Annotated in this window: 92 protein-coding genes, 2 tRNA genes and 1 pseudogene (1 of these 95 running past the window's edge); 51 read left to right on the forward strand and 44 right to left on the reverse strand. The window is 33.1% G+C overall.

Annotated elements, in window-relative coordinates; translation table 11 throughout:
* On the reverse strand, positions 1–455 hold the 5' portion of the coding sequence (locus tag LUU93_RS01965) for a TlpA family protein disulfide reductase (protein WP_232677648.1). 541 nt of this gene lie to the left of the window's left edge; 455 of the gene's 996 nt are visible here — the first part of the coding sequence; the start codon lies at positions 453–455; the stop codon falls past the left edge of the window.
* A 156-nt stretch (positions 456–611) separates the two neighbouring features.
* Between LUU93_RS01965 and aspS the strand changes: the two genes are divergently transcribed.
* From aspS to LUU93_RS02055, 18 genes are all read left to right on the forward strand, one after another.
* The gene (aspS, locus tag LUU93_RS01970; protein WP_232677649.1) at positions 612–2,363 is read left to right on the forward strand and encodes an aspartate--tRNA ligase; all 1,752 of its coding nucleotides are present in this window, start codon (positions 612–614) and stop codon (positions 2,361–2,363) included.
* 303 nt (positions 2,364–2,666) lie between these two features.
* Positions 2,667–2,861 carry a cold-shock protein gene (locus LUU93_RS01975; RefSeq protein ID WP_007137066.1) on the forward strand — a complete coding sequence of 65 codons (195 nt, stop codon included), beginning with the start codon at positions 2,667–2,669 and terminating at the stop codon, positions 2,859–2,861.
* A gap of 242 nt (positions 2,862–3,103) precedes the next feature.
* Positions 3,104–3,469 carry an NADH-quinone oxidoreductase subunit A gene (locus LUU93_RS01980; RefSeq protein ID WP_053471573.1) on the forward strand — a complete coding sequence of 122 codons (366 nt, stop codon included), beginning with the start codon at positions 3,104–3,106 and terminating at the stop codon, positions 3,467–3,469.
* A 183-nt stretch (positions 3,470–3,652) separates the two neighbouring features.
* Positions 3,653–4,201 (forward strand): NADH-quinone oxidoreductase subunit B, encoded by a 549-nt coding sequence (locus LUU93_RS01985; protein ID WP_232677650.1) that lies wholly within the window; start codon positions 3,653–3,655, stop codon positions 4,199–4,201.
* Position 4,202: 1 nt separating this feature from the next.
* Positions 4,203–4,724: an NADH-quinone oxidoreductase subunit C gene (locus LUU93_RS01990; protein ID WP_232677653.1), complete on the forward strand. Its 522-nt coding sequence runs from the start codon at positions 4,203–4,205 to the stop codon at positions 4,722–4,724.
* 95 nt (positions 4,725–4,819) lie between these two features.
* The gene (locus LUU93_RS01995) at positions 4,820–6,058 is read left to right on the forward strand and encodes an NADH-quinone oxidoreductase subunit D (RefSeq protein ID WP_232677655.1); all 1,239 of its coding nucleotides are present in this window, start codon (positions 4,820–4,822) and stop codon (positions 6,056–6,058) included.
* A 198-nt stretch (positions 6,059–6,256) separates the two neighbouring features.
* Positions 6,257–6,787, forward strand: coding sequence for a complex I 24 kDa subunit family protein (locus tag LUU93_RS02000; RefSeq protein ID WP_232677658.1), 531 nt, complete (start codon positions 6,257–6,259; stop codon positions 6,785–6,787).
* Position 6,788: 1 nt separating this feature from the next.
* Complete coding sequence (nuoF, locus tag LUU93_RS02005) at positions 6,789–8,159, forward strand: NADH-quinone oxidoreductase subunit NuoF (protein ID WP_072955480.1); 1,371 nt, start codon at positions 6,789–6,791, stop codon at positions 8,157–8,159.
* Between the two features lie 171 nt (positions 8,160–8,330).
* Complete coding sequence (locus LUU93_RS02010; protein ID WP_053471549.1) at positions 8,331–9,362, forward strand: NADH-quinone oxidoreductase subunit G; 1,032 nt, start codon at positions 8,331–8,333, stop codon at positions 9,360–9,362.
* A gap of 3 nt (positions 9,363–9,365) precedes the next feature.
* Positions 9,366–10,418: an NADH-quinone oxidoreductase subunit NuoH gene (nuoH, locus tag LUU93_RS02015; protein WP_232677660.1), complete on the forward strand. Its 1,053-nt coding sequence runs from the start codon at positions 9,366–9,368 to the stop codon at positions 10,416–10,418.
* Between the two features lie 161 nt (positions 10,419–10,579).
* Positions 10,580–11,125 (forward strand): NuoI/complex I 23 kDa subunit family protein, encoded by a 546-nt coding sequence (locus LUU93_RS02020; protein WP_232677662.1) that lies wholly within the window; start codon positions 10,580–10,582, stop codon positions 11,123–11,125.
* The gene (locus LUU93_RS02025) at positions 11,125–11,664 is read left to right on the forward strand and encodes an NADH-quinone oxidoreductase subunit J family protein (protein WP_232677664.1); all 540 of its coding nucleotides are present in this window, start codon (positions 11,125–11,127) and stop codon (positions 11,662–11,664) included. The genes LUU93_RS02020 and LUU93_RS02025 overlap by 1 nt, the downstream gene beginning before the upstream one ends.
* A complete protein-coding gene (gene nuoK, locus LUU93_RS02030) occupies positions 11,664–11,984 on the forward strand; it encodes an NADH-quinone oxidoreductase subunit NuoK (protein WP_012023318.1) in 321 nt (106 codons plus the stop codon). Before LUU93_RS02025 ends, nuoK begins: the two co-directional genes overlap by 1 nt.
* 7 nt (positions 11,985–11,991) lie before the next feature.
* The gene (gene nuoL, locus LUU93_RS02035; protein ID WP_232677665.1) at positions 11,992–13,875 is read left to right on the forward strand and encodes an NADH-quinone oxidoreductase subunit L; all 1,884 of its coding nucleotides are present in this window, start codon (positions 11,992–11,994) and stop codon (positions 13,873–13,875) included.
* 10 nt (positions 13,876–13,885) lie between these two features.
* Positions 13,886–15,325 (forward strand): complex I subunit 4 family protein, encoded by a 1,440-nt coding sequence (locus tag LUU93_RS02040; RefSeq protein WP_232677667.1) that lies wholly within the window; start codon positions 13,886–13,888, stop codon positions 15,323–15,325.
* A 135-nt stretch (positions 15,326–15,460) separates the two neighbouring features.
* Entirely contained in the window at positions 15,461–16,852 is a 1,392-nt protein-coding gene (locus tag LUU93_RS02045) for an NADH-quinone oxidoreductase subunit N (RefSeq protein WP_232677669.1), read from the forward strand.
* A gap of 162 nt (positions 16,853–17,014) precedes the next feature.
* The gene (locus LUU93_RS02050; RefSeq protein ID WP_232677671.1) at positions 17,015–17,788 is read left to right on the forward strand and encodes a Bax inhibitor-1/YccA family protein; all 774 of its coding nucleotides are present in this window, start codon (positions 17,015–17,017) and stop codon (positions 17,786–17,788) included.
* A gap of 452 nt (positions 17,789–18,240) precedes the next feature.
* On the forward strand, positions 18,241–21,000 hold the full coding sequence (locus LUU93_RS02055; protein ID WP_232677682.1) for a pectate lyase family protein: 2,760 nt from the start codon (positions 18,241–18,243) through the stop codon (positions 20,998–21,000).
* A gap of 77 nt (positions 21,001–21,077) precedes the next feature.
* Here the strand turns inward: LUU93_RS02055 and amaB are convergent, their stop codons facing one another.
* A complete protein-coding gene (gene amaB, locus LUU93_RS02060) occupies positions 21,078–22,631 on the reverse strand; it encodes an L-piperidine-6-carboxylate dehydrogenase (RefSeq protein WP_232677684.1) in 1,554 nt (517 codons plus the stop codon).
* Positions 22,632–22,814: 183 nt separating this feature from the next.
* Here amaB and LUU93_RS02065 point away from each other — a divergent pair, with 183 nt between their 5' ends.
* Both LUU93_RS02065 and LUU93_RS02070 read left to right on the forward strand, forming a co-directional pair.
* Positions 22,815–23,774: an MBL fold metallo-hydrolase gene (locus tag LUU93_RS02065; protein WP_232677686.1), complete on the forward strand. Its 960-nt coding sequence runs from the start codon at positions 22,815–22,817 to the stop codon at positions 23,772–23,774.
* Between the two features lie 53 nt (positions 23,775–23,827).
* Positions 23,828–24,118, forward strand: a complete 291-nt coding sequence (locus LUU93_RS02070; protein ID WP_232677688.1) for a type II toxin-antitoxin system RelE/ParE family toxin — start codon at positions 23,828–23,830, stop codon at positions 24,116–24,118.
* Here the strand turns inward: LUU93_RS02070 and LUU93_RS02075 are convergent.
* The 3 genes from LUU93_RS02075 to LUU93_RS02085 form a co-directional block, all read right to left on the reverse strand.
* Entirely contained in the window at positions 24,115–24,426 is a 312-nt protein-coding gene (locus LUU93_RS02075) for a hypothetical protein (protein WP_232677690.1), read from the reverse strand. The two genes, LUU93_RS02070 and LUU93_RS02075, sit on opposite strands and share 4 nt — an antisense overlap.
* A 139-nt stretch (positions 24,427–24,565) precedes the next feature.
* A complete protein-coding gene (locus tag LUU93_RS02080; RefSeq protein WP_115887957.1) occupies positions 24,566–25,105 on the reverse strand; it encodes a 3-hydroxyanthranilate 3,4-dioxygenase in 540 nt (179 codons plus the stop codon).
* Between the two features lie 106 nt (positions 25,106–25,211).
* A complete protein-coding gene (locus tag LUU93_RS02085) occupies positions 25,212–26,309 on the reverse strand; it encodes an endonuclease/exonuclease/phosphatase family protein (RefSeq protein WP_232677692.1) in 1,098 nt (365 codons plus the stop codon).
* A gap of 212 nt (positions 26,310–26,521) precedes the next feature.
* Between LUU93_RS02085 and LUU93_RS02090 the strand changes: the two genes are divergently transcribed.
* The 3 genes from LUU93_RS02090 (at position 26,522) to LUU93_RS02100 (ending at position 28,883) form a co-directional block, all read left to right on the forward strand.
* A complete protein-coding gene (locus LUU93_RS02090) occupies positions 26,522–27,421 on the forward strand; it encodes a S66 peptidase family protein (RefSeq protein WP_232677816.1) in 900 nt (299 codons plus the stop codon).
* Positions 27,422–27,736: 315 nt separating this feature from the next.
* Positions 27,737–28,108 carry a YraN family protein gene (locus LUU93_RS02095; protein WP_232677817.1) on the forward strand — a complete coding sequence of 124 codons (372 nt, stop codon included), beginning with the start codon at positions 27,737–27,739 and terminating at the stop codon, positions 28,106–28,108.
* 118 nt (positions 28,109–28,226) lie between these two features.
* On the forward strand, positions 28,227–28,883 hold the full coding sequence (locus LUU93_RS02100; protein WP_012023298.1) for a hypothetical protein: 657 nt from the start codon (positions 28,227–28,229) through the stop codon (positions 28,881–28,883).
* Positions 28,884–29,786: 903 nt separating this feature from the next.
* On the opposite strand, the gene LUU93_RS02105 is transcribed toward LUU93_RS02100, so the two are convergent.
* The 3 genes from LUU93_RS02105 to LUU93_RS02115 all read right to left on the reverse strand — a co-directional run bounded on the left by LUU93_RS02105 (position 29,787) and on the right by LUU93_RS02115 (position 34,653).
* The gene (locus LUU93_RS02105; RefSeq protein WP_232677693.1) at positions 29,787–30,539 is read right to left on the reverse strand and encodes a hypothetical protein; all 753 of its coding nucleotides are present in this window, start codon (positions 30,537–30,539) and stop codon (positions 29,787–29,789) included.
* A 147-nt stretch (positions 30,540–30,686) separates the two neighbouring features.
* Positions 30,687–34,052 (reverse strand): transcription-repair coupling factor, encoded by a 3,366-nt coding sequence (gene mfd / locus LUU93_RS02110; protein WP_232677694.1) that lies wholly within the window; start codon positions 34,050–34,052, stop codon positions 30,687–30,689.
* Entirely contained in the window at positions 34,045–34,653 is a 609-nt protein-coding gene (locus LUU93_RS02115) for a hypothetical protein (protein ID WP_232677695.1), read from the reverse strand. The genes mfd and LUU93_RS02115 overlap by 8 nt, the downstream gene beginning before the upstream one ends.
* Before the next feature lie 313 nt (positions 34,654–34,966).
* Between LUU93_RS02115 and LUU93_RS02120 the strand changes: the two genes are divergently transcribed.
* A complete protein-coding gene (locus LUU93_RS02120; protein WP_232677696.1) occupies positions 34,967–35,905 on the forward strand; it encodes an L-threonine 3-dehydrogenase in 939 nt (312 codons plus the stop codon).
* Positions 35,906–36,082: 177 nt separating this feature from the next.
* A complete protein-coding gene (locus tag LUU93_RS02125; RefSeq protein WP_232677697.1) occupies positions 36,083–37,285 on the forward strand; it encodes a DUF418 domain-containing protein in 1,203 nt (400 codons plus the stop codon).
* A gap of 66 nt (positions 37,286–37,351) precedes the next feature.
* Here the strand turns inward: LUU93_RS02125 and LUU93_RS02130 are convergent, their stop codons facing one another.
* The 4 genes from LUU93_RS02130 to LUU93_RS02145 all read right to left on the reverse strand — a co-directional run bounded on the left by LUU93_RS02130 (position 37,352) and on the right by LUU93_RS02145 (position 43,091).
* Entirely contained in the window at positions 37,352–39,232 is a 1,881-nt protein-coding gene (locus tag LUU93_RS02130; protein WP_232677699.1) for a M1 family metallopeptidase, read from the reverse strand.
* 67 nt (positions 39,233–39,299) lie between these two features.
* On the reverse strand, positions 39,300–40,934 hold the full coding sequence (locus LUU93_RS02135; RefSeq protein WP_232677701.1) for a S8 family peptidase: 1,635 nt from the start codon (positions 40,932–40,934) through the stop codon (positions 39,300–39,302).
* Between the two features lie 111 nt (positions 40,935–41,045).
* The gene (locus LUU93_RS02140) at positions 41,046–41,918 is read right to left on the reverse strand and encodes an MBL fold metallo-hydrolase (RefSeq protein ID WP_232677703.1); all 873 of its coding nucleotides are present in this window, start codon (positions 41,916–41,918) and stop codon (positions 41,046–41,048) included.
* Between the two features lie 243 nt (positions 41,919–42,161).
* Positions 42,162–43,091, reverse strand: coding sequence for a DUF8428 domain-containing protein (locus LUU93_RS02145; protein WP_232677704.1), 930 nt, complete (start codon positions 43,089–43,091; stop codon positions 42,162–42,164).
* 372 nt (positions 43,092–43,463) lie between these two features.
* Here LUU93_RS02145 and LUU93_RS02150 point away from each other — a divergent pair, with 372 nt between their 5' ends.
* The 8 genes from LUU93_RS02150 (at position 43,464) to sufD (ending at position 48,917) form a co-directional block, all read left to right on the forward strand.
* Positions 43,464–43,793 (forward strand): HesB/IscA family protein, encoded by a 330-nt coding sequence (locus LUU93_RS02150; RefSeq protein WP_229353326.1) that lies wholly within the window; start codon positions 43,464–43,466, stop codon positions 43,791–43,793.
* Positions 43,794–43,876: 83 nt separating this feature from the next.
* A complete protein-coding gene (gene sufB, locus LUU93_RS02155; RefSeq protein ID WP_232677705.1) occupies positions 43,877–45,325 on the forward strand; it encodes a Fe-S cluster assembly protein SufB in 1,449 nt (482 codons plus the stop codon).
* A gap of 16 nt (positions 45,326–45,341) precedes the next feature.
* Positions 45,342–45,548 carry a DUF2683 family protein gene (locus LUU93_RS02160; protein WP_232677706.1) on the forward strand — a complete coding sequence of 69 codons (207 nt, stop codon included), beginning with the start codon at positions 45,342–45,344 and terminating at the stop codon, positions 45,546–45,548.
* Positions 45,539–45,706, forward strand: a complete 168-nt coding sequence (locus LUU93_RS21780; RefSeq protein WP_311202618.1) for a type II toxin-antitoxin system YoeB family toxin — start codon at positions 45,539–45,541, stop codon at positions 45,704–45,706. The genes LUU93_RS02160 and LUU93_RS21780 overlap by 10 nt, the downstream gene beginning before the upstream one ends.
* Positions 45,707–45,814: 108 nt before the next feature.
* The gene (locus LUU93_RS02170; RefSeq protein WP_232677707.1) at positions 45,815–46,303 is read left to right on the forward strand and encodes a flavodoxin family protein; all 489 of its coding nucleotides are present in this window, start codon (positions 45,815–45,817) and stop codon (positions 46,301–46,303) included.
* A gap of 13 nt (positions 46,304–46,316) precedes the next feature.
* Entirely contained in the window at positions 46,317–47,063 is a 747-nt protein-coding gene (gene sufC / locus LUU93_RS02175) for a Fe-S cluster assembly ATPase SufC (RefSeq protein WP_232677711.1), read from the forward strand.
* A gap of 50 nt (positions 47,064–47,113) precedes the next feature.
* Complete coding sequence (locus tag LUU93_RS02180) at positions 47,114–47,482, forward strand: four helix bundle protein (RefSeq protein WP_194632431.1); 369 nt, start codon at positions 47,114–47,116, stop codon at positions 47,480–47,482.
* Positions 47,483–47,600: 118 nt separating this feature from the next.
* Complete coding sequence (gene sufD, locus LUU93_RS02185) at positions 47,601–48,917, forward strand: Fe-S cluster assembly protein SufD (RefSeq protein ID WP_232677819.1); 1,317 nt, start codon at positions 47,601–47,603, stop codon at positions 48,915–48,917.
* 338 nt (positions 48,918–49,255) lie between these two features.
* Here sufD and LUU93_RS02190 read toward each other — a convergent pair whose 3' ends face one another.
* Entirely contained in the window at positions 49,256–50,605 is a 1,350-nt protein-coding gene (locus LUU93_RS02190; RefSeq protein ID WP_232677712.1) for a serine hydrolase domain-containing protein, read from the reverse strand.
* A 219-nt stretch (positions 50,606–50,824) separates the two neighbouring features.
* On the opposite strand from LUU93_RS02190, the gene LUU93_RS02195 reads away from it, so the two are divergent.
* The 7 genes from LUU93_RS02195 to LUU93_RS02225 all read left to right on the forward strand — a co-directional run bounded on the left by LUU93_RS02195 (position 50,825) and on the right by LUU93_RS02225 (position 55,581).
* Positions 50,825–52,039: an aminotransferase class V-fold PLP-dependent enzyme gene (locus tag LUU93_RS02195; RefSeq protein WP_232677716.1), complete on the forward strand. Its 1,215-nt coding sequence runs from the start codon at positions 50,825–50,827 to the stop codon at positions 52,037–52,039.
* An 11-nt stretch (positions 52,040–52,050) separates the two neighbouring features.
* Entirely contained in the window at positions 52,051–52,476 is a 426-nt protein-coding gene (locus tag LUU93_RS02200; protein WP_232677718.1) for a hypothetical protein, read from the forward strand.
* Positions 52,477–52,478: 2 nt separating this feature from the next.
* Complete coding sequence (locus tag LUU93_RS02205; protein ID WP_232677720.1) at positions 52,479–52,904, forward strand: SufE family protein; 426 nt, start codon at positions 52,479–52,481, stop codon at positions 52,902–52,904.
* Between the two features lie 137 nt (positions 52,905–53,041).
* Entirely contained in the window at positions 53,042–53,452 is a 411-nt protein-coding gene (locus LUU93_RS02210; RefSeq protein ID WP_232677722.1) for a GxxExxY protein, read from the forward strand.
* A gap of 122 nt (positions 53,453–53,574) precedes the next feature.
* The gene (locus tag LUU93_RS02215) at positions 53,575–53,898 is read left to right on the forward strand and encodes an SUF system Fe-S cluster assembly protein (RefSeq protein ID WP_134138925.1); all 324 of its coding nucleotides are present in this window, start codon (positions 53,575–53,577) and stop codon (positions 53,896–53,898) included.
* A gap of 142 nt (positions 53,899–54,040) precedes the next feature.
* Complete coding sequence (locus LUU93_RS02220) at positions 54,041–54,550, forward strand: DUF2480 family protein (protein WP_232677724.1); 510 nt, start codon at positions 54,041–54,043, stop codon at positions 54,548–54,550.
* 80 nt (positions 54,551–54,630) lie between these two features.
* Positions 54,631–55,581 (forward strand): DUF3078 domain-containing protein, encoded by a 951-nt coding sequence (locus tag LUU93_RS02225; RefSeq protein WP_232677725.1) that lies wholly within the window; start codon positions 54,631–54,633, stop codon positions 55,579–55,581.
* Between the two features lie 139 nt (positions 55,582–55,720).
* On the opposite strand, the gene hflX is transcribed toward LUU93_RS02225, so the two are convergent.
* From hflX to LUU93_RS02295, 15 genes are all read right to left on the reverse strand, one after another.
* Positions 55,721–56,950: a GTPase HflX gene (hflX, locus tag LUU93_RS02230; RefSeq protein WP_232677726.1), complete on the reverse strand. Its 1,230-nt coding sequence runs from the start codon at positions 56,948–56,950 to the stop codon at positions 55,721–55,723.
* A 167-nt stretch (positions 56,951–57,117) separates the two neighbouring features.
* A complete protein-coding gene (locus LUU93_RS02235) occupies positions 57,118–57,975 on the reverse strand; it encodes a hypothetical protein (RefSeq protein ID WP_232677729.1) in 858 nt (285 codons plus the stop codon).
* A gap of 128 nt (positions 57,976–58,103) precedes the next feature.
* Positions 58,104–59,453: a DUF5689 domain-containing protein gene (locus LUU93_RS02240; RefSeq protein WP_232677732.1), complete on the reverse strand. Its 1,350-nt coding sequence runs from the start codon at positions 59,451–59,453 to the stop codon at positions 58,104–58,106.
* Positions 59,454–59,469: 16 nt separating this feature from the next.
* Complete coding sequence (locus LUU93_RS02245) at positions 59,470–62,286, reverse strand: peptidase associated domain and porin domain-containing protein (protein WP_232677737.1); 2,817 nt, start codon at positions 62,284–62,286, stop codon at positions 59,470–59,472.
* A 231-nt stretch (positions 62,287–62,517) separates the two neighbouring features.
* On the reverse strand, positions 62,518–63,735 hold the full coding sequence (locus LUU93_RS02250; RefSeq protein WP_232677738.1) for an MFS transporter: 1,218 nt from the start codon (positions 63,733–63,735) through the stop codon (positions 62,518–62,520).
* Between the two features lie 155 nt (positions 63,736–63,890).
* A complete protein-coding gene (locus tag LUU93_RS02255) occupies positions 63,891–64,931 on the reverse strand; it encodes a Gfo/Idh/MocA family oxidoreductase (protein ID WP_232677739.1) in 1,041 nt (346 codons plus the stop codon).
* 182 nt (positions 64,932–65,113) lie between these two features.
* Complete coding sequence (locus LUU93_RS02260; RefSeq protein WP_232677740.1) at positions 65,114–66,184, reverse strand: NADH:flavin oxidoreductase/NADH oxidase; 1,071 nt, start codon at positions 66,182–66,184, stop codon at positions 65,114–65,116.
* A gap of 115 nt (positions 66,185–66,299) precedes the next feature.
* Positions 66,300–68,459, reverse strand: coding sequence for a peptidase domain-containing ABC transporter (locus LUU93_RS02265; protein WP_232677742.1), 2,160 nt, complete (start codon positions 68,457–68,459; stop codon positions 66,300–66,302).
* Positions 68,447–69,601 carry an HlyD family secretion protein gene (locus LUU93_RS02270; protein ID WP_232677744.1) on the reverse strand — a complete coding sequence of 385 codons (1,155 nt, stop codon included), beginning with the start codon at positions 69,599–69,601 and terminating at the stop codon, positions 68,447–68,449. Before LUU93_RS02270 ends, LUU93_RS02265 begins: the two co-directional genes overlap by 13 nt.
* 164 nt (positions 69,602–69,765) lie before the next feature.
* The gene (locus LUU93_RS02275) at positions 69,766–70,011 is read right to left on the reverse strand and encodes a hypothetical protein (RefSeq protein ID WP_232677745.1); all 246 of its coding nucleotides are present in this window, start codon (positions 70,009–70,011) and stop codon (positions 69,766–69,768) included.
* A 10-nt stretch (positions 70,012–70,021) separates the two neighbouring features.
* Positions 70,022–70,594, reverse strand: coding sequence for a DUF3267 domain-containing protein (locus LUU93_RS02280; protein ID WP_232677747.1), 573 nt, complete (start codon positions 70,592–70,594; stop codon positions 70,022–70,024).
* Complete coding sequence (locus tag LUU93_RS02285; protein WP_232677749.1) at positions 70,575–71,153, reverse strand: hypothetical protein; 579 nt, start codon at positions 71,151–71,153, stop codon at positions 70,575–70,577. Before LUU93_RS02285 ends, LUU93_RS02280 begins: the two co-directional genes overlap by 20 nt.
* A 50-nt stretch (positions 71,154–71,203) precedes the next feature.
* Positions 71,204–71,335 carry a hypothetical protein gene (locus LUU93_RS21690; RefSeq protein ID WP_255669383.1) on the reverse strand — a complete coding sequence of 44 codons (132 nt, stop codon included), beginning with the start codon at positions 71,333–71,335 and terminating at the stop codon, positions 71,204–71,206.
* 17 nt (positions 71,336–71,352) lie between these two features.
* Positions 71,353–71,514, reverse strand: a complete 162-nt coding sequence (locus LUU93_RS02290; protein WP_232677752.1) for a class IIb bacteriocin, lactobin A/cerein 7B family — start codon at positions 71,512–71,514, stop codon at positions 71,353–71,355.
* A 65-nt stretch (positions 71,515–71,579) separates the two neighbouring features.
* Positions 71,580–71,864, reverse strand: a complete 285-nt coding sequence (locus tag LUU93_RS02295) for a hypothetical protein (protein ID WP_232677756.1) — start codon at positions 71,862–71,864, stop codon at positions 71,580–71,582.
* 377 nt (positions 71,865–72,241) lie between these two features.
* Between LUU93_RS02295 and rseP the strand changes: the two genes are divergently transcribed.
* The 3 genes from rseP (at position 72,242) to LUU93_RS02310 (ending at position 73,854) form a co-directional block, all read left to right on the forward strand.
* Positions 72,242–73,582 (forward strand): RIP metalloprotease RseP, encoded by a 1,341-nt coding sequence (rseP, locus tag LUU93_RS02300; protein ID WP_232677757.1) that lies wholly within the window; start codon positions 72,242–72,244, stop codon positions 73,580–73,582.
* 86 nt (positions 73,583–73,668) lie between these two features.
* Positions 73,669–73,742 (forward strand) — tRNA-Asn (locus LUU93_RS02305).
* Positions 73,743–73,780: 38 nt separating this feature from the next.
* Positions 73,781–73,854: transfer RNA gene (locus tag LUU93_RS02310), tRNA-Asn, on the forward strand.
* A 551-nt stretch (positions 73,855–74,405) separates the two neighbouring features.
* Here the strand turns inward: LUU93_RS02310 and LUU93_RS02315 are convergent.
* On the reverse strand, positions 74,406–75,080 hold the full coding sequence (locus tag LUU93_RS02315; RefSeq protein WP_232677758.1) for a tetratricopeptide repeat protein: 675 nt from the start codon (positions 75,078–75,080) through the stop codon (positions 74,406–74,408).
* 288 nt (positions 75,081–75,368) lie between these two features.
* Between LUU93_RS02315 and LUU93_RS02320 the strand changes: the two genes are divergently transcribed.
* The 4 genes from LUU93_RS02320 to LUU93_RS02335 all read left to right on the forward strand — a co-directional run bounded on the left by LUU93_RS02320 (position 75,369) and on the right by LUU93_RS02335 (position 78,424).
* On the forward strand, positions 75,369–75,761 hold the full coding sequence (locus LUU93_RS02320) for a helix-turn-helix domain-containing protein (RefSeq protein WP_232677761.1): 393 nt from the start codon (positions 75,369–75,371) through the stop codon (positions 75,759–75,761).
* A 248-nt stretch (positions 75,762–76,009) separates the two neighbouring features.
* Complete coding sequence (gene thcB4, locus LUU93_RS02325; protein ID WP_232677767.1) at positions 76,010–77,185, forward strand: Thoeris type III anti-phage system protein ThcB4; 1,176 nt, start codon at positions 76,010–76,012, stop codon at positions 77,183–77,185.
* Complete coding sequence (gene thcA / locus LUU93_RS02330) at positions 77,167–77,757, forward strand: Thoeris type III anti-phage system protein ThcA (protein ID WP_232677768.1); 591 nt, start codon at positions 77,167–77,169, stop codon at positions 77,755–77,757. Before thcB4 ends, thcA begins: the two co-directional genes overlap by 19 nt.
* 1 nt (position 77,758) lies before the next feature.
* Positions 77,759–78,424, forward strand: a complete 666-nt coding sequence (locus LUU93_RS02335) for a TIR domain-containing protein (RefSeq protein WP_232677769.1) — start codon at positions 77,759–77,761, stop codon at positions 78,422–78,424.
* 148 nt (positions 78,425–78,572) lie between these two features.
* Here the strand turns inward: LUU93_RS02335 and LUU93_RS02340 are convergent, their stop codons facing one another.
* A complete protein-coding gene (locus LUU93_RS02340) occupies positions 78,573–79,769 on the reverse strand; it encodes a C1 family peptidase (protein WP_438821634.1) in 1,197 nt (398 codons plus the stop codon).
* Positions 79,770–79,992: 223 nt separating this feature from the next.
* On the opposite strand from LUU93_RS02340, the pseudogene LUU93_RS21815 reads away from it, so the two are divergent.
* Both LUU93_RS21815 and LUU93_RS02345 read left to right on the forward strand, forming a co-directional pair.
* A pseudogene (locus LUU93_RS21815) lies at positions 79,993–80,160 on the forward strand (helix-turn-helix domain-containing protein); the annotation flags it as partial.
* A 71-nt stretch (positions 80,161–80,231) separates the two neighbouring features.
* On the forward strand, positions 80,232–81,095 hold the full coding sequence (locus LUU93_RS02345) for a CPBP family intramembrane glutamic endopeptidase (protein WP_232677773.1): 864 nt from the start codon (positions 80,232–80,234) through the stop codon (positions 81,093–81,095).
* 82 nt (positions 81,096–81,177) lie between these two features.
* On the opposite strand, the gene LUU93_RS02350 is transcribed toward LUU93_RS02345, so the two are convergent.
* The 14 genes from LUU93_RS02350 to LUU93_RS02415 form a co-directional block, all read right to left on the reverse strand.
* Complete coding sequence (locus LUU93_RS02350; protein WP_232677775.1) at positions 81,178–82,311, reverse strand: BamA/TamA family outer membrane protein; 1,134 nt, start codon at positions 82,309–82,311, stop codon at positions 81,178–81,180.
* Positions 82,312–82,425: 114 nt separating this feature from the next.
* Positions 82,426–83,400, reverse strand: coding sequence for a SphA family protein (locus LUU93_RS02355; RefSeq protein ID WP_232677780.1), 975 nt, complete (start codon positions 83,398–83,400; stop codon positions 82,426–82,428).
* A 47-nt stretch (positions 83,401–83,447) separates the two neighbouring features.
* Positions 83,448–84,641 (reverse strand): helix-turn-helix domain-containing protein, encoded by a 1,194-nt coding sequence (locus tag LUU93_RS02360; protein ID WP_232677781.1) that lies wholly within the window; start codon positions 84,639–84,641, stop codon positions 83,448–83,450.
* 135 nt (positions 84,642–84,776) lie between these two features.
* On the reverse strand, positions 84,777–85,355 hold the full coding sequence (locus LUU93_RS02365; protein ID WP_232677782.1) for a DUF4136 domain-containing protein: 579 nt from the start codon (positions 85,353–85,355) through the stop codon (positions 84,777–84,779).
* Positions 85,356–85,577: 222 nt separating this feature from the next.
* Entirely contained in the window at positions 85,578–86,978 is a 1,401-nt protein-coding gene (locus LUU93_RS02370; protein WP_232677783.1) for a DUF2252 domain-containing protein, read from the reverse strand.
* Positions 86,979–86,988: 10 nt separating this feature from the next.
* Positions 86,989–88,440 carry a DUF1254 domain-containing protein gene (locus LUU93_RS02375; protein ID WP_232677784.1) on the reverse strand — a complete coding sequence of 484 codons (1,452 nt, stop codon included), beginning with the start codon at positions 88,438–88,440 and terminating at the stop codon, positions 86,989–86,991.
* A 39-nt stretch (positions 88,441–88,479) separates the two neighbouring features.
* Positions 88,480–89,307, reverse strand: coding sequence for a hypothetical protein (locus LUU93_RS02380; RefSeq protein ID WP_232677787.1), 828 nt, complete (start codon positions 89,305–89,307; stop codon positions 88,480–88,482).
* Positions 89,308–89,402: 95 nt separating this feature from the next.
* Complete coding sequence (locus LUU93_RS02385; RefSeq protein ID WP_232677790.1) at positions 89,403–90,419, reverse strand: HAD family hydrolase; 1,017 nt, start codon at positions 90,417–90,419, stop codon at positions 89,403–89,405.
* A 67-nt stretch (positions 90,420–90,486) separates the two neighbouring features.
* Positions 90,487–92,157 carry an arylsulfatase gene (locus LUU93_RS02390; protein WP_232677791.1) on the reverse strand — a complete coding sequence of 557 codons (1,671 nt, stop codon included), beginning with the start codon at positions 92,155–92,157 and terminating at the stop codon, positions 90,487–90,489.
* A gap of 532 nt (positions 92,158–92,689) precedes the next feature.
* Positions 92,690–94,123: a pyruvate kinase gene (gene pyk / locus LUU93_RS02395; protein ID WP_232677792.1), complete on the reverse strand. Its 1,434-nt coding sequence runs from the start codon at positions 94,121–94,123 to the stop codon at positions 92,690–92,692.
* A 5-nt stretch (positions 94,124–94,128) separates the two neighbouring features.
* On the reverse strand, positions 94,129–94,617 hold the full coding sequence (locus LUU93_RS02400; protein WP_232677793.1) for an IPExxxVDY family protein: 489 nt from the start codon (positions 94,615–94,617) through the stop codon (positions 94,129–94,131).
* A gap of 125 nt (positions 94,618–94,742) precedes the next feature.
* Entirely contained in the window at positions 94,743–95,483 is a 741-nt protein-coding gene (rnc, locus tag LUU93_RS02405; protein WP_232677796.1) for a ribonuclease III, read from the reverse strand.
* Between the two features lie 9 nt (positions 95,484–95,492).
* Complete coding sequence (gene fabF, locus LUU93_RS02410; protein WP_232677799.1) at positions 95,493–96,746, reverse strand: beta-ketoacyl-ACP synthase II; 1,254 nt, start codon at positions 96,744–96,746, stop codon at positions 95,493–95,495.
* 242 nt (positions 96,747–96,988) lie between these two features.
* The gene (locus LUU93_RS02415; RefSeq protein WP_007137004.1) at positions 96,989–97,225 is read right to left on the reverse strand and encodes an acyl carrier protein; all 237 of its coding nucleotides are present in this window, start codon (positions 97,223–97,225) and stop codon (positions 96,989–96,991) included.
* Between the two features lie 175 nt (positions 97,226–97,400).
* Between LUU93_RS02415 and purN the strand changes: the two genes are divergently transcribed.
* A complete protein-coding gene (gene purN, locus LUU93_RS02420; protein WP_232677800.1) occupies positions 97,401–97,976 on the forward strand; it encodes a phosphoribosylglycinamide formyltransferase in 576 nt (191 codons plus the stop codon).
* A 54-nt stretch (positions 97,977–98,030) separates the two neighbouring features.
* A complete protein-coding gene (gene rnhA, locus LUU93_RS02425) occupies positions 98,031–98,504 on the forward strand; it encodes a ribonuclease HI (RefSeq protein WP_232677804.1) in 474 nt (157 codons plus the stop codon).
* Positions 98,505–98,655: the final 151 nt, after the last annotated feature.

A 98,655-nucleotide genomic window follows, 5' to 3' on the forward strand; every position in this document is an offset into this window, starting at 1 on the left:
AAACTCTCAAAATCAGTTTTTTTCTTAGTTTCTAAAAGAGAAGAAAATTCAGCTGCCTCTTTAGTAAAAGCTTCTTTTTGAAATTTTTCATCTTTTAAAGTCTGCTGCGCCAAAAAGTTGCTTTCGTTCACCCCTTTTCCTTTGTAAACAATAGTTTCATCAAATTCTTTAGCATTCATCGTTAAGTTAACCTCAGAATTTGGTTTTAAATAGATATTAGAAGATTCTGTTCCGTCAGAAAACACATAAAATCCTTTTGGAGCTTCAAAATCGGCAGTAAAAACTCCTTTTTTGTCAATTGGAATAACCTGCTTAAAATTATTTCTTCCTTTAATAACTAAAGTATCGCTGTTTCTATTCTCAATTTTAGCCGTAAATTTTATTTGATTTTTGGCTTGACCAATGACATTCAATGCGCTAAAAATCAACAGACCTGTAACAAAAAGTTTTTTCATAGTATTAAAGTTTGCTTTTAGTAATTCAAATCTAAAGAAATAACAGCTTCAAAATTTCAGAATTAACAAAATATTTAAAATTTATAAGCATCAAGTTATCACTTTACTATATTATTTTGAATTTTGTGTTTACTTTTGCAGTCTAAAATTTAGATCATGTATAGAAGTCATAATTGCGGCGAATTAAACGCTTCAAATATCAATACCGAAGTTACACTTGCGGGCTGGGTTCAAAAATCACGCGATAAAGGATTTATGAATTGGGTCGATCTACGCGACCGTTACGGAATTACACAACTTATTTTCGACGAGAGCCGTACTGATAAAACCGTTTTTGAATTGGCCAAAACTCTTGGACGTGAATTCGTAATCCAGGTAAAAGGAACTGTTATTGAGCGTGAAGCAAAAAACAAAAACATTCCGACAGGTGAAATCGAAATTTTAGTTTCTGAATTAACTATTTTAAATTCTGCTTTAACACCTCCATTTACAATTGAAGATGAAACTGACGGCGGCGAAGATATCAGAATGAAATATCGTTATTTAGATATTCGTAGAAATCCGGTAAAAAACAGTTTATTGTTCCGTCATAAAGTAGCGATGGAAGTTCGTAAATATTTATCTGATTTAGATTTCTGCGAAGTTGAAACACCTTATTTAATCAAATCTACTCCGGAAGGAGCAAGAGATTTCGTTGTGCCTAGCCGTATGAACGAAGGACAGTTTTATGCATTGCCGCAATCGCCGCAGACTTTTAAACAATTATTGATGGTTGGGGGAATGGATAAATATTTCCAAATTGTGAAATGTTTCCGTGACGAAGATTTACGCGCAGACCGTCAGCCGGAGTTTACACAAATTGACTGCGAAATGGCTTTTGTAGAACAAGAAGACATTTTGAATGTTTTTGAAGGTTTGACAAGACATTTATTAAAAGAAATTAAAGGTATAGAAGTAGACAAATTCCCAAGAATTACCTACGATTATGCTATGAAAACATACGGAAATGACAAACCGGACATTCGTTTTGGGATGAAATTTGGTGAGTTAAACGAATTTGCACAACACAAAGAATTCCCGGTTTTCAATTCAGCTGAATTAGTGGTGGGAATTGCCGTTCCGGGAGCAGGAAATTATACTCGTAAAGAAATTGACGGATTAATTGACTGGGTAAAACGTCCGCAAGTTGGAGCGTCTGGAATGGTTTATGTAAAATGCAATGAAGATGGAACATTTAAATCATCTGTAGATAAATTCTACGATAATGATGATTTAGCAAAATGGGCAAAAGCTACAGAAGCAAATCCTGGAGATATGATTTTTGTACTTTCCGGACCTGCAAACAAAACACGTGCACAGCTTTCTGCACTTCGTATGGAATTAGCAGCTCGTTTAGGATTACGTAATCCTGAAGAATTTGCTCCATTATGGGTTGTAGATTTTCCACTATTAGAACTTGACGAAGAAAGCGGCCGTTACCATGCTATGCACCACCCTTTTACATCACCAAAACCAGAAGATATGGCTTTGTTGGAAACAGAACCGGGAAAAGTTCGTGCGAATGCTTACGACATGGTTTTAAACGGAAACGAAATTGGCGGTGGATCAATTCGTATTCACGATAAAGCAACACAGCAGTTAATGTTCAAATATTTAGGATTTACTGAAGAAGAAGCAAAAGCGCAGTTTGGTTTCTTAATGGATGCTTTTCAATTTGGAGCACCCCCTCATGGTGGTTTAGCTTTTGGTCTTGATAGATTAGTTGCTATTTTAGGCGGTCAGGAAACCATTAGAGATTTTATCGCTTTTCCTAAAAACAATTCAGGGCGCGATGTTATGATCGATGCTCCATCGACAATTGATGAATCTCAATTGAAGGAATTACACATTAAAATTGATTCTATCTAATTAATAGAAATTTAAATATTTAAAAAACAGCTGAAATTCAGCTGTTTTTTTTATGCAATAAAGCCGCAAAAAATAATGGGCAGATTTACACTTATTAAAATATTAAATTCCTACAAGTTCATCTTTTTGATATTCTTACAATTAACGATTCTCAAATTATGGTATTTCATATATAATTTGATGCAATAAACCACGTAAAAACACTGGAAATCAATAATTTTTACAAAAAATTAACAGGTAGATGTCTTTTGTATGAATTTATATATTACATTTGCTTTATTATAAATTATTATTACAATTACAATGCGTACAGGTACAGTAAAATTTTTCAATGAATCTAAAGGTTATGGATTCATTACAGACGAAGAAACAGGAAAGGACATCTTCGTTCACGCTTCAGGAATTAACGCGGAAGAATTACGCGAAGGTGACCGTGTAAGCTATGAAGAAGAAGAAGGAAGAAAAGGGAAAGTTGCTGCTAAAGTAGCAGTAATCTAAGAAAAATATAGCAATTTATTTTTTTTGCCTCTGAATGGTTTTAAAACGTTTCGATTTATTTCGAAACGTTTTTTTTTGCCCATTTCTTAAAAAAATATTAAAAAAAGCATGTGTTATTTATAATCAATAAAAATTACATGTAAACGCGCTTTCATGATGTACTTATATCTCCCTTTAGTTTGTGATTTACATAGTTGAAAGTTATCTTTGTGGCTTATTCTTTAAGTAAAAAAGTTAAGCTTATGCAATCTGATCAATACAGTTACATTCCTATCTTAATGCAGTTCATTCTGGCTGTTGGTTTTGTGGTAGGAACAATCATTATTTCTGGAAAATTAGGCCCAAAAAGAACCTCTGAAGTTAAAGATAAAAACTTCGAATGCGGTATAGAATCTGTTGGTAATGCCCGTATTCCTTTTTCCGTAAAATATTTTCTGGTAGCAATTTTGTTTGTATTGTTTGACGTAGAGGTAATTTTCCTTTATCCTTGGGCAGTAAACTTTAAAGATCTTGGTATAGAAGGAATGCTTAAAATGGTCGTTTTTATGGCTTTACTTTTAGTTGGATTTTTCTATATTATCAAAAAGAGAGCTTTAGACTGGGAATAAAAAAGATTTTAGATTTTAGATTAGTGATTTTAGATTTTTGAATGGATGGATTATCCAACATTATTTAGAACAGCAATTTAAAATTTGAACTTCTTTGAATTAATACACTGATTTAAAAAAATTGATTTTTCTTTTTACGATTCCAAAAAATCTAAAATCTAAAATCAGAAATCTAAAATAAAAATGAGCGATTCAAATGTAAAAATGGTTGCGCCACCGGAAGGAGTTGTAGGAGAAGGTTTCTTCGCTACAAAACTAAATGATGTTGTTGGTTTGGCACGCGCGAATTCTCTTTGGCCTTTACCTTTTGCAACATCTTGCTGCGGAATTGAGTTTATGGCGACAATGGCTTCGCATTACGATTTAGCACGATTTGGATCTGAGCGTGTGAGTTTCTCTCCTCGTCAGGCAGATATGTTATTAGTAATGGGAACTATTTCTAAAAAAATGGCTCCAATTTTAAGACAGGTTTACGAACAAATGTCTGAGCCGCGCTGGGTAATTGCTGTTGGAGCCTGTGCTTCTTCAGGAGGTATTTTCGATACTTACTCAGTTCTGCAGGGAATTGATAAAGTAATCCCGGTTGATGTTTACGTTCCAGGATGCCCGCCAAGACCAGAACAAATCGTTGACGGAGTAATGAGATTACAAGAATTGGTTAAAAGTGAATCTGTTAGACGCAGAAGCTCGCCGGAATACCAAGAATTATTAGCTTCCTATAACATTTCATAAGATGGCTTTAGAAAATACCCAGATTCAAGATAAACTTACTGAAACATTTAATAACGATGTTTTCAACTTTCAGCAGGAAAGAGATATTTTTTCTTTAGAAGCTTCAGCTGATAAAATCACAGCGTTGATCCTATTCCTTAAAAACGATTCTGAACTACGCTTTCACTTTTTAACAGATTTATGCGGCATTCATTATCCTGACAACGATTCAGAGCGTCAATTTGCTGTTGTATATCACTTACACAACTGGTACGATAACAAACGAATTAGAATTAAAGTTTATCTGAATGGTGAAAAACCAGAAATCAAAACCGTTTCAAATATCTTCTTAAGTTCAAACTGGATGGAAAGAGAAACGTACGATTTCTTCGGAATTAACTTTATTGGCCACCCGCAATTGAAACGTATTTTGAATATGGATGAAATGGTGTCTTTCCCAATGAGAAAAGAATTCCCAATGGAAGACAGCGGAAGAACTGATAAAGACGACAGATTCTTTGGAAGAACAACGATTAATGCATAATTAACAATTTACAATTGAAAATTAGCACTATATAAAAAGGAACAAAAGTATTAATGGTTAATTGAAAATTATCAATTAACAATTTTTAATTACAAATGTCAGAACTATTATTACCACCAGAGCATCGTTATGCTAAAATAATTAAGGAGAAACTAAACGAAGACGGAAGCGAGCTTTCAGTACTGAATTTAGGTCCTACCCACCCTGCGACTCACGGTATTTTTCAAAATATCCTATTAATGGATGGTGAAAGAATTCTAGAGGCAGAACCAACTATTGGTTACATCCACAGAGCTTTCGAAAAAATTGCCGAAAATCGTCCGTTTTATCAAATTACTCCTCTTACTGACCGTATGAACTATTGTTCCTCTCCTATTAATAATATGGGATGGTGGATGACATTAGAAAAACTATTAGGTGTTGAAGTTCCAAAAAGGGCACAATACTTAAGAGTTATTGTAATGGAGCTGGCTCGTATTACAGACCACTTAATCTGTAACTCGATTCTTGGGGTAGATACTGGTGCGTATACTGGTTTCTTATACGTTTTTCAATTTAGAGAAAAAATCTACGAAATCTACGAAGAAATTTGTGGGGCTCGTTTGACTACAAATATGGGAAGAATTGGTGGTTTTGAAAGAGACTGGTCTCCAGAAGCTTTCAAAAAACTTGATACTTTCCTTGAAGAATTTCCACCTGCCTGGAAAGAATTCGAAAGCTTATTCGAAAGAAACAGAATTTTCCTTGACAGAACTGTAAACGTTGGTGCAATCTCAGCAGAGAAAGCAATGGCCTACGGATTTACAGGTCCAAACTTACGTGCTGCCGGAGTTGACTACGACGTTCGTGTTGCGCAGCCTTACTCATCTTACGAAGATTTTGATTTTATTGTTCCTGTAGGAAAATCAGGTGACACTTATGATCGTTTCTGTGTTCGTAATGCTGAAGTTTGGGAAAGTTTAAGCATTATTCGTCAGGCATTAGAAAAAATGCCGGCTGGAAACGAATACCATGCAGAGGTTCCTGATTATTACCTTCCTCCAAAAGAAGACGTATATAATTCGATGGAATCATTAATCTATCACTTTAAAATTGTAATGGGAGAAGTTCCTGTTCCGGTTGCCGAAATTTACCATCCTGTTGAAGGAGGAAACGGAGAGATAGGTTTTTATTTAGTTACAGACGGAAGCAGAACTCCATATAGATTACATTTCAGAAGACCTTGTTTTATTTACTATCAGGCATATCCTGAAATGATTAAAGGTGCGTTACTTTCTGATGCAATTGTTATCCTTTCGAGTTTAAACGTAATTGCAGGAGAATTAGACGCCTAAAAAATTGTTGATTTTAGATTTTAGATTTTAGATTGCTGATTAAGAATGCAGATTTTAGAATTTAGGTTTAAAATTATAATTAGGAATTGAAAAATTCAGATTGAAGAATCTAAAACTTAAACAATGATTGAAGAATCATAGATTGTAGATAAAGATTAAAAAAATCTAAAATCTAAAATCTAAAATCTAAAATTAAAAATGGAACGTAAACATTACAAGCAAGAAATAAATATGACTGAGGCATTGATCGCTCGTATCAATGAATTGATTAGTCATTATCCGGAAGGCAAACAAAAATCGGCTTTACTGCCTGTTTTGCACGAAGTGCAGGACGCGCATAACAACTGGCTTAGCATTGAATTGCAGGACAAGGTTGCCGAAATTCTTCAGATAAAACCAATTGAAGTTTATGAAGTGGTTACTTTTTATACCATGTTCAACCAAAAACCAATTGGAAAATACATGTTTGAATTTTGCCAGACGTCTTGCTGCTGTTTAAACGGTGCCGAAAATTTAATGGATTATACTTCTGAAAAATTAGGTATTAAAATGGGTGAAACAACCGCTGACGGAATGTTTACCATTGCCGGTGTAGAATGTTTAGGTGCATGCGGATACGCTCCGATGATGCAGTTAGGCGATTTCTACAAAGAGAAATTGACAGAAGAAAAAATCGATCAGTTAATCGCTGATTGTAAAGATGATAAAATAATATTACACGATAAATAAGATGTCACAAAAAATATTATTAGATAAAATCAATATTCCTGGAATTAAAACCTACGAAGTTTATCGCCAAAATGGTGGTTACGCATCTGTAGAAAAAGCTTTAAAAACACTTACACCGGATGAAGTTACTGAAGAAGTAAAAAAATCAGGTCTTCGTGGTCGTGGAGGTGCAGGTTTCCCTGCCGGAATGAAATGGAGCTTTATTGATAAAAAATCAGGAAAACCAAGACACTTAGTTTGTAACGCCGACGAATCTGAGCCGGGAACATTCAAAGATCGTTATTTGATGGAATTTATTCCTCACTTATTGATCGAAGGAATGATTACTTCTAGTTATGCTTTAGGCGCTAACCTTTCGTATATCTACATTCGTGGAGAATATATGTGGGTTTTCAAAATTTTAGAAAGAGCAATCGCCGAGGCTAAAGCTGCAGGCTGGTTAGGAAAAAATATATTAGGTACGGGTTACGATTTAGAGTTACACGTTCACTGTGGAGCCGGAGCTTATATCTGTGGAGAAGAAACTGCACTTATTGAGTCTTTGGAAGGTAAAAGAGGAAATCCTCGTATTAAACCACCATTCCCTGCAGTTTCAGGACTTTGGGCAAACCCAACAGTGGTAAACAATGTTGAAACTATTGCAACGGTGCCGTGGATTGTAAACAATTCTGGTGACGATTATGCAAAAATTGGTATTGGTCGTTCTACAGGAACTAAATTAATTTCTGCTTCTGGACACATTAAAAATCCTGGGGTTTACGAAATTGAATTAGGTTTAAGCGTAGACGAATTCATGAATTCTGATGAATATTTAGGAGGAATGTCTTCAAGCCGTCCATTAAAAGCATTTGTACCGGGAGGTTCTTCTGTGCCAATTTTACCTGCTGAATTGATTTTCAAAACAGCAAATGGAGAAGATCGTTTAATGACTTACGAATCTTTAAGTGATGGTGGTTTTGCTACCGGATCTATGTTAGGTTCTGGAGGATTTATTGTTTACAATGATACTGCTTGTGTCGTAAGAAACACTTGGAACTTTGCTCGTTTTTACCACCACGAATCTTGCGGACAATGTACTCCTTGCCGTGAAGGAACTGGATGGTTAGAAAAAATCTTATGGAGAATCGAAAACGGTCAAGGCCGTGAAGAAGATATTGAATTATTGTGGAGCATTCAGAGTAAAATTGAAGGAAACACAATCTGTCCGCTTGGTGACGCCGCTTCTTGGCCAGTAGCAGCCGCGATTCGTCACTTTAGAGATGAATTTGAATATCACGTTCGTTTCCCAGAAAAAATCAAAAATAGAGATCACTTTGTTGCTGAGCCTTTTTCGCAAGTGAAGCATTTAGTTGGCGGCAAAGTAATCGTATAAAAATAAAAAGCAGAAAGTTATAAAGTTTATAATGTTAAAAAGGACAGCAATTCTTTTCAATATTCCGACTTTCAACAAAAAAGTTTAAAATAGTTTCAAGTTTCAAGTTTTTTTAGTTTCAGGTTAAAACCTAAAACGTGAAACCTGAAACTAAAAAAACAAAAGTAAGAGATGAAAGTAACCATAGACGGTCAAAGTATAGACGTAGAGCCAGGAACAACGATCCTGCAGGCTGCACGTATGATTGGTGGAGATTTGGTGCCGCCAGCCATGTGCTATTACTCAAAATTAAAAGGGAGCGGTGGAAAATGCCGTTGCTGTTTAGTTGAAGTTTCTAAAGGTAGTGAAGCTGACCCAAGACCAATGCCAAAATTAATGGCATCTTGTGTAACAGGATGTATGGACGGAATGGAAGTAAACAGTAAATCTTCTGCCAGAGTAACGGAAGCCCGTAAATCTGTAACAGAATTTTTATTGATCAACCATCCATTAGACTGCCCTATTTGTGATCAGGCTGGTGAATGTGATCTTCAAAACTTAAGTTTTGAGCACGGAAACCCAAAATCACGTTTTATTGAAGAAAAAAGAACATTTGAACCAGAAGATATTGGTCCAAATATTCAACTGCATATGAACCGTTGTATTTTATGCCAAAGATGTGTACAAGTTGCAGATCAATTGACAGACAACAGAGTTCACGGAGTATTAGATCGTGGTGACCACGCTAATATCTCAACCGGAATTTCTAAAGCAATCGACAATGAGTTTTCTGGAAACATGATTGACGTTTGTCCCGTTGGAGCTTTAACTGATAAAACTTTCCGTTTTAAATCAAGAGTTTGGTTTAATAAACCTTATAACGCTCACAGAGAATGTACTACTCCCGGATGCTGCGGTAAAACTACAGTTTGGATGTTTGGTGGAGAAATTCAGCGTGTGACTGGTCGTAAAGATGAGTACCATGAAGTAGAAGAATTCATTTGCAACAGCTGTCGTTTTGATCACAAAGATGTAAATGACTGGGTAATTGAAGGACCAAGAGAATTTGAAAAAGATTCTGTTATCAACCAAAATAACTACACTCAAAAATTAGAGAAAGTTGAAATCGATACTGAAAAGAATATTCTTTTAGGCCGCGATATCGACCGTAAAAAAATTAGTATGGCTGCAATTCCATTAACTACTAATGAAAAAAATTCTTAAGAAATGGAAAGTGCATTTATTATAGAAAAAAGTGTTGTTATTGTTGTCGTTTTTGCGGTAACAATGATTATGGCAATGTATTCTACCTGGGCAGAACGTAAAGTTGCTGCTTTTCTACAAGACCGTGTTGGGCCAAACCGTGCAGGCTGGGGAGGTTTATTACAGCCGCTTGCTGATGGTATGAAATTGTTCTCTAAAGAAGAATTTTTTCCAAACACACCAAATAAATTTTTATTCGTTGTAGGTCCGGCAATTGCCATGAGTACAGCTTTGATGACAAGTGCTGTAATTCCTTGGGGAGACCGACTTCATCTTTTTGGAAGAGACATTATTCTTCAGGCAACTGATGTAAATATCGCATTATTATACATTTTTGGAGTTCTTTCTGTTGGAGTTTACGGCATCATGATTGGTGGATGGGCATCTAACAATAAATTCTCATTAATGGGTGCTGTTCGTGCCGCTTCTCAAATGGTTTCTTATGAAGTTGCAATGGGATTATCAATGATTGCATTGTTGATGATGACTGGAACAATGAGTTTAAAAGAAATTTCATTACAGCAGTCAGGAATGAACTGGAATGTTTTCTATCAGCCATTGTCCTTTTTAATTTTCTTAATTTGTTCATTTGCAGAAACTAACAGAACTCCGTTTGACTTAGCAGAATGTGAAAACGAATTAATTGGAGGTTACCATACAGAATATTCGTCAATGAAAATGGGATTCTATTTGTTTGCAGAATATGCAAGTATGTTTATCTCTGCTACTATTATTTCTGTATTATTCTTTGGAGGTTACAACTATCCGGGAATGCAGTGGATGGTAGAAAATGTTGGAGTAAATACCGCTAATCTTTTAGGAATTGCCGTATTGTTTGTAAAAATTTGTTTCTTCATATTTTTCTACATGTGGGTACGCTGGACAATTCCAAGATTTAGATATGACCAATTAATGAACTTAGGCTGGAGAATTTTAATTCCGCTTTCGATTATTAATATTATGATTACGGGCGCTGTTATTTTAAGACACGATATCGCAGCAGCTTTAGGATTCTAATAACCGTAATGCCCTAGCCCTGATAGAAGCGGCATCCTTTAATTTTTTTCTTTAGAAAAATTAAAGATACAGCGGATAGCAGGATTAGCTTCAATTAAAAATAAAATAGATTTTGAATTTGACTGACCTCAAATTGTAAATCATAAATCATAGATTAAAAAATGTCAATAGAAACTATATCATTATCGGGTAGAAAAAAGGTGGTGTCTAACAAGGACATGACTTTTTGGGAACGATTGTATCTTGTGGCGATTGTAAAAGGTTTAGCTATTACGCTTAAACACCTTTTTAGAAAAAAAATTACAATTCATTATCCGGAACAGGTTCGTGAAATGAGTCCGGTTTATCGTGGTCAGCATATGTTGAAACGCGATGAACAAGGTCGTGAAAACTGTACTGCCTGTGGATTATGTGCTTTATCATGCCCTGCAGAAGCTATTACAATGAAAGCTGCTGAGCGTAAGCCAGACGAGAAACATTTATACAGAGAAGAAAAGTATGCTGAAATCTATGAAATCAATATGCTTCGTTGTATTTTCTGTGGTTTATGTGAAGAAGCTTGTCCAAAAGATGCCATTTATTTGACAACTTCTAAGGTTCTAGTTCCTTCCAGCTACAAAAGAGAAGATTTTATTTTTGGAAAAGATAAATTAGTGATGCCTTTAGAAATGGCTATTAAAAATTCACAACTTAATAACGCTAACTAATGATACATATTCCTGATTTTGCACACGCAACAACTGTACAAGTTATATTTTGTATCCTGGCGTTTATTACAGTAATGACTGCTTTTTTAACCATTTATAGCCGAAACCCAATTCACTCTGCTATTTACTTAGTGATTTGTTTCTTCTCTATTGCTGGTCATTATTTATTACTAAACTCTCAATTTTTAGCAATTGTACATATAATAGTCTACTCTGGAGCGATTATGATTTTGTTCCTGTTTACGATTATGTTGATGAATTTAAACGAACAAAAAGACGTTCACCGACCAAGGATTACACGTTTAGGAGCAATTGTTTCTTTCTGTTTAATTGTTATTGTTTTAATTGCAATTTTCATCAATTCTAAACCAATTGTTGGCGATTACGATTCAACCGGAGAAGATTTCCAATCTATTAAAGTATTGGGTAAAATATTATTGAACGAATATATGGTACCATTTGAATTTGCTTCGATTTTACTTTTGGTTGCGATGATTGGAACTGTATTATTGTCTAAAAAAGAAAAATTAAATAAATAATGGGTAATATATTAAATCAAATAGGTATTGAAAATTACATCTTTTTAAGTGTTGTACTTTTTTGTATTGGTGTTTTTGGTGTATTGTACAGACGAAATTCAATTATCGTTTTCATGTCTATCGAGATCATGCTAAATGCAGTAAACCTTTTATTTGTGGCTTTTTCAACTTACCATCAGGATGCACAAGGACAAGTTTTTGTATTCTTTTCGATGGCAGTTGCTGCTGCTGAAGTTGCGGTAGGATTGGCGATTTTAGTTTCTATTTTCAGAAACATCGGTTCAATTAGTATCGATAATTTAAAAAATTTAAAAGGATAAAATAGAAATGGATACCAATTTAGCTTTAGTTTTAGTTTTAGCTCCTTTTTTAGGATTTTTAATCAATGTTTTCTTTGGGAAAAGCTTAGGGAAAACAGTTTCCGGAATTATCGGAACTGCTGCCGTGGCTGTTTCTTTTATAGTTACTCTTGTTCTTTTTAATCAAATAACTTCGACTGGAAAAGCAATTGAAGTTAATTTGTTTGACTGGATTCAAATTAGTAATCTAAAAATCAATCTTGGATTTTTATTAGATCAATTATCTGTTCTTTGGTTACTTTTCGTAACTGGAATTGGATCTTTGATACACCTATACTCTATCAGTTACATGCACGACGATGAGAATATCCACAAATTCTTTGCATATTTAAATCTGTTCGTATTCTTTATGATTACACTTGTAATTGGAAGCAACTTATTAGTATTATTTATTGGCTGGGAAGGTGTTGGACTTTGCTCTTATTTACTAATCGGATTCTGGCATAAAAACCAGGATTATAACGATGCGGCAAAAAAGGCTTTCATCATGAACAGAATTGGAGATTTAGGTCTTTTAATTGGTATGTTCATTATTGGTTCAATGTTCTCAACATTAGATTATGCAACTTTAAAAACGGCAGTCGCAGGAGCTGCAAATTTAAATTTACCATTACTTTCTTTAGCAGCTTTATGTTTATTTATTGGAGCTTGTGGTAAATCTGCTCAAATTCCGTTGTATACCTGGTTACCAGATGCGATGGCGGGACCAACTCCTGTTTCTGCATTGATTCACGCTGCTACGATGGTAACAGCTGGTATCTTTATGGTAACAAGATTGAACTTCGTTTTTGATCTTGCAACAGATGTACAGACTGTAATTGCAATTGTTGGAGCGATAACTTCATTAGTTGCTGCTACAATTGGTTTAGTGCAAACTGATATTAAAAAAGTATTGGCTTATTCTACAGTTTCACAATTAGGATTAATGTTCTTGGCATTAGGATTTGGAGCTTATGAAGTAGCGGTTTTCCACGTAATCACACACGCTTTCTTTAAAGCTTGTTTATTCTTAGGATCTGGTTCTGTAATTCACGGTTTACACGGTGAGCAGGATATGCGTAAAATGGGTGGATTGCGTAAAGCAATGCCAATCACTTTCTGGACAATGTTGATTTCTTCGTTAGCTATTTCAGGAGTTCCGTTTTTCTCAGGTTTCTTCTCAAAAGATGAAATTTTAATGACTGCTTTTCACCATAGCATTCCATTATATGTTGTTGGATCGATTGCTTCTATCATGACAGCTTTCTATATGTTCAGATTGATGTTCTTAACTTTCTTTAAAGATTTTAGAGGAACTGAAGAGCAAAAACATCATTTACACGAAAGCGATGGTATAATTACCTTCCCTTTAATGATTTTAGCTATTCTTGCAGCATTTGGCGGATTAATCAGTTTACCGGGAAACAGCTGGCTTAATGAATATTTAGCTCCTCTTTTCACAAAAGCGGCTGGCGAAGAACACCATTTAGGAACAACAGAATATACTTTAATGGGAATTGCAGTGCTTGGCTGTTTGGTAGGGATTTTAATTGCTTACATAAAATACTTTAAACAAGATAATGTTCCGGAATCTGATGAAAATATTACAGGCTTAACAAAAGTGTTGTATAACAAATATTATGTAGATGAGGCTTACGATGCGATTTTTGTTCGTTCTGTAAATGCATTATCAAGATTTTTTAGAGACTATATTGAAACCGGATTATCGGCAGTTGTTTTTGGATTAGGAAAAGCAGCAAACGAATTAGCGTTTCAGGGTAAAAAACTGCAGACAGGAAGTATTGGATTATATCTTTTTGCTTTTGTTTTAGGTCTTTGCGCGATTGTTTCTTATATATTTTTAGCTCAATAATTTTATAACTATGAACGTTTCTCTTATATTAATTATTCTTTTAGTTGGTGCATTTATCACCTATTTTGCTGGTGACAAACTCGCTTCAAAAGTAGCTTTGTTCTTTAGTTTAGCAGCTTTAGGCTGTTCGGTTGTATTGTTAAACCATTTTAATGCTGGAGAAAATATCAGCCTTATTAATGCGTGGATCAATCAGCCTAAAATTTCATTTGCGCTGAATGCTGACGGATTAGGTCTTGCCATGCTTTTATTGACAACGGCTTTAACTCCAGTTATTATATTCTCTTCTTTTGGAAATGAATATAAAAACTCTAAAGCTTTTTATGCTCTGATTTTATTTATGGCATTTGCAATGACAGGAACTTTCCTTGCTGCAGATGGTCTTTTATATTATATTTTCTGGGAGTTAGCTCTTATTCCTATTTACTTTATTGCTCTTATTTGGGGTAACGGAGATGCTGAAGAACGCAGAAAAGCAGTGGTTAAATTCTTTATTTACACACTTGCAGGTTCATTGTTTATGTTGACTGCTTTTATCTATTTATATCAAAAAGCAGGTTCTTTCTTAATCGAAGATTTATATAAAGTACAATTATCTGCTTGCGAACAGCTTTGGATTTTCCTTGCTTTCTTCTTAGCTTATGCAATCAAAATTCCAATTATTCCTTTCCATACATGGCAGGCAAATGTGTACCAAAAAGCACCAACTGTTGGAACAATGCTTTTATCTGGTATTATGTTGAAAATGGGATTGTATAGTGTTATTCGCTGGCAGTTGCCAATTGCACCTCTTGCTGCAAAAGAATACATGAATATTTTTATTGCTTTAGGAATTGCCGGAGTTATCTACGGTTCAATCGTTGCTTTAAGACAAAAAGATTTAAAAAAATTATTAGCTTATTCATCTCTTGCTCACGTTGGATTAATTGCTGCTGGATCTTATACTTTAACTCTTGATGGTTTTCGCGGAGCAGTTTTACAAATGATCGCTCACGGTTTTGTGGTAGTTGGATTATTCTACGCCGCAGAAATTATCTACAGAAGATTTGAAACTAGAGAAATTGCTGAATTAGGTGGAATCCGTACTCAGTCTCCAAAATTCACTTCGATGTTTTTAATTTTGGTATTGGCATCTGTTGCTTTACCAACTACATTTAACTTTATTGGAGAGTTTACCGTATTATACAGCCTTTCTCAAATAAACATTTGGTTTGCTGTTTTAGGCGGAACAACGATTATTTTAGGAGCTTACTATATGTTGAAAATGTTCCAAAATGTAATGTTAGGAGAAACAAATTCAAAAACATTTGCAGATGTTTCTGTTAACGAAGGAATTTCTATGGTAGCGATTATTGCTGTTTTGATTTTCTTTGGATTTTATCCAAAACCAATTACAGATTTGATTACTCCAAGTTTAGAAACGATTTTAAACGTTATCAATAAAAACTAAGATTTTAGAATAATGATTAACGATTTTTGATTTCAGATTTTCCGAAACTTAAAAAGTTAAACATTAAAAAATAAAAATATATTTTAAATAAAATAAATTAGGGCGTTTTAGATTTCCTAAATCAAAAAAACAAAAATGAATACATTAATAGCTATAACAGGATTGGGTATTTTCTGCCTATTGTTTGAAATTCTAAATTTTAGAAAAGGCATTGTTCCGTTTACCATTTTAGGTTTATTGGGAGTTTTGGCACTAAACTTTTACGAATTTGGAACAACAGCAAGTTATTACAATAACATGATTACAGTAAGCAAGTTCTCTACTGCATTCTCATCATTGTTTATTATTCTAACTATTTTCCTTGTAGCATTAAGTCATAATTTTTACGAAAATCACCAGACAAAAATCTCTGATTATATTGCTATAAAAGTGTTTTTATTAGCTGGTGCTGTTGCTATGGTTTCTTTTGGAAACTTAGCGATGTTTTTCCTTGGAATCGAAATTTTATCTATCGCATTATATGTTCTTGCAGCGAGCGACCGTTTGAATATTAAAAGTAATGAAGCGGGAATGAAATATTTCTTGATGGGATCATTCGCATCTGGAATTATCTTATTCGGTATTTGTTTAATTTACGGAGCTATGGGAACTTTTGATATTGCAGAAATTCACGAAAGTTCTTTATCTGCTGAGTTACCAATCTGGTTTCCTATCGGAATGATTTTAATGACAATTGGAATGTTCTTTAAAGTTGCTGCTGTACCATTTCATTTTTGGGCACCAGATGTTTACGAAGGTTCTCCAGCTTTAACAACTGCTTTAATGAGTACACTTGCTAAAGTTGTAGCGATTGCAACATTATTTAAATTAGTTTCAGGATTGAATTTAATTCCTTCTTTAGAAAATCAGGATCTTTTAGGAACATTTGAAAATATCATTCTTGTAATTTCAATTGCTTCTATGACGGTTGGAAACATCATGGCTTTGCGTCAGGTAAATGTAAAACGTATGCTTGCATTCTCTGGAATCTCACACGCAGGTTTCATGTTAATTACATTCTTAACGATTGCAACTTCCGCAGGAGTTTTATTGTATTACACTGCTGCTTACGCTTTAGCCGGTATCGCTGCATTCAGCGTAATTTTATACGTTTGCAAAAATCAGGATAACGAAGATGTTACAAACTTCCACGGTTTAGGAAAAACAAATCCACTATTAGCTGCAATCTTGACTGGTTCATTATTGTCTATGGCCGGTATTCCTATTTTCTCAGGATTCTTTGCAAAATTATTCTTGTTTAATCAGGCACTTCACGCTGGTTATGTTGCCATCGTAATTGTTGCAGTAATCAACTCTATCATAAGTGTTGGTTATTATTTCAAATTAATTTTGGCAATGTATTCTAAAGAACCAAATGAAGAGCGTACAGGAAAACCATTCCTTATTTATGCCGTTGCTATTATTTCAATTGGTTTAAATATTGCTTTAGGTTTATTTCCTTCATTAGTTTTAGATCTATTGAATTAAAAATTCAGATTAAAAAATATACAAATCCATCAAGAGTTTCTTTTGATGGATTTTTTGTTTTACAGCATTTTTCAAAAGAAAATTTCATGTTAAAAATTTAAAGTTAAATTACAGACTTCGAAAAAACTCCATATATTTGGGTTCACTAAAAGCATAAAAACTATGGCCTTCAATTCAAAAAATCCTTTTTTAAGTAACAAGCGTTTTTCATCAAATGCTGTTTCAAGAGCTGAAGAAGTACACGAAGCAAAGATTATTGATTACAATCAGGAAATGACTTTGTCTGGTACGATTAATAAAACAGCTATTTTATTTTTAATATTATGCGGCGCTGCTATGGTAACATGGTGGATGGCTTTTAACGGAATGAACATTATGCTGCCTGCTATTGGCGGTGCAATTGTTGGATTTGTTCTTGTTTTAATTTCTGCATTCAAACCACAATTGTCACCGTATCTTGCTCCGGGTTATGCCTTATTTGAAGGATTATTCATTGGAGGAATTTCTGCAATATTTGAAGCTATGTATCCTGGAATCGTAATAAACGCTGTTGGAGCCACATTGGTTACGTTCTTAGTTTGTTTAGGTTTATATAAATTTAGAATCGTAAAAGTTACAGAACAATTCAAATCAGTTGTAATTGCTGCTACTCTTGCTATTGCAACTTATTATCTAATTTCATGGCTTGCTTCTTTAATTTTTAACTTTACTCCGGTTCATTATGGAAACTCAATGATGAGTATCGGAATTAGTGTTTTTGTAATTATTATTGCTGCTCTGAACTTATTCTTAGATTTCGACCAAATTGAAAAAGGAGTTGAACAAAGAATGCCAAAATTCATGGAATGGTACGGCGCAATGGGATTAATGGTAACATTAGTTTGGTTATATATTGAATTCTTAAGATTATTATCTAAATTATCAAGTAAAGATTAAGTTCTTAACATCAATAAAATAAGAAAGCCTTTTTGGGAGATTCCAAAAAGGCTTTTTTTATGCTCAATACTCTAATAATTAGGTTGTAAATTCAAAATATAAACAATTACGAAATATTCTTTTTTCTTACAAATTTTAGTTTTTAACAAAAATTAATACAAAAGTTATAAAAATATAAATTTAAAAAGCACACTCATTTTACTTCTTTAAAACATCAATAAAACAAGGCTTTTACTAAAAATGTTTTAACATGTAATAAATTACAATTAATGCAATAAATTACATTTTAAATAAAATATAACCCATTATTTTTTCATATTTGTTTTTTTAAGACAAAATAAATAATAATATCGAAATTTTGTATAATTTCGTGTAATCGATTACAATTTTTATTGTACTCGAGAACCGCAAAAACCACAAAAAACTATTATTAATGTCTAACTTAAACAATTATGAAAAAAAACCTACTTTTCTTAGCTATGTTTTTTATTGCTGTCCAAACTTGGTCACAGCAAATTAATGAAGCCAGCGGATGGCTTGAATCCGTTTTTGTAAAATGGCAGCCTGTAACCAATGCCCAAACTTATAATGTTTATTATACAGGAGAAGGAATTGTTGACAGAAAAATTGACAACCAGCTTATTAGGAGCTATGGAACTTATTTTCGTGCAGATATTCCGGGTTTAAAGGCCGGGGCTTATACTGTAAAAATCAAACCAGTTATTTCTGGCGTTGAAGGAGCTGGCACCACAACTGGTTCATTAACAGTTAAAGCACATGATAGGTCTGGATTTGCTTTTGCAAATTCTCGTGTACCGGGCGCTTATAATACTGATGGAACTCCAAAAAGCAATGCTGTGATTATTTACGTAACAGAGCAGACTAAAAACACCGTTTCTCTTAATGTAACTGGTGCAACATCAAATCCCTGTGTTGGTTTACAGACCATTCTTGACGGTTACAAAAAAGGCAATGATTTAAGACCTTTTATTATTCGTATAGTTGGGCAAATTACTGATTTATCATACATGATGAGCGGGGATATTGTCATTGAAAATAATAAAAATGCTTCGGCATATCTTACCTTAGAAGGAATTGGGAATGATGCAGTCGCTGATGGCTGGGGAATAAGAGTAAAAAATGCATCAAACATTGAAATTCGAAATATTGGAACAATGAACTGTGACAGCGGCGAAGGCGACAATATTGGCTTACAGCAAGATAATGATTACGTTTGGGTTCATAACTGTGATTTCTTTTATGGAAATGCCGGAAGCGATGCAGACCAAGTTAAAGGTGACGGAGCTTTAGACTGTAAAAAATCTACTTATATTACCTTTTCATACAATCACTTTTGGGATTCAGGAAAAAGTAATCTTTTAGGTTTAAGCGAAGGGACTACTGCCGGTTTATATATTACCTATCATCATAACTGGTACGACCATTCTGATTCACGTCATCCCCGTGTACGCTACTATTCTGCCCACGTTTATAACAACTATTATGATGGTAATTCAAAATATGGAGTGGGATCAACTTTAGGTTCATCTGTCTTTGTAGAAGCCAATTATTTTAGAAATTGTAAATACCCAATGTTGACTTCAATGCAGGGAACCGATATATATAATGGAGCCACAGGAACTTTTTCAAGTGAAGACGGCGGAACTATAAAAGCTTTTAATAATACTATGAGCGGACAAACTCGATTTGTAGGGTACAATGCTTCAACTTACCCTGTTGAATTTGACGCTTATGTCGCTTCAACCAGAAATGAAACGATTAGCAGCAACATTACATCAAAAAAAGGCGCTAAGACATATAACAATTTCGATACAAATTCAAGTGTAATGTATTCTTATACTCCTGACAGCCCAGAAACGGCAAAAACAAATGTTATGCAATATGCAGGGCGCGTTTCTGGCGGAGATTTGCAATGGACATTTAATAATGCTGTTGACGATACCGCTGATGCAGTAAATACAGGATTAAAATCGGCTTTAACGAATTATCAAACTACATTAGTTTATGTACAGGACGGAACAAATCCTCCAGCCGGAAATCAAACTTTAACTTCAACCTCAAATAACAATCAAACTGTTACGAGCGGAACTGCTATCGGCGCAATTGTGTTTACCTGGGGAGGAGATGCAACAGATGCTGCTGTAACTGGATTGCCAGCTTCGGGATTGACTTTTGTAAAAAATACATCTGCAAAAACAATCACTATCACGGGAACACCAACTGCAACCGTAAATTATTCAATCGCTACAACAGGAACTGCAGGAACTCCTGCAACGGGCTCAGGAACTATTACCGTAAATGCGGCAGGAACTCAAACCTTAACATCAACAAATAATAACAGTCAAACAGTAACCAGCGGGACTGCAATAAACTCAATTGTATTTACCTGGGGCGGAACTGCAACTGATGCCACAGTGACTGGTTTGCCGGCATCTGGACTAACTTTTGTAAAAAACACTTCGGCCAAAACAATTACCATTACCGGAACGCCAACTGCAACGGTTTCTTATTCAGTTGCAACGACAGGAACGGGAACTGCTGCAACGGGGTCTGGAACAATAACTGTAAATACAGGTACATCTGGAAGCGAAATCCACAATTTTACAACTTCTGGAAAAACAAGCACATTTTATGCAATTACAGGAAATCTTTCGACTACGAAAGGTACTGTTACGTATAATGGTTTGACTTTGACCCAATGTTTAAAAATTGAATCTTCTACCAATATTTCATTTACTACAAGTCAGACGAGTACTTTAACACTTGTTTTTGTAGAAGCTTCGGCAACAATAAAAGTTGACAATATAGATAAAGTAGCTTCTAACGGAATTGTAACAGTTTCATTGGCTGCAGGAACTCATACTATTACGAAAAAAGATACTTCGAACTTATTCTATATGAGTACGGCTTACAGCGGTGGAACGCTTCGTATGGCAAAAATAGAAGCTCCTGCAGAAATAGAAAATGAGAAAATATTCGTGTATCCTAATCCTGTTTCAAACATTTTATACGTATCAGATCCAAACCAAAAAGTAGAAAAGGTTTTAATCTATAATATCTCAGGTGTATTAGTAAAAACTGTTCAAAAAGGAACTGAAACAATTGATATCAGTCAGCTTTCAACAGGAACTTACTTAGCAAAAATTTATACTGCCAGGGATTCATTCAGTCAAACTATTATTAAAAAATAAAACCTGACAATAATTTATAAAAACTAAAGGCTTCCAAAATTTGGAAGCCTTTTTTCTAATATTTAAAAGAGATTTAATTACAAGTCAAATTTAATTCCTTGTGCCAAAGGAAGATTCGTTGTATAATTAATCGTATTTGTTTGACGTCTCATATAGATTTTCCAAGCGTCAGAACCAGATTCACGTCCGCCTCCGGTTTCTTTTTCACCACCAAAAGCACCGCCAATTTCAGCTCCCGAAGTTCCAATATTTACATTCGCAATTCCGCAGTCAGAACCTACAACAGATAAAAATCTTTCAGCTTCACGTAAATTGTTTGTCATAATTGCTGAAGATAATCCCTGCGCAACTCCATTTTGAAGTTCAATAGCATTATCAACATCACCAGAATATTTAATCAAATATAAAACCGGAGCAAAAGTTTCGTGCTGAACAATTGCAAATGAATTTTCAGCCTCAGCAATTGCAGGTTTTACGTAACAGCCACTTTCGTAACCTTCACCCGAAATTACTCCGCCTTCAACCAAAATTTTTCCACCTTCTGCAACAACTTTATTTAAAGCTACAGCGTACATTTCAACAGCATGCGTATCGATAAGCGGACCAACATGATTGTTTTCATCAAGCGGATTTCCAATGCGTAATTGTTTGTAAGCTGCCACTAAAGCATCTTTTACTTTATCATAAATACTTTCGTGAATAATCAATCTTCTTGTTGATGTACAACGCTGACCTGCAGTTCCTACAGCTCCAAAAACAGCTCCAATAACTGTCATTTTAATATCTGCATCCGGAGTCACAATAATTGAATTATTTCCTCCTAATTCTAATAAAGATTTTCCTAATCTTGCGGCAACGGTTTGTGCTACAATTTTTCCCATTCTTGTAGAACCAGTTGCAGATATTAAAGGAACACGGGTATCCTTTGTTAATAACTCTCCTATTTTATAATCACCATTTATCAAACAGGAAATTCCTTCCGGCAGATTATTTTCTTTGATAACCTGAGCAATAATATTTTGACAGGCGATTCCGCAAAGAGGTGTTTTCTCAGAAGGTTTCCAAACACATACGTCTCCGGAAATCCACGCTAAAGCAGTATTCCAGGACCAAACGGCAACCGGGAAATTAAAAGCCGAAATAATTCCAACAATTCCTAAAGAATGATATTGTTCGTACATTCTATGTCCTGGTCTTTCAGAATGCATTGTTAATCCGTGTAATTGACGAGATAATCCAACGGCAAAATCGCAGATATCAATCATTTCCTGAACTTCTCCATAACCTTCCTGCAGTGATTTTCCCATTTCATAAGAAACCAATTTACCAAGAGCTTCTTTGTTTTGACGTAATTTTTCTCCAAACTGACGCACGATTTCTCCACGCTGCGGCGCTGGGATCAATCTAAATGTTTTAAATGCTTCTGTCGCAGAACGCATTACTTTTTCGTAATCTTCAAGAGTTGACGTTTTTACAGATGCAATTAATTTCCCGTCTACAGGAGAAAAACTATCTAAAATTCCACCCGATGAAAAGTTCTCTACTCCAGTTGAAGTTCCTTCGTTAACCAGTTTAATTCCTAGTTTTTCCAGAGCTTCATTCATGCCAAATTGTGATGCTATTGTTGTCATTGTAACTTTTTTAGTTAAAATTGTTATATTTTTATGTAAAGATATTATTTTAGAATTAATTTCAAATGATATTGAACCATTAAAGACAAAGTAAATTTAGCGTTATTTTACAAGTATTAACGCAAAATGATCCTGATTTATTCGGTAAATTTGATGAAATTTACATTCTCAAAAATTTCAAATATGAACTTTCTTAGCCGGCTTTTGCTATGTTTTGTCTTAATTTCATTTAATGCTTTTTCTCAAAAAGAACAGAAATCTTCTTTTCAGGTTATACCTTTAGGAATAAAAGGCGGAATCGACGAGAAAAATCTTTCGGCTTATTTAATAGCACCAGTAAACACAAAAGATTTTGTTTGTCTGGATGCCGGAACTGTAAATGCCGGAATTGAAAAAGCAATTGAAAACAAAGTCTTTAAAGTTTCGACCAGCGAAGTTTTACGAAAATATATAAAAGGATATTTGATTTCGCATGCGCATTTAGATCATGTTTCTGGTTTAATAATCAACTCTCCTGCCGATTCATCAAAAACAGTTTATGCAACTGAAAAATGTATGGAAATGATGGAAAACCATTATTTCAACGATCAAACCTGGGCTAATTTTGGAGATAAAGGCCTGGGATTTCCGTTGAAAAAATATCACTTCCAAACTTTAAATATAAATGAAGAAACGCCGGTTTCGAATACGTCAATGACGGTTAAAGCTTTTCCTTTAAGTCATGTTAATCCGTTTGAGAGTACTGCTTTTTTAATTAAAAATGAAGATAATTACGTTCTTTATTTAGGAGATACAGGCCCTGATTCTGTAGAAAAAAGCGATAAATTAAAAGCTTTATGGACAGCGACTGCACCGTTAGTTCAAAACAAACAATTGAAGGGTATTTTAATTGAAGTTTCTTTCCCAAATGAACAGCCGGACAAATTTTTATTTGGTCACTTAACGCCAAATTACTTAATGGCTGAACTTCGTGTTTTGGAAGAATTAACCGGAAAAGGTTCTTTAAAGAATTTCAAAATCATTATTACGCATTTAAAACCGCCTGCTAAAAATATTACTAAAATTAAAGATCAGCTGAAAAGTCAAAATGATTTGGGTGTAAAGATTATTTATCCTGAACAAGGGAAAAAAATTGAGTTGTAGAAACAAATATTTGTAAGTTAATTTTTATATTTTAGCCAAATAAATTTTTATTAATGAAAATTGTTTGGTCTTCAAGGGCAACTTATACGTTTTATACAACAAGAAATTATCTAACACAATTTCGAAGTATTGAAATTGCACAAAAATTTGTAAATGAGGTTTTACATATTATTGATTTAGTTAAAATAAATCCTCATTTAGGAAAATTTAGACATGATTTAGAATGCAATGAAATATTAGTCACAAAAAACATTTCTCTTTATTACATTCTAAATCGGGATTTTATTCATTTAATTGAATTTTATGACAATCGTCAAAAACCCTTAACCATTTTAAATTTTTAAATTATATTTTTACTTTTTAACTCAAGCAGCATTTCTTCATGCGTCATAAAATTCCCTTCTTCATATTCACGCTTAGCATTTTCTATTTCAGCCTTTAATTGTAATCTAAAATTTTCTTCTGGAGAAAGAATCTTAGCAATTGAAAGTACTTCATCTGGAGTAAATGATTGAGTTTTCAATTTTCTATAAAACGTTGGACTAGAAATGCCAACTTTTTCAATAATATAGTTTTTTTTATAAGGTGATTTGTCCATTAAAGACTCAATATTATCTACTATATTCTTATATGCGATTATTTCCTGTATCATAATTGACTCTTTTTAATATCATATTTGATGCAAATATATGTCAAAAATGATATTAAAAATTTTCTTTAACACAAAAATAAACCCGAAAGGGTTTAAAAACTTGTCGGGTTTAATAATAATCGTACTCGAGATCAATAAATTACTTTTTAGCCGTAAATCTAGGATCAGTTTCCATTACGGTTCCGCATTTATCACAAGTTCTTAATTCTTCTGAATTGTAGAAATGTTCGAAATGAGGAAGAAAGTCTTTTTCAATATTATGCAGTTCAAAATACACTTCGTAAAGTTTGTGATTACAATTATCGCAATGCCAAAGTAAACCGTCTGTATAACCTTTCCCGGCACGTTTTCGTTCAATTACTAATCCTATTGAACCTTCTGAACGAACTGGAGAATGTGGAATTTTAGCGGGATGTAAGTACATGTCTCCGGCATTTAATTCCATTTCTTTACGTTCGCCATCTTCCTGAATTACTACTTTTATGCTTCCTTCTAATTGATAAAAAAGTTCTTCGGTTTCGTTATAATGATAATCTTTTCGGGCATTTGGGCCGGCAACAATCATTACGATATAATCGCCTGAATCAACATATAGATTTTTATTTCCAACTGGTGGTTTTAGTAAGTGTCGGTTATCTTCAATCCATTTTGTTAGATTGAATGGTTTTGCTATAGCCATTTTTTTCAGAATTTATGAAAAGCTAAGGTAGTGAATTTGTAGAGACGCACCGCAGTGCGTCTTATAGGTTTTGGATATAGGAACGTAGACGCACTGCGGCGTGTCTCTACAATTTCTCTCGTATTAAATAAATATAAACCGGAAAATGATCGCTAAAACCTGCTTCGGTTAAAGTATTTCTTAACGGATATCCTTTGTACTTTCCAGAAGTTTGAATTAGATAAGGTCGATTAAAGATTCCTGCTTTCCAGAATTTAAAACTTGAAAAATCAGGTTCAATAAAAGATTTCGTCATTATTATTTGGTCAAAAATATCCCAGGAATCTCTAAACGCTAAAGTTCCCATTCCTCTTTCTGCCATTTCTTCAAATGGATTATAAACACCAAATTCAGGAACGTCTGCTTTTTTTGCTTTTGCTCCTAATTCGGTTTTGATACTTTTATTAAAAGGTCCGTCGTTTAAATCCCCCATAGTAATAACTTTTGCCATTGGATTTATCTGCTGAAGCGAATCGATAATTTTACGATTTAATCTTCCTGCTGCTTCACGAAATGGACTACTGGCTTTTTCTCCGCCAGATCTCGATGGCCAGTGATTAACAATAATATGAATTTCTTCATTTTCTAAAAAACCAGTTACTAAAAGCTGATCTCTCGTAAAAACCCGGTTTTTAGTATCTATTTTGATTTCAACATCACCTAAATCTTCATTTTTATCTTCCTGAATAATTGGTTTGTTTTTGTAAATCAATAACGGAATATTAGCATAAGAAGTCGGTCTGAAATATTTCTTTTGATACAAAAGCGCAACATCAATTCCACGCTGGTCGGGAGAATCAAAATGGATAATTCCGTAATCGTAACCTGCTATTTTTTCCTGTTTAATTAAATCTTCCAAAACGCCGCGGTTTTCAACTTCAGAACAGCCAATTAAAGTGGGTGCATTAGAGTTTTCAGGATTTCCAATTTCAGAAATTACTCTTGAAAGATTTTTTAGTTTTTGTTCGTATTTTTCTTTTGTCCAATGCTGAGCGCCATTTGGCGTCCATTCATCATCATTTGTACTGGCATCATCATAAATATCAAAGAGGTTTTCGAAATTATAAAAAGCTGCAGTATGAATTACATATCTTTTAGATTGTGCATTTGAAAGAGAAATTATAAAAAAGGCGAGTAAACAAAAGTGAAATTTAATAATTTGCATAACTTTAAAAATTTAAGAGCTCAATTTAAATAATTTGTAAGAATTTTCTATAATTTAATTGAGTAAATAATTTATATTTGTTAATCTCAACATTCAAATAAGCAAAATAAACTATGAAAAGCTTCCTTACTATCACAAAATATTTTAATGGTGCTAAACTGGCATTTCTTATTTTTGCTTTACAATCATTTACCTGTCAATCCCAACAAATCATGATAACACCACCTTATTTACAAAAAGGAGATACCGTAGCACTTTTGGCAACAGCCAGAAAAAATATCGACGACAATTTAAAACCAACTATAGATTTGCTTAAAAGCTGGGGTCTGGAAGCGGTTGTTGGAAGTACAATTGGATTAGATTACCACCAATTGGCCGGAACAGATAAACAGCGTGCAGCCGATTTTCAAAAGCAATTAGATAATCCGAATATCAAAGCGATTTGGTGTGTTCGAGGTGGTTATGGAACAGTGAGAATGTTAGATCTGCTAGATTTTACAAAATTCAAACAACATCCAAAATGGGTTATTGGTTTTAGTGATGTTACAGTTTTGCACAATCATTTAAACACGATGGGTTACAAATCTATTCATGGCGTTATGCCGGTTACGATTCCGCGTGCGACTCCGGCGGCGATTAGTTCAATGAAATCGAGTTTGTTTGGCGAGCCTCTTTCCTATTCTATTGAACCAAGCAGTATGAACCGCTTTGGTAAAGCAACTGGTGAATTAGTGGGCGGAAATCTTTCTATTTTATACAGTTTATTAGGTTCTCCTTCTGCAATTGACTGTAAAGATAAAATCTTGTTTATTGAAGATTTAGATGAATACCTGTATCACATTGATCGTATGATGATGAATTTAAGACGCAACGGCTGTATCGAAAACCTTAAAGGGATTATCATTGGCGGAATGACAAAAATGAAAGATAATGAAGTTCCGTGGGGAAAAAATGCATTAGAAATTATAGATGATGTTACGAAAAAATATAATATTCCCGTAATTTTTAATTTTCCGGCCGGACATATTCAGGACAATCGTGCTTTAGTTATGGGAAGCACAATTTCTATCGATGTTAATGCATCTGGAAGTACGGTTACTTTTCAAAAATGAGACCATCTGAGAATTTTCTTTTGTATAAGAAAATTTAAATACCACATATATAATTGCTAACATGAAATTAAGGATGGATTAATATCCATCCCTATAAAATTAGTCGAGCCGAAGGCACTTTCCAGAAAAGTTCAGGAGGAACGATTTATTTGTAGCAACGGATTTTAATCCGTTAAAAAAACAAACATTTCTCGCTAAGACGCAAAGCCGCAAAGTAAAATTTAAACTTTGCGGCTTCGCGTCTTTGTGTGCAAAAAACTTTATCAAGATTCAAAAACCTGAAACTTGAAAAACTTGAAACCTGAAGCAAAAAACATGGCAGAACACAACGAACTTGGTAAAAAAGGAGAAGAACTTGCTGTAGAATATCTACAGCAAAACGGTTACGAAATTTTAGACCGAAACTGGGTTTTTCAAAAAGCAGAAATAGATATTATCGCTCAAAAAAATGATATTTTGGCAATTGTTGAAGTAAAAACAAGATCAAGTTTAGATTTTGGTTCTCCGCAGGATTTTGTCAAGCCAAAAAAAATTCAACTCTTAATAAAAGCAGTAAATGCCTACATAAACTATAGGGAAAAGGATTTTAATGAAGATTTAAATATCCGATTTGACATCGTTGCAATCCATAAAAATAGGGAATCATTTGCAATTGAACATCTTACTGACGCTTTTTATCATTTTTAACATAATTTTTTGTTGTTATAATTGTAACAAATTGTTTTTTTATTTATATTTGCATAAATTTATAACATCTAATTAACCAAACTAGACCAGTTAAGTTACAAAAAAAAAGAAAAAAATTATGAAAACCGTTTCTTCCATCGTCGAAAATTACATCAAAACGAAACCATTTCTCTTAAACGCTTTATCTCTCGGGATTATAAACCTGACGTCTCTTTCTCGGAACATTATGACCGAGTTAGAAAATGAATTTGGCAAAGAAGTAAAACAAGGCGCTGTTGTAATGTCGCTGAAGCGATTGACTGAAGAATTAGATTTTAAACTAAACCATAAAATCAATAAGGTAATTAAGAATATTGGCGAAATCACAGTAAGATCTGAGCTGACAGATTACACTTTTGCAGCTTCTGAAACTGTATTAAACAAACAAGCCGATTTAATTTCTGATATCAATGCTTTATCTGATATTTTCTATACCTCATCTCGTGGTGTCAACGAAACTAATATTGTAGTAAGCAGCAGTGTAAATCATTTAGTTGAAAAACACTTTATGAGAGAAAAACTAATCCAGAAATTAGACAATCTGGCTTCGATTACTGTAAAACTACCAAAAGAAAACATCGTTGTTCCTGGTATTTACTATTTCATCTTTCAACGTTTAGCCTGGGAAGGAATTATCATAAATGAGGTAATTTCTACTTCAAATGAATTTACAATTCTTGTTGGTGAAGATCAGGTTGATGTTGCTTTTAAAGTAATCAAAGATTTGAAAAACTAATTATCCAAAATTTAATTTTACATCTTAAAAATAAATTCAATTTTCAATGATCCTTTTGTCTTTCTCTAAAAAAGATAAAAGGATTTTTCTTATAAATTACTATTTGTAATTTTTCAAACAATCAATTATCAAATAAGAATATTCTCAAAAACAAACTTCAGTATAGTTAATTTTTAAATTTTTTAGCCAAAAAATTATCAACTTGATAAAAGCACTTTCCGCCGTGTTTACTGATATTTTGGTTAAATAAAATTAAAAAAAATAGAAATAAGTTCTTTTTTCCATTTTTTGCTGCGAATAATATTTTTATATATTTGTTAAGCACTTAACATATTAGAGCATCAATTTTAATAGTATCGTAATATAATTAGATTTAAATACAAACTAATTAATTTAGTATTAGAAGCCAGAGATTATAGCAGCAAATTATTGGTAAGCAAACTAAAAAATAGCAGCAAAAAGCATTTCGTTCCCTTTTTAATTTGTATTATCAGGATATTTTGGTTTATAGTATTAGCTTATTAAAATCGAAAGAAACTGCCGAAGAAATCAATCAGAAGCTCGGCATCTCTATAAATATTGTCAGGAATCAAATGGGCAAAGCATTAAATCAATGCAGGTCTTTTTTAGGTTCACGACGAGATTATCTAACCAAAACCAATTTTAAACCAATTAAATCACTCTTTCAGAGTGATTTTTTTTAGCTCTGTGGTTCTGAATTAATGGCACGCAGATTAGGCAGATTTAAACAGATTTTATTACATCTTCTATTTATCATGAACTATATGACTTAGTTGTGAAATTGTTTCAAATTTGTTATAGCGAAATTTAGCTAAATATCTCATAATCTGAGCTTAAAAAAAGTAATTTATTTCAATGCAGATAAGTATAAAAGTATCTTAATTAGTAATAATCAAAAATCACTTCACTTTCTGAGCTAAGATTTACAGCATCATCATAAATATAACGAACCTTTTTTATTGGAAAATTTTCTGTATTATAAAGTAATTTATCCTTTGCATAAGTTAAGCCGTAATATTTTATCGCTACTTTATTGTTTGGACAATAATCTTCAAGTAAACTAGCAGTACCAACATAAATTAAATAGTACAGGCTTTGATTTAGTTTTTTGTAACTGTAATAATAGGGATTATTTTTATCATCATATTCGTATTCTACTACAGAGATTGTATTAGTACCATCGTTATTATTATCTGTTTTTTTTATTATATTGCCTTTTGCATCATAAATATATTCCGTAGATGGGGAAAATTCATTACCATCAGCACCTTGTAATCCCTTAGTTCTAACTGCTTTCAAAATTCTTCCTGAAGGATCCGTATAAAATTCAGTAACAAAGGTCTTCGGCACATTAAACCGCTTTTCAAAATAATTTGTAACCGTCACCTTGTTCGTTGTATACTCTAATAATGTATAATCATTAGATCCGTCGACAATCTCTTTTATCAGGCGTTTTTGAGTATCATAAACATAGGAATAAGATTGTGAATTATATACTTGTTTTATCAGTTTTCCCTCAGCGTCGTAATTATATTTGTAATGTAGATTAATGCCGTCTGCTGACCAGTGAGCAGTTTTTTCTACTAAAAATCCATAATCATATTTATAAAATTCTTCATAATCTTCTTTTTCCATTTTACCAGATTTTAATAAATTTCTATTTAAATCCTGCTTTTCAGCATCATTAGAATTGTCAGAGCTACAACCTAGAATAATAGTGGTTATAAGTATATAAACTAATTTAGTCCTTCCTTTCATATAAATAATTCAATAGTTAAAATTTTACTCTTCAAACAATTCCATCAACTCTAAAGCTCGTTTTATCGACTTAACATTCTCAAAAGTCAATAACAAACGTAATCCGTTTACGGTTTGTTTTTCTTTCATTTTGCAAAGTGCGCTTTGTTTTTGAACAAAATTTAAAACATTTCTAAACTTAGAAGAATGATAATAATCTGATTGTTGGTCTGAAACGAAATAACCAATCATTTTGCCTTGTTTCAAAACAAGTTTCTCAATTCCAACTTTGGTTGCAATCCATTTTATGCGAATACTGTTTAATAATGCGGTTGCTTGTTTTGGCAAAGGCCCGAAACGGTCAATCAATTTTCTTTCGAATTCCTGTAAACCAGCTTCATCTTTTATCGCGCCCAATTCGTTGTATAAAACCAAACGTTCTGAAACGTTATTGATATATTCATCCGGGAATAACAACTCAAAATCGGCATCGATTTGAATGTCTTTTACGTATTCTTTTGTATCGATATTATTTTCTTCCGGATACAAATCTTTGAATTCATTTTCTTTCAATTCCTCGATGGCTTCGTTCATGATTTTTTGGTATGTATCAAAACCAATTTCATTAATGAAACCGCTTTGTTCTCCGCCTAATAAATCACCAGCACCGCGAATTTCAAGATCTTTCATCGCAATATTGAAACCGCTTCCTAGTTCGCTGAATTGTTCCAAAGCCTGAATACGTTTTCTCGCATCTTCGGTCATTGAAGAATAGGGCGGACAGATGAAATAACAAAATGCTTTTTTATTGCTTCGTCCCACACGTCCGCGCATTTGATGCAAATCAGATAATCCGAAATTATTGGCATTATTGATGAAAATCGTGTTAGCATTTGGAACGTCCAAACCACTTTCGATAATTGTGGTGGCTACCAAAACATCAAAATCTCCGTTCATAAAACCTAACATCAATTCCTCAAGTTTAGCCCCGTCCATTTGGCCGTGACCAATTCCGACTCTTGCATTTGGAACCAAACGCTGAATCATTCCGGCTACTTCTTTTATATTTTCGATTCGGTTATTGATAAAGAAAACCTGCCCGTTTCGCTGAATTTCATATGAAATCGCATCACGAATTATCTCTTCATTAAAACCAACAACATTTGTTTCAATAGGATATCTGTTTGGCGGAGGTGTTGTAATTACTGACAAATCTCGCGCTGCCATTAACGAAAACTGAAGCGTTCTCGGAATTGGTGTTGCTGTTAATGTCAGCGTATCGACATTTGCAGCAATTGTTTTTAATTTATCTTTTACGTTAACTCCAAACTTTTGTTCTTCATCAACAATCAATAAACCTAGGTCTTTAAAAACTACATTTTTATTAACCAATTGATGCGTCCCAATTACGATATCGAGTTTACCTTCGGCTAAATCTTTTAAAGTCTGTGTTTTTTGTTTTGCCGTTCTAAATCGGTTTAAGTAACCAATTGTAACTGGCATATCTTTTAATCTTTCGGTAAAAGTTCTGTAATGCTGATAAGCCAAAATAGTTGTAGGAACCAAAACTGCCACCTGTTTACTGTTATCAACCGCTTTAAAAGCGGCACGAATCGCAACTTCTGTTTTTCCAAAACCAACATCACCGCAAACCAAACGATCCATTGGACGATCGCTTTCCATATCGGCTTTTACTTCTTGCGTCGATTTGGTTTGATCTGGTGTGTCTTCATAAATAAACGAACTTTCTAATTCGTTTTGAAGGTAACTATCCGGCGCAAATTGGAACCCTTTTTCTAAACGCCGTTTTGCATACAACTGAATTAAATTGAAGGCAATATGTTTGACACGCGCTTTGGTTTTTTGTTTTAAAATTTTCCAGGCGTTCGATCCTAACTTATAGATTTTTGGAGGCGTTCCGTCTTTTCCGTTGTATTTGGAGATTTTATGAAGTGAATGGATACTTACATAAACAATATCATTATCAGCATAAACCAGTTTTATGGCTTCCTGCGTTTTCCCTTCCACCTGAATTTTCTGCAATCCGCCAAACTTCCCAATTCCGTGATCGATATGTGTTACATAATCGCCTACAGAAAGTGCGGTTAATTCTTTTAAAGTAATATTCTGCTTTTTCGAGTATCCGTTTTTGATGTTGAATTTATGATAACGCTCAAAAATCTGGTGATCTGTATAAGCTGTTATTTGATTTTCTTCGTCAATAAAACCTTGGTACAAAGGCAATACGATCGTATTATATTGCTTTCTAATGTTTTCAGAATTCGCTTCATCTAAAGATTCAAAAATATCATGAAAACGTTTTGCCTGAGTTTCATTTGAACAGAATAAATAATTTTTATATCCATTAAAATGATTGTCACTCAGATTGTTCAGCAATAAATCAAATTGCTTATTGAAAGATGGCTGAGGCTGAATATGAAATTCGTATTTTTTAGTCGTTTTAAAAATTGGTTTTGAAGCCAATTCTACAATCGAAAAATCTAAAGCTCGTTTTATAAACGAACTTTGATTTAAAAATAACTGCTCCGGTTTGGCATGTTTTATTTCTTTGGAAAGTTTCTCAAAAGCTTCTTCTGCTCTTGTAAATTGTTTGTCTAACTGACTAAAAAGTCCGTCGGTATTTTGAATAAATAGTATAGTTTTCTCAGCAATATAATCTAAGAAACTTTCACGGTTTTCCTGAAATATCTTGTTTTCGACATTCGGGATAATGGTGATTTTTTTATGCGTTTCAACAGATAATTGTGTTTCTACATCAAAACTTCTAATGCTGTCTACTTCATTTCCGAAGAATTCAATTCTGTATGGATGATCGTTTGAAAAAGAAAAGACATCGACAATTCCTCCACGAACCGAAAATTCGCCAGGTTCAGTAATAAAATCGACTCTTTTAAATTCGTATTCAAATAAAACTTCATTGATAAAATCGATCGAAATTTTATCATTCAGCGCCACTTTTAAGGTGTTTTTATCTAATTGCTGGCGTGTAACAACTTTTTCAAAAAGTGCTTCCGGGTACGTAACAATTATGGCTGGTTTTTTTCGGGAATTTATTCGGTTTAAAACCTCAGCACGAAGTAAAACATTAGCATTATCTGTTTCATCAACCTGATACGGACGACGAAATGAAGCGGGATAAAACAAAACATCCTGCTCGCCAATCATTTGTTCCAGATCGTTTAGGTAATACGCCGCTTCTTCTTTGTTGTCTAAAACAATCAAAAAAGGCAGTTCTGTTTTCTTAAAAACAGAGCGTATTACAAAGGAAACTGCAGATCCAAGCAATCCGTTAAGGTGCATTTTTATCTGATTTCCTTCCAGTAAATTGGCAGCAATTTGCTCTGCTTTTGGCAAATTGTCGTATATCGTATATAAGGCGTTTTTACTCAACTCTTGGTAAATTTGGATCTAGTGGAGGCGCAGAATTCGGGATTGCGCGGGTTGTATCTAACATTCTAAGGAAATCAGCTTCTCCTTCTTCTTTTGGAATTTTGGCTTTCTCGACAATTTTGTCCATTTGTCTTTCTAACGAAACCAGTTCTTTGTTTATTTCGCCAATTAAAAAAGCAACTTTATCGTCTGGAATTTGATTCAAATGAATAAATAAGTCCATCATTTTGATTTTGGTAATCAAAATTGCAATTCGGCTTTTTATTTGCGGCTGATTAAATTGTGATGGAATATTATTGTTTAAAGCCATCGCTTTTTTAGAAATCGCTGTTGATTTTTTTTGAAAAGCACCAATCGTTTTTCTTGGTTTGTCTCCTATTTCTTTTAAGAATTCACGCCATTCTGTCCAGTTTCTAAAATTTTCTTCGGAAACTTCGTTGATTGGTTCATCTATAAAAATCCAGGCTTTATTGATATTATTAAAGATTTTTTCTTTCTTCTTAGCTTCTTTTGCATTTTCAGCAAGACGTCTTTCATTCTCATTTTGACATGATTGAAGTGCAAAAATCAAGAGTAAAAACAACGCTATTTTATATTTCATTTGATAAAATGTTTGAGTGCAAAGTTACGAAGTAAATTTACAATTACGAATTGTGTTTTTTGCTAAAGATTCTATAAATCAAGGTTATTTTTTTGCCACAGATTTCACGGATTAAAATGATTTTTTTAATTAAGTTTTGAGAAAATAATCCGTTAAATCTGTGAAATCTGTGGCAAAAACTCCTTTTGCATAAAGTTTTGAATAGTGAATAATCTAAAAAACAATCTTTATCATTGTTAATTTTATAATTTAATGTTTGAAAAAACGTTGATATTTACGAAAACGTTATATTTGCAACACTAAATCTAAATAAATGAATCCAAAAATATTAATCATTGGCGCCTGCGGTCAGATTGGAACTGAACTGACCCAAAAACTGCGTAAATTATACGGAACTGAAAATGTGATCGCTTCTGATATTCGAAAATTAAATACTGACGTTGTTAATTCAGGCCCTTTTGAAGTGGTTAATGCTTTAGATTTTAATCAAATTGAACATTTGGTAGAAGTGCATAAAATTACTGATGTTTATTTGATGGCTGCGCTTTTGTCTGCAACAGCAGAAAAGAATCCTGCTTTTGCATGGGATTTGAATATGAATTCGCTTTTTCATGTTTTGAATTTGGCAAAAGCCAAAAAAATTCAGAAGATTTTCTGGCCTTCGAGTATTGCTGTTTTTGGGCCTACAACTCCAAAAGAAAATACGCCGCAATATACTATTATGGAACCTTCTACAGTTTACGGAATTAGTAAACAAGCGGGAGAAAGATGGTGCGAATATTACCATAATATTTATGGTGTTGATGTTCGCAGTATTCGTTATCCGGGTTTAATAAGCTGGTCTACTCCTCCGGGCGGAGGAACTACGGATTATGCAGTTGATATTTTTTATAAGGCTATTGCCGATAAAAAATATGAATGCTTTTTATCATCTGAAACCAAAATGCCTATGATGTACATGGATGATGCGATCGATGCTACAATTAATATTATGAAAGCTCCGGCTGAACAAATTAAAATACATTCTTCATATAATTTAGCAGCTATGAGTTTTACTCCTACTGAAATTGCTGCCGAAATCAAAAAACATATTCCAGAATTTGAAATTACGTATAATCCTGATTTCCGTCAGAAAATTGCTGACAGCTGGCCGGCAAGTATTGATGATGCTGAAGCAAGAAAGGATTGGAACTGGAATCATAAATTTGATTTGGAATCGATGACTAAAGATATGATTGAGCATTTGAGCTAAACTTCAAAAGAAAAAAGATAAGTCTCGTTTAATTTTCAGAAATGAATTTTAAGCGAGATTTTTTTTATTAACTATTTCATTTTGCATATTGCTTTAAAACTTATTTTCTTACATTTGATTTGCTTTTAACTGCTATTTAAACCAAAAACGATTTATAACCAGAAAAATGTCTACTCTATGACAAATTCACTTCTGCCCATTCAGGAAGATAAAAGGACAGCTATTGTTGATCTTTTAAGAGGCTGGGCTTTATTGGGAGTTGCAATAGGAAATTATGTTGATTTCCGTTACATCGGATTAGAACGTTTTATTTTGAAAAAAGGTGTTTTTTCTGAGATTATCGGTTATTTTAATTTATACTTTTTTTCTGCTAAATCCTGGACTTTATTAAGCATTTTATTTGGGTACGGATTTGCAGTTCTTATTAATAATGTAGCTGATAAAGGCAAAAATCCTGTTTCATTTTTTTGTTGGAGAATGTTTATCCTGTTCATTTTTGCTTTTATAAATTCTGCTTTTTGGCTAGGCGATATCTTAAAAGATTATGCCTTTTTAGGATTGCTGCTTTTGTTTTTTTACAGAAGTTCTCCAAAAACAATTTTAATAACGTCTGGAATACTTCTTTTATCTGTTCCGTTTATTAGTGCTTATATTAATTCGATAAAACAAACATTACCAAATGTACAGTCTACTGCTAAATATTTAAAATTATTTTACTCTGATAATTGGCTGGATGTATTTCAATTTAATTTGCTGGGAACTTATTATCAGGAAATGATTAGTCTTGGTTATGCTGTTACGGTTCATGTTGTAATGTTTGCTCTTATGCTTTTGGGTTTTTACGCTCAAAAAATTAATTTTTTTAATCGTTTACCTGAATTTAAAAAACTATTAAAAAAGACTTTTTTTACAACATTGATTTTGGCTATAATTGCAGGAATTCTTTTTGAAATTGCAATAAAGCACAAAGTAACTTTCCCTGTTTTTCATCCTGTTTTTTGGATCATAATAAATACTATGTTCTGTATTGCGTCTGGAATTTGTTTATTGTATACCAGCGGAAAACTGAAAACAATTTTTAGTTATTTTAGAGTGAGTGGTAAAATGACGCTGACCAATTACCTAATGCAAAATATTATTGCGTGTTTTCTTTTCTCTGGAATTGGTTTCAAAATTTATAATACGCTGCCGTATTGGTTTTACTTTTTCTTGGCCATTTTTGTTTTTACAATTCAGCTATTTATAAGCAAATGGTGGCTTTCAAAATTCAATTATGGTCCGGTTGAATGGTTATGGAGAGTTTTAAGTTATCGAAAAATGTTTCCTTTAAAAAAGACGGTACAAAACGATATTGTAACAGATATAAAACCTGTTTTATAGATTTATTGCTAAATAGAAAAGCCTTTAAAAAATTAATTTTAAAGGCTTTTTTTATTTTCAAGTAAATTATTTTACTTCAAAAACATTATTTGCAGGTTTTACATCAGCCATTAATCCGCTTGGATCAATCGTAATTTTTTTGATTGCTGTTTTGTTTTTGTCAATTGTAAAACTGTAGTTTTGCTGCGCCCAAGCCCAATCCTCTACAACTGTTCTTTTCTCGTTAGGGTTTGGATTTGGTTTAATGAAATTCATCATTCTTAACGGAATGTAGAAGTTTTCAGAAGTTCCGTCTGTATAATCCACTTTTAAATCGATTGGCATTGGCATTCTTCCAATTCTTTCTAAAGTAATTGTTGTTTTTCCTGAATTATCAGCAACGTCTTTAATTCCGTAATCAATTGTATTGGCCGTTTGCGCCCAGTCTGTTAAATACCAATCCAGCTCTGCTCCAGAAACTCTTTCTGCTGTTCTTTTGATGTCGTTTGGAGTTGGATGTTTGAATTTAAAGTCGTTGAAATATCTTTTTAAAGTGGCATCCAGATTTTCTTTTCCAATTACATACTCTAATTGCGCTAAAAAGATACATCCTTTTACATAAGATGAAATACTGTAAGGACGGTTTTCATCGTAACGATCTCCGTGTGTTGTCTGCGGCTGTTCTTTTCCAGAATTAACTAAACTGTAATAAGCTGCATAAGTTCCTTTAAACGGATTTGCTTCTTTTTTATCTCCTTTTAATTCATTCAAAGCACTGTCTTCGATGTAAGTTGTAAAACCTTCATCCATCCAAGGGTGTTTTGATTCGTTTGAAGCTAAAATGTGCTGGAACCATGAATGTCCTAATTCGTGAGTTGCAGTTCCAAGAATTCCTTCAAGAGTCCCGTTTCCTAATATTAAAGTACACATTGCGTATTCCATTCCGCCGTCGCCGCCCTGAATAAATGAATATTGTTTGTACGGATATGCTCCAACTCTATGGTTGTAATAATCCATTACTTTTACCATTAACGGCTCTAACTGTTTCCAGTTTGCAGTAGTTTTTGGATTGTTTTTGTAGAAGAAATGCAAATCGACATCATTTGGTCCTTTTACAATATCATGCGTGTATTCTTTGTCTGCTGCCCAAGTAAAATCATGCACGTTTGGCGCAATAAAATGCCATGTTAATGTTTTTGCTTTTTTAGGATAAACAACGGTTACGCCAGCATCTTCATAACCGTGGCCAATTGTGTTTTTGTCTTGTAAATATCCTGAACCTCCTATTGTATAATCTTTATCAATCGTAATTTTAACATCAAAATTACCCCAAACACCGTGAAATTCTCTCGCAATGTATGGATCTGCGTGCCATCCTTCAAAATCAAATTCGGCTAATTTTGGGTACCATTGCGACATTGAAAGCTCAACACCTTCAGAATTGTTTCTTCCAGAACGACGAATCTGTACCGGAACCTGACCATCAAAACCTAATGTAAAAGTAGTTTTTGAATTTGGTAAAATCGGTTTTGGTAAAATCACTTCTAAAACAGTTCCTGAAACTCTTGTCTGAGCAGAAATACCATCTTGTTTGAAATCAGAAATTTTTAAATATCCTATTTCATTTGGTTTTAAAGTTTCAATACGGCTTTGTTTCACCTCTTTTCCGTCGGCTCCTTTTATTTTATTTACCATTCTCCCATCCGGATCTTTTATAAAATGCAGACGCGCATCCATTTCACTTCCCGGCTGAAAAGCATTTGGAAATAAATGATAAAACACTTTTCTTAATGTATCGGGAGAGTTATTGGTATAAACCAATTCTTGTTTCCCTTTATACTGATAGTTTTTTACATCCATTGAAACCTCCATTTTATAGTCGGCATGCTGTTGCCAATATGGGGCACTCTGCGCAAAAGCTGCGTTTAAACCAAAGCTCAAAAAAGAAAGTAAAATAATTTTTTGCATGATAATTTTAATAATAAAAATGGAAGAGCTGCCACTCTTCCATTGGATTAGTATTCTATAATAGGCTTTATTTTTTTGACATTTTCTCAGCCATTAATAAAGCATTGTAAGCATTTACCATTTTTGCTGTTTTTGATGATTCTGCAGAAGAAACTGCCACAGGTTTTTCATCTGGATTTTCGCTTTCGCCAAGAACCACTTTTGCAGGAAGTGCAACTCCAGAATCCATTAAAATATGTTTTACCTGAGATGCTTTTAATTTTGGATAATAAGAACGAATCAATGCTGCAACACCAGCTGCATTTGGAGACGCCATCGATGTTCCCTGCAGGTATTTGTATTTGTTGTTTGGAATTGTTGCATAAATTTCTTCACCCGGAGCAAAAACATCGACATTTATTTTTCCGAAGTTTGAAAATCCTGCCACAACCGTTTCTCCGTATTGTTTATTAATTGCTCCAATTGTGATTACGTTATCAGCAAATTCCTTGATATTGTCCTGAGAATCGTTTGGATAATTGATGTTTTTAGTTTCGTCAATATTATAACCATCGTTACCTGCTGCGTGAACAATTAAAACATCTTTTTTAGCTGCATATTTAATAGCATCATAAACCCATTTTTTGTGTGGAGAAAAACTTTTCCCGAAACTTCCGTTGATTACTTTTGCGCCATTGTCAACTGCATAACGAATTGCAAGTGCAATATCTTTATCGTATTCATCTCCGTCTGGAACTGCTCTTACTGTTAAAATTTCTACATTGTCTGCTACTCCGTCACCTCCTAAATTATTACCGCGAACCTGAGCAATGATTCCAGCAACGTGAGTTCCGTGAAGTGCTTTTTCTTTATCCGGACCAAAAACGATATTATTCCCGTAATGATTGTCTTTAATATCTTCAGGATTATCGCCTACAACTTTTCTTCCGTCAAATTCTTTGTTTAAGTTATAATTTAACTGGTCGTAAACTTGTTCTCTGTATTCCTCAAAATCAGCTTCAGGATCAAAAGTTGGACCTGCGTTTGTGAAAATTTGAGTCATAATCATTTTACTTCTTGTCACTTTTGGATCTGTAGATGTAATGGCTGCTAAATCTTCAACTTTGTATGTTGTTTTATTAAGCTCTTTTTTGATTACAGCATGAACATCAAGTAAAAAATCTACTTGCTCTTTATCCTTTAAAGCTTTTTCGTATTTCTCATTATACTGAGCTAAAGCTTGTTTGTATTCTGCAGAACCGTCATCTTTCTTTTTAATGATACGAGTCATTTCAAGATTTTCGGCAACAGCATTTCCAAGGAAATTCCATCCGTGAATATCATCGATAAATCCGTTTTTATCGTCGTCGATTCCATTTCCCGGAATTTCTTTTGGGTTTGTCCAAATCATTCCTTTAAGATCTTCGTGCTCGATATCAACACCAGAATCTACAATTCCTACAATAACTTTTTTTCCTGTTTTTCCCTGAAGTAATTCGGCATAAGCCTTATCAACACTCATTCCCGGAATAGAATCTTTTATTAAATCAAGATGACTCCATCTTTTTAATTCATTTTCGCTGACCGGGGCTTTTTTTACAACTGATAAAGGCGCTGTAATAAATTCTTTAGGAGTTGAAACTTGCGCTTGCAAAGTAGCGCTGCAACCTGCTAAAACAAGTAATGCAAAAGCAGATAATTTGAGAGGTTTTATATGACTCATGTATCTAGAATATAATTGTAAAGTTAAAAGATGGGTCTAAATTATGCTTTTTTGTTACAAAAAGCTAACTGTTAACACTGTGTTATGAAATTATAGAGAATTTTATGAATGTTAATATATATTATTCATAAAAATATCCTCACAAGTAAAAACGTCTTTTAGTCTCACACCTTTTTCAGTATGCTCAACCGTTATAATTTGATTATGGGCATCGTGCTCCAAAAACAAATAGTAATTATTATCTGCTGCTGCATTTAAAAATTTAGCTTTTTCCGGCATTGTTAACAAAGGTCTTGTGTCGTAACCCATAACATACGGAAGCGGAATATGCCCGGCTGTCGCCAATAAATCGGCGCAAAAAACGATGGTTTTATCCTGATATTGAATATGCGGAATCATTTGTTTTTCGGTATGGCCGTCTGCATAAAAAATTCCGAAACCTAACTCTTTAGAGAAACCAAAATCACTTTCCGGTCTTTCAATAAAATTTAATTGTCCGCTTTCCTGCATTGGGATAATATTTTCTGTCAGGAAAGAGGCTTTTTCTCGTGCATTTGGTTTCGTCGCCCAATTCCAATGGTTTTCGTTTGTCCAGAATTTTGCATTTTTAAAAGCCGGCTCATAAAAAGTTTTATCAGAATTCCATTGAACACTTCCACCGCAATGGTCAAAATGCAGGTGCGTCATAAAAACATCGGTAATATCATCTCGGTGAAAACCATATTCAGCCAATGATTTATCAATAGAATGTGATCCCCAAAGCGAATAATAGCCAAAGAATTTTTCCGATTGCTTGTCGCCCATTCCAGTATCAATCAAAATTAATCGGTTTCCATCTTCAATCAGTAAACAGCGTGCTGCAATATCAATTAAATTATTTTCATCAGCCGGATTGGTTTTATTCCAAATAGTTTTAGGAACAACGCCAAACATAGCGCCGCCATCTAACTTAAAATTTCCGGATTCTATAGGATAAAGTTTCATAAGATTACATTTCTAATATTGAAAACAAAGCTAGGAAATCCAATCTCCTTTTGCTAGGTATTCTCAAAATAATGTTTCTCTTACAGGTTTAAATTAACCACAGATTTTGCAGATTCAACGGATTTTCGCTGTGTTTTTATTTCCAGCAAGCAGTTAATTTGTTGAGTTAAATCAATAAAAATCTGCATAAACCTGTTAAATCAGTAATCCCGACAGCTATCGGGAGTGGGCTAAAAAATACTTTTATTCCAAAGTAATAGAAGTGCTGCCCATGATTTCCTGCTTGTCGAAGAAGTTGACAAAGTAGGTTCCTTTTTTAAACTGATTTTCATCAGAATTTAAAATCCCGTAGACATTTAAAGCTTTTCCCTGAAAATCTGCGGCCACTATAAAACTGTAAACCAAAGCTTTATCGCTGCCAAATTCTATTAATTTATTTTCGCCTAAAACAGTATTTTTTTGGTCTAAAACCTGAATATAAAACACCTTTTTTCCTGTTTTGGCAACTGTATTTCCGTTAACAGAAAAACTTATTTTAAGTTTATTAGTACTTTTTGCTCTATCTGTTTCCTGTTCTTTTCCCGATTTTTTTTCACGAAGAGCAATCACTTTAAAATTATTTAAAACTAGTTTTGAAGCATCTTTTATTGTTGATTCTAACTTTTTCTGCTTTAGGATTAAAGTATCATTTTCTGCTTTTTGTTTGTACATTACAACATTCTGAGTTTCAATTTCAGTAAGCAGGCTTTTATTTTGAGATTTTAGGTTTTTTATTTCTACAACTTTAGATGCTAATGCTGTCTGCATATCTGAAAGCTGTTTCCGGTAAATTTGAATTTGATTATCTGAAGGATTTTTGGATGCTTTTATAATTTCCATTAAATTTTCGACATTTTTCTTTTCAAATGCCAATTGCTCCGAAAGAGCAGTTTTTTCTAAAATCGCGACATCGTATTCTAATTTCAAAACATTTAAAGAATCCAAAATGCTTTTTTGAGCGATCGACTCCTTATTGTTATTAACGAGTTTAACTTTTTTATTACTTGCTTCTGCCTTATCTGCCTCGTCTTTTAGTTCTTTACTAAATATATAAAAAGTTGCCCCTATCCCAAAAATAAAGAATATTGCCAAAAGCGCCCTGATCCATTCGTTTGTATAGTTTTTCTTCATCATTCCCCACAATTTATTGCAAAAATACTATTAATTTGTTCGATAGAACAGGTAGAAATACGGTTTTTTAGCTTATTTACAATAACTTAAAACACACTAAACCAGCATTTTACAAAATTATCTGACTTTTCGTTCAAAAAGGAAATCACTTGTAAAATAAAAGTCACTCAATAAATAGTTTTAAAGCAAAAATAACTTCTTTCTATTTTAACATTTGTTATAATAATGTGAACCGCTATGGAAAAAGGTTTTTAAGTCGTATCTTTGCAGATAATTTCATTTGAACATTGAAATTAGCGTTTAAATTAATATAATAATTTGATTACTATTTAAATGCAGATTAAAATGATCTTTTAAAAACAAATACCATAAACAATGATAAAGGTTTCTGATACAGCCAAAAAGAAAATCATCGATTTGATGACTGATGATGGTTTTGACGCCGCAAACGACTACGTGAGAGTAGGCGTAAAAAGTGGTGGATGCTCTGGTTTGTCTTATGATTTAAAATTTGACAAAACTAAAGGCGAAGATGACAAAATATTCGTAGACAACGACATACAAATTGCAGTTGAAAAAAAATCATTTCTATATTTAGCCGGAACAATTTTAGAATTTTCTGGCGGATTAAACGGAAAAGGATTTGTTTTCAATAATCCAAATGCAAGCAGAACTTGTGGCTGCGGCGAATCATTTTCTTTATAGTCAAAAGCCGAAAGTCCGAAAGTCTTAAAGACTGCTAAGCGACTTTCATACTTTGGACTTTAAAACTTTAAGACAAAAAAATAATGAGCAAATACACTGAAGACGATTTAAAAATCGAACTCGAAACTAAAGAATATGAATACGGATTTTATACCAATATAGAATCTGAAACTTTCCCTATTGGCTTAAACGAAGAAATTGTAAGAGCTATTTCGCTTAAAAAAGACGAACCTGAATGGATGACCGAATGGCGTATCGAGGCTTTTCATGCGTGGAAAGAAATGATTGAGCCAGAATGGGCAAACGTACGTTACGAAAAACCAGATTTTCAGGCAATATCTTATTATTCGGCTCCAAAACAAGTTGATCCTAATAAAACTCTGGATGATGTAGATCCGGAACTTTTAGAGATGTACAAAAAGCTTGGAATTTCTGTTGATGAGCAAAAAATGATGAACAATGTCGCTATGGACATTGTTGTCGATTCTGTTTCTGTAGCAACAACTTTTAAGAAAACACTGGCCGAAAAAGGAATTATTTTCTGTCCAATTTCTGAAGCTATTAAAGAACATCCTGAATTAGTAAAAAAATATTTAGGAACTGTTGTACCTCAAAAAGATAACTTCTACGCAGCATTAAACTCTGCAGTTTTCTCTGATGGAAGTTTCTGTTATATTCCAAAAGGCGTTCGATGCCCAATGGAACTTTCAACTTATTTTAGAATCAATCAGGCGGGAACCGGACAATTTGAAAGAACTCTGGTTATTGCAGATGAAGGAAGTTATGTTTCATACCTGGAAGGATGTACCGCTCCAAGTCGTGACGAAAACCAATTGCACGCTGCTGTAGTGGAATTGATCGCTTTGGATGATGCTGAAATTAAATATTCTACCGTTCAAAACTGGTTCCCTGGAAACAAAGAAGGAAAAGGTGGAGTTTACAACTTCGTAACCAAAAGAGGTTTATGCGAAACAAACGCTAAAATTTCTTGGACGCAGGTTGAAACAGGTTCTGCTGTAACTTGGAAATATCCTTCTTGTGTACTTAAAGGAGATAATTCAGTAGGAGAATTTTATTCTATCGCCGTTACCAATAATTACCAACAAGCAGATACAGGAACTAAAATGATCCATTTAGGTAAAAACACTAAATCGACTATTATTTCTAAAGGTATTTCGGCTGGAAAATCACAAAACAGTTACCGTGGATTAGTGCAGATCTCTCCAAGAGCAGAGAATGCGAGAAACTTTTCTCAATGCGATTCCCTTTTAATGGGAAACAATTGTGGTGCGCACACTTTCCCTTATATTGAAAGTAAAAATCCATCAGCAAAAATTGAGCATGAAGCAACTACAAGTAAAATTGGTGAAGATCAGGTTTTCTACTGCAACCAAAGAGGTATCCCGACTGAAAAAGCGATTGCCTTAATTGTAAACGGTTTCAGTAAAGATGTATTGAACAAACTTCCAATGGAATTTGCGGTTGAAGCTCAAAAATTATTAGAGATTTCTTTAGAAGGTTCTGTAGGATAATAAAAAGCAAATAATTATGGACATCATCTTAAAAAATGTAAAGAAAAAAGATTTTCCAGTTCTAAAATCGCTGGCAAAATCTCTTGGTTTTGAAATTGTTGAAGAAAATGAAAAGCCATATAATCCTGAATTTGTAAAAGAAATTCTTCAAGGTGAAAAAGATATTGCTGAAGGAAAAGGAATAAAAATGACCATGAAAGAATTAAACAATTTATGGAAATAGTATTTACTCCAAAAGCAAAGAAAGATTTAGAGTTTTGGATAAAATCAGGAAGTAAAAATATCATTAAGAAAATTACTCAATTAATTGATATCCAACTTCATCCATTTGAAGGATTAGGAAAACCTGAACAATTAAAACATAATTTGACAGGAAGATGATCCAGAAGAATAGATAAAGAACATAGAATTATTTACAGAATAACAGAAGAAAACAATATAGAAATACTAAATATTCTTTCATTGAAAGGGCATTACGAATAAGTATTAATGGAAAATAAAAAAGTAATCATTTTAGGTTCATCACGAAAAAACGGAAACACAACAAAAATTGTGGACGAGATTTCTAAAGAACACGGAATAGAAGTAATTAATCTAAGCGATTTTAATATTTCTTATTACGATTACGAAAGCAAAAACAGAGAAGATGATTTTTTTCCTTTAATAAAAGGAATAATCGAAAATTACGACACTTTAATTTTTGCAACGCCCATTTATTGGTATAATATGAGCGGAATTATGAAGGTCTTTTTTGATCGGTTTTCAGATTTAATCCGAATTGAAAAAGAAACCGGAAGAAAACTTAGAGGAAAGAAAATTGGCGTGATATCAAATTCTCACGATAATGAAATCGAAGAAAGTTTTTACATTCCGTTTAAAAAAACTGCCGATTATTTAGGCATGGAATATTTAGGACACGCGCATTTTAATGCCAATATCCTAAACCAACAAACAAAAATAGAATTGACATTTATATAAAATAAAAAAAACAATGTTATCAATAAAAAACCTTCACGCCGGAATTGGTGATAAAGAAATCCTTAAAGGAATTAATATAGAAGTTAAAGCTGGCGAAGTACACGCTATCATGGGACCAAACGGTTCCGGAAAAAGTACACTTTCTGCTGTTATTGCAGGAAACGAAAATTATGAAGTTACAGATGGAGAAGTTATCCTTGACGGAGAAGATCTTGCTGATTTAGCTCCGGAAGAAAGAGCACATAAAGGTGTTTTTCTTTCGTTTCAATATCCTGTAGAAATTCCCGGAGTCAGCGTTACCAACTTCATGAAAACAGCGATTAACGAAACTCGTAAAGCAAACGGACAGGAAGAAATGCCTGCAAACGAAATGTTGAAAGTAATTCGTGAGAAATCTGAGTTATTAGAAATTGACCGTAAATTTTTATCTCGTTCTTTAAACGAAGGTTTTTCTGGAGGAGAGAAAAAAAGAAACGAAATTTTCCAAATGGCAATGTTAGAACCAAAATTGGCTATTCTTGACGAAACCGATTCTGGTCTTGATATCGATGCTTTAAGAATCGTTGCAAATGGTGTAAACAAATTAAAAAGCGACAAAAACGCAATTATCGTTATCACACACTACCAACGTTTGTTAGATTATATCGTTCCTGATTTCGTTCACGTTCTTTACAACGGAAGAATTGTAAAATCTGGAGGAAAAGAACTTGCTTACGAATTAGAAGAAAAAGGATACGACTGGATTAAAGCGGAGAATTAATTCCAAGTCGTAAAGTCGAAAGTCAAAAGTCGTAAAGTCGAAAATACAATATGAGTAAGTTCAAATCTTTTGAAGAAATAAATTCCTGGCAGAAATCCAGAATCTTCAATAAGAAAATATATTTGATTACTGAAAATTCTAATTTTAAAAAAGACTTTGATTTCGTTAGACAAATAAGACGCGCATCACTTTCTATATCATCAAATATAGCAGAAGGTTTTGAAAGAAATACAGATAAAGAGTTTGTTTATTTTTTATATGTAGCAAAAGCATCTGCAGGAGAAGTTAGATCTCAATTATATTTAGCTTTTGATTTAGAATATATTATAAAAGAAGAATTTGAAATGCTTTTAGAATCGATTACAGAAATATCGAAATTATTAAGCGGTTTCATTAAATATTTGAGCCCAAAGTCATAAAGTCGAAAGTCATAAAGTCTCAAACTTTATGCTTTAAATTTTTAACCTTTTGGCAAAAACAGTCGACAATCCAAAGTCTTTCGACTTTCGACTTTCGACTTTAAGACTAAACAACAAAATGGATTTAAAAGAAAAATTAGTATCGTCTTTTATGGCTTTTGAAGAGCGTGTCGATGTGCATTCAGATTTACATGACATACGCACAAATGCTTTAAAAAACTTCGAAAATAAAGGTTTTCCAACCAAAAAGGAAGAAGCTTGGAAATATACATCGTTAAATGCCATCTTAAAAAATGACTTTTCGGTATTTCCAAAACAGGAAAATGCAATTGAATTTAATCAGGTAAAAAAATATTTTTTACACGAAATCGACACTTATAAATTAGTATTTGTTGATGGTGTTTTCAGCTCGCATTTATCCTCGACAACGCATGACGGAATTGACGTTTGTTTGATGTCATCGGCATTGACCAAACCGAAATATAAAATGATTATTGACACCTACTTCAATAAAATTGCAAGCAAAGATGAAAGTTTGACCTCATTAAATACAGCTTTTGCAAGTGAAGGAGCTTTTATCAATATTCCGAAGAAAAAAGTTGCCGACAAACCAATCGAAGTAATGTATTTCTCAACCGGAAATGAAGCTGCTTTATTGGTACAGCCAAGAAACTTGGTTATTGTGGGCGAAAATTCACACGTTCAAATTATTGAACGCCACCAGAGTTTAAACGAAAATCCGGTTTTAACCAATTCAGTTACAGAGATTTTTGCTCAAAAACGTGCGATTGTTGATTACTACAAAATTCAAAACGATAATAGTGAAGCAAATTTAGTTGACAACACTTATGTTTCACAGCAGCAAGAAAGTCACGTTTATGTACACACTTTTTCGTTTGGGGGAAATCTGACTCGTAACAACTTAAACTTTTACCATTTTGGTGAAAGATTGACAAGTACGTTAAACGGAATTTCAATCCTGAATGACAAGCAGCACGTTGACCATTATACTTTGGTAAACCACGCAATGCCAAACTGTGAAAGTTTCCAGGATTATAAAGGAATTTTCTCTGATCGCTCAACAGGAGTTTTCAACGGAAAAGTATTGGTAGAAAAAGAAGCACAAAAAACAAATGCTTTCCAAAAAAGCAACAACATTTTATTGAGCGACAAAGCAACTATCAACGCAAAACCACAATTAGAGATTTTTGCAGATGATGTAAAATGTTCTCACGGATGTACTGTTGGACAGCTTGATGAAACAGCAATGTTCTACATGCAGTCACGCGGAATTCCTCAAAAAGAAGCAAAAGCTTTATTGATGTACGCATTCTCAAATGCCGTTATCGAAAGCATTAAAATACCGGAATTAAAACAAAGAATCACTAAAATCATTGCCATGAAATTAGGCGTGAATTTAGGATTTGATTTGTAGTTTAGTTTTACCGCAAAGACACACACAAAGGTTATGCAAAGTTCGCAAAGGTTTTTATTTAAGCTTTGCGAACTTTTCTTTTTTTAAATTTATTCTTCTTTTTTAAACTTTCTCTTAAAAAAGAATATAAACAATGAAAAAATACTGCAAACAACAATAGCAGTAATTTCATTAATCCATATACTATATATTAAAAACCCAAGACTCCCAATAAAAATTATTGTACTAACTAAATAATACAAACATCTAAGTTCTTCATTTAATTTTATCTTCAAAATCTATTCATTTTTGTTTGCTACTCCTGCAAGGTTTTGAAAACCTTGCAGGAAGAGAACAATCTACTTTTTCACACTCTCAATTATCCCTTTCAAAAACCCATTAAAATCAAAACTTTTATCACCTTCTCTCACTCCCATTCTCACAATTACCATATCCAGAGACGGAATAATCGCCACCATTTGACCTTGATATCCACTGCAATAAAACATATCACGAGGAACATCAGGAAATTTTCCTCCAGCGTTTAGCCAAAATTGAACTCCATATTTTCCTTCTGAAGTATTTGTTGGCGTTGCAGTATATTTTACCCAGCTTTCATCCAGAATTTGTTCGCCGTTCCAATTTCCTTTTCTTAAATATAATAATCCAAATTTTGACCAATCGCGCGGCGTTGCCCATCCGTAAGATGAACCTACGAAAGTTCCACTCATATCCTGCTCTACAATCATCGAGTTCATTCCAATTTTGTCGATTACAGCGCTGTACCAAAAATCAAGATATTCTTGCTGAGTTTTAAATTGTCTTCTTAAAATTAAAGACAACAAATTTGTTGTTCCAGATGAATAATTCCAATGCGTGTTTGGTTTAAATTGAGCCGGTTTATCCAATTGCACTTTTCCCATATCTTCTGCCTGAAAAAGCATTTTTGTAGCATCGCAGATTGTGCTGTAATTCTCTTCCCACTCTAAACCAGAATTCATATGAAGCAAATCATTAATCGTGATAATTTTACGATCATCATCCTGCCATTCTTTAACCGGAGCAGGTTTATAAATATCAATTTTCCCTTGTTTAGCCAAAACTCCAAAAGCCGAACTTGTAATACTTTTTGTCATCGACCAGCCCAAAATTTTACTGTCTTTATTAAAACCTGTATCGTATTTTTCGGCTATTAATTTGTCTTTATATAAAACCACAACAGCACGGGTTCTTTTTGTTCTTCCGCCAGATTTATCAAAAGCATTTTCAACCGCTTTCTTTAATTTCGAATAATCTACATTCGCAAACAAAGTGTCTTTTGGTTCATTATTTCCATAAGGAAAAGGAAGATTATTCACAAACTTTGTTCTCTTTGGAAGCAGATACGGTTTTGAAACATCAAAATCATCATTAATCAAAACGGCACCTAAACCTTCCCGGTAAATTGCTTTTCTTTCTTTTAAACCATAAACGGTTGAAGTGGCAAATTTTCCGTTTTCATCAATTGAGTTTTTAGCCAGATCAATCATATCGATATCATTGTCTGTTTTTTGAATTAAATCTAACGGACGATTGTCTATAAAATGTCCGGATGCAACACTCTTAGCCGAAAAACCAGAAATCAAATCCAGTTTTGGATAAGTTGTAAATCCGAAATATAAAAAAGCAAGAACCACTACAAGCAAAAGTACTTTGAGAAATTTTTTCATGATGATAAGTTATTTTTATTGCAATATAAATAATTTATGTTCACGATTTTAGAACTCAAAATATAAATCTGATTCGGATAATTCAGAAAAACGAAGTGATTTTTACAGAATCAGCATTTAAGCTTTGTAACAATGATGCCATAAAAGGAAATTATCGAATTACTGTATAAACAAATTTAGTTTTAGTACTTTTGTAAATAGATTTTTTCTAAATAAGACATGCTAGATATCCAAAAAATAAGAGCTGATTTTCCGATACTTTCACAAACTGTAAACGGAAAACCTTTAGTATATTTCGACAACGGTGCTACTTCGCAAAAACCACAAATTGTGATCGATGCCGAAGTGAAATATTATCAGGAAATTAACGCCAATATTCACCGCGGCGTTCACACTTTAAGCCAATTAGCTACTGATGCTTACGAGATTTCTCGTGGTAAAGTAAAAGAACATATAAATGCAAAATTTGCACACGAAGTACTTTTTACTTCGGGTACAACTCACGGAATCAACTTAGTAACAAACGGTTTTGCTTCTATCTTAAAACCTGGTGACGAAGTAATTGTTTCTTCATTAGAACATCATAGTAATATTGTGCCGTGGCAGATGTTATGTGAAAAAACCGGAGCACTTTTAAAAGTTATTCCGATGAACGAAAATGGAGAGTTAATTATCGAAGCTTTTGATGCACTTCTTTCAGAAAAAACAAAAGTGGTTACGGTTAATCACATTTCAAATGCACTTGGAGTTATTAATCCGATAAAATATATCATTGATAAAGCTCATGCTGTTGGTGCTGCTGTTTTAATTGACGGCGCGCAGGCTGTTCCTCATTTAAAGCCAAATGTACAGGAATTAGATTGTGATTTTTATGCTTTTTCCGGACATAAAATGTGTGGTCCAACGGGAACTGGAATCTTGTATGGAAAAGAAGAATGGCTGAACAAACTTCCTCCTTATCAAGGCGGCGGCGAAATGATTAAGGAAGTTACTTTCGAAAAAACAACTTATGCCGATCTTCCTCATAAATTCGAAGCCGGAACACCAAATATTGCCGGCGGAATTGTTTTAGGAACTGCAATTGATTATTTAAACAGTGTTGGTTTTGAAAATATTCACGAATATGAAACTGAACTTTTAGATTACGCTACAAAACGGTTATCCGAAATTGAAGGTTTAAGGATCTACGGAACAGGAAAAAATAAAGCTTCAGTAATTTCGTTTAATATTGATGGAATTCATCCATATGATGTTGGTTCCATTATAGATAAATTAGGAATTGCAGTTAGAACAGGCCATCATTGTGCACAGCCAATTATGAATTTCTTTTGTATTCCGGGAACTATACGAGCTTCATTCTCATTCTATAATACAAAAGAAGAAATTGACCAAATGGTCGACGCCGTTAAAAAGGCACAAATAATGCTAAGCTAAAATCTATTTTTATGAGAATATTATCTTTATTGTTTTTAACCCTTTTCATTGCAACTGGCTGCTGCAGTCAAAAAAAGACAAACATGGCTTCAACACAAATTGAATATTCTGCACTTTCAAGAGGATATTACAAAAAGATTGTAGTTCAAAATCAGACAGTTTTGGTTACAAACGGACGAGATCAACAGCCAATTGAAAGTAAAATTGATGATGTTAAATGGAATAAAATTAAAGCTGAATTTTCAAAAATAAGTTTAGATAAGCTCTCAACTTTAAAAGCACCAACTGAAAAACGTTTTTATGATGGTGCTGCAATAGGAAATTTAAAAATAACACAAAATCAAAAAACATACGAAACAGCAGGTTTTGACAATGGTTTTCCTCCAAAGGAAATAGAAAAACTAGTAAAGTTACTGGTTGATTTTGCTAAAGAATAATTATGACAATAAAAGAAATACAAAACGAAATAATAGACGAATTTTCGATGTTCGACGACTGGATGCAGCGTTATGAATACATCATCGAATTGGGAAAAAGCCTTCCGTTAATTAAAGAAGAATATAAAATCGATGAGAATTTAATTAAAGGCTGCCAGTCAAAAGTATGGCTGCAAGGGGAACAAAATAATGATAAAATTGTTTTCACAGCAGACAGTGATGCTATTTTGACTAAAGGAATAATTGCAATTTTAATTCGCGCTTTTTCTAATCAAAAAGCATCAGATATTATAAATGCTGATACTGAATTTATAGACGAAATTGGATTAAAAGAACATTTATCAGCAACTCGTGCAAACGGTTTGGTTTCGATGATAAAAAACATCAAAATGTACGCTTTGGCCTTTGATGCAAAAAACAAAAATTAAAGAATTTTAAACCATATAAGTTATATAAGATAATTTAAGTTTTTGCTTTAAATGAAATTATATAACTTATATGGCCGAAAAACAAAACATAAGCTTTTTCTTTCTTTTTAATTATTTATTATTGTACAAAAAAGTAAATGATAACGAAGAAATATTTGACTGATTTAATTTATCAGGTTAATGGGGCGGCGATTGAAGTTCATAAAAGTATTGGAGCGGGACTTATAGAAAGTATTTATCATCAATGCATGATCAAAGAATTATCTATTAGAGGAATTAATTTTAAATCTGAATTAGTAATTCCAGTTGTATATAAAGGCTTGGAATTAGAGTCAGATCTAAGATGTGATTTATTTATTGAAGATTGTTTAGTTCTAGAATTAAAAGCAGTTGATCAAATTATACCAATTCATGTAGCAAAACTAATGTCTTATATGAAACTTTTGAAGTCACCAATAGGATTAATGATAAATTTCAATGTAACAAATATTTATCACGAAGGTCAAAAAACATATGTCAACGAATTATATCGCTGGCTAGAAGAATAAAAACAAAATTAAATTTAAACCATATAAGTAATATAAGAAATTATAAGTCTGCTGTTATCCATACAGTAAACACAATGTTTAAATGAACTTATATAACTTATATGGTGGAAAAATAAAAAACAATGGAACAAGAAATAGACACAAACGAATTAGGAGAATCAATCGTAAAAATTTTAAAAGGAATTTACGACCCTGAGATTCCTGTTGATATTTATGAGTTAGGATTAATTTATGACGTAATGGTTAATACAGATTACGAAGTAAAAATCCTGATGACGTTAACATCTCCAAACTGCCCGGTTGCAGAAAGTTTACCAAGAGAAGTTGAGGAAAAAGTAAAAACAATCGAACACATTAAAGATGTTGAAGTAGAGATTACTTTTGATCCGCCTTGGAGTAAAGATTTAATGAGCGAAGAAGCAAAATTAGAATTAGGAATGCTTTAATTTAGTCGTAAAGTCAAAAGTCGAAAGTCTAAAAGTGAAAGGCTTTATGACTTTTGACTTTAAGACTTAAAAACAATTAGTCATAAAGTCTAAAAATTTAAGGACTTTATGACTTTCGACATTTGACTTTAAGACTTAAAGAATGGAAGAAATTATCAATAAAGTTACCAATAGTGCTTTAGAAGTTTTTGATTTAGAGGATTATTATCCAAAAGGAATGCGTGTGCAGATTGACATTTCGCAATGGCTTTTGGAAGGATTTTTATTGAAAGAAAAAGACTTTAGAGAGCACCTTAAAAATCATGATTGGTCACAATATCAAGATCAATATGTCGCTGTACATTGCGCTACAGACGCTATAATTCCTGCTTGGGCATTAATTTTAGTTAGTGTTCATTTGGCGCCTTTTGCTAAAAAAGTAGTAAACGGTACTATTGAGGATCTGGATTCAAGTTTATACGAAGAAATCTTAAGCAAAATCGATTATTCGGCATACAAAAATAAGCCGGTTATTGTAAAAGGCTGTTCAAAGAAACCAGTTCCTATGCGTGCTTACATTTTAGCCACAACTTATTTACAGCCTTTTGCTCGTAGTATTATGTATGGCGAAGCTTGTTCTGCTGTGCCTTTATACAAAGAATCTAAGAAATAACCTTCATTTTAAAGTAATATTCCCTTAACCTTCGGTTGTATTTTAGTATATTTGTTAATATACACTTAAACTAAACAACTATGAGAAAGCTGACGTTATTACTATTTATCTTAGCGAACTTTACTTTTGTTCAGGCCCAAAATTCAGAAAAAGAACTAATTCAGAATACCGAAAAAGCGGTTAAAAAAATAAACGATACGATTGAAGACGAAGGATGGAAAGCAAAAGGAACTGTATCCCTTTTATTAAACCAATCCAGCTTCAATAACTGGATCGCAGGTGGTGAGGATAGTTTCTCTGGAACTTTAGGTATTAACTACGACTTCAACTATAAAAAAGACGATTTAACCTGGGATAACAAAATCCTTGCTTCTTACGGGCTTTTACAAACTAAAAACACGGATTTCGGAAAAAAGACTGATGACCGTTTAGAGTTTAATTCAATCGTTGGGAAAAGAGCTTTTGGTGAATGGTATTACTCTTATTTTCTAAACTTTAGAACGCAATTTACAACAGGTTATATTTATGGTCAGGATGCCAACGGAAAAGAAATCCGAACAGAAAATACCAAATTCATGTCTCCAGGTTACCTAACAACAGGTCCCGGTATTTATTGGTCTAAAGATGAACATCTCAAAATAAACTTTGCACCATTAACTTCAAAATTCACTTTTGTAGATGGCGCTTATACTTCCGGCATCGATCAAAACACAGGATTACCTTATGTTGATGGAGCTTATTTTGGTGTTGATGCTAATAAAACGATGCGTTACGAACTTGGTTTTTATGCTTCTGTTTATTACAAATTGGCCATTATGACTAACGTTACCGCAGAAAACACATTGAATCTTTATTCTAATTATCTGGAAGATCCTCAAAATGTAGATATCAATTATTCTTTGAATATTATAATGAAAGTAAACAAGTACTTGTCGGCAAATTTAGCCTTCCAGGCTATTTATGATGATAATGCTTTTCAAGGTCTTCAAACCAGAGAAGTATTTGGTTTAGGGGTTAATTTTGGATTTTAATAATTAGCAACACAGCTAAAGGCCTATTCTCTAAAGGTGTCGAATTTGACATCTTAAATAAACATCAATTTTCATTAAATATCTTAAAATCTAGCACAAAAAAACGGCTTTAGAAATAAATCAAAAACCGTTTTTATTTTTATTCTTCTTCCTTTTCAACCGCATCCTTATAGTCCGGATATAAAAATTTATTATACGGAAATCTTGTTATATGAATCTGGCGAACGGCTTCGTAAACCATTTCTCTAAATTCTTCAAAATTTTCTTTTCGTGTCGCCGAAATAAACAATGCATTATTCTGTCCTACATTACTCATCCAGGTTTGTTTCCATTCCTCAAGTGTCCAATGTTTTCTGGTTCTTTCGGTAATTAAATCATCCTCGTCAATTGTGAGATGTTTGTAAGCGTCGATTTTGTTAAAAACCATAATAGTTGGTTTATCGTTGCTCTTAATTTCCTGCAAAGTCTGATTAACAGATTCAATATGATCTTCAAAATCAGGATGCGAAATATCTACAACGTGCAAAAGTAAATCGGCTTCGCGAACCTCATCAAGTGTACTCTTAAAGGAATCTACCAATTGTGTTGGCAGTTTTCGAATAAATCCAACCGTATCTGAAAGTAAAAACGGCAGGTTTTTAATAACCACTTTTCGAACCGTTGTATCTAATGTTGCAAATAATTTATTCTCAACAAAAACATCACTTTTACCAATAGCGTTCATCAAAGTCGATTTTCCAACGTTTGTGTAACCAACAAGTGCCACACGAACCATCGCGCCGCGATTGCTGCGCTGAATACTCATTTGTTTATCGATCGTTTTGATTTTCTCTTTCAATAACGAAATTCTATCACGTACAATACGTCTGTCTGTTTCGATCTCTGTTTCACCGGGACCACGCATACCAATACCTCCTTTTTGACGCTCAAGGTGTGTCCATAAACCAGAAAGTCTTGGCAATAAATATTGACACTGTGCTAATTCTACCTGCGTTCTCGCATAGGAAGTTTCTGCTCTCTGCGCAAAAATATCCAGAATCAAATTGGTTCTGTCAAGGATTTTACAATCTATAATTCTTGAAATATTTTTTTGCTGTGATGGTGATAGTTCATCATCAAAAATTAAAGTAGATATTCCGTTTTCTTTTACAAAAAGATTGATTTCATCTATTTTACCCGTTCCCACAAAAGTCTTCGGATTCGGGCGTTCCATTTTTTGAGAAAAGCGTTTAATTACTTCACCTCCTGCGGTAAAAGTTAAAAACTCTAATTCATCTAAATATTCATTAAGTTTTTCCTCACTTTGATTTTGAGTTACAATACCAACAATGGCTGTTTTCTCAAAATTTATAACTTCTTTCTCTAACATATCTTAAAATAAGCTGCAAATTTAATCATTTGTATACTACTACAGTTATAGAATTATGTTTTTAAATATTATTTAAAATAACAAACCATCTAAAAATCATGTTTTACAAAAGTATTTCTTTAATAAAACTCGATTTTTAAATGGCTTAAAAATGATTCGAAAACTGTTTATTCGTAGATAAAAGTTTTCTCCGTTTTTACAATTCCGTTCTCTTCAATTTGAGAGCAGGAAATTGGAAAGTTTAATTTGTTGTATTTATATTTTCTGCTTACTGCAACCAAAGCTGTAGACGAAGGACTAAAATTCATTTCGTTGTTATACGAAATCGACTCAAAGCTAAATTCGTCTTCATGATACGAAATCATCGGTACAATTACTTTATAATTATCTCCAAAAAGGCTCTGAACAATTAACTGATCTACAGATTTTTTATCATCGTAAGTATAGGTTTTAGAGATTTTATCTCCCACTAATCCTTTATGTTTAGACACATTATCGTTTACATAAACATATTCTATTTTCCCTATAATCGCCTTGTTTCTATCGCGTGAAGTACGTCTTACAATAATTCCGTTTTCAACGATATATTCAATATCTTCAACTAAATTTTGATGATTTGTACTTTTTTTAGTTGTTACTTTTACTCTTGCGCCTTCATAAACAAACGATACAACTTTAGTAATATAATCAGGTCCTTCCTGATATTTTTTTACAAATTTTGTAATGTTGTTATCAGCATCATAAGTATAATTGATAACTTCTTTCCAGTCGCTTCCAACTTTATCTTTTACAGTCATATCCAGCAAACCGCTTTTATTGTAAAAAAAGTGCTGAATAACATCTGAAGTTGTTATAGTTTGAAGTTTACCATCCTTAAAAACCATTGTTTTATTTACAATTTCGCCGTCTTTAGAATTTTGGTAATTTGTTTTTACAATATTGATCTGCTTTAATCTAACATTGTCCTGACTGTGCATCAAGAATGGAAACACCATCATCAAGATGGCAATAAAGTAGGTTTTCATTTTGTTTTTGTATTGATTTGGGATGACCAAAATACAAAATTCTGTCAAAAATTGATAATTTAAAATTTAAAAAAATAGAAACTCAATTTTAGAAAATTAAAAATCAACAACTTACACAAATACAATTCTTACTTCTCACCAAAAATCTTCACATCATCAACCATAAATGCACCATTTAGTGTTTTATCTTTTCCTGAACCCACATATCTAAAGGCAATATTTATAGTTCCTGTATAGGCAGATAAATCTATTCCTCCAGAACTCATAAACTCTCTGGAAGGATTTGAAAGCGTAGGAACTTTTGCTTCTAATTTCGTCCATTCTGCCTTTGCAATACTCGATCCGTCAAAATTTGTTGAAATATAAACTTCTAAGGTATTTAATGGTGAATCGACTTTTAAATCGTGCTGTGCGCTTCTAAAAGAAAGAACTGCATTTTTATAACCCGTTAAATTTATTTTAGGAGAAACCAGCCAGGCAATATTTTCTGCAGCTGTTGTGCTTGTAGTATTAAATTCGGCATAACCATTTCCGGCATAAACCATGCTTTTCCATAATTTTGCCGCTTTTACTACAATATTACTCCAACCCGGAAGTGCAAAATTGACATTGTTTTTAACGGATTGAAAGTCTTCTGCAAAAAATGGAATACTTCTTTTCCCGTTCATAACCACATCTTCTTCTGAACGAACCATTAATTGATAGTCTGTACCAAACTTGGTTAAAATTCCTTTAACTTTCCCACTTCCTTCTGGTACAAAATGATCTGCAAATTTTGCATAGCTGCTTGTTCTAAAAATAATTTGGTTTCCGGTTTTATCTCGCAAATTCCAGTTTGTTGATCCTCCAATATTATTCGATTCTTCAAAATAATGACGCCCCAATGCAGCTTCTGTAAATTCAACATCATTAAGTTCTATTAATGTATTTAATTTAGTATCTAAAAGCGCCTGCTCTATGGAAAGCGACTCAACCAGCTGGTTTTCATCAATGATAGTGCATGAAGCCTTTAAAACATTTTTGTATTCATTTTGAGAAATTCTCCCTACCGTTGGATCTCCGGCGTTACTGACATATAAACTGCCAATTCTTAATCCGCCATAATATAGGTCTGTAAATTGATTTTTAAGTTTTACATATACTTTATTACCTATTCGATAATCAATGTAGGTGTTTGAAGCATCAACAGGAACACTAAAGCCAATTGCAGAAATTCTTTCAGAGGCTTTTGTCTGCAGTGAAATTGTTTTGAAAAAATTTCCTCCTTCGTCGCTCGAAACTACATAAGCTTCTATAATATCATCATACAAATATTGTTTAGCTGTATTACTTGAAAGTTCATAAACTTTTTCTACCGTTTTATTTACTTTAAAATCAGGCTGAGTACATTCTAATTTTGGATTTGCTATTTCTGTACTGCAGCTGTAGATAAATAATAATGATGAAGCTAAAAATGAATTTAAAATTATATTTTTCATGATAAATAATTTCAGTTTATAAACCGATTGTGAGATTTAAAAAATAAGTTCTTCCGTAACCGTAGTAATATTTTGGGCCAAATGATGGTGTTCCGCTCGAAACATCCTGATTCAAAGCTCTAAAATTTGCATTTCGTGCCTGCTCAAAACCACCCGTTTTATATACTAAACCTAATGCGTTATTAACACTTGCAAAAAGTCCGATATACTTTTTATGAACACGCCAGGATTTTCCACCGTTGATATTCAATAAGGTTACAGGATCAAATTTTTCTTGCTGTAATAATTCATTTCCTCTTTCAGATGTTGCTTCAGGGAAAGGAAATCCATTTGCCGGATTTATATAAAATTGTGATGTTCTTGAAATGGGCGAAACATCAATGTAGTTATCTGTTAGATAATTAATATTAGCTCCAATCCACCAATATTTAGGGTCACGATATTCTAAACCTAATGAAAGTGCATTTTGAGGAGTTCCTGCTTGTTTATAATTTTTAAGATAGGCTTTACCAAAATCAAAAGTAGTCTGTGCTCCGTCTTTTGCTGCGTTTGCATTGTTTGTAATCAAAACATTTGGGTTACTGCTGTAAATATAATTTCCGTATGCAGCTGATAAAGTTGTTTTAAAAGTTGAGGAAATCTGATATTCAAAACTCAGTTCTGCTCCTGTGTTTTTCTTATCTAAGTTTGTTAAAGTCTGACTTACAAAAGCATCTGTTGCGTCGTAACCGGCTCCGTTATCAAAAATTCCTTCGGCATAGAAAAAGGAAGTTTTCGATGTGTTTTTTATTAGAGTATAAAAAGCCGTTAAACGTAATTTTAGTTTTGGTGAACGATAAACATAATTAGCTTCGGCACTTGTAATATTTTCGCTTTCAATTCCATCAACTATATTATTATTTAAGCGCGAATTTGAAAATGTATTTCGAAGCGATGGCGCTCTGGTTAAGTGCGCACCATTAAAAAACAACCATTGTTTTCCTGAAATTTTATAGGTAAAGCCTCCTTTAAAACCAAAGTTTTCAAAATTTATTTTCTCGCTTTTTCCTAAAGAAGTTGTAGGGTAAATTCCGTTTTGGTACAATCCTTCTCTTTGATAATTAGACACTGAATAGGATTGTGCTAAATAAAATTCAGTTTTATTATACGAGAATTTAAACTGTGTAAAAGCATTGATTGTATTGGCAAAAAAATTATAGTTGTAGCCATAAATGTCTCCTTTTATCACTTGTCTGTTTGGGTTTTGCAAGTCAGACTGTGAAAGGTCGCCTTTGTAAAACGGGTCAATATCTTCGAAATATTTCCCGCCCAGAAGATCTAATAAATATTGAAAATTATGTGATTTTAAATTCTGATATGTAACCCCTCCATCAAAAGAAATGTTTGGAGTTAACTGCGTATTTAAGTTTGAATTAACGGCGAAAGTTTTGTCATCTGTTCTATCTTCATATAAAACATAATGGCTTTTGGTAGGCTCATAACCATTTTGACCCGGTTTTTGATTGGCGAGATACATGGCATTCCAGTCAATTTGTGAATTTGCCAAAAATGTGAGTTTACTTTTTTCAGCATTTTCATAATCCAGCGTAAATTCTCCCGAAAATTCACCTTTATCTTTTGCATAAAGCGAACTAAAATAACTAGGCATTTTTCTATAATAAACCGGATCAGGACTATCGGCGTTTTGATAATCAATATTACTGTTTCCAACTTTACCAAATTGATACATAACACTCGAATTCAGGTTTGTTTTTTCATCTATTTTAAAATAATGATTCAGCATGAACAGCGGTTCTTCGACTGTTTTTATTCTTGCATTTCGCTTTTCGTCATTCTGAAATCCCCAATACGAATTGTATTTTTCACCCATTAAACTAGTTACTTCATTAGTATTTGGAGAATTTTTTCCGCGGGAATTTGGCGTGTAAAATCCTGTAAAATTGAGTGAATTTTTCTTGTTTAGTTTCTTCTCAACACTAATAAAAAAAGAGTCCGCATCGAAATTTGTTCCTTCAAAATAACCTTCGGCTGCCCATCTTTTTCCTGCAGATACTACATAAGCCCAGCCGTTAATATCCATTCCTGAAGCATAGGTTACTATTGCCCGCAAACTGTATGTTGTATTACTTCCAGAAAAGGTAAGCTGTGTGCCTTTTCGATATAAAGAAGCACGAGTAAAAATTTGCTGTGTTCCTAAAACACCGCCAAAAGTATAATTTGAAGCTGCAGTTCCAACCGAAAATTCCTGATTACGAAGCACATTATTTAGTCCGCCCCAGTTGTTCCATTGCGGCCTGCCGTCGTAAATTTTATTCATGGTCATTCCGTTAAGCATCATGGTTCCATTTTCACTGTCTAAACCACGAACTCGAAATCTGGCCTGTCCCCAATTAAATGCCGAAGCCTGCATAAAAGCATCTTTTGAAGATTGTAAAAGCCCCGAAGTCATTTCAGATGAACTATTGTCATCAGACAAATCACTTTCTAATAATGTGATCAATGCAGCGGGAACTTCATCAGAATAAATATCTTCTAATTGCAATACACCGAGATATATTATCTGACCAAAATTAGAATGAATTTTGAGTAGTAAATCTTTACAGTCCTGACTATGAATCAAAAGCAGTTGTTCTCCTTCTATAGGAGAACTTAATTCAAATTTACCTCTTTTAGAAGTAAGTTTTGTTATAGAAGAATTTTGAATACTTACTACAACATTCTCAAGAGGATTTTGCGTTTTAGCATCAACAACAATTCCTCTAAAAACTGTTTCCTGTGCAAAGACAAAACTAAAAGACCATAAAATAAAAAAGAGCGCGTATTTTTTTATCATTAAAATTCCAATTTACTTTGAAAATTGTTTTTGGATATTAATCCTATTCAAAAGATAAATTGGTTTTTGGAAAGAGTATTGTTCGTAAGACAAACAACCCGATATTCAAATGTAGAAAAAAATAAAGTTAAAATATAAATAAATTCTTACAAAATATTAATTTATTATTCAGTACGGTTAAAAAACGCACCGCATGCCTGCTTAATCCGTTCAACCTGTGGGTAATAAAAATTAAGCGGCAGTTCTAATTTTAGAAACCATAAAAGCAATCAGAACACCAAAAACCCCAATAAAGGCAAAAGAAAACTCCAGCCCAAAGTTTTGAGCGATGTGACCAATTACCGGCGGTCCCATTAAAAAGCCTAAGAAACTTACGCTTGAAACTATTGTTAAGGCTTCTCCGGGCGGAACTGTTGGATTTTTTCCAGCCATACTATAAACAGTTGGAACAATAGTGGCAACTCCTAAACCAACTGCCATAAAAGCAATAGTACAAGGAATGATATAGGGAAGAAAAACAGCCGTAAAAAGGCCTGCAGAAATCATAACGCCGCTAATTTGCATGACACGTTCGCGGCCAAATTTATTGATTAATCCGTCGCCTAGGAATCTTCCGCCAGCCATCATAATCATAAAAGAAGTATATCCTAAAATTACTAATGGCCCTGGCGCCTTTACTACATCTTTAAAATAAACACCGCTCCAGTCAAACATTACACCTTCGCTCGCCATGCTGCAAAATCCAATTACGCCAAGCCAGATTAAGGCACTGTCTGGTTTTACAAAGATTTTTCTTTTCTCTGTATTATGTTTGATTTTTTCTTTGGCACGAATTAAAAATTTAAAATTAAATGCTACCATTAATAATACAACCCCTCCAACAATCAGGAAATGATGTAATGGCGTTAAATTTAAAGCCAGCATTCCTAAACCAACTAATGCGCCTGTGAATCCGGCAAAACTCCACATTCCGTGAAAAGAAGACATAATTGTTTTCTTGAAAAGTACTTCAGTATAAACGCCTTGTGTATTTACGGCAATGTTGGCTAAATTTCCAAATAAACCAAATAAAAATAGTCCAATAGATAACTGCAAACCAGTTGTAGCTAAACCTAAATTGGCCAAACACAAAACATACATTATTAGGGAGAAAATCAAAATACGATGACTCCCAAATTTGGTTACCATTTTTCCCGAAAAAGGCATAATAATTAATTGTCCCATTGGCAGGGAGAAAAGTATGGACCCTAAATCTCCTTCGGTTAAATGAAGGGCTGTTTTGATATCTGGAATTCGACTTGCCCAAGTTGCAAAACTTAATCCCATTCCGAAATAAAACATCCCAACGGCAAAACGAATTCTGTTTAGATACGAAGCTTTTGCTTCTCTAAAAACTTTCTTTATTTTTCCTTTAGTCTGAAAAAGTTGTAATGGATTAAAATTTATCAAAATCGATGCATTTTGGGATTATATTATAAAAGTACAAAAAACCTGCGTATTTACTTAGAGGGTACAAACTGTTGAATTATTTACAACGTTATTGTTTATAAATTGGTAGGTTTTGCCCGCTCCCGACAGCTTCGGGAGTGGGCAATCTCTTTCTTCTACAAATTAATTACAGTACGCTGCGCGTTACTTGCAATTGCAGCTTCGATAATCTGCATAACTTTTACGCCTTCTTGAGCTGTAACTGGTTCTGCAACATTATTTGTTATGGAATTGAAAACACCATCAAAAAACGAAAAATAATTTCCCTGAAGTGTCCGCACCTTTTTGCGAATTACTTTTCCATCAATTTCAGTATGCAGAATTCCCTGCAAATCTTCAGATTCTGTTCCCCAAGATTCCAAATTAGGTTTTTTACCAATTTTTAATTCGTCTTCCTGAATGTCTCCTCGTGGTTTTAAAAAAGAGCCTTTTTTTCCGTGAATGGTATATGCCGGATTTGCTTCTCTTACAAAAAAACCGGCTTTTAAACGTACTCTAAAATCGTCATAAATCAATAATAAATCGAACCAATCATCAACCAAAGAGTTTTCTCTTGTGATTCTAACATCTCCAAAAACTGATTTTGGAGAACCAAATAAACAAATGGCCTGATCTATAATATGCGGGCCTAAATCTTTTAAAACTCCAGCTCCGTCATTGGCAGTTTCTTTATGGGTTTTCGGGCTTAATAACGGGTTGTATCTGTCAAAATGAAATTCGGCTTCAACTAAATCTCCCAGAACGTCGTCATTGATTATTTTTTGAATGGTTTTAAAATCGCTGTCCCATCTTCTGTTTTGAAAAACAGCTAATTTTAATCCTTTTTCGTGAGCGATTTTAGCTAATTCTTCGGCTTCGGCTACAGTTGTTGTGAAAGCTTTTTCGACCACCGCATGTTTTCCTGCCAGAAGTACTTTTTTAGCATATTCATAATGTGTTCCTACCGGAGTGTTTACAATTACTAAGTCAACATCATCGGCTAATAAATCATCGATTGACGGATAACTTTTTACGTATGGATAATCTTCCTGAATTAGTTTTTTGCTTCTTTCCCAAGATCCTAATAATTCAAAACCAGGATGAATATCTAAAAAAGGTGCGTGAAAAACCTTTCCCGACATTCCGTATGATAATAGTGCTGTTTTTATTTTTTTCATTTTGTATGTTTTTTTGCCACAGATTAATGTGATTAAAAAGGATTTTTTGTTTGCCACGAATTTCACGAATTATCACGAATTTTTAATTTTTTTTAAACGCAACGATTTGTGGAAATTCGTGAAATTCGTGGCAAAAAAACTAAAAAAATCACTTTAATCTGTGCAATCTGTGGCTAATAAATTTAAATCTTAGCTCGTTCGTATTGTTTTGGCCATTGAATATCGCTGTCTAATTCTTTAGCGAAATCTAACGGTAAATTTGGATTTCTCAACGATTCTCTGGCAAATAAAATTAAATCGGCCTGATTGTTTTTCAAAATTTCTTCGGCTTGTTTTGCTTCGGTAATTAAACCAACTGCGCCTGTCAAAATATGGGCTTCTTTTTTTACTTTTTCTGCGAAAGAAACCTGATAACCCGGACCAATCGCGATTTTTTGATGCGACACTAATCCGCCAGACGAAACATCGATTAAATCTACTCCTTTTTCTTTTAATATTTTTGAAAGCTGTACCGATTCTTCAGGATTCCATCCGTTTTCTGCCCAGTCTGTAGCTGAAATTCTAACGATTAAAGGTAAATCTGAAGGCCATTCTGTTTGAACTGCTTCTACAATTTCGAGTGTAAAACGGATTCTGTTTTCAAAACTTCCTCCATATTCATCGGTTCTTACATTCGTTAAAGGCGATAAAAACTGATGCAGTAAATAACCGTGTGCAGCATGAATTTCTACAACTTTATATCCGGCTTTGACAACTCTTTTTGTTGCTGTTTTAAAATCGGAAATTACTTTTTGGATTCCGTTTTTGTCTAAAGCTTCGGGAAGAAAACGTTCTCCATCGTGATACGGAATTGCACTTGCGGAAACTGTCTGCCATCCGCCTTGAACGAAATCTAATTTTTTATTTCCTTCCCACGGAGAAGAAACACTTGCTTTTCTTCCGGCATGCGCCAATTGAATTCCGGGAACAGAGTTTTGAGAAACAATAAATTCGTTGATTTGTTTTAGTTTTTCGATATGTTCATCTTTCCAGATTCCTAAATCAGCAGGAGAAATTCTTGCTTCGGGAGAAACTGCTGTGGCTTCCTGAATAATTAATCCGGCGCCTCCGCTTGCACGGCTTCCTAAATGAACCAAATGCCAGTTGTTTGCAAAACCGTCAACGGCCGAATATTGGCACATTGGCGAAATAACGATTCTATTTTTTAAGGTGATGTTTTTTAAAGTTATGGGAGAAAATAATTGTGAAGCCATGTTTGTAACTTTTAATGGTTTTGGACTACCAATAGATATTGACAGCCGTTTAAAAAGTAAAGTTACTGTATCTTGTTAAAACGAGAAATTGAAATGTTTATTAATTAACAAACATTTAAAGTAAATTCTGTTTATTCCATAGATTATAGTATTCTGATTTTTGTTCTAATAAATCCAGATGATTTCCAGATTCGACAATTGCTCCATTTTTCATTACCAATATTGTGTCGGCATTTGCAATTGTACTTAATCGATGTGCAATAACGATTATGGTTTTTCCTTGTGATTTAAAACTATCTATCACTTCTTTTACAATTTTTTCAGAACTAGTATCTAATGATGATGTTGCTTCATCCATTAATAAAATTTCAGGATTTTTATATAATGCCCTGGCTATTGCGATTCTTTGTTTTTGTCCTCCAGAAAGCATGGCTCCATTTTCACCGATCTGTGTTTCGAAACCATTTGGAAGTTTTTCTACAAAATCAGTTATTCCTAATTGTTTAGATAAATCTAAAACTCGTTGAATATTTGGAAATGAATCGCCAAGAGCAATATTTTCGATAATATTTCCAGAAAAAAGATTAAGCTGCTGTGGAACAACCCCAATCATTTTTCTTAAATTTTGATAATGAATAAATTGAATATCATATTCTCCAATTAAAATTTTCCCTTCTTTTATTGGATATAAATTTTGAAGAAGTGAAATTAATGTTGTCTTTCCGCTGCCGCTTTCTCCAACTATTGCAGTCATTTCATTCTTTTTGAATACTGCATTAAAATTTTTAAAGACTTCTATGCGAGATCCATAACGAAAAGAAACATTTTCAAATTTTATATCTCCTAAATTTTCTTTTTGTAATTCAATTTTGTTTTCTGTTTCTTCTCTTTCTAAATCCATAATTTCAAAAAGCCTGTCTGCCGCAATTAGTGCATTTTGTGCCGTTTTATTCATATTTATCAATGAAGCAACTGGAGATGTAAAATATCCAATTAAAGCATAAAATGAAAACAATTCTCCTGGGGTAATAGCTCTATCTATTACATAACCAGATCCAATCCACATTAAAACTATGGTAAATAGAGAAGCCAAAAACTGTGTTGAAGTTGTCGCAAAAATTCCATTTAAACCTGATTTATAAGTGGTAAACAAAAGTTTTACAAATTTATTTTCTGTCTTTAGATTTGAAAATTCTTCGATTCCAAACTCTTTTACAGTTCTTACATGAGTAATACTTTCAACTAATTGAGTCTGCAATTCAGCTGCATTCTCCATAATGTTCCGTTCAACTTTTTTGTTGAATTTATTTAGAAGAAAATATATCAAAGCATAAAAAGGAATTACCAGAATAATGACTAAAGCCAGTTTCCAGTAATAGGTGAACATTAATGTAAATGAAAAAACGACAATAAAAACATTGACAATCATTTCTATTGCCACTTCATTTATAAAAGAACGAATTTTTACGGCATCATTTATTCGTGATGTGATTTCTCCTATTTGCATCGTATCAAAAAAACGCTGAGGCAAATGCAGTAAATGTTTATAGTAGCCAAGAATTAATTTAGCATCAATTAACTGTCCAGTTTTCATTACAAAGATGCTTTTCTTTGAGTTAATATAGGCCTGAAGTAAGATAATAGCAATCATAGAAGTGCTCAACAAATTGAGAAGATTTCTATTACCATCAACCAAAACATAATCTGTAATTTTTTGTATGTAAATTGACATTGCCAATCCTAAAACCGTATACAATACTGCCCCGACTAAAGCCTGAATTAAAATCGTTTTGTGCGGTTTTAGCAAATTCCAAAACCTTTTTGTGGGTGAAGTTTTTTCGTTTAAGATTTTAAAATCATCATTTGGAGCAAAAAGTATTAGTACACCTGACCATATTTTCTGGAAATCTTCAAAAGTATGCGATTCTATTTTACCAAAACCCGGATCCATAACCGTAATTTTAGATTTTTTAGATTTTTCAACTTTGTAAATTACAACATAATGATGCAGTTGTTCTTTTGTAATGATATGCGCAATGGCAGGAAGCGGGATTTTATCTAAAGAATCTAAACCTCCTTTTACTCCCTTGGCAGTAAAGCCCATCTTTTCTGCAGCTTCAATAATTCCAAGCACATTCGTACCTCGCTTGTCTGTATTTGCATACTGACGTATTCTTGCTATGGGCAGATTAACTTTAAAATGATTTCCTATAGAAGCCAGACAAGCTGCACCACAATCTTTAATATCATGTTGTTTTATTTTTATTGAAGCCATTTATTTTTATTTGCTATTTGTTTTGGGTTTAACCAATCGTCAATTTTATCAAATAACAAATCGAATAAACTTCTGCGGGTAATTGTAAATCTCGTCGTCAAGGTCATACCTTTTGAAACACTGGTTTTGTAACCAGATTTTAGCTGTAAGGTTTGCGAATCTAAAGCACAGCGAATTTTAAAAAAAGCCTGATCGCCCTGCATTGTAATATTGTGATCAATATCAATTACTTTTCCTTCTAACAAACCCCATTGATTGTAGTTGAAAGCATCTAACTGAAATTTTACTTTTTGGTTTTTCTTTATCAAACCAATATCACTTGGCGAAACATTACATTCTACAACAAGATGATCTGCCGAAGAAATGGTTGCGATAGATTGAGAAACATTTATAAAAGAACCTTTTTGAATTCCTGAAAAGTTTTCTATCGTTCCGGAAATCGGAGCTAGGACAAAATAATTATTTCCTTCAATGTTAATTTTAGAAACCGTTCCATTGATATTTTTTAGCCGCTCTTCTAAATCTCTTTTTTGGTTTTCCCATGTAGATTTTTGCTGACTAATTAAACTTTGAAGTGCCTGTTTTGTTAAGCGTAATTCATAATCAAACTTTTCAAAATCTGCCTTTGCAATAATATCTTTATCATACAAGATCTTATTGCGGTCATAATTTATTTGCGCTTGTGCTATTTTGCTTTGCAGTTCATTTTTTGCAGATTGGAATTTGAGCAGCTCTTCACGTGCTGTAGAGGTCAGCAAATATGTGGTGTTATTTTGCAAAAGATTTGAAATATCTTTAAATAATGCAACAACAGAAACAGATAAGGTATCCTGAGTTCTTTTATCACTTTCAAGATTTTCTTTAGAAATTTTTAAAAGTGTATCTCCTTTTTTCACAAAAGCATTATTCTTTAAAGCTATCCAATTAACTTTTCCGCTAACAATTGTTGTAACAGGAACATTATCTGTTTTACTGCGAATTATTCCACGGCTCTGACTACTAATGTCTATTTTAATTACAGGTAATAATCCTAAAAAAATTAGAATAACAATAATTATAATCAAATAGATTGAAAAATTCTTCGTCTTGTTTTTTGTGATAAGATTTTCGAGAGTATTAATTGGATCTGAACTGAAATTCATTCTTTGACGTTAAAACATAAATTATTTAAAAAGATAACCAACGGAATGACCCAATAAATAAAGGGTTATAAATAGGAATATTATTAGTCTAATGAGTTTTAATAATTTAGAGTCCATAAAAAAATGAATTATTTGGTGTTTCTTAATTTGAGTTAAATCTTCATTTACATAGAGTAAAGACCAGCATTAAAATCATCGATTATTTTTTTTGCTTTAGTATAGTCCTCTTCTTTAACCTTTAGTTTTACGGAATTAACATCTCCAATCAAAACTCCCCATGGATTAAAAACAGACATTAATGACGAATCTTCAAAAACCATTATGGAGAAACTTTCGAGCAATGCTTTTAAAATTATTGCTTGTTCTCTACTACCTTGATGAATGGACATTCTGTTTTGTTGTTCTATCATTTTATTTGTTTTAATCGATAATCATAAAACCAACTTTGCTTTTATGATCTAAAATATTATGATTTAATCCTACTTTAAATATTAGATAGGAATAAATAAAATCTCCAATTGCCCCCAGAGTCATAGAAAAGCCAATAAATAAAAAAATGAAATTATTATGGAGAAATCCATAAACTGAAGGTAATAATCCTAATATGAAAAAAGGTGCAAGCGCAATAACTAACATCTTTTTGGATTGTAGAGGTTCAGTACAATTTGCATAGGGCATTAAGTACTTTTTTATGAAACCAAATTTTACCGATTTCCATCCTTTTTTTGAAAAAAGCGCCATAAAAAAACCATGTATAAGTTCATGTACAATTATTGCAATGAAAATAATTAAATTAGGAATTAATAGAATTAAAATAGTATTTACTTTTTTGTTATCGAAAATCTGAAACGATATTTTTATGTCCTTCAAGTTCTGAACAAAGAGCTCATTCCAGGTCAAATATAAAATCACTAAAAAAAGTAAAATAATAGGAATGCTAATTATTATTCCCAAAAACTGTACTTTTTTGGAATCAATGGAGATTTCTTTCATTTTCAATTATTTTATAATTTTCAATTTCTAATAACTCTTGTGGAATTTTAATTTTTTCAATTGACATTAATTCTATTTCAACCGTTTGGTTTATGTTATTAAAGTTTATCTCAGTTTTGTTGTAAGCCAAAATTTCATTTTTATCTAATGAAACGTTCATTAATTGATTTTTCATATTAAAATTAAAATAATCACAATAAGCTGTCTTGTTGAAATCAATATTAGAAATTGTTTTTATTAAACAATTAAAAGTATAATCTTCATTAAAACATTTATACAAATGAGATTCAAAGCCTAAGATATTTTCTGGATTTATTTCTTTTTTAATATTAAAAAAACCAATTGTTTTTGAAATAATTTCATTTTGTTTTTGAAAATTAGAAAAATCAATTTGGGATAAATGGGATGTTTCTGAATTTATTAGATAGATTTTATCAAGCTTCTTTATATAGATACTCTTTTTGTTTTCCAAAAATATTAGCACAATAGAATCATTGACTAATATTTTTTGCAAAATGTCTTTTTCTCCTAACTTTAAATTAAAAATTAAGCTATACATAGGTGTTTGTAAGTTATTTTAAGGTGGCATCTATAGACACCACCTCTAAATTAAAGTAATAAGGCACAAGCCATACCAGCTGCAAAGCATACGATAACAAGTCCAATCATTATACCTCCATCGATATCAATCATTTCTTCGTTTGATAATGGAGAAACATTCAGTTCAATTAAGTTTATCATTTTATATTTTTTTGTTGTTAAGAATAATAATATGCAATTGCACAGCCCACAGCAAAGCCTGCACACCATGCACCACCATAAATTAATAGAGGAGCAATTCCTCCTTCAACTTCTTGTATTTCCTGAGCATTAAGCTCAACTAAATTCAATTCTTCTAAATTCACTAATGCTAATTCCATAGTTTTAAATTTTAAAAATGTTAATTAATAAATTCAACAAAATCATTTTCTCGAGAACTATTTTGTTAAAGCAAATTTATCAGAGTTCCGTCTAATAAAATTGGACGGAAGTTTGAACCTCCAAAAATTTCTTTTGATTCGTCATCTTTTATAGTTTTAAGCGAAAAGTTTAATATCAATTCAAAAGAGGTTTCATAATAAAAACTTTCTCTTTTTTTGCAATATTTTAATGGCGCGTCTAATTCTTTAATTATATCCAATTCATTATAAAGCTGGCTTCTGCTCAAACTTAGCTTTTTTGCAAAAACACTTGGAGTACCTGTTTTTTCAGCAATAATTAATTTATGCATCCTTTTAATTCTTTCGATTTGCTTAATAAAAAACATAGTTTTACAGTATAAAAATTAATAAATCATTTATTACTTTAAGAATCTTCAACAAGTTATGTTAACTCTTTACAAATTGAGTTCTTTTTCAATAATGATGAAATTAAAACGGAAGTTTCTAAGGCATTGCTTCTAAAAGTTTTTAAAATATTAAAATAGGGTATTTGTAACATTCCTCACGAATGAGTTACTAATATTATACAGACATAAGATAAGTTTTGCTTAATTTAAAAGTAAGCACATTAATTAACAAACATTTAAAACCTTATGTATTATATTGCGCTTTCAAATTAAAATAGAAACGCTACTTTTGTGCGTTAAATACGAACTAAAAATACAAAATGGATATAGTTATCAAACTCTCTCAATTTCTATTGAGTTTATCTTTACTTATTATTCTTCACGAATTAGGGCATTTTATTCCTGCCAAATTATTTAAAACGAGAGTTGAAAAATTTTACTTATTTTTTGATGTTAAATATTCGCTGTTAAAAAAGAAAATTGGCGAAACAGAATACGGAATTGGATGGTTACCGCTTGGGGGTTATGTAAAAATCTCCGGAATGATCGACGAAAGTATGGACAAAGAGCAAATGGCACTTCCGCCGCAGCCTTGGGAATTTCGTTCTAAACCGGCTTGGCAGCGTTTAATTATTATGCTTGGCGGTGTTACGGTAAACTTTATTCTGGCGTTTATTATATATATTGGAATGGCTTTTGCTTACGGCGATACGTATGTGGCAAATGCTGATTTGAAAGACGGAGTTTTTATCGAAAATCCTGCAATGCTTAAAGCTGGTTTTAGAACCGGAGATAAAATCATTTCGATTGATGGTAAAACGGTTGAAAATTTTGACAGCGACATGAATATGAATGTTATCATGTCGAAACATATTTTGATTGAAAGAGACGGAAAACAGCAGACTATTAATATCCCAAATGATTTTGTTGATCAATTATCTAAATATGAAAAAGGTTTATTGATTGGTATCAGAATGCCTTTCGTTGTGGGTAAAATTTCTGAAGAATCTGAAAATACTTCTTTAAAACCAAAAGATATCATTGTAAGTCTGAATAATCAAAAAATAAAATATTTTGATCAGGCGAAAGCTGTTTTAGAAGCTAACAAAGGAAAAACAATTCCTGCTGTTGTATTACGTGATTTAAAAGAAACTCCAGTTACTGTTAAGGTTTCTAAACTAGGAAAATTAGGAATTGGTGTTGGCGGTTTAGGAATCGAATCTTTAGAGAAATTAGGCTACTATAAAATAAGTACCAGAGAATATAGTTTCTTTGAATCTATTCCGGTTGGAATTCAAAAAGGAAAAGATCAATTAGTAGGTTATGGAAAACAGCTGAAAATGATTTTTAATCCTGAAACAAAAGCTTACAAACAAGTGGGTGGTTTTGCAGCGATTTACAACATTTTTCCAAGCTTTTGGAGCTGGGAAACATTCTGGTCTATCACGGCTTTATTGTCAATTATGCTTGGAGTTATGAATTTATTGCCAATTCCGGCACTTGATGGAGGCCACGTGATGTTTTTATTGTATGAAATTATCAGCGGTAAAAAACCGAGTGATAAATTCCTTGAAAACGCCCAAATGGTTGGCTTCGTACTACTTATAGCGCTGCTTTTGTTCGCAAACGGGAACGACATTTATAAGGCAATTGTTAAGTAAAAAAATATTTTTTTAAAAAGAGTTAAAATATTTTTGAGAAACTAAAAAATCAATTATATTTGCACTCGCTAAAAAGAGCAACAACTTCCTCCTTAGCTCAGTTGGTTAGAGCATCTGACTGTTAATCAGAGGGTCCTTGGTTCGAGCCCAAGAGGGGGAGCAACTTTTTTTAGCAAACATATTTACCTTTAAGGTGATTCCTCCTTAGCTCAGTTGGTTAGAGCATCTGACTGTTAATCAGAGGGTCCTTGGTTCGAGCCCAAGAGGGGGAGCTTAAAAAAAGACGATCAAATGATCGTCTTTTTTTGTTTATACCTTTTTCTACTCAAAGTTTGTCATTTCGACTGAAAGGAGAAATCGCACTGGAAACTCTGCACAGTATATCAATCTTTGTCGATTAACTAGTACGATTTCTCCTTTCAGTCGAAATGACAAAACTGAGTGTTTTTCTAATTGATTATAAAATTTCCAAATTACTCTTTTTAATTGCACCCAGAATCAATTTGTGCTTAATTTATTCTCTTTTAAATATAGCCCATGATTGAAATCATGGGAAACATGATACAAATCGTGATAAATTTATTGTCTAAACATTGCGTTCCTGCGGTTTCAACCGCAGGCTATGTTTATTATATGGCGTAAAACCTTTATTACGATTTAATTCCTTGCTGTTTTTTAAAATTTCATCATTCCCCACCTATTTCTACTCTATCTCAAACGCAGCCCGTGGTTTCAATCGCTGGAAACGCAATACAAATTATAAAAAATGTATTACCCAAAAATTGCATCTCAGCGGTTGAAATCGTGGGCTATGTTTAATTATTTATTGATTCAGGTTTTTACTATCAAACAATTTCATCATTTCATCGGCCTTTTCAGTTTCGTTTATTGCTTTTAAACATTGAGCGTATCTAAAATAATAAATCGTGTCTAGATTTTCATCCAGAGTAAATAAATCTGCATAATATTTAACCGCATCTTCAAAATCGCTTTCAAAATAATACTTATCTGCAACTTTTCTAAGCAAGTCTATCGATTTGAAGCCTTTGTCTACAACATTGGTGTAAGTCTCTAAAATATCTATTTTTACAAACTTCTCGGTATATGCCGGAGCAGTAACCTCAACTTCGACTGATTTAATAGTCTCAACATCTGCATCAGCCATATCTTTAGACGGTAAAATTGTATTTGCAGTTCTTACTTTTGGTCTTTTATATATTGGTGTTACGGTTCTGGTATTATTTGGACCAAGATCATTTGTATAAACCATATCCAGCTTTGAAACTTCGTACTTGGTGGTTCTTTTTCCAAAGGGCATATTAATAACTTCTACAACCAAATACGACTCTATATCACGATCTTCGGTTGGTTTGCTGTCAAATTTAAAAGGCGCTCTTCGAGTGTCTGCGTTTGCTATCATATAATTGGTCTGCTGAGCAAAACAACTTAATGAAAACAAACCGGCAAAAGCCGCAAAATGTAGTAAATATGTTTTCATAAGTAATTAAATTAAAATTGATACTCCATAAAACACTATATAAAGCTACTGATTTTGTGACGTTTATGCACTACTTCAACCATGAAATGCTTATAAAAACGATTAAGTGTGCGTTTTGCTTTTTTGCCCAACGCTTATTGTTTTTATAATTTTAGTTTTTAATTATTCCTTGTGCGAAAAATTGTATTTTTGTTTTGTCCCGAAATCGAAGCAAATTGTATCACACAAAAACAACTTGTATTTTACAGCACCAATACTTTTTTCAGGAATTTTAAATATCTTTGAATTATGAGCACACTAACAAAACCAAATCATATAGGGCGAAAAATAAGCCGTATTCGTGAACTTCGCGATATGAAGCAGGAAGCTTTGGCGCAGGCTTTAGGCACGAGCCAGCAGACTGTTTCTGCTATTGAAAACAGCGAAACAATTGATGATGAAAAACTTCAGGCAATTGCCGAAATATTAGGCGTGACTGTTGAAGGAATTAAAAATTTCTCTGAAGAAGCGGTTTTAAATATTATTGGAAATACTTATCAAGATAATGGTATTGTGAATGCCGGGCTTAATTATAATTGTAATTTCAATCCTCTTGATAAAGTTGTGGAACTTTATGAGCGTTTGATTCAGTCTGAAAAAGATAAAGTTGAATATTTGGAGAAGTTGTTGAAAGGGAAGTAATCGTTTTGTAAAAAATTCGAATCCACATAAATTATTAAAAAAGACTATCATGAAAATGATGGTCTTTTTTGTTCATACTTACTAAAATTTCGTTGTTATGGAAAACCGTAAAATAAATAATAAACAACAGTAGATCTTTGTCTTAAATAGAAACAAGTGTCAAAACAGGTATTTATACTTGTCGATAATTGTTAAATAAATATTTTATTTAGCACTCTGTTTTTTATATTCATAACAATCAATAAAATATGGATTACAAATATCAATTAATAGTTTTAGGATCTACTGGTAAAATTACTAATACAGTATTAGACACTTTATGGCAACGAGTCAAAGATTTGGGGGTTTCAACATCAAAATTCATAATTATTGATGAATTAAATTTCAAAAGAGAATATACAGCAAATTGCCCTGCGTTCTGTATTTACTTTGGAGATTTAACTAACAATCATAAAAACCTTGACATAATAAAAAAACTAATAAATGACGGAACTCTTATCATTCCTTTTTTTTATAATGAATTAGATTTCCAATCTGAAATTCCAGAGGTTTTACACAATCATAATGGTTTTTTATATAATGCCTTAGATGATATTGAAAGAATTGTTTCATTAATACTAGAAGGTTTTTCATTATTGAGGAACTCTAGAAAAATATTTATAAGCTACAAAAGGAATGAATCAAGATCTGTTGCAATACAACTTTTCGAAGAATTTGAAAAAAAAGGCTTTGATGTTTTTCTAGATACGCATAGTATTAGACCAGGCGAACCTTTTCAAGAAGAATTATGGAACAGAATGACAGATTGTGATGCAATTGTACTTTTAAATACAGAAAAATTTTTAGCGAGTAAGTGGTGTAAAGAAGAAATAGCTGAAGCTAATTGTAAATTAATTGGAATTGTACAATTAATATGGCCTAATCACAAATTAGAAAGCATGGCTGAATTATGCCTACCTATAAACTTAAAAGATAGTGATTTTATAGACGGAATATATAATGATAAGGTTTTAAGCCAATTAAAAAAAAATGTAGTCAATGAGATTACAAGTAAGGTTGAGTCAATTAGAGCTAGAAATTTAGCTTCTCGACAAGATAATATTATAACAGAATTCACGAGTGCGTCAAAAAATTTAAATTTAAACATAACCCTACAGCCTGAAAGATACATAAACCAAAAATTAGCCGATGGTAGAGATAGAATTTTTATTCCAACCGTTGGTATTCCTCACTCTTTTAGCTGTAACCAATCTGAAGATTTAATTGCAGAGATCAAAAAACACAATGTAGAGAGCATATATCTTTTGTATGACCATATCAGAATTAGAGACAAATGGTTAAAACATCTTGACTGGTTAAATAAACATCTAACAGTTAAAACATTAAAAATTAAAAATGTAGAATTATGGCTGAATCACAATTAAAAAAAATATTTCTTTCTGCGAGTATTCCTTTACCAGAAAGAAATCCTGAATTCTATGAAACCGCTGACTTTATAGCAATTAGAGATTCGATAAGAGCTTTATCAACAATCATAATTCCTAAATATCATCTAATATGGGGAGGGCATCCATCTATTACACCTATTATAAGATATGTTTTAAGTAGAATGGATACTGATTTAAAAAGATACGTTACATTATATCAATCGAATTTTTTCGAAAAATATTTCCCAAAAGATAATTTCGATTTTGAAAACATTGTATTGACTGAACAACTTTCGACTAAAGAAGAAAGTCTAAAATTAATGCGAACAAAAATGCTATCTGAAAATAATTTTTCTGCTGGGATTTTTATTGGAGGAATGGATGGAATTATAGATGAATATTTCATGTTCAAAAAATATAATCCAGACGCTTTGGTAATTCCTGTCGCTAGTACTGGAGCAGCTACAAAAATCTTATATGATAATTATATAGAGGACAAAAATGAAAGACTGATTACTGATTATTCATATATGTCTTTATTCAACGATTTACTTTTAAAACAAATATAAAATGGGTAAGAAAATTTTTGTGTCGTACAAATATGCCGACGACAAAGTAGAAGGATTGCCAGATCTGCCATTTGGTACAATAACAACAGCTAGACATTATGTAGATTTAATTCAGGAAAAGCTTGATGAAGAAACAGACCATATTTATAAAGGAGAAAATGATGATGAAAGCTTAGAAAGCTTAGCTGACTCAACAATTAGCTCAAAACTTGGCGATAAAATTTTCGACAGCACCATTACAATTGTATTAATTTCTAAAGGAATGAACGAAAACACCAAAGATTCAGATCAGTGGATACCATGGGAAATATCATATTCATTAAAAGAACAATCCAGAGATGGGAGAAGTAGTAAAACGAATGCAATTTTAGGCGTTGTTTTACCTGACAATAGTGGTAGTTATAGTTATTATTATAGACACAATCCATTATGCAACAGCACTACCCATTTTACAAATCAACTATTTGACATATTAAAAGAAAACATGTTTAATCTTAAAAATCCAGAAACAAGAAGTTGCAATGGATCAACAATTCATGAAGGAGAATCTTCTTTTATAAAAACGATTCAATGGGATAAATTTATTGAAAATATAGATTTTTATGTTAATAAGGCTCTTGAAATATGTGAGAATAAAAGCAATTACAATATTAGAAAAAATGTATAATGCCTTGCAAACATATATCTTAAATAAATGATTAATTTGCTTAAAGATTGAATATTTCAAATTCTAAAAAAAATAAGACTAAATATCTCAAAAAAAATAGCGCTGCAAAAACTGCAGCGCTACTTAATTTAAAAAAATCAGGATAAAATTATACCCCTAATTTCTTAGCAATTTCAGCAGGAATTCCACCTTTGTTTACCATTAAGGCAGTTGTTTTATATTTTACGAAATTTTTGGTAACGAACAAGAAACCTTTGTAATCGTTTGTTTCTCCCCAAGAATTTTTTACAATATAATATTCTTTTCCTGTTTGATCTTTTGCAAGACCAATAATGTGCATTCCGTGATCGTCTGTTGTACCGTAATTGTCAAACGCAGCCTGACGCATTTCTGGAGTAATTTCCGGTTCTGCTTTTGGTCCGTTAAACATATCTGCTTTTTCTTCGGCAGTCATGTCGTCAAATTTCTTTGTTGGAACATAAGCAACACCATTTTTCCAGCTGAAGCTTTTCTCGCTTACGTCTGTCGCCCAAGCAACAGTATAACCTTTTTTCAATGCATTGTCGATAACATCTGTCATGTCGTTTACTTTTACATTGTAAACCTGATCTAATGACCAGTTGTCTGGCACGGCAAGAACTGTTTTTTGGTAATAAGGAGAAGTTGTAAATGAAGACATTTCTACATATTCGTCAGGATTAATTCCCACCACTTCTTTAGCAAAAGACTGCGGTGTATAATTTTTCCCTTTGTAATTGAAGTTCTCCGGCACTTTTCCTAAATAAGAATCAATAACAGCAGCGTATGCTTTTTGCCAGTTTGGTGTTAACTCTCCGTTTGGATTTTTAACCACCGCAGCCAAAACACCTTCGATAAGTGCAGACATTTCGGCAAATTTATTTTTATCTGTTCCGTAGTTCAAACCAGTGTAAACTTCTCTTGGTACGGTTCCGTATTTTTTGTACATATTAATTACGTCGTGCAGCGAACCTCCGTCACCTAAAGTGATCGCGCCGTGCATACGAACATAATTTACTCCTTTGTCAACATACACATTTCTTGCAGAAAAAACCTGAGAAAGCTCAACAGGCTGTTTTCCTAAACGAATCATTTCTGACTCTAAAAATGAGTTTGATGCATAACTCCAGCAAGTTCCAGATGAACCCTGGTTTTTAATCGACGTTGTTCCTAAGTTAACTACTTCAGTGAATTTAAAAGCTTCTTTACTTTTATCACTCGCATTTAGCTTTAAGGAATTTACCAAAATGTCCTGCGCAAAACAGCCGCTTACTCCAACCAAAAAAGCAGATGCCGCGAAAACTGATTTCATCGTATTTTTATACATAATCAAAGATTTAAATAGTTGCTTTATTAGTAGCTCGTATTATATTTTTGTTACAAAACAATTAAATATTCACTAAATAAACTATTATTTAACAGTTAATGTTTATACAATGTTTTTATTAAACAATTAAATCTTACAAATTATACAAAAACATAATATGTTTAGAATCAAATCTTTTTTGACTTTATATGCAAATAAATAGTATTTTGTCTGTACTTTAGAAGAATACATGCACCGAATTAAAATAAACCGTTCGCTTTCGCTCATACAATCCCATGAAAGTAATTTAACCGAAACAGCCCTCGAATGCGGATTTGCAGATCAAAGTCATTTTATTAGAACGTTTAAAAGCCAAACGGGATTTCTGCCAAAACAATTTCAAAAATTATAAAGAGGCAAATTTCATTCTATTTTTTGTTTTCAACTCAATTTATCTTTGCTTCAAATTAATAAACCAAACTGATGGAAACTTTAACTACAAAACAAAAAATATTCCATTTCCCGTTAACCAAAATTATTTTAGGATTAATTGCTTGTCTTTTAATAATTAATATTGGGCAGTTTTTTGCGGGGAAATTATTACTGCAAACTTCTCTTGACAAAGATTATAGAAATCTTATAAAAGGAATTATTGTGTGCGGTTTAGCTTTAATAAGTTATATTGACTTTTTTAAATATTATGAAAAAAGAGCCATAACAGAATTAACTATTAAAGGTTTTGCCAAAAATTTAATCATCGGAATTTTAATTGGTGCGGTTTTGCAATCGCTGACTATTTTGGTAATTTATTTTAATGGTGATTATAGGGTTCTTTCTGTAAATCCTTTTTCGTTTATCATCATTCCGCTTACAATTGCTTTTACTGCTGCCATTATCGAAGAGATATTGGTTCGCGGAATCCTTTTTAGAATTATGGAAGAAAAACTGGGAAGTTATGTGGCACTTATCATTTCGGCACTAATTTTTGGCGCTTTGCATTTGGCAAACGAACACAGTACTTTGCTTTCTGCTTTGTGTATTGCGATTGAAGCCGGATTACTTTTGGGTGCGGCTTTTATTTATACAAGAAACTTATGGTTTCCTATTGCGATTCATTTTGCGTGGAATTTTATGCAGTCGGGAATTTTTGGAGCGATAACATCTGGAAATTCTAAAACGAATAGTTTACTGGTTTCTAAAATTCAGGGTTCTGAATTTATTACGGGAGGAGAATTTGGTCCCGAAGGATCAATTCAGGCTGTTATTTTCTGCTCTTTGGCCGCCATTATATTATTAGCCTTGAGCCAAAAAGAAAATAAAATTATTAAGCCTTATTGGAAGAAATAATTTCACACGAATTTCACGAATTATATTTAAATTCCCGATAGTTACTATCGGGAATTTACTTTTTACTTTTTACAATTAATAATTATCTAAGCCAGTTACTTCCAAAAACTATGTAATATGCCCAGTCTTCGGGGCCTTTTGCTACGTCGACACCCATGCGGAGTTTGAATTTTCGGGCTAATAAATACCTAAATCCTGTTCCGTAGCTGTAAACAACGGGTTTTGCAAAGGCTTTATCCCAATCGTTAAAAGCACTTGCGAGGCCTCCGTAACCCATAAGGCTCCATCTTCGGTATAAATCCCATCGCAATTCGGCTTCGGTAACAATACTGGTTTTTCCCTGATATCGGGCAGCGGGAATTCCGCGTAAATTAATTCCGGGCAATAAATAAAAAGGCGGACTCCCAAACGCCTGCTCTCCTTCTACCCTAAGCCCGCCTATTAATTTTTTTGTTAATGGATAATATCCTATTGCCGATAAATTGACGCGCCAGGCATCGTAATTGCTTCCTATTGCATCATCTGACCAAAAGAAATCTGACTGAAGCCGGATTCCTTTATCTGGTGTAAATATATTGTCGCGTCCGTCAAACTGAATCGCCGCTCCCACCTGACTTACTGTACTTTTAATGTCTTTTGGCTGTACAAATGGCGGCGGAAGATCTACATCTGGCAGATTAATTTTTGAGTTTAAAAAGAGGTATTGCGGCCCTGCACTCCACTTTGCATTTCTAAATTGTTTTAGCCATTGTGTATAAAAAATAGTTGACTTAAAATTGAGTTTAAATTCCTCATCGCTTGCATTGGGCAGATTGTTGGCATAAAAAGATAAATTCATATCGCCATAACCAGCCATAACACGATATAAGATTCTTGATTTGACTAAAGTTGCAGACCTAAAAGCGCCTGCCATCCAGCTTTTATTTTCGGTATACATACCAATTCCTCCCGTTATGTCTGGGTTTATAAACCGTTTTTTACCATTTTCGTCTACAACAGGCGGGCGTTTTTTAAGAAAAACGGGAACTATTGCACCTCCAATTCCACCCAAAGCAGGTTCTGTAATAACAGTAGGAACGACAATAAAACCATGTGCATAAATAATATAATCACTTAAATCAAAAGCTCCGTCAAGAGAATCTTTTGCCGTAATGTGAGGCTTTTGTGCGTTTATCGTTGTAAATGAAAAAAAGCAGAAAACAAAAATGAAAACCATTTTATGGAAAAATTTCCTATTTTTTAGGGAAGAATATAAATATATATTTCTCATTCAAATCAATTTAAATCTAATAGTATTCATTTAAAAACATCAACTCAAATCGTTTTACTGTTATCCCTTTTTTTCTTTTGCAAGACTAAATACATGGGCAAGTGTTAGGAAAAAAGTATTTCCCTGAAAACGGCTTTCGGCTCCAATTTCTGAAACCCAGCGAAGTCCTGCAGAAGTTTTACATCCAATATGAAAATAATTTACTTCGGCACCCAAACCTCCAACTTTATCTTTTTCTGGCTCAAGTACTAAATTGCCCACCGGAATTTTGTCATTTGAAACTTTATATTGCAGATAATAAATTAAACCTGCATTTAGTATTCCGCTTGGAGCAGTTTTCGCAGCATTGAGCGTGTAAAAGGTTTTACCTAAACCTCCTTCAACACTTAAAATATCTCCAGTTTTTATATCCGTATCTTTCTTTTTTCCGTTTATTTCATATGATGCTAATGCTGAAAAATGAAATGTTTTTTTATCATTAAAATACACTGTTGATCCTGCAGAAAATTCATTCATCAACATTCCTAAACCGGCATTATCTGAAGCTCCCGCTGTATATCTTCCGGTTGGCAGGTAAAGCTGGTAACTAAAAACAAAATCGGCTCTTTTGTTGTGCCAGCCTAATTGAAGCGGCTGTACGTACATATCTGTAAAAGCAAGCGAGTTTTTTGAATCAATACTATTTCCCTGAATTGTGTTTGAAGCAAAAGCCAGTAAGATAGTGGCTCCGTAATTTGCGCCTAAAATTTTAAAATCGCTTACATAATTAGCCCCAACTCCGGTAATAAACATTGAAATATCAGGATTTGCTATAGATTCGTTACCGTCTGCATTTCTTAAGGAACCTGCATCATATAAGTAACCCGGTACGTAAACACTTAATGTATTTGCCGGAGTCTGAGTTCCTGATTGAAGACCCATCGATCCCAAAATATGCCCCCCTTTTAACTGTGCATTTCCCAAAAAGCAGGCGAACAGAAATGATAAGGTTGCTACTATTTTTATTGTTTGGTTTTGTGTTAATTTCGTTTTCATTGTTTTTCTCTTTAAATTATGAGGCGTTATAAGTAATCTATACAAACTCAGTTTGTAGATTGTTTAAAAAAATAAGAATTGCTTTTTTCAGGATTAATCCTGATTACTCTAAAATATTCAGAAGGAGATTTACCTGTGTGTTTTATAAAAGCCCTAAAACATGTTGTTCTGGATTTAAAACCAGAGGCCCAGGCCATTCCTTCGAGTGAAAGATCTTTCCAGTCAGAATCGTTTATTTTTTCTTTAAAATATCCGATTCGTTTTAAATTTATATAGTCCTGAAAATGCAGATTGAATTCAGAATTAATTAAACTGGAAAGATTGTTTACGGTAATTCCAGTTTCTTCTGAAATATCACGTATTACCAGATCTTTCTTTAAAAAGAGTTTTTTAGAATCAAAAATACTTTCCAGTTTGGCCAGATACAGCTGTCTTTTTTCGAATGTTAACTCTTTTACTATTGGCAATGAATTTTTAGTTTCCTGCGAAGCATAAGCTATCAGATTTTCATTGACAAAATCTAATGTTTCGTTTTCATTTGCATCATAAAAAATCTGCGGCTTAAAATAAAGCCAGCCAACCGTAAATATTAAAACAGATGAAATAAGAATGTAGCAGGATAAATCTACGTTATCGACATTATTAATTAAAAAGAAATGTACAAAAAGCGTTGAAAACAAAAACAATATTACCAGGTTATAAACCCTGATCCAGTTTAAAATCTTTATTCTCTGCGAATGATTCTCTTTAAATTTTTTAATGTCGTAATTTAAAATCATCATGGTCTGGCAAAATGCATACATAAGCCAAACACTAAGGCTTAACATCGAAAAAGGGTTTTTAATTTTTACTGAAAGATAATCTATCAAATAAACATTGGTATAATTTCCTATCCAGACCACAATTGTCAGTGAGAAATAGATGAGGAATGGCAGGAAATGAAACCAGTCGTATTTTTTGAAAGATGTATTAGGGAATAAAACGTTTCTAACATATAAAAATGCACAGGGTGCTGCTAAAAAAATAAAGGATTTTGTGATCATAAACAGATCCGGGAAATCTTTAAAAACATTTGCCGATAGGTAAAAATTATAGATACTTACTAATGCAAGGCTAAACAAAAACAGTCCTAAGAAAAAACTTTTAGAATAGTTTTTCTTCGAAAAAAGAACCATAAACGAAGTCGCAAAACCTACAATCGTAGCTATAAAAAAGAAAAGCGAAAGCACTATATCGGTCATATATTTTAAACTTTAATGAGTTTATTCCTTTTTCTTTGAGAAGTAATTTTCAAAGAAAATAAAATGTGCGTTTTATAGGCTGTACTTATCAAAATTGAAAGTACAGCCTATTCTGTTTTAAATATTAATTCTAAACTATTTTTTTACAGCACCGGGAGGAAATCCTTCTAAGATTTTTTTGATAGAACTATTTATAAATTCTTCAGGATTGTCTGGTTTACTGTCAATTTGAGCATTTCCAACTCCCTGCCAAAGTAATTTTTGTGTTTTTGTAGAAACTATATCAATAACCAGCGAACCGTCGACATAATCATAAGTATTAAATGTTGTCGTGCCGCCGCCCATCATAGCTCCGCCGCCCCAATATCCATAAGGACGGTACATTCCGCCATAACCGTAGAAATTAGAATCTGCTGTAACTTGTGTTTTATTTTTTAAGATAGAAACTGCATTTACTTTTAAATCAGGATTTGAACTTTCTTTAAATCCTTTTGCAATCATTTCTGCACGAATTGCATTTGTAACACGGTCCACATTTAATTGGTTTACCTGGCCTTCCTGTGCCTTTAAATCATAAACTGCAAAAGTTTTATATTCACTAAAATTTGCAGAGTGATCGTAATCTGTTGTAACTTTTACAGTTGGAGAACAACCGTAAATTAAACCCAAAAATAAAATTGGGATAATGCGAAAATTTTTTCTTTTAATATTCATTTTGTAGAATTTAAATTAATGATTAATTACTTAACTGGAAATTATTAATTCTGAAAATCTTGAATGAACGATTAAGGGTCTGATAAAACGTAATTTAAACACAATTGCCTACGTAACAGTATTTTAACAAACATTCAAAGATAATCATTTTATTTAATTGATATAAATTTTTTAGCAAAAAATTCTTACTTATTTACAATTGCCATATTTATCCTGCACAAATTATGTTTCTGAAGAAACAGGCAGTCTTCCTTCTTTTATGGCCTTTATCATTTTGTTGTAATCTAATTCATTTTGATCTGCATATAAAATGGAAAATGTCGAAACTGCATTGGCAAATTCATGACCATCACCAATATATCCAGATAATATTGAGGGATCTCCGGAACGTGCATGCGCTCTCGCAAGTGCCCATCCGCAGGCTTTGGCATAATCTGTAAGGTTTTCTTCTTTCATTATTTCAAGAATGGGTTTGACTTTGGCATCACGAAGCTGACGGATGTAAAAAAATCTTCCTTTATCATCATTTGTCCATCCTAAAAATATATCCGAGGCAGACTGCATTAACTTTTGTCCCATTACGATTCGCTCTCCCTCATGGTTGTATCTTCTTTTAACTTTTACATATTGTTCTAACACGCTTTGTCTTGCTTCTTTAAACTGCAAAAAAATGGGTTCGCCCGTTGCAGACATTAGTAAACTGATTCCACAAAGCGTTCCTACACTTCCTACGCCTACCACTTTTATGGCAAAGTCATGCATAGAATATCTGCTTAGCAGGACTTGTTTGTCTTCTGGTAATGATTCAATATAGCGTTTATGTACTAGTTCAGCCTTTTTTAAAATTCGTTTTTCATCATTTCCGGACGAATGAAATATCAAAGGCGGTTCGTCTTTTATTCGCGCCCGAACTCCGTCCTGATAAGTCATCTTTGCAAATTCTTTCTCATGTGCCGTATATTCAGCTGCTTTTTTTATTCGTTTTTGATGAAACTCTTTTATTTCTTCATCTTTTCCGAGTTCGATAAGTTCTGCCAGATCAATATCAGCATACCAAATTTGAAGTGCTGATAATTTGCTGTATTCCAGCATATGTCTTTTATAACTATCTGCCACATGCCAGGCAAATTCTTTATTGCTTTTATTAGAAAATTTCAGCCATCTTCCTGCAATAGCAAAACTTGCGGCTAATCGTTTTACATCCCATTCCCACGGGCCCTGAAAAGTTTCATCAAAATCATTTATATCAAAAACTAATTTACGCTCTGGTGTGGCAAAACCTCCAAAATTCATTAAATGGCAATCGCCGCAAAGCTGTAAATCAATTCCTGTATTTGGAGTTTGCGCCAAATCTGCTGCCATAATTGCCGCTGCACCACGAAAAAATGCAAATGGCGATTCCATCATTCTCCTGTATCGAATTGGCAGCAGGCTTTCTATTCTTCCAATGCTGGTTTTTATCAAAATATCGATAGGATCTTCCCTGTTTTCAGATGGAGTAAATTCCTTATGTGAAGCGTGCAGCACAATTTTTCTGATCGCTGCACCTTTCTCATAGCGTTCTGCTTTTGATGCCAGTGGATCAAATGAAATTTCTGTTTTATCTGTTGTTTTTTCGACCATAAAATAATTCTTATTTCACTTCTTCAACATCTCCCATTTTCCATGTTTTGTCAAAAAATCCCTTCTCTGGTCCATAGAAACGTGCCAGTAATTCAAATTTTCTTTTTGGATCTGTCGGAACCCAGTTTGCTTCTTTACCTGCAGGGGCTTTTGCTCCAAAATAAATATCTACAGAACCGTCACTGTTTTTTTGAAGTCCTGGCGATGTTGATGCACGGCTGAAATATTTCATGTTTTTAATAAGTGCATGCGTTTCACGATCGTAAGCTGTTACAGACCAATATAATTTTACAGGTACTTTTGGCGGTAAGTGCAGCTGATATAATTTTGATCCATCAAGTGACTGTCTTTTATCATCTTTAATTGTCATTAAATAAAATTGTCCTGTGCCGAGATGTTTTGCACTAAAATAGGCCATTGAGTAACTTATGGCTCTTTCACTAACCGGATATATATCAGGAACCGTATAATTAGACGATATTGCTTTTACAACGTCTTGAGAAGCTGGTAATGCCCAATTAGTTCCCTCATAAAAAGGCAGTTTAAAAATAGCTTCATAACCTTTATCAAGATAAATGTGTGCGTCTTTTGCCGCCGCATCCAGAATTTCTTTTTTTCTCGCATCAGCTTCAAAAGTTTTTCCTTTTTCAATACCAATCGATTTTAAAAAATCAACCATTACCAAATCTCGTGCTAACCAGGGTTCACGCTGCACAAATTGATTCAGTATTTCAAAAAAATGAAAATTATACGGAATCGTATTAGTGAAATCAACCCCAAGTAAATCAGTAAACTTAGTTGCCGGAGAATTTGCTGCCTGAGAATAGGGATAAATTTTGATACGTTTTCCGTAATCAATCGCACGTTTAACATCACCTGGGCTTCCATCAGTAAGATTCGAACGAAGAATTGCAAAACCGGTATAGGTTGATGAAGGCATTGGAATATATCCTGCCGGCACTTTATCTTTATAATCTGGAGGCAAAATCAAATACTTTCCTCCTTTTCCTTTATCTATTCCTGCCGGACCAATATCTTCAATTGCAGTCTGCCAGCCATCATCTAAACTTCCCGTTAAAGAAGAATTGCCTTCTGCAGGCGGAATTTCTAACACAACCGCCCCTTTTCTTGTATCATACAAAGGATTTATGTATACAACATCGGGATTAGGAGTTAAGGTTTGATTTTTTGAATTTATTAAACCTGACCAATAAACTATCTGATTGTAATCACCTTTTACTTTTACAAGACTTTCATACAGTAATTCTGAATTAACTGCTGGCATTCCCCAAATAACAGCTTCAACTGCACGGTTATACACAATTTGTTCTTCAATATTTGCTGGCTTAAATTGCGTTATTTGTCCGTTGTCTGCAACATCTTGTTCTTCATTTTTTGTAGTAGATTTTGCACAAGATACTAAATAGACAATTATTATTAGGGATAAAATTTTTGATTTCATACTTTATTTTTTAGTGATTAAAAAAATTAACTATGCATATTAAGACCCTGGAAAAACAAATGCAAGTATGGCTCGTAATCCCCAATCTGGTTTGGATTCAGAAGGGCCCGTAATTGGAATTAAAGGTGAAATAGCAAACTGAACCACCTGATCGCCTAATTTTGTAACGGCACCAATAGAAGGATTTAATGATATTAATGTCGTTTTTGCATTCCAATTTTGTGTTATTTCGGCATTTACACCTAAACTGGCACCGCTTTTATAGCTGTGAGAAAGAAATATCTGGGTGTAAAACTGATTAAAATCGGCACGGTCTTCATTTCCGGCAACTGACCAGATTTGATTGGCAATGAAACCTACTGAAAGTCCTTTTCCCTGATGCATTACTAATGCACTTGGGCCTACTCCAAATTTTTCTGTTCCCAATAATTCATCTGTTGCTGTTGGAATTAAAAATGCCGGACCAATACCAAAAATTAGACCTTTTGTTTTAGGGGCAAAAAAAGCCGTAACTGTTGCGTCGCTTAACCCAAATTGATGGGTATTGTTTCCTGTAATATCTCTTTGGTCTACGACTGGCAATATATAGCGGGTAATTAAATTTAGGTTTTCTGTTAATTTAAAAGGAATTACCGGCTGTATATTTATAGTATATTTTGATCCGTTAAAAGGACCAATACCATAATTTAAATTATTCTGCAAAGGCACACTAATTAAACTTGCCACGGGATTTGCCAATTTATCTGCCAATTCCTGTGCGCTAGCTCCTGCTTTGGGTACAGCTTCCTGAGCAGAAACAACAAAGAATAAAATAAAAAACAGGATGCTGAAAAATAATTTCTGACTGATATATCTGATTCGTTTCATAGCTGTATTTTAAGATTTTAATCAATCTAAAAATCCAAATGAAACAACCTTAGACAAACAAAAGCTGCTTCATTTGAGATTTTAACTAATTCAAATTATTTATCTGCCAAAACTTTTTTCCAGTCGTCTTTAATACTTACCACATGCCACTTATTTTTTGCAGCTGTACTTAATGACAAATTATCTTTTTCCTGATAACTGTATTCTCTGATGGAATCGTTATGGTTTACTAATAATTGAAATGACGGATATTTGTTTCCCTGCGAATATTTCAGCATGGCAATATCACCTGCGCCGCCTTCATTTCCGCAGGCAAAAACCGGACGCTGACCTATATGCAGTTGTATGCCTGCGGGTTTGCCTTCTTTATCATTAAAATGATCCAAAACTGGTTCTCTCTGCACTGCATTTTTAGCATCATCATATTTGTATTTAAAAGAAGTTCCCACGACCTGATCTTTTGGAATACCATAATAATCCTGAGATATTGCTCTCACAACTTCAATTGTACCACCTGTTACGATATAGGTTTTAAATCCGTTTGCTCGGAGATAATTCAGCAGCTCTAATTGCGGCTGATAACGTATTTGTTTTATAGGAACATTTTTACCGGGATAAGCTGCCGTTTTAAAAAAATCATTTACTGCTGTTTCAAATTCGTCTTCGGTCATTCCGGTATGTGTTGCAGCAACAAGTTCTATCAGAGCTTTGTCACCTCCTTTTTCAAAAAAAGCTTTGTCTTTTTCAATTACTGCTTTAAATGGTTGTTTTTGTGCGAGGGCTGGGTTAGCCTGCACCATTTTTTTTACCTGATAAAAAGCAAATAATTCCTGAACATATGGCTTTTCTGCCCATAATGTCCCGTCATTGTCAAAAGTGGCAATTCTATCTTCGATGGGAATAAAATCTGGACTACCTTCTTTTGTGACTTTTTCGACATAAGCAATTATATCTTTTTTCAAAACTCCATCATTCCAGCTTGGTAAGGGATTACTGCTGGTTGCTATAACAGTAGTGCTGTCTTTAGGATTGACTGCAGTCGTGTTTTCATTTTTTTTACAGGAAATGAGTAAAAATAAAAAGAGTGGCAATATATATATTTTTCTATACATGATATTGATTTTTAATTTATAGAGCTTGAACTAGGAGATAATTCAAGCTCTATCAAGCATTATTTTTCTACTTCTTCTTTTTTGAATCTGCTGCTTCTTCCTCTTTTAATTTAGGCATCACATTTTTTTCTATATATTTTTGTGCCTTAATATCTTTCATTGCTTCTTCCATAATAGTATATGCAGAGAAACTCGGCGGAATTGATCTTGGTGGATATTCTTTAAATGTTTCAGCAAATGCAACCACATCTTGTATTGCTCCATACATCAGTTGCACATGATTCAATTGATAATCCCAGAATGTATTTGAAGTAATATCAGCTCTTTCAAAAGGATCTTGGTACAAATTGAATATCTTTTGTAAACGCAGTTTGGTAAAGGGCTCTGCCCATACTCCCATTGTACCCCCCAAACGCTGTTCTGCAAAAACATATTTATAATCGCCTTCTCTTAAACCAACCAAAAGACCATCATCATCTGTATAAAAGAATTTATCTCTTGCGCTTTTTTGTGTTTTACCACGTAAAAAATTACTTTGGTCAAAACCGTCTAAATGTATTTTATATGTTTTCCCGTTCGCAGTATACCCTTTTAAAAGTTTATTAGTTATATCTGGTTCTCCTGCTATTGATGCAAAAGTTGGAATCCAGTCATTATGACTCATTAATTCTGTAGTTACAGTTCCTGGTTTAATAACTCCTGGCCAGCGTACGATACAAGGTACACGGAAAGCTCCTTCCCAGTTGGTGTTTTTTTCTGAACGAAATGGTGTCATTGCTCCATCAGGCCATGTGTTCATATGTGGGCCATTATCTGTAGAATACACAACAATAGTATTATCTGCGATTCCTAAATCATCCAGGGCTTTTAAAATACTTCCAATAGTTTCATCATGTTCAATCATACCATCGATATATTCACTATCCCCATGTGTATATCTCCCCCTATGTTCTGCTCTAACATGCGTACGAAGGTGCATACGTGTGGCATTGAACCAGCAGAAAAATGGCTTACCCGCTGCATTTTGTCTTTTAATAAAATCAATTGCTGCTGCCGAAGTTTCATCATCTACAGTTTCCATTCTTTTTTTAGTAAGTGCTCCGGTATCTTCTATTTTTTGTTTTCCAACTTTTCCAAAACGAGGATCAACAGTGGCATCATCTGTACTTGTCGCCGTACATTTTAATACACCTCTTGGTCCAAACTTTTTCAAGTATTCTGGATCTTTAGGATAATCCGGCAATTCTGGCTCTTCTTCTGCATTTAAATGATACAGGTTCCCGAAAAATTCATCGAAACCGTTTACAGTTGGTAAATTCTCATTACGATCTCCTACGTGGTTTTTACCAAACTGACCTGTTGCATATCCTAAGCTTTTCAAAATTCCTCCAATAGAAGGATCTAGCTGACTCATTCCCATTGGTGCTCCAGGAAACCCTACTTTTGTAAGTCCGGTTCTAAGACCATGCTGTCCTGTTAAAAAAGCTGCACGTCCTGCAGTACAACTCTGTTCTCCATAATAATGAAGAAAACGTAATCCTTCATTGGCTAAACGATCAAGATTAGGTGTTGTATACCCCATAAGTCCATCACTATAGGCACTAATATTAGTAGTTCCAATATCATCACCCCATAGTACCAAGATGTTGACTTTTTTATTCTGAGCTGTCACCTGAACAATTGTGAAGCATACTAGTGTGAAAAGCACTATAGCGTTTCTAAATTTACTTTGTTTCATAGTAATAAGATTTGTTAATAATTTTTGTTTATATAATTGTTTTCATGAAAAAAATCAAACTATAACTTTGCTAAAATGAGCAAATAGCAATCTATATTAAAAGCAATTTCTTATAACAAGTTTGCCGTTGTCGTTGGGAGAATTTGCAACAGCAATTTTTTAACGTTTTGTTAAGTATCTCAAAATTAAGTAATAAAAACACGAATTATCCTATTTTTAAGGTTTTACATTGTTGCAAGTTATAATTTGCAACATGAAAGCTATTTTATTTTGCTCCATGATGTTGCAAATTATAATTTGCAACGGGTCTAAAATTTAATCAAAACAGAATTTCAGGTGTCATTAATTTCTTTGTATGACATATTTAAGCTGCACAAATAACTGCAAGTGGTATTATCATTAATTCTTATTGTAAGAAAATTCAAATATAACATTTTTTTTGAAAGTTTTTTCTTTCATGTTAAAAATTTTATAATAAAAAAGCTATCTGCTTAGCAGATAGCTTTTTGTATATTTTAGGTAATTTTAAAGACTATTCTATTTCAGATACTCTCATAGTATTAACCATTCCTTTTTCTTTAATTGGCATTGCAGCAAGGTTAATTAAATAATCCCCTTTTGATGCATAACCTTTTTCAACTGCAATTTTATTTACATCTGTTACAGTATCATCTGTACTTACTTCGTTATCATAGAAGAATGATTTAACTCCCCATAATAAATTCAATTGTGTTAAGATTCTTCTGTTTGAAGTAAATACTAAAATATGCGCCGATGATGGTCTCCATGCAGAAATTTGGAAAGCTGTATAACCGCTGTTTGTTAATGTACAAATTGCTTTAGCTTCGATTTCATTTGCCAATAAAGCTGCCTGATGACAAACTGTTTTAGTAACAAAACGTTTTGTTTTAATTTGTGGTGTGTTTTGTGGAACCTGAATAAGTGGTGAATTCTCAACAGCCTCACAAATTTGTGTCATTCTTTGAATAACTTGTACCGGGTAATTTCCTGTTGCAGTTTCTCCAGACAACATTACAGCATCTGCACCATCCATTACTGAGTTTGCAACGTCATTTACCTCTGCTCTTGTTGGGGTTAAACTTGTAATCATTGTTTCCATCATTTGTGTTGCAACGATAACAGGAATTCTAGCCGTTTTTGCTCTGCGGATTAAGTCTTTTTGTACCAATGGCACTTCGTGAGCAGGTAGTTCAACCCCAAGGTCCCCACGGGCAACCATTAAACCATCGCAATATGCTACAATTTTATCCATGTTCTCAAGAGCTTCTGGCATTTCAATTTTAGCAACGATTGGAATTTTATATTCAGAATGCTTAGCGATTAATTCTTGTAAATCTTGTAAATCTCGAGGTGTTTTTACGAATGAAAGTGCGATCCAGTCTACTTTTTGCTCAATTGCAAAAATGGCATCAGCAATATCTTTTTCTGTTAAAGCCGGTAAAGAAATTTTCGTGTTTGGAAGATTAACCCCTTTTTTAGATTTTAATTCTCCACCCTGAATTACTTTAGCAACAACTTCTGTTTTTTTATCTGTCGAAACAATTTCAAAAATAAGTTTACCATCGTCAAGCAAAATGCGCTCTCCCGGATTAACATCATTTGGAAAATTTTGATATTTCATGAACACTCTTTGAGCAGTTCCAATAATATCTTCAGCAGTTGTAAAAGTGATAATATCACCATCGTGCACTACAGTTCCTTCTTCCATTACACCAACTCTTAGTTTTGGTCCCTGCAAATCTCCTAAGATTGCTGTAGTATAACCAAACTCTTCGTTCAGGCCTCTAATAATGTTAATTTTTTCCTTTACTCCTTCGTAGTCTGCATGCGAAAAATTGATTCTAAACACATTTACCCCTGCATCGATCATATCCTTGATAATCTCTCTCGTACCACATGCAGGACCTAGTGTAGCTACAATTTTGGTTTTCTTGTTTGTTAACATTTTTTTTAAAAAATTAGATTGTTTTTTGATTTTATTTTATTGGTATCTACAGCATAAATTGCTGCAATACTTTCTATTGAATTTAGTTGTTGCTGAATTTCTGAAAAATCGACAGCCTCCTCACTGTTATCGATTTTCAGGAAAAAATCTACTTTTTTGAATTCAGGAAGTAAATGAATTGTTGTAGAAACCTCACTTGTTTCATTAGAAAACAAATTCTGGAAATCATTTGTACTCACAGAAATGATCTCATTTTTATTCTGAATCAAATTCCACGAAACAGCTTTCTCAGAATCATAATAATAAAATCTCGAAAAATTTGCCTCACCTTCTTTAGTCTGAGCATGGATCTCGTTTTTGCTCTTACTTAAGTTAACCGGAAGGTTCTTATTGATAAAATAGGCTAATCTATAATCTTCTAATGAAGTATGAATTGCCATTAAATAATAATCAATTTCGTCAAATTCGTCTAAATCCAATCTATGAATAGCCATGTCATGAAAAATCAAGTTGTAAATATACTATTTCTAGCGTAGCATCAATAGTTATAAGCAGCTTGTTTTTGTTAATTTATAAACGAAAACGATTTAGCATTAAGAAAATTACATCAAATTTGTAATTATTTCTTATCTATTTTTTCCTGAAATGCAAAATATGCCCTTTGCGAAGCTTTCTCTTCTGCTTTCTTTTTTGAGGTTGCCCGCGCTCTTGCGATCACCTTATCGTCTATACTCAATTTGACACCAAACAAGCGTTGTCCGTCAATACCGTTATCTTCAAAAATATCATAATGAAAGACCCTCTTCTCTTTCTGACACCATTCGATAACTAAACTTTTATAACTAATTACTTTTCCTTCAAGTCTTGCAATATCGACATAAGGGGTAATTACTCTTTTTTGAATAAACCTTTCGCAATAAGAATATCCTTTATCCAAATAAATAGCGCCAATAAGCGATTCGAAAATATTACCATGTATATTTTCTCCAAAATGCTGAACAGGTACTTTACTTTCTACAAAACGTACTAAATTTAAATCTTTGCCAAGTTCATTTAAATGTTCGCGGCTTACTATTTTTGAACGCATTTTTGTTAAGTATCCTTCGTCTCCATTTGGTGCCTTATTAAACAAATGTGCGGCAATTACTGCACTTAACATCGCATCTCCTAAAAATTCTAAACGTTCATAATTTATAGCATGTCCTGCTTCATCTAATTTATTCGACGATCTATGGGTAAAAGCTTTTCTGTAAAACTCAATATTTACAGGCTGAAAACCAAGAATTTTCTGAATAGTGTCAAAAAAAATCCCGTCTTCTAGAGAACGGGATTTAGAAAATATTTTTTTGATAATATTCATATACGAAAATTAGTCAGCTAGTTTTTTAAACAATACACAAGCATTGTGCCCGCCAAAACCAAACGTGTTACTCATAGCAACATTAACTTCTCTTTTTTGAGGTTTGTTTAAAGTAAGGTTCAATGAAGGGTCAATATTCTCATCAACAACAGTATGATTAATCGTAGGAGGAACAATACTATGTTTCATTGCCAGGATAGAAGCAATTGCTTCAATAGCTCCGGCAGCACCAAGTAAATGTCCTGTCATCGATTTTGTAGAGTTGATGTTGATATTCTTAGCATGTTCGCCAAAAACTTTACTGATTGCTTTTAATTCAGCAACATCACCTAATGGAGTAGAAGTTCCGTGAGTGTTGATATGATCAACATCTTCCGGGTTCATTCCAGCATCTTTCAATGTATTTTTCATTACTGCAATAACTCCAATTCCTTCCGGATGCGGTGCTGTTAAATGGTAAGCATCAGATGACATTCCGCCTCCTCCAATTTCACAGTAAATTTTAGCACCTCTTGCTTTTGCGTGCTCATAATCTTCAAGAACTAAAGCTCCTGCTCCTTCTCCTAACACAAAACCATCTCTGGTTGCATCAAAAGGTCTTGAAGCCGTTTCCGGGCTTTCGTTTCTTGTAGATAAAGCGTGCATTGAACTAAAACCTCCCATACCGGCAATGGTAACAGCAGCTTCAGATCCGCCAGATACAATAATATCACACATTCCTAAACGAATGTAGTTGAAAGCATCAATTAATGCATTTGCAGAAGATGCACATGCAGAAACTGTAGTATAATTTGGTCCCATATACCCGTTACGCATAGAAATATGCGCCGGAGCGATATCGGCAATCATTTTTGGAATAAAAAACGGATTGAACTTTGGAGTTCCGTCACCTTTTGCATAATAAATTACTTCTTCCTGGAACGTTTCTAAACCTCCAATTCCTGCTCCCCAGATAACACCAACTCTAGTTTTGTCGACATTATCATCTGTAAGTCCAGCATCTTTAATAGCTTCATCACTGGCAGCAATTGCATATTGAGCAAATTTATCTAGTCTGCGAGATTCCTTACGATCCATGTAATCTTCAATATTGAAGTTTTTCACTTCGCAGGCAAATTTCGTTTTATGCTTCTCTGTATCATAATATGTGATAGGAGCGGCTCCGCTTACCCCATTCACAAGTGCATTCCAATATTCCTGGATATTATTCCCGATAGGAGTAAGTGCACCTAATCCTGTTACCACAACTCGCCTTAATGTCATAAATTATGTGTTTTGTGTCTTTAAACAAATAAAACCCACGCTTTCTTAACAGTTTTGTTACTTAAGAGCCATGGGTATTACAATATAAATATATCTTTTTGATTGAAAACCAATCGAAATTTAAATTTTAAAAAATAATAACACCCGACTTTTAACAAATTTCAAGTTTTAAAAAAATAAATTCCAAAATTGGAATTTGGAATTTCAAAAATTGGGATTTTTAAAAATCGGGTGTGGTATTATTATTTTTTAGCTTCCTCGATATAAGAAATAGCTTGACCTACAGTAGCAATGTTTTCTGCTTGATCGTCTGGAATTTGAATATCAAATTCTTTTTCGAATTCCATAATAAGCTCAACAGTGTCTAATGAGTCAGCTCCCAAATCATTAGTGAAGCTTGCTTCTGTTACAACTTCGTTTTCGTCAACACCTAATTTGTCTACGATAATCGCTTTTACTCTTGATGCAATGTCTGACATAATCTTTAATTTTAGAATTTAATTTGTTGGCAAAAATAAAAAACTTTATTTTAAAACAACTATTTAGTTTATAAATGTGACACTAATTTATAAAATTAATTTCAAGAAAGGTCTTTTAAAGCTATTTATTTTCGATTTTTATTCCGTTTTTTGCATTCTAAAAATAAATTCTATTATGAAAAAAATTATCGTTTTTGCCTCAGGATCAGGAACTAACGCAGAAAACATTATAAAATATTTTTCGAACATCGAAATTGCAAAGGTCGTTTCGGTTTTTACAAATAATGCTTCGGCAAAAGTTATTGAAAGAGCAAAAAATCATCAAATTCCAGTCGAAATTTTCGAAAAAAACGAACTTTTAGAAAGAAACGTATTACAAAAAATACAAAAAATCGACCCGGATTTGATAGTTCTTGCCGGTTTTTTATTGAAATTTCCTGAAAACATAATTGAGCTGTATCCAAACAAAATAATCAACATTCACCCTGCACTTTTACCTAAATATGGAGGCAAAGGAATGTACGGAATGCACATTCATAGAGCGATAGTAAATAATAAGGAAAAAGAAACCGGAATCTCTATTCATTATGTAAACGAAAACTATGATGAAGGAGCTATTATTTTTCAGGCAAATGTAGCCTTAACAGAGGAAGACACTCCTGAAACGGTTGCTGAAAAGATTCATGAGCTGGAACAAAAACACTTTCCAGAGATTATTCATAGACTATTAGATACAAATTCCAATATTTAAATTCCAAATTCCAATTTGAACAATCTAAAATCTAAAATCTGCAATCTAAAATAAATGAATCACGAAGTACATATATATACAGATGGCGCTGCAAAAGGAAACCCGGGAAATGGCGGCTATGGCGTGGTCATGGAATTAGTTGGAACTCCTCATAAAAAAGAATTTTACGAAGGTTTTCGTCTTACTACTAATAACAGAATGGAACTTCTGGCAGTAATTGTGGGTTTAGAAAAACTCAAAAAGCCAAATATGAAAGTCCTTGTGATTTCTGATTCCAAATATGTTGTGGATTCAGTTGAAAAAAAGTGGGTTTTCGGCTGGGAGAAAAAGGGATATAAGGATAAAAAAAATCCGGATTTGTGGAAACGTTTTTTAATCGTATACCGTAAACATCAGGTAGATTTTAAATGGATAAAAGGCCACAATAATCATCCGCAAAATGAACGCTGCGATCAGCTTGCCGTTATGGCTTCAATGCAGCCGAAACTTTCTGTAGATGTTTATTACGAAACGATAGGATCTCAATAAAAAAGAGGCTGTCTCAAAAGGACAGCTTCTTTTTTTTGGTAAAAACAAGATTGTCCACTAAAAACATTAATTCAGGTTTTTCGGATTCCACTTTCAAGATAATTTTTTATTTCTTGCTGATTTTAGGTAAAAACGAGCTGTTTTTATCCTG

This window comes from Flavobacterium soyae, from assembly GCF_021245985.1.
Classification (GTDB): Bacteria; Bacteroidota; Bacteroidia; order Flavobacteriales; family Flavobacteriaceae; genus Flavobacterium; species Flavobacterium soyae.

What these genes read in the sequence shown, in the direction of transcription:
- aspS (WP_232677649.1), top strand. Translation starts at nt 612, where the DNA reads ATGTATAGAAGTCATAATTGCGGCGAATTAAACGCTTCAAATATCAAT.
- LUU93_RS01975 (WP_007137066.1), top strand. Translation starts at nt 2,667, where the DNA reads ATGCGTACAGGTACAGTAAAATTTTTCAATGAATCTAAAGGTTATGGA.
- LUU93_RS01980 (WP_053471573.1), top strand. Translation starts at nt 3,104, where the DNA reads ATGCAATCTGATCAATACAGTTACATTCCTATCTTAATGCAGTTCATT.
- LUU93_RS01985 (WP_232677650.1), top strand. Translation starts at nt 3,653, where the DNA reads ATGAGCGATTCAAATGTAAAAATGGTTGCGCCACCGGAAGGAGTTGTA.
- LUU93_RS01990 (WP_232677653.1), top strand. Translation starts at nt 4,203, where the DNA reads ATGGCTTTAGAAAATACCCAGATTCAAGATAAACTTACTGAAACATTT.
- LUU93_RS01995 (WP_232677655.1), top strand. Translation starts at nt 4,820, where the DNA reads ATGTCAGAACTATTATTACCACCAGAGCATCGTTATGCTAAAATAATT.
- LUU93_RS02000 (WP_232677658.1), top strand. Translation starts at nt 6,257, where the DNA reads ATGGAACGTAAACATTACAAGCAAGAAATAAATATGACTGAGGCATTG.
- nuoF (WP_072955480.1), top strand. Translation starts at nt 6,789, where the DNA reads ATGTCACAAAAAATATTATTAGATAAAATCAATATTCCTGGAATTAAA.
- LUU93_RS02010 (WP_053471549.1), top strand. Translation starts at nt 8,331, where the DNA reads ATGAAAGTAACCATAGACGGTCAAAGTATAGACGTAGAGCCAGGAACA.
- nuoH (WP_232677660.1), top strand. Translation starts at nt 9,366, where the DNA reads ATGGAAAGTGCATTTATTATAGAAAAAAGTGTTGTTATTGTTGTCGTT.
- LUU93_RS02020 (WP_232677662.1), top strand. Translation starts at nt 10,580, where the DNA reads ATGTCAATAGAAACTATATCATTATCGGGTAGAAAAAAGGTGGTGTCT.
- LUU93_RS02025 (WP_232677664.1), top strand. Translation starts at nt 11,125, where the DNA reads ATGATACATATTCCTGATTTTGCACACGCAACAACTGTACAAGTTATA.
- nuoK (WP_012023318.1), top strand. Translation starts at nt 11,664, where the DNA reads ATGGGTAATATATTAAATCAAATAGGTATTGAAAATTACATCTTTTTA.
- nuoL (WP_232677665.1), top strand. Translation starts at nt 11,992, where the DNA reads ATGGATACCAATTTAGCTTTAGTTTTAGTTTTAGCTCCTTTTTTAGGA.
- LUU93_RS02040 (WP_232677667.1), top strand. Translation starts at nt 13,886, where the DNA reads ATGAACGTTTCTCTTATATTAATTATTCTTTTAGTTGGTGCATTTATC.
- LUU93_RS02045 (WP_232677669.1), top strand. Translation starts at nt 15,461, where the DNA reads ATGAATACATTAATAGCTATAACAGGATTGGGTATTTTCTGCCTATTG.
- LUU93_RS02050 (WP_232677671.1), top strand. Translation starts at nt 17,015, where the DNA reads ATGGCCTTCAATTCAAAAAATCCTTTTTTAAGTAACAAGCGTTTTTCA.
- LUU93_RS02055 (WP_232677682.1), top strand. Translation starts at nt 18,241, where the DNA reads ATGAAAAAAAACCTACTTTTCTTAGCTATGTTTTTTATTGCTGTCCAA.
- amaB (WP_232677684.1), bottom strand. Translation starts at nt 22,631, where the DNA reads ATGACAACAATAGCATCACAATTTGGCATGAATGAAGCTCTGGAAAAA.
- LUU93_RS02065 (WP_232677686.1), top strand. Translation starts at nt 22,815, where the DNA reads ATGAACTTTCTTAGCCGGCTTTTGCTATGTTTTGTCTTAATTTCATTT.
- LUU93_RS02070 (WP_232677688.1), top strand. Translation starts at nt 23,828, where the DNA reads ATGAAAATTGTTTGGTCTTCAAGGGCAACTTATACGTTTTATACAACA.
- LUU93_RS02075 (WP_232677690.1), bottom strand. Translation starts at nt 24,426, where the DNA reads ATGATACAGGAAATAATCGCATATAAGAATATAGTAGATAATATTGAG.
- LUU93_RS02080 (WP_115887957.1), bottom strand. Translation starts at nt 25,105, where the DNA reads ATGGCTATAGCAAAACCATTCAATCTAACAAAATGGATTGAAGATAAC.
- LUU93_RS02085 (WP_232677692.1), bottom strand. Translation starts at nt 26,309, where the DNA reads ATGCAAATTATTAAATTTCACTTTTGTTTACTCGCCTTTTTTATAATT.
- LUU93_RS02090 (WP_232677816.1), top strand. Translation starts at nt 26,522, where the DNA reads ATGATAACACCACCTTATTTACAAAAAGGAGATACCGTAGCACTTTTG.
- LUU93_RS02095 (WP_232677817.1), top strand. Translation starts at nt 27,737, where the DNA reads ATGGCAGAACACAACGAACTTGGTAAAAAAGGAGAAGAACTTGCTGTA.
- LUU93_RS02100 (WP_012023298.1), top strand. Translation starts at nt 28,227, where the DNA reads ATGAAAACCGTTTCTTCCATCGTCGAAAATTACATCAAAACGAAACCA.
- LUU93_RS02105 (WP_232677693.1), bottom strand. Translation starts at nt 30,539, where the DNA reads ATGGAAAAAGAAGATTATGAAGAATTTTATAAATATGATTATGGATTT.
- LUU93_RS02115 (WP_232677695.1), bottom strand. Translation starts at nt 34,653, where the DNA reads ATGAAATATAAAATAGCGTTGTTTTTACTCTTGATTTTTGCACTTCAA.
- LUU93_RS02120 (WP_232677696.1), top strand. Translation starts at nt 34,967, where the DNA reads ATGAATCCAAAAATATTAATCATTGGCGCCTGCGGTCAGATTGGAACT.
- LUU93_RS02125 (WP_232677697.1), top strand. Translation starts at nt 36,083, where the DNA reads ATGACAAATTCACTTCTGCCCATTCAGGAAGATAAAAGGACAGCTATT.
- LUU93_RS02130 (WP_232677699.1), bottom strand. Translation starts at nt 39,232, where the DNA reads ATGCAAAAAATTATTTTACTTTCTTTTTTGAGCTTTGGTTTAAACGCA.
- LUU93_RS02135 (WP_232677701.1), bottom strand. Translation starts at nt 40,934, where the DNA reads ATGAGTCATATAAAACCTCTCAAATTATCTGCTTTTGCATTACTTGTT.
- LUU93_RS02140 (WP_232677703.1), bottom strand. Translation starts at nt 41,918, where the DNA reads ATGAAACTTTATCCTATAGAATCCGGAAATTTTAAGTTAGATGGCGGC.
- LUU93_RS02145 (WP_232677704.1), bottom strand. Translation starts at nt 43,091, where the DNA reads ATGATGAAGAAAAACTATACAAACGAATGGATCAGGGCGCTTTTGGCA.
- LUU93_RS02150 (WP_229353326.1), top strand. Translation starts at nt 43,464, where the DNA reads ATGATAAAGGTTTCTGATACAGCCAAAAAGAAAATCATCGATTTGATG.
- sufB (WP_232677705.1), top strand. Translation starts at nt 43,877, where the DNA reads ATGAGCAAATACACTGAAGACGATTTAAAAATCGAACTCGAAACTAAA.
- LUU93_RS02160 (WP_232677706.1), top strand. Translation starts at nt 45,342, where the DNA reads ATGGACATCATCTTAAAAAATGTAAAGAAAAAAGATTTTCCAGTTCTA.
- LUU93_RS21780 (WP_311202618.1), top strand. Translation starts at nt 45,539, where the DNA reads ATGGAAATAGTATTTACTCCAAAAGCAAAGAAAGATTTAGAGTTTTGG.
- LUU93_RS02170 (WP_232677707.1), top strand. Translation starts at nt 45,815, where the DNA reads ATGGAAAATAAAAAAGTAATCATTTTAGGTTCATCACGAAAAAACGGA.
- sufC (WP_232677711.1), top strand. Translation starts at nt 46,317, where the DNA reads ATGTTATCAATAAAAAACCTTCACGCCGGAATTGGTGATAAAGAAATC.
- LUU93_RS02180 (WP_194632431.1), top strand. Translation starts at nt 47,114, where the DNA reads ATGAGTAAGTTCAAATCTTTTGAAGAAATAAATTCCTGGCAGAAATCC.
- sufD (WP_232677819.1), top strand. Translation starts at nt 47,601, where the DNA reads ATGGATTTAAAAGAAAAATTAGTATCGTCTTTTATGGCTTTTGAAGAG.
- LUU93_RS02190 (WP_232677712.1), bottom strand. Translation starts at nt 50,605, where the DNA reads ATGAAAAAATTTCTCAAAGTACTTTTGCTTGTAGTGGTTCTTGCTTTT.
- LUU93_RS02195 (WP_232677716.1), top strand. Translation starts at nt 50,825, where the DNA reads ATGCTAGATATCCAAAAAATAAGAGCTGATTTTCCGATACTTTCACAA.
- LUU93_RS02200 (WP_232677718.1), top strand. Translation starts at nt 52,051, where the DNA reads ATGAGAATATTATCTTTATTGTTTTTAACCCTTTTCATTGCAACTGGC.
- LUU93_RS02205 (WP_232677720.1), top strand. Translation starts at nt 52,479, where the DNA reads ATGACAATAAAAGAAATACAAAACGAAATAATAGACGAATTTTCGATG.
- LUU93_RS02210 (WP_232677722.1), top strand. Translation starts at nt 53,042, where the DNA reads ATGATAACGAAGAAATATTTGACTGATTTAATTTATCAGGTTAATGGG.
- LUU93_RS02215 (WP_134138925.1), top strand. Translation starts at nt 53,575, where the DNA reads ATGGAACAAGAAATAGACACAAACGAATTAGGAGAATCAATCGTAAAA.
- LUU93_RS02220 (WP_232677724.1), top strand. Translation starts at nt 54,041, where the DNA reads ATGGAAGAAATTATCAATAAAGTTACCAATAGTGCTTTAGAAGTTTTT.
- LUU93_RS02225 (WP_232677725.1), top strand. Translation starts at nt 54,631, where the DNA reads ATGAGAAAGCTGACGTTATTACTATTTATCTTAGCGAACTTTACTTTT.
- hflX (WP_232677726.1), bottom strand. Translation starts at nt 56,950, where the DNA reads ATGTTAGAGAAAGAAGTTATAAATTTTGAGAAAACAGCCATTGTTGGT.
- LUU93_RS02235 (WP_232677729.1), bottom strand. Translation starts at nt 57,975, where the DNA reads ATGAAAACCTACTTTATTGCCATCTTGATGATGGTGTTTCCATTCTTG.
- LUU93_RS02240 (WP_232677732.1), bottom strand. Translation starts at nt 59,453, where the DNA reads ATGAAAAATATAATTTTAAATTCATTTTTAGCTTCATCATTATTATTT.
- LUU93_RS02245 (WP_232677737.1), bottom strand. Translation starts at nt 62,286, where the DNA reads ATGATAAAAAAATACGCGCTCTTTTTTATTTTATGGTCTTTTAGTTTT.
- LUU93_RS02255 (WP_232677739.1), bottom strand. Translation starts at nt 64,931, where the DNA reads ATGAAAAAAATAAAAACAGCACTATTATCATACGGAATGTCGGGAAAG.
- LUU93_RS02260 (WP_232677740.1), bottom strand. Translation starts at nt 66,184, where the DNA reads ATGGCTTCACAATTATTTTCTCCCATAACTTTAAAAAACATCACCTTA.
- LUU93_RS02265 (WP_232677742.1), bottom strand. Translation starts at nt 68,459, where the DNA reads ATGGCTTCAATAAAAATAAAACAACATGATATTAAAGATTGTGGTGCA.
- LUU93_RS02270 (WP_232677744.1), bottom strand. Translation starts at nt 69,601, where the DNA reads ATGAATTTCAGTTCAGATCCAATTAATACTCTCGAAAATCTTATCACA.
- LUU93_RS02275 (WP_232677745.1), bottom strand. Translation starts at nt 70,011, where the DNA reads ATGATAGAACAACAAAACAGAATGTCCATTCATCAAGGTAGTAGAGAA.
- LUU93_RS02280 (WP_232677747.1), bottom strand. Translation starts at nt 70,594, where the DNA reads ATGAAAGAAATCTCCATTGATTCCAAAAAAGTACAGTTTTTGGGAATA.
- LUU93_RS02285 (WP_232677749.1), bottom strand. Translation starts at nt 71,153, where the DNA reads ATGTATAGCTTAATTTTTAATTTAAAGTTAGGAGAAAAAGACATTTTG.
- LUU93_RS21690 (WP_255669383.1), bottom strand. Translation starts at nt 71,335, where the DNA reads ATGATAAACTTAATTGAACTGAATGTTTCTCCATTATCAAACGAAGAA.
- LUU93_RS02290 (WP_232677752.1), bottom strand. Translation starts at nt 71,514, where the DNA reads ATGGAATTAGCATTAGTGAATTTAGAAGAATTGAATTTAGTTGAGCTT.
- LUU93_RS02295 (WP_232677756.1), bottom strand. Translation starts at nt 71,864, where the DNA reads ATGCATAAATTAATTATTGCTGAAAAAACAGGTACTCCAAGTGTTTTT.
- rseP (WP_232677757.1), top strand. Translation starts at nt 72,242, where the DNA reads ATGGATATAGTTATCAAACTCTCTCAATTTCTATTGAGTTTATCTTTA.
- LUU93_RS02315 (WP_232677758.1), bottom strand. Translation starts at nt 75,080, where the DNA reads ATGAAAACATATTTACTACATTTTGCGGCTTTTGCCGGTTTGTTTTCA.
- LUU93_RS02320 (WP_232677761.1), top strand. Translation starts at nt 75,369, where the DNA reads ATGAGCACACTAACAAAACCAAATCATATAGGGCGAAAAATAAGCCGT.
- thcB4 (WP_232677767.1), top strand. Translation starts at nt 76,010, where the DNA reads ATGGATTACAAATATCAATTAATAGTTTTAGGATCTACTGGTAAAATT.
- thcA (WP_232677768.1), top strand. Translation starts at nt 77,167, where the DNA reads ATGGCTGAATCACAATTAAAAAAAATATTTCTTTCTGCGAGTATTCCT.
- LUU93_RS02335 (WP_232677769.1), top strand. Translation starts at nt 77,759, where the DNA reads ATGGGTAAGAAAATTTTTGTGTCGTACAAATATGCCGACGACAAAGTA.
- LUU93_RS02340 (WP_438821634.1), bottom strand. Translation starts at nt 79,769, where the DNA reads ATGTATAAAAATACGATGAAATCAGTTTTCGCGGCATCTGCTTTTTTG.
- LUU93_RS02345 (WP_232677773.1), top strand. Translation starts at nt 80,232, where the DNA reads ATGGAAACTTTAACTACAAAACAAAAAATATTCCATTTCCCGTTAACC.
- LUU93_RS02350 (WP_232677775.1), bottom strand. Translation starts at nt 82,311, where the DNA reads ATGGTTTTCATTTTTGTTTTCTGCTTTTTTTCATTTACAACGATAAAC.
- LUU93_RS02355 (WP_232677780.1), bottom strand. Translation starts at nt 83,400, where the DNA reads ATGAAAACGAAATTAACACAAAACCAAACAATAAAAATAGTAGCAACC.
- LUU93_RS02360 (WP_232677781.1), bottom strand. Translation starts at nt 84,641, where the DNA reads ATGACCGATATAGTGCTTTCGCTTTTCTTTTTTATAGCTACGATTGTA.
- LUU93_RS02365 (WP_232677782.1), bottom strand. Translation starts at nt 85,355, where the DNA reads ATGAATATTAAAAGAAAAAATTTTCGCATTATCCCAATTTTATTTTTG.
- LUU93_RS02370 (WP_232677783.1), bottom strand. Translation starts at nt 86,978, where the DNA reads ATGGTCGAAAAAACAACAGATAAAACAGAAATTTCATTTGATCCACTG.
- LUU93_RS02375 (WP_232677784.1), bottom strand. Translation starts at nt 88,440, where the DNA reads ATGAAATCAAAAATTTTATCCCTAATAATAATTGTCTATTTAGTATCT.
- LUU93_RS02380 (WP_232677787.1), bottom strand. Translation starts at nt 89,307, where the DNA reads ATGAAACGAATCAGATATATCAGTCAGAAATTATTTTTCAGCATCCTG.
- LUU93_RS02385 (WP_232677790.1), bottom strand. Translation starts at nt 90,419, where the DNA reads ATGTATAGAAAAATATATATATTGCCACTCTTTTTATTTTTACTCATT.
- LUU93_RS02390 (WP_232677791.1), bottom strand. Translation starts at nt 92,157, where the DNA reads ATGAAACAAAGTAAATTTAGAAACGCTATAGTGCTTTTCACACTAGTA.
- pyk (WP_232677792.1), bottom strand. Translation starts at nt 94,123, where the DNA reads ATGTTAACAAACAAGAAAACCAAAATTGTAGCTACACTAGGTCCTGCA.
- LUU93_RS02400 (WP_232677793.1), bottom strand. Translation starts at nt 94,617, where the DNA reads ATGGCTATTCATAGATTGGATTTAGACGAATTTGACGAAATTGATTAT.
- rnc (WP_232677796.1), bottom strand. Translation starts at nt 95,483, where the DNA reads ATGAATATTATCAAAAAAATATTTTCTAAATCCCGTTCTCTAGAAGAC.
- fabF (WP_232677799.1), bottom strand. Translation starts at nt 96,746, where the DNA reads ATGACATTAAGGCGAGTTGTGGTAACAGGATTAGGTGCACTTACTCCT.
- LUU93_RS02415 (WP_007137004.1), bottom strand. Translation starts at nt 97,225, where the DNA reads ATGTCAGACATTGCATCAAGAGTAAAAGCGATTATCGTAGACAAATTA.
- purN (WP_232677800.1), top strand. Translation starts at nt 97,401, where the DNA reads ATGAAAAAAATTATCGTTTTTGCCTCAGGATCAGGAACTAACGCAGAA.
- rnhA (WP_232677804.1), top strand. Translation starts at nt 98,031, where the DNA reads ATGAATCACGAAGTACATATATATACAGATGGCGCTGCAAAAGGAAAC.